Source organism: Pseudomonas fragi, from assembly GCF_900105835.1.
GTDB lineage: Bacteria > Pseudomonadota > Gammaproteobacteria > Pseudomonadales > Pseudomonadaceae > Aquipseudomonas > Aquipseudomonas fragi.
Genome location: NZ_LT629783.1, coordinates 1,941,690 through 2,057,032 on the forward strand (window position 1 = coordinate 1,941,690; position 115,343 = coordinate 2,057,032).

At 58.8% G+C, this 115,343-nt stretch carries 104 protein-coding genes, 1 tRNA gene and 2 pseudogenes (2 of these 107 cut by a window edge); 49 read left to right on the forward strand and 58 right to left on the reverse strand.

Features of this window, described 5'->3' with window-relative positions; genetic code table 11:
* From BLU25_RS08825 to BLU25_RS08835, 3 genes are all read left to right on the forward strand, one after another.
* Positions 1–9 carry the 3' portion of a TonB-dependent receptor gene (locus BLU25_RS08825; RefSeq protein ID WP_016782065.1) on the forward strand. It extends 2,589 nt beyond the left edge of the window, so the window shows 9 of its 2,598 coding nt (coding positions 2,590–2,598); the start codon falls outside the window, past its left edge; its stop codon occupies positions 7–9.
* Between the two features lie 112 nt (positions 10–121).
* Entirely contained in the window at positions 122–730 is a 609-nt protein-coding gene (locus BLU25_RS08830; protein WP_016782064.1) for a biliverdin-producing heme oxygenase, read from the forward strand.
* 57 nt (positions 731–787) lie between these two features.
* The gene (locus BLU25_RS08835) at positions 788–1,189 is read left to right on the forward strand and encodes a YbaN family protein (protein WP_016782063.1); all 402 of its coding nucleotides are present in this window, start codon (positions 788–790) and stop codon (positions 1,187–1,189) included.
* Positions 1,190–1,341: 152 nt separating this feature from the next.
* On the opposite strand, the gene arcD (BLU25_RS08840) is transcribed toward BLU25_RS08835, so the two are convergent.
* Complete coding sequence (gene arcD, locus BLU25_RS08840) at positions 1,342–2,769, reverse strand: arginine-ornithine antiporter (RefSeq protein WP_016782062.1); 1,428 nt, start codon at positions 2,767–2,769, stop codon at positions 1,342–1,344.
* Positions 2,770–3,223: 454 nt separating this feature from the next.
* Between arcD (BLU25_RS08840) and arcD (BLU25_RS08845) the strand changes: the two genes are divergently transcribed.
* The 12 genes from arcD (BLU25_RS08845) (at position 3,224) to BLU25_RS08900 (ending at position 17,778) form a co-directional block, all read left to right on the forward strand.
* Entirely contained in the window at positions 3,224–4,651 is a 1,428-nt protein-coding gene (gene arcD / locus BLU25_RS08845; RefSeq protein WP_029611554.1) for an arginine-ornithine antiporter, read from the forward strand.
* Positions 4,652–4,684: 33 nt separating this feature from the next.
* Positions 4,685–5,941: an arginine deiminase gene (gene arcA, locus BLU25_RS08850; protein WP_016782060.1), complete on the forward strand. Its 1,257-nt coding sequence runs from the start codon at positions 4,685–4,687 to the stop codon at positions 5,939–5,941.
* 77 nt (positions 5,942–6,018) lie between these two features.
* Positions 6,019–7,029, forward strand: a complete 1,011-nt coding sequence (locus tag BLU25_RS08855; protein WP_016782059.1) for an ornithine carbamoyltransferase — start codon at positions 6,019–6,021, stop codon at positions 7,027–7,029.
* 157 nt (positions 7,030–7,186) lie between these two features.
* Positions 7,187–8,116, forward strand: coding sequence for a carbamate kinase (arcC, locus tag BLU25_RS08860; protein WP_016782058.1), 930 nt, complete (start codon positions 7,187–7,189; stop codon positions 8,114–8,116).
* 55 nt (positions 8,117–8,171) lie between these two features.
* Complete coding sequence (locus BLU25_RS08865) at positions 8,172–8,531, forward strand: DUF5064 family protein (RefSeq protein ID WP_016782057.1); 360 nt, start codon at positions 8,172–8,174, stop codon at positions 8,529–8,531.
* A gap of 184 nt (positions 8,532–8,715) precedes the next feature.
* Positions 8,716–10,224 (forward strand): sigma-54-dependent transcriptional regulator, encoded by a 1,509-nt coding sequence (locus BLU25_RS08870; protein WP_083369863.1) that lies wholly within the window; start codon positions 8,716–8,718, stop codon positions 10,222–10,224.
* A gap of 458 nt (positions 10,225–10,682) precedes the next feature.
* A complete protein-coding gene (gene gcvH, locus BLU25_RS08875) occupies positions 10,683–11,066 on the forward strand; it encodes a glycine cleavage system protein GcvH (RefSeq protein WP_016782056.1) in 384 nt (127 codons plus the stop codon).
* Positions 11,067–11,076: 10 nt separating this feature from the next.
* The gene (gene gcvP / locus BLU25_RS08880; protein ID WP_016782055.1) at positions 11,077–13,935 is read left to right on the forward strand and encodes an aminomethyl-transferring glycine dehydrogenase; all 2,859 of its coding nucleotides are present in this window, start codon (positions 11,077–11,079) and stop codon (positions 13,933–13,935) included.
* 152 nt (positions 13,936–14,087) lie between these two features.
* Entirely contained in the window at positions 14,088–15,464 is a 1,377-nt protein-coding gene (locus tag BLU25_RS08885) for an L-serine ammonia-lyase (protein ID WP_016782054.1), read from the forward strand.
* Positions 15,465–15,481: 17 nt separating this feature from the next.
* Positions 15,482–16,606, forward strand: a complete 1,125-nt coding sequence (gene gcvT / locus BLU25_RS08890; RefSeq protein WP_016782053.1) for a glycine cleavage system aminomethyltransferase GcvT — start codon at positions 15,482–15,484, stop codon at positions 16,604–16,606.
* A 376-nt stretch (positions 16,607–16,982) separates the two neighbouring features.
* A complete protein-coding gene (locus BLU25_RS08895; protein WP_016782052.1) occupies positions 16,983–17,195 on the forward strand; it encodes a cold-shock protein in 213 nt (70 codons plus the stop codon).
* A gap of 94 nt (positions 17,196–17,289) precedes the next feature.
* On the forward strand, positions 17,290–17,778 hold the full coding sequence (locus tag BLU25_RS08900; RefSeq protein ID WP_016782051.1) for an RDD family protein: 489 nt from the start codon (positions 17,290–17,292) through the stop codon (positions 17,776–17,778).
* Positions 17,779–17,916: 138 nt separating this feature from the next.
* On the opposite strand, the gene BLU25_RS08905 is transcribed toward BLU25_RS08900, so the two are convergent.
* The 4 genes from BLU25_RS08905 to rpoE all read right to left on the reverse strand — a co-directional run bounded on the left by BLU25_RS08905 (position 17,917) and on the right by rpoE (position 21,692).
* The gene (locus BLU25_RS08905) at positions 17,917–19,338 is read right to left on the reverse strand and encodes a DegQ family serine endoprotease (protein WP_083369602.1); all 1,422 of its coding nucleotides are present in this window, start codon (positions 19,336–19,338) and stop codon (positions 17,917–17,919) included.
* A 179-nt stretch (positions 19,339–19,517) separates the two neighbouring features.
* Positions 19,518–20,480 carry a MucB/RseB C-terminal domain-containing protein gene (locus BLU25_RS08910; protein WP_016782049.1) on the reverse strand — a complete coding sequence of 321 codons (963 nt, stop codon included), beginning with the start codon at positions 20,478–20,480 and terminating at the stop codon, positions 19,518–19,520.
* 8 nt (positions 20,481–20,488) lie between these two features.
* Positions 20,489–21,079: a sigma-E factor negative regulatory protein gene (locus BLU25_RS08915; protein WP_083369603.1), complete on the reverse strand. Its 591-nt coding sequence runs from the start codon at positions 21,077–21,079 to the stop codon at positions 20,489–20,491.
* 31 nt (positions 21,080–21,110) lie between these two features.
* Positions 21,111–21,692, reverse strand: a complete 582-nt coding sequence (gene rpoE / locus BLU25_RS08920) for an RNA polymerase sigma factor RpoE (RefSeq protein WP_016782046.1) — start codon at positions 21,690–21,692, stop codon at positions 21,111–21,113.
* 514 nt (positions 21,693–22,206) lie between these two features.
* Between rpoE and nadB the strand changes: the two genes are divergently transcribed.
* On the forward strand, positions 22,207–23,814 hold the full coding sequence (gene nadB, locus BLU25_RS08925; RefSeq protein ID WP_016782045.1) for an L-aspartate oxidase: 1,608 nt from the start codon (positions 22,207–22,209) through the stop codon (positions 23,812–23,814).
* A 547-nt stretch (positions 23,815–24,361) separates the two neighbouring features.
* Here nadB and BLU25_RS08930 read toward each other — a convergent pair.
* From BLU25_RS08930 to BLU25_RS08955, 6 genes are all read right to left on the reverse strand, one after another.
* Positions 24,362–25,375, reverse strand: coding sequence for a hypothetical protein (locus BLU25_RS08930; RefSeq protein ID WP_016782043.1), 1,014 nt, complete (start codon positions 25,373–25,375; stop codon positions 24,362–24,364).
* A 74-nt stretch (positions 25,376–25,449) separates the two neighbouring features.
* Positions 25,450–25,842, reverse strand: coding sequence for a hypothetical protein (locus BLU25_RS08935; RefSeq protein WP_016782042.1), 393 nt, complete (start codon positions 25,840–25,842; stop codon positions 25,450–25,452).
* Positions 25,843–26,178: 336 nt separating this feature from the next.
* On the reverse strand, positions 26,179–26,520 hold the full coding sequence (locus BLU25_RS08940; protein WP_016782041.1) for a hypothetical protein: 342 nt from the start codon (positions 26,518–26,520) through the stop codon (positions 26,179–26,181).
* A gap of 15 nt (positions 26,521–26,535) precedes the next feature.
* On the reverse strand, positions 26,536–27,318 hold the full coding sequence (locus BLU25_RS08945; protein ID WP_016782040.1) for a Rha family transcriptional regulator: 783 nt from the start codon (positions 27,316–27,318) through the stop codon (positions 26,536–26,538).
* A 151-nt stretch (positions 27,319–27,469) separates the two neighbouring features.
* Positions 27,470–28,093 (reverse strand): hypothetical protein, encoded by a 624-nt coding sequence (locus BLU25_RS08950; RefSeq protein WP_016782039.1) that lies wholly within the window; start codon positions 28,091–28,093, stop codon positions 27,470–27,472.
* Positions 28,094–28,669: 576 nt separating this feature from the next.
* A complete protein-coding gene (locus BLU25_RS08955) occupies positions 28,670–30,103 on the reverse strand; it encodes a tyrosine-type recombinase/integrase (RefSeq protein WP_016782038.1) in 1,434 nt (477 codons plus the stop codon).
* Positions 30,104–30,140: 37 nt separating this feature from the next.
* Between BLU25_RS08955 and BLU25_RS08960 the strand changes: the two are divergent.
* Positions 30,141–30,338, forward strand: a pseudogene (locus BLU25_RS08960) (L-aspartate oxidase); the annotation flags it as partial.
* Here the strand turns inward: BLU25_RS08960 and BLU25_RS08965 are convergent.
* Together BLU25_RS08965 and BLU25_RS08970 are read right to left on the reverse strand one after the other, a co-directional pair.
* Positions 30,307–30,759: a protein YgfX gene (locus tag BLU25_RS08965; protein ID WP_016782036.1), complete on the reverse strand. Its 453-nt coding sequence runs from the start codon at positions 30,757–30,759 to the stop codon at positions 30,307–30,309. The pseudogene BLU25_RS08960 and the gene BLU25_RS08965 sit on opposite strands and share 32 nt — an antisense overlap.
* Complete coding sequence (locus BLU25_RS08970; RefSeq protein ID WP_016782035.1) at positions 30,743–30,997, reverse strand: FAD assembly factor SdhE; 255 nt, start codon at positions 30,995–30,997, stop codon at positions 30,743–30,745. The genes BLU25_RS08965 and BLU25_RS08970 overlap by 17 nt, the downstream gene beginning before the upstream one ends.
* A gap of 148 nt (positions 30,998–31,145) precedes the next feature.
* Between BLU25_RS08970 and ygfZ the strand changes: the two genes are divergently transcribed.
* Positions 31,146–32,090, forward strand: coding sequence for a CAF17-like 4Fe-4S cluster assembly/insertion protein YgfZ (gene ygfZ, locus BLU25_RS08975; protein WP_016782034.1), 945 nt, complete (start codon positions 31,146–31,148; stop codon positions 32,088–32,090).
* Positions 32,091–32,122: 32 nt separating this feature from the next.
* Positions 32,123–32,926 carry an HDOD domain-containing protein gene (locus tag BLU25_RS08980; RefSeq protein WP_029611552.1) on the forward strand — a complete coding sequence of 268 codons (804 nt, stop codon included), beginning with the start codon at positions 32,123–32,125 and terminating at the stop codon, positions 32,924–32,926.
* Between the two features lie 172 nt (positions 32,927–33,098).
* On the opposite strand, the gene BLU25_RS08985 is transcribed toward BLU25_RS08980, so the two are convergent.
* Complete coding sequence (locus BLU25_RS08985) at positions 33,099–34,493, reverse strand: sensor histidine kinase (protein WP_016782032.1); 1,395 nt, start codon at positions 34,491–34,493, stop codon at positions 33,099–33,101.
* Positions 34,486–35,157 carry a response regulator gene (locus tag BLU25_RS08990; protein ID WP_016782031.1) on the reverse strand — a complete coding sequence of 224 codons (672 nt, stop codon included), beginning with the start codon at positions 35,155–35,157 and terminating at the stop codon, positions 34,486–34,488. Before BLU25_RS08990 ends, BLU25_RS08985 begins: the two co-directional genes overlap by 8 nt.
* A gap of 381 nt (positions 35,158–35,538) precedes the next feature.
* Here BLU25_RS08990 and BLU25_RS08995 point away from each other — a divergent pair, with 381 nt between their 5' ends.
* From BLU25_RS08995 to BLU25_RS09010, 4 genes are read left to right on the forward strand one after another with little or no spacing between them, the layout of a single operon-like run.
* Positions 35,539–36,516 (forward strand): Bug family tripartite tricarboxylate transporter substrate binding protein, encoded by a 978-nt coding sequence (locus tag BLU25_RS08995; protein WP_016782030.1) that lies wholly within the window; start codon positions 35,539–35,541, stop codon positions 36,514–36,516.
* A 56-nt stretch (positions 36,517–36,572) separates the two neighbouring features.
* Positions 36,573–37,031: a tripartite tricarboxylate transporter TctB family protein gene (locus BLU25_RS09000; RefSeq protein ID WP_016782029.1), complete on the forward strand. Its 459-nt coding sequence runs from the start codon at positions 36,573–36,575 to the stop codon at positions 37,029–37,031.
* 1 nt (position 37,032) lies between these two features.
* On the forward strand, positions 37,033–38,547 hold the full coding sequence (locus BLU25_RS09005; RefSeq protein ID WP_016782028.1) for a tripartite tricarboxylate transporter permease: 1,515 nt from the start codon (positions 37,033–37,035) through the stop codon (positions 38,545–38,547).
* Entirely contained in the window at positions 38,540–39,583 is a 1,044-nt protein-coding gene (locus BLU25_RS09010; RefSeq protein WP_016782027.1) for an AbrB family transcriptional regulator, read from the forward strand. The genes BLU25_RS09005 and BLU25_RS09010 overlap by 8 nt, the downstream gene beginning before the upstream one ends.
* Positions 39,584–39,640: 57 nt before the next feature.
* Here BLU25_RS09010 and ung read toward each other — a convergent pair whose 3' ends face one another.
* Both ung and BLU25_RS09025 read right to left on the reverse strand, forming a co-directional pair.
* Positions 39,641–40,333 (reverse strand): uracil-DNA glycosylase, encoded by a 693-nt coding sequence (gene ung, locus BLU25_RS09015; RefSeq protein WP_016782026.1) that lies wholly within the window; start codon positions 40,331–40,333, stop codon positions 39,641–39,643.
* Positions 40,334–40,984: 651 nt separating this feature from the next.
* The gene (locus tag BLU25_RS09025; protein ID WP_016782024.1) at positions 40,985–41,422 is read right to left on the reverse strand and encodes a DUF3757 domain-containing protein; all 438 of its coding nucleotides are present in this window, start codon (positions 41,420–41,422) and stop codon (positions 40,985–40,987) included.
* Positions 41,423–41,692: 270 nt separating this feature from the next.
* Between BLU25_RS09025 and BLU25_RS09030 the strand changes: the two genes are divergently transcribed.
* The 4 genes from BLU25_RS09030 (at position 41,693) to BLU25_RS09045 (ending at position 43,743) form a co-directional block, all read left to right on the forward strand.
* Complete coding sequence (locus BLU25_RS09030; protein WP_016782023.1) at positions 41,693–41,914, forward strand: cysteine-rich CWC family protein; 222 nt, start codon at positions 41,693–41,695, stop codon at positions 41,912–41,914.
* 33 nt (positions 41,915–41,947) lie between these two features.
* Positions 41,948–42,640 (forward strand): pseudouridine synthase, encoded by a 693-nt coding sequence (locus BLU25_RS09035; protein WP_016782022.1) that lies wholly within the window; start codon positions 41,948–41,950, stop codon positions 42,638–42,640.
* A gap of 76 nt (positions 42,641–42,716) precedes the next feature.
* Positions 42,717–43,574, forward strand: coding sequence for an alpha/beta fold hydrolase (locus BLU25_RS09040; RefSeq protein ID WP_016782021.1), 858 nt, complete (start codon positions 42,717–42,719; stop codon positions 43,572–43,574).
* A gap of 95 nt (positions 43,575–43,669) precedes the next feature.
* Positions 43,670–43,743 (forward strand) — tRNA-Gly (locus tag BLU25_RS09045).
* Between the two features lie 163 nt (positions 43,744–43,906).
* Here BLU25_RS09045 and BLU25_RS09050 read toward each other — a convergent pair.
* The 3 genes from BLU25_RS09050 to BLU25_RS09060 all read right to left on the reverse strand — a co-directional run bounded on the left by BLU25_RS09050 (position 43,907) and on the right by BLU25_RS09060 (position 46,395).
* Positions 43,907–44,542 (reverse strand): LysE family translocator, encoded by a 636-nt coding sequence (locus tag BLU25_RS09050; protein WP_016782020.1) that lies wholly within the window; start codon positions 44,540–44,542, stop codon positions 43,907–43,909.
* Positions 44,543–44,645: 103 nt separating this feature from the next.
* Positions 44,646–45,803, reverse strand: coding sequence for a phospholipase D-like domain-containing protein (locus BLU25_RS09055; RefSeq protein ID WP_016782019.1), 1,158 nt, complete (start codon positions 45,801–45,803; stop codon positions 44,646–44,648).
* Between the two features lies 1 nt (position 45,804).
* Positions 45,805–46,395 (reverse strand): YceI family protein, encoded by a 591-nt coding sequence (locus BLU25_RS09060; RefSeq protein WP_016782018.1) that lies wholly within the window; start codon positions 46,393–46,395, stop codon positions 45,805–45,807.
* A gap of 236 nt (positions 46,396–46,631) precedes the next feature.
* Between BLU25_RS09060 and olsB the strand changes: the two genes are divergently transcribed.
* Both olsB and BLU25_RS09070 read left to right on the forward strand, forming a co-directional pair.
* Positions 46,632–47,387 (forward strand): L-ornithine N(alpha)-acyltransferase, encoded by a 756-nt coding sequence (gene olsB, locus BLU25_RS09065; RefSeq protein WP_016782017.1) that lies wholly within the window; start codon positions 46,632–46,634, stop codon positions 47,385–47,387.
* Positions 47,387–48,178 (forward strand): lysophospholipid acyltransferase family protein, encoded by a 792-nt coding sequence (locus BLU25_RS09070; RefSeq protein WP_016782016.1) that lies wholly within the window; start codon positions 47,387–47,389, stop codon positions 48,176–48,178. Before olsB ends, BLU25_RS09070 begins: the two co-directional genes overlap by 1 nt.
* Before the next feature lie 503 nt (positions 48,179–48,681).
* On the opposite strand, the gene BLU25_RS09080 is transcribed toward BLU25_RS09070, so the two are convergent.
* Both BLU25_RS09080 and BLU25_RS09090 read right to left on the reverse strand, forming a co-directional pair.
* The gene (locus tag BLU25_RS09080) at positions 48,682–48,891 is read right to left on the reverse strand and encodes a short-chain dehydrogenase (RefSeq protein ID WP_083369604.1); all 210 of its coding nucleotides are present in this window, start codon (positions 48,889–48,891) and stop codon (positions 48,682–48,684) included.
* Positions 48,892–49,868: 977 nt separating this feature from the next.
* Positions 49,869–50,456 (reverse strand): acyl carrier protein phosphodiesterase, encoded by a 588-nt coding sequence (locus BLU25_RS09090; protein WP_016782014.1) that lies wholly within the window; start codon positions 50,454–50,456, stop codon positions 49,869–49,871.
* A gap of 154 nt (positions 50,457–50,610) precedes the next feature.
* Between BLU25_RS09090 and BLU25_RS09095 the strand changes: the two genes are divergently transcribed.
* The 3 genes from BLU25_RS09095 to BLU25_RS09105 are packed head-to-tail and all read left to right on the forward strand — an operon-like array spanning position 50,611 to position 53,160.
* Complete coding sequence (locus BLU25_RS09095; RefSeq protein WP_016782013.1) at positions 50,611–50,913, forward strand: ArsR/SmtB family transcription factor; 303 nt, start codon at positions 50,611–50,613, stop codon at positions 50,911–50,913.
* A gap of 10 nt (positions 50,914–50,923) precedes the next feature.
* Positions 50,924–52,090 (forward strand): MFS transporter, encoded by a 1,167-nt coding sequence (locus BLU25_RS09100; RefSeq protein ID WP_016782012.1) that lies wholly within the window; start codon positions 50,924–50,926, stop codon positions 52,088–52,090.
* A gap of 20 nt (positions 52,091–52,110) precedes the next feature.
* A complete protein-coding gene (locus BLU25_RS09105) occupies positions 52,111–53,160 on the forward strand; it encodes an alkene reductase (RefSeq protein ID WP_016782011.1) in 1,050 nt (349 codons plus the stop codon).
* A 649-nt stretch (positions 53,161–53,809) separates the two neighbouring features.
* Here the strand turns inward: BLU25_RS09105 and rpoS are convergent.
* The 8 genes from rpoS to BLU25_RS09145 all read right to left on the reverse strand — a co-directional run bounded on the left by rpoS (position 53,810) and on the right by BLU25_RS09145 (position 61,074).
* A complete protein-coding gene (gene rpoS / locus BLU25_RS09110) occupies positions 53,810–54,814 on the reverse strand; it encodes an RNA polymerase sigma factor RpoS (protein WP_016782010.1) in 1,005 nt (334 codons plus the stop codon).
* Between the two features lie 106 nt (positions 54,815–54,920).
* Positions 54,921–55,748 carry a peptidoglycan DD-metalloendopeptidase family protein gene (locus BLU25_RS09115; protein WP_029611551.1) on the reverse strand — a complete coding sequence of 276 codons (828 nt, stop codon included), beginning with the start codon at positions 55,746–55,748 and terminating at the stop codon, positions 54,921–54,923.
* Positions 55,749–55,955: 207 nt separating this feature from the next.
* Complete coding sequence (locus BLU25_RS09120) at positions 55,956–56,591, reverse strand: protein-L-isoaspartate(D-aspartate) O-methyltransferase (protein WP_169845246.1); 636 nt, start codon at positions 56,589–56,591, stop codon at positions 55,956–55,958.
* 41 nt (positions 56,592–56,632) lie between these two features.
* Positions 56,633–57,382 carry a 5'/3'-nucleotidase SurE gene (surE, locus tag BLU25_RS09125; protein WP_016782007.1) on the reverse strand — a complete coding sequence of 250 codons (750 nt, stop codon included), beginning with the start codon at positions 57,380–57,382 and terminating at the stop codon, positions 56,633–56,635.
* Positions 57,370–58,428 (reverse strand): tRNA pseudouridine(13) synthase TruD, encoded by a 1,059-nt coding sequence (gene truD, locus BLU25_RS09130; RefSeq protein ID WP_016782006.1) that lies wholly within the window; start codon positions 58,426–58,428, stop codon positions 57,370–57,372. The genes surE and truD overlap by 13 nt, the downstream gene beginning before the upstream one ends.
* The gene (ispF, locus tag BLU25_RS09135; protein WP_016782005.1) at positions 58,425–58,898 is read right to left on the reverse strand and encodes a 2-C-methyl-D-erythritol 2,4-cyclodiphosphate synthase; all 474 of its coding nucleotides are present in this window, start codon (positions 58,896–58,898) and stop codon (positions 58,425–58,427) included. Before ispF ends, truD begins: the two co-directional genes overlap by 4 nt.
* 62 nt (positions 58,899–58,960) lie before the next feature.
* The gene (gene fghA / locus BLU25_RS09140) at positions 58,961–59,806 is read right to left on the reverse strand and encodes an S-formylglutathione hydrolase (protein WP_016782004.1); all 846 of its coding nucleotides are present in this window, start codon (positions 59,804–59,806) and stop codon (positions 58,961–58,963) included.
* Between the two features lie 155 nt (positions 59,807–59,961).
* Entirely contained in the window at positions 59,962–61,074 is a 1,113-nt protein-coding gene (locus tag BLU25_RS09145; protein WP_016782003.1) for an S-(hydroxymethyl)glutathione dehydrogenase/class III alcohol dehydrogenase, read from the reverse strand.
* A gap of 108 nt (positions 61,075–61,182) precedes the next feature.
* Here BLU25_RS09145 and BLU25_RS09150 point away from each other — a divergent pair, with 108 nt between their 5' ends.
* Positions 61,183–62,088 carry a LysR substrate-binding domain-containing protein gene (locus tag BLU25_RS09150; RefSeq protein WP_016782002.1) on the forward strand — a complete coding sequence of 302 codons (906 nt, stop codon included), beginning with the start codon at positions 61,183–61,185 and terminating at the stop codon, positions 62,086–62,088.
* 115 nt (positions 62,089–62,203) lie between these two features.
* On the opposite strand, the gene ispD is transcribed toward BLU25_RS09150, so the two are convergent.
* From ispD to rpsB, 23 genes and pseudogenes are all read right to left on the reverse strand, one after another.
* Positions 62,204–62,908 carry a 2-C-methyl-D-erythritol 4-phosphate cytidylyltransferase gene (ispD, locus tag BLU25_RS09155; protein WP_016782001.1) on the reverse strand — a complete coding sequence of 235 codons (705 nt, stop codon included), beginning with the start codon at positions 62,906–62,908 and terminating at the stop codon, positions 62,204–62,206.
* Complete coding sequence (gene ftsB / locus BLU25_RS09160) at positions 62,905–63,183, reverse strand: cell division protein FtsB (protein WP_016782000.1); 279 nt, start codon at positions 63,181–63,183, stop codon at positions 62,905–62,907. The genes ispD and ftsB overlap by 4 nt, the downstream gene beginning before the upstream one ends.
* A 168-nt stretch (positions 63,184–63,351) precedes the next feature.
* Positions 63,352–64,641, reverse strand: coding sequence for a phosphopyruvate hydratase (gene eno / locus BLU25_RS09165; protein WP_016781999.1), 1,290 nt, complete (start codon positions 64,639–64,641; stop codon positions 63,352–63,354).
* A 153-nt stretch (positions 64,642–64,794) separates the two neighbouring features.
* Complete coding sequence (gene kdsA, locus BLU25_RS09170) at positions 64,795–65,640, reverse strand: 3-deoxy-8-phosphooctulonate synthase (protein ID WP_016781998.1); 846 nt, start codon at positions 65,638–65,640, stop codon at positions 64,795–64,797.
* A 5-nt stretch (positions 65,641–65,645) separates the two neighbouring features.
* Positions 65,646–67,277: a CTP synthase gene (locus tag BLU25_RS09175; RefSeq protein WP_029611550.1), complete on the reverse strand. Its 1,632-nt coding sequence runs from the start codon at positions 67,275–67,277 to the stop codon at positions 65,646–65,648.
* Positions 67,278–67,549: 272 nt separating this feature from the next.
* Positions 67,550–68,866 (reverse strand): tRNA lysidine(34) synthetase TilS, encoded by a 1,317-nt coding sequence (gene tilS, locus BLU25_RS09180; RefSeq protein WP_016781996.1) that lies wholly within the window; start codon positions 68,864–68,866, stop codon positions 67,550–67,552.
* A 124-nt stretch (positions 68,867–68,990) separates the two neighbouring features.
* Entirely contained in the window at positions 68,991–69,938 is a 948-nt protein-coding gene (locus BLU25_RS09185; protein WP_016781995.1) for an acetyl-CoA carboxylase carboxyltransferase subunit alpha, read from the reverse strand.
* Positions 69,939–70,122: 184 nt separating this feature from the next.
* Entirely contained in the window at positions 70,123–73,644 is a 3,522-nt protein-coding gene (dnaE, locus tag BLU25_RS09190) for a DNA polymerase III subunit alpha (protein WP_083369605.1), read from the reverse strand.
* A 78-nt stretch (positions 73,645–73,722) separates the two neighbouring features.
* The gene (gene rnhB / locus BLU25_RS09195) at positions 73,723–74,331 is read right to left on the reverse strand and encodes a ribonuclease HII (RefSeq protein ID WP_016781993.1); all 609 of its coding nucleotides are present in this window, start codon (positions 74,329–74,331) and stop codon (positions 73,723–73,725) included.
* Between the two features lie 11 nt (positions 74,332–74,342).
* Positions 74,343–75,473 (reverse strand): lipid-A-disaccharide synthase, encoded by a 1,131-nt coding sequence (gene lpxB, locus BLU25_RS09200; RefSeq protein WP_016781992.1) that lies wholly within the window; start codon positions 75,471–75,473, stop codon positions 74,343–74,345.
* A 2-nt stretch (positions 75,474–75,475) separates the two neighbouring features.
* Complete coding sequence (lpxA, locus tag BLU25_RS09205; protein WP_016781991.1) at positions 75,476–76,252, reverse strand: acyl-ACP--UDP-N-acetylglucosamine O-acyltransferase; 777 nt, start codon at positions 76,250–76,252, stop codon at positions 75,476–75,478.
* Positions 76,249–76,689 (reverse strand): 3-hydroxyacyl-ACP dehydratase FabZ, encoded by a 441-nt coding sequence (fabZ, locus tag BLU25_RS09210; RefSeq protein WP_016781990.1) that lies wholly within the window; start codon positions 76,687–76,689, stop codon positions 76,249–76,251. Before fabZ ends, lpxA begins: the two co-directional genes overlap by 4 nt.
* A gap of 109 nt (positions 76,690–76,798) precedes the next feature.
* Positions 76,799–77,853: pseudogene (gene lpxD / locus BLU25_RS09215) on the reverse strand (UDP-3-O-(3-hydroxymyristoyl)glucosamine N-acyltransferase).
* 2 nt (positions 77,854–77,855) lie between these two features.
* Positions 77,856–78,359: an OmpH/Skp family outer membrane protein gene (locus BLU25_RS09220; RefSeq protein ID WP_016781988.1), complete on the reverse strand. Its 504-nt coding sequence runs from the start codon at positions 78,357–78,359 to the stop codon at positions 77,856–77,858.
* A 44-nt stretch (positions 78,360–78,403) separates the two neighbouring features.
* The gene (gene bamA / locus BLU25_RS09225) at positions 78,404–80,764 is read right to left on the reverse strand and encodes an outer membrane protein assembly factor BamA (protein ID WP_016781987.1); all 2,361 of its coding nucleotides are present in this window, start codon (positions 80,762–80,764) and stop codon (positions 78,404–78,406) included.
* Between the two features lie 75 nt (positions 80,765–80,839).
* Positions 80,840–82,192, reverse strand: coding sequence for an RIP metalloprotease RseP (rseP, locus tag BLU25_RS09230; RefSeq protein WP_016781986.1), 1,353 nt, complete (start codon positions 82,190–82,192; stop codon positions 80,840–80,842).
* Between the two features lie 43 nt (positions 82,193–82,235).
* Positions 82,236–83,423 (reverse strand): 1-deoxy-D-xylulose-5-phosphate reductoisomerase, encoded by a 1,188-nt coding sequence (gene ispC / locus BLU25_RS09235; protein WP_083369606.1) that lies wholly within the window; start codon positions 83,421–83,423, stop codon positions 82,236–82,238.
* On the reverse strand, positions 83,420–84,226 hold the full coding sequence (locus BLU25_RS09240; protein WP_016781985.1) for a phosphatidate cytidylyltransferase: 807 nt from the start codon (positions 84,224–84,226) through the stop codon (positions 83,420–83,422). The genes ispC and BLU25_RS09240 overlap by 4 nt, the downstream gene beginning before the upstream one ends.
* A complete protein-coding gene (gene uppS, locus BLU25_RS09245) occupies positions 84,226–84,981 on the reverse strand; it encodes a polyprenyl diphosphate synthase (protein WP_016781984.1) in 756 nt (251 codons plus the stop codon). The genes BLU25_RS09240 and uppS overlap by 1 nt, the downstream gene beginning before the upstream one ends.
* Positions 84,982–84,996: 15 nt before the next feature.
* Positions 84,997–85,554 (reverse strand): ribosome recycling factor, encoded by a 558-nt coding sequence (frr, locus tag BLU25_RS09250; RefSeq protein WP_016781983.1) that lies wholly within the window; start codon positions 85,552–85,554, stop codon positions 84,997–84,999.
* A complete protein-coding gene (gene pyrH / locus BLU25_RS09255) occupies positions 85,551–86,294 on the reverse strand; it encodes a UMP kinase (RefSeq protein WP_003440426.1) in 744 nt (247 codons plus the stop codon). The genes frr and pyrH overlap by 4 nt, the downstream gene beginning before the upstream one ends.
* Positions 86,295–86,502: 208 nt before the next feature.
* Complete coding sequence (gene tsf, locus BLU25_RS09260; RefSeq protein WP_083369607.1) at positions 86,503–87,372, reverse strand: translation elongation factor Ts; 870 nt, start codon at positions 87,370–87,372, stop codon at positions 86,503–86,505.
* Positions 87,373–87,578: 206 nt separating this feature from the next.
* Positions 87,579–88,322, reverse strand: coding sequence for a 30S ribosomal protein S2 (rpsB, locus tag BLU25_RS09265; protein ID WP_016781981.1), 744 nt, complete (start codon positions 88,320–88,322; stop codon positions 87,579–87,581).
* Positions 88,323–89,108: 786 nt separating this feature from the next.
* Here rpsB and BLU25_RS09270 point away from each other — a divergent pair.
* The 5 genes from BLU25_RS09270 to dapC all read left to right on the forward strand — a co-directional run bounded on the left by BLU25_RS09270 (position 89,109) and on the right by dapC (position 95,512).
* Complete coding sequence (locus tag BLU25_RS09270) at positions 89,109–89,402, forward strand: transposase (protein ID WP_083369542.1); 294 nt, start codon at positions 89,109–89,111, stop codon at positions 89,400–89,402.
* Positions 89,399–90,262, forward strand: a complete 864-nt coding sequence (locus BLU25_RS09275; protein ID WP_083369543.1) for an IS3 family transposase — start codon at positions 89,399–89,401, stop codon at positions 90,260–90,262. The genes BLU25_RS09270 and BLU25_RS09275 overlap by 4 nt, the downstream gene beginning before the upstream one ends.
* 411 nt (positions 90,263–90,673) lie before the next feature.
* Positions 90,674–91,528 (forward strand): type I methionyl aminopeptidase, encoded by an 855-nt coding sequence (map, locus tag BLU25_RS09285; RefSeq protein WP_081481070.1) that lies wholly within the window; start codon positions 90,674–90,676, stop codon positions 91,526–91,528.
* 55 nt (positions 91,529–91,583) lie between these two features.
* Positions 91,584–94,286: a [protein-PII] uridylyltransferase gene (locus BLU25_RS09290; protein WP_016781979.1), complete on the forward strand. Its 2,703-nt coding sequence runs from the start codon at positions 91,584–91,586 to the stop codon at positions 94,284–94,286.
* A 26-nt stretch (positions 94,287–94,312) separates the two neighbouring features.
* Positions 94,313–95,512: a succinyldiaminopimelate transaminase gene (dapC, locus tag BLU25_RS09295; RefSeq protein WP_016781978.1), complete on the forward strand. Its 1,200-nt coding sequence runs from the start codon at positions 94,313–94,315 to the stop codon at positions 95,510–95,512.
* 105 nt (positions 95,513–95,617) lie between these two features.
* Here dapC and BLU25_RS09300 read toward each other — a convergent pair whose 3' ends face one another.
* Positions 95,618–97,264 (reverse strand): Na+/H+ antiporter, encoded by a 1,647-nt coding sequence (locus BLU25_RS09300; RefSeq protein WP_083369608.1) that lies wholly within the window; start codon positions 97,262–97,264, stop codon positions 95,618–95,620.
* Positions 97,265–97,547: 283 nt separating this feature from the next.
* On the opposite strand from BLU25_RS09300, the gene BLU25_RS09305 reads away from it, so the two are divergent.
* From BLU25_RS09305 to BLU25_RS09320, 4 genes are read left to right on the forward strand one after another with little or no spacing between them, the layout of a single operon-like run.
* The gene (locus BLU25_RS09305; protein ID WP_228795906.1) at positions 97,548–97,856 is read left to right on the forward strand and encodes an arsenate reductase; all 309 of its coding nucleotides are present in this window, start codon (positions 97,548–97,550) and stop codon (positions 97,854–97,856) included.
* 36 nt (positions 97,857–97,892) lie between these two features.
* Positions 97,893–98,927 (forward strand): 2,3,4,5-tetrahydropyridine-2,6-dicarboxylate N-succinyltransferase, encoded by a 1,035-nt coding sequence (gene dapD, locus BLU25_RS09310; RefSeq protein WP_016781975.1) that lies wholly within the window; start codon positions 97,893–97,895, stop codon positions 98,925–98,927.
* 58 nt (positions 98,928–98,985) lie between these two features.
* The gene (locus BLU25_RS09315; protein ID WP_083369609.1) at positions 98,986–100,191 is read left to right on the forward strand and encodes an aminotransferase class V-fold PLP-dependent enzyme; all 1,206 of its coding nucleotides are present in this window, start codon (positions 98,986–98,988) and stop codon (positions 100,189–100,191) included.
* Entirely contained in the window at positions 100,188–100,592 is a 405-nt protein-coding gene (locus BLU25_RS09320) for a SufE family protein (RefSeq protein ID WP_016781973.1), read from the forward strand. The genes BLU25_RS09315 and BLU25_RS09320 overlap by 4 nt, the downstream gene beginning before the upstream one ends.
* A gap of 166 nt (positions 100,593–100,758) precedes the next feature.
* On the opposite strand, the gene tcdA is transcribed toward BLU25_RS09320, so the two are convergent.
* Positions 100,759–101,577 (reverse strand): tRNA cyclic N6-threonylcarbamoyladenosine(37) synthase TcdA, encoded by an 819-nt coding sequence (tcdA, locus tag BLU25_RS09325; protein ID WP_016781972.1) that lies wholly within the window; start codon positions 101,575–101,577, stop codon positions 100,759–100,761.
* Between the two features lie 276 nt (positions 101,578–101,853).
* Between tcdA and BLU25_RS09330 the strand changes: the two genes are divergently transcribed.
* From BLU25_RS09330 to BLU25_RS09345, 4 genes are all read left to right on the forward strand, one after another.
* On the forward strand, positions 101,854–104,445 hold the full coding sequence (locus tag BLU25_RS09330) for a glycosyltransferase (RefSeq protein ID WP_083369610.1): 2,592 nt from the start codon (positions 101,854–101,856) through the stop codon (positions 104,443–104,445).
* A gap of 95 nt (positions 104,446–104,540) precedes the next feature.
* A complete protein-coding gene (dapE, locus tag BLU25_RS09335; protein WP_016781970.1) occupies positions 104,541–105,692 on the forward strand; it encodes a succinyl-diaminopimelate desuccinylase in 1,152 nt (383 codons plus the stop codon).
* The gene (locus BLU25_RS09340; RefSeq protein WP_016781969.1) at positions 105,692–106,501 is read left to right on the forward strand and encodes a putative RNA methyltransferase; all 810 of its coding nucleotides are present in this window, start codon (positions 105,692–105,694) and stop codon (positions 106,499–106,501) included. The genes dapE and BLU25_RS09340 overlap by 1 nt, the downstream gene beginning before the upstream one ends.
* 80 nt (positions 106,502–106,581) lie before the next feature.
* Positions 106,582–106,959 carry a hypothetical protein gene (locus tag BLU25_RS09345; RefSeq protein ID WP_016781968.1) on the forward strand — a complete coding sequence of 126 codons (378 nt, stop codon included), beginning with the start codon at positions 106,582–106,584 and terminating at the stop codon, positions 106,957–106,959.
* A gap of 127 nt (positions 106,960–107,086) precedes the next feature.
* Here the strand turns inward: BLU25_RS09345 and BLU25_RS09350 are convergent, their stop codons facing one another.
* The gene (locus tag BLU25_RS09350) at positions 107,087–107,296 is read right to left on the reverse strand and encodes a cold-shock protein (protein WP_016781967.1); all 210 of its coding nucleotides are present in this window, start codon (positions 107,294–107,296) and stop codon (positions 107,087–107,089) included.
* Between the two features lie 238 nt (positions 107,297–107,534).
* Here BLU25_RS09350 and plsB point away from each other — a divergent pair, with 238 nt between their 5' ends.
* Together plsB and BLU25_RS09360 are read left to right on the forward strand one after the other, a co-directional pair.
* The gene (gene plsB, locus BLU25_RS09355) at positions 107,535–110,045 is read left to right on the forward strand and encodes a glycerol-3-phosphate 1-O-acyltransferase PlsB (protein WP_083369611.1); all 2,511 of its coding nucleotides are present in this window, start codon (positions 107,535–107,537) and stop codon (positions 110,043–110,045) included.
* Positions 110,046–110,057: 12 nt separating this feature from the next.
* Positions 110,058–110,456, forward strand: coding sequence for a YbaY family lipoprotein (locus BLU25_RS09360; RefSeq protein WP_029611549.1), 399 nt, complete (start codon positions 110,058–110,060; stop codon positions 110,454–110,456).
* 162 nt (positions 110,457–110,618) lie between these two features.
* On the opposite strand, the gene BLU25_RS09365 is transcribed toward BLU25_RS09360, so the two are convergent.
* Entirely contained in the window at positions 110,619–113,684 is a 3,066-nt protein-coding gene (locus BLU25_RS09365; protein WP_016781964.1) for an efflux RND transporter permease subunit, read from the reverse strand.
* Between the two features lie 5 nt (positions 113,685–113,689).
* A complete protein-coding gene (locus tag BLU25_RS09370; protein ID WP_016781963.1) occupies positions 113,690–114,790 on the reverse strand; it encodes an efflux RND transporter periplasmic adaptor subunit in 1,101 nt (366 codons plus the stop codon).
* A gap of 89 nt (positions 114,791–114,879) precedes the next feature.
* Between BLU25_RS09370 and BLU25_RS09375 the strand changes: the two genes are divergently transcribed.
* Positions 114,880–115,343: the 5' portion of a TetR/AcrR family transcriptional regulator gene (locus BLU25_RS09375; protein ID WP_016781962.1), read on the forward strand. The gene runs 175 nt beyond the window's last position; only the first 464 of its 639 coding nucleotides appear in the window; the start codon lies at positions 114,880–114,882; its stop codon lies beyond the right edge, outside the window.

A 115,343-nucleotide genomic window follows, 5' to 3' on the forward strand; every position in this document is an offset into this window, starting at 1 on the left:
GATATCTGATCGACCCATCTCATTGCGCAGGCTTTTGCTCTGCGCAGTGAGGATTTTTTACTGTGATGCGTCTTCCTGATCGTCTAGTTACAAAGCGCATCTCATTCTCAAGGATATTTTCATGACCACTGCTGATTCCGCATCACGCCCGGCCTTGCGTTCCCAACGTCTGAACCAGATCACCAACGAGCCGCATCAAAAGCTCGACGCACTGGTCAAGGCACACAAGCCATTTGATGACGTGGCCAGCTTCGCCCGCTTTGTCGTGGCCCAGTACCTGTTCCAGTCGGAACTCAAGGCGCTGTACACCGACCCGGCCCTGAAACAAATCGTCCCTGACCTGCCAGAGCGCTGCCGCGCCGAGCAAGCCAAGGCCGACCTGGCTGACCTCAACACCGAAGTGCCTGCCCCGGTTGCCGGTGCAGTCAACGCGCCAAGCAAGGCCGAAGCCCTGGGCTGGATCTTCGTATCCGAGGGTTCCAAGCTGGGCGCTGCGTTCCTGATCAAGCGTGCCGTGGGCCTGGGCCTGAGCGACACCTTCGGTGCCCGTCACCTGGGCGAGCCTGCCGGTGGCCGTGCCGAAGGCTGGAAAAGCTTTATCCGCACCCTCGACGGCCTGGAACTGACTGCCGAAGAAGAAGCCGACCTCGACAAAGGTGCAGTAGCGGCCTTTGAGCGTTTTACCGTATTACTGGAACACGCCTACGCTGCTCAGCCAGAACTGGCTTAAGCTGACAGGCCCGGCCAGCGCACGCTGGTCGGGTGTCCTTTTATGCGTCCTGAGCTTATGACCCGCCAAACCCGATCTTCGTCGAAAATCGCCCGAATCCTGTTCGGCTTGCTGGCTTATGTGAGCCTGGGCATTGGCCTGATCGCCATCGTGATTCCCGGCCTGCCCACTACCGAATTCATTCTGCTCGCCGCCTGGGCTGCGACCAAAAGCTCCCCGCGCCTGAGTGCCTGGTTGGAGAACCACCGCCTGTTCGGGCCGATCCTGAGCAACTGGCGCAACGGCAAGATCATCAAGCGCAACGCCAAGATCAGCGCCACCGTGAGCATGCTGCTGTGTGCCGGGTTGATGCTGTATGTGCTGGATCACAACTGGCCAGTGTTCCTGGCGATTGCCGGCATGAGCATGGGTAACCTGTGGATCTGGTCGCGGCCAGAGCGCTTGCCAAGCCCTTCGTAGCAGCTGACGAGCCTGCGAGGCTGCGTCCGGCGGCGAAGCCATCGTAAAACCAGAATACCGCTTTAACCTGACACGACGAAGTTGCCTGATTTACGACGGCTTCGCCGCCGAACGCAGCCTCGCTCCGCTCGTCAGCTGCTACGAAAGACACATCACAAGGATATTGCCCCGCTATACAGCGCATACGCCGCCGCCACTGCCGTGATCACCACCATCGCGAAAATCACCTTCTCCCACGGCTTGAACAGCACTTGACCCTGCTCGCGCTTGGCCTTGGCAAAGAAGAAAACCCCCGGGGCATACAGCAACGCCGAGAGCAGCAAGTACTTGGGCCCCGCCGCATACAGCAGCCACATCGCATAGATCAGTGCCACAGCGCCCACCAGCAGGTCCTTGACCCGCCGCCTGCCAGCCCGCTCGTAGGTCTCGCCCCTCACGCACAGCAACACCGCATAGGCGGCCGACCACAGGTACGGCACCAGGATCATCGATGACGCCAGGTAGATCAGGCTGGTGTAGGTGCCCGCAGACACCAGGGTGATCACCAGAAAAATCTGGATCATCGAGTTGGTCAGCCACAGGGCATTGACCGGCACATGGTTAGCGTTTTCCTTTTTCAGGAACGCCGGCATGGTGTTGTCCCGCGCCGTGGCATAGAGGATCTCGGCACACAGCAGTGCCCACGACAGCAGCGCCCCCAACAGCGAGATCGCCAGGCCGATACTGATCAGGATCGCGCCCCACTCCCCCACCACATGCTTGAGTACCCCGGCCATCGACGGGTTCTGCAGATTGGCCAGCTCAGGCTGACTCATGATCCCCAGGGACAGCACGTTCACCAGCACCAGCAGGGCCAGTACGCCAAGAAAGCCGATAACCGTAGCCTTGCCCACATCCGAGCGCTTTTCTGCACGCCCTGAATACACGCTGGCCCCTTCAATGCCGATAAATACGAAGACCGTGACCAGCATCATGTTGCGCACCTGGTCCATCACGCTGCCCAGGCTCGGCGTTTGTGTACCCCAGAAATCCCGGGTGAAAATATCCGCCTTGAAGGCCACCGCCGTGAGCACGATAAACATCACGATAGGGACGATTTTGGCCACGGTGGTCAACTGGTTGATAAACGCCGCTTCCTTGATCCCGCGCAGCACCAGGAAATGCACGCCCCACAGCAGCAACGATGCGCAACCGATGGCCATTGGCGTGTTGCCCTGGCCAAACACCGGAAAAAAATAGCCCAGGGTGCTGAAGAGCAGTACGAAGTAGCCGACGTTGCCCATCCAGGCACTGATCCAGTACCCCCAGGCAGACGAGAAGCCCATGTAGTCACCAAAGCCCGCCTTGGCGTAGGCATACACCCCCGAGTCGAGTTCCGGCTTGCGATTGGCCAAGGTCTGGAACACAAAGGCCAGCGCCAGCATGCCCACTGCGGTGATTGCCCAACCTATCAACACGGCACCGCCGGCAGCATGCTCGGCGATATTTTGTGGCAACGAAAAAATCCCGCCGCCAATCATCGAACCCACAACCAACGCGATCAGGGCGTTGAGCCTAAGCTTTTGCGTCTGTTGCGACATCGTCACCTCGCCGAACTGCCAAGTTAAAACTCATGAATATCAGGCTACAGATGTTCACTGACTAAATATATGCACGCCCCACACGTTTAATAGATCGACGCAATAAGCCTGCGCTCCCTGATAAGCATTTTGCCTATTGAAACCTAAAAAACCGTTCATATATAGGTGACGATTTAATTTCATGGAGGGGTTCATGAAACTTGAAGATGACATTTGCAAATCTGGAAATACTGGCTAGCTTCAATCCCCACGACACCGTGGGTAACGAACGTATTAATACCTGAAAACATCTCTGGAGTAAGGCTTTCAGGAAGCGTCATAAAAATGCGTGATCGCGACCTTCCCCGCTCTATCAACAATGGAATGTAGTAATGCCCTGATCTATGTCAAATGGCTTAAATATCAATGGACTTAACTTTGAAGCCTCACTTCTCCTAGATTGGAGTCACTACAAATGTCTGATACTCCTGGAAAACTGCGACTGGGTGCGTTGGTTGCTCTGGTAGTCGGCTCAATGATTGGCGGCGGTATTTTTTCGCTGCCACAAAACATGGCCGCCAGCGCTGATGTCGGTGCAATCCTGATCGGTTGGGCAATTACCGCAGTCGGTATGTTGACCCTCGCTTTTGTGTTCCAGACCCTCGCCAATCGCAAACCTGACCTGGACGGCGGCGTGTATGCCTACGCCAAGGCCGGGTTCGGCGATTACATGGGTTTCTCGTCTGCCTGGGGGTATTGGATCAGTGCCTGGCTGGGTAACGTCGGCTACTTCGTACTGCTCTTCAGCACCCTGGGTTACTTCTTCCCGATCTTCGGCGAAGGCAACACCCCGGCGGCCATCATCGGCGCCTCGATCCTGCTCTGGGCCGTGCATTTCCTGGTACTGCGCGGGATCAAGGAAGCAGCGTTCATCAACCTGGTAACCACCGTTGCCAAGGTCGTGCCGCTGGTGCTGTTTATCCTGATTGCCCTCTTCGCGTTCAAACTGGACATCTTCACCAGTGACATCTGGGGCGTGAAAAACCCGGATCTGGGCAGCGTGATGGACCAGGTGCGCAACATGATGCTGGTCACCGTATGGGTGTTCATCGGTATCGAAGGCGCAAGCATCTTCTCTTCCCGTGCCGAAAAACGTTCGGACGTGGGTCGGGCCACCGTGATCGGCTTTATCACCGTGCTGCTGTTGCTGGTACTGGTGAACGTGCTGTCGCTGGGCATCATGACTCAGCCTGAACTGGCAAAACTGCAAAACCCTTCGATGGCGGCCGTGCTTGAGCATGTGGTCGGTCACTGGGGTGCGGTACTGATCAGCGTCGGCTTGATCATCTCGCTGCTGGGTGCCCTGCTGTCCTGGGTACTGCTGTGCGCAGAGATCATGTTCTCGGCGGCCAAGGACCACACCATGCCGGCCTTCCTGAAAAAGGAAAACGCCAACCATGTACCGGTCAACGCCCTGTGGCTGACCAACGCGATGGTGCAACTGTTCCTGATCATCACCCTGTTCTCGGCCAGTACTTATCTGTCGCTGATCTACCTGGCGACCTCGATGATCCTGGTGCCTTACCTCTGGTCTGCAGCCTACGGCTTCCTGCTGGCGGTACGCGCCGAGACTTACGAGAACGCCCTGGCAGAGCGCAAGAAAGACCTGATCATCGGCGGTATCGCGCTGATCTACGCCATCTGGCTGATCTATGCCGGCGGCCTCAAGTACCTGCTGCTCTCGGCCCTGCTGTACGCACCTGGCGCGATTCTGTTCGCCAAGGCCAAGCGTGAAAGTGGCCAACCTGTATTCACCAACATCGAGAAAGTGATTTTTGCCGCAGTCGTGATCGGCGCCCTGGTGGCTGCCTATGGTCTCTACGACGGCTTCCTGACCCTGTAACAACCTGTTTGTGTACTTTGGAGGATGACTGTAATGACCACGGAAAAAGTGAAATACGGCGTGCATTCCGAAGCCGGTAAGCTGCATAAGGTTATGGTGTGTTCCCCAGGCCTGGCTCACCAGCGCCTGACCCCAAGCAACTGCGATGAGCTGCTGTTCGATGACGTGCTGTGGGTCAACCAGGCCAAGCGTGACCACTTCGACTTCGTCACCAAAATGCGCGACCGCGGCATCGATGTGCTGGAAATGCACAACCTGCTGACCGATATCGTTGCCATTCCAGAAGCCCTGGACTGGATCCTAGACCACAAAGTGACCCCCAATCAGGTGGGTGTGGGCCTGGTCAACGAAGTCAAATCCTGGCTCAAAAGCCTTGAACCGCGCCAAATTGCCGAGTACCTGATCGGCGGCGTGTCGGCAGACGACCTGCCGGACAGCTTTGGTGGCAAGACCATCCAGATGTTCCGTGACTTCCTCGGTCACACCAGCTTTATCCTGCCACCGCTGCCCAACACCCAGTTCACCCGTGACACCACTTGCTGGATCTACGGTGGCGTGACACTGAACCCGATGTACTGGCCGGCGCGTCGTCAGGAAACCCTGCTGACCACCGCGATTTACAAGTTCCACCCCGAGTTCACCAACGCCGACTTCCAGATCTGGTACGGCGACCCGACGGTGGACCACGGCAACGCCAGTCTTGAAGGTGGCGACGTAATGCCAATCGGCAACGGCGTGGTCCTGATCGGCATGGGCGAACGGACTTCGCGCCAGGCCATCGGCCAATTGGCACAAAACCTGTTCAAAAACGGCGCCGTAGAACGGGTGATCGTGGCCGGTATGCCCAAGTCCCGCGCGGCGATGCACCTGGACACCGTGTTCAGCTTCTGCGACCGCGACCTGGTGACCATCTTCCCGGAAGTCGTGAACCAGATCGTTGCGTTCTCGGTATACCCGGACGACAAGAAACAGGGCGGCGTGGACGTACGACGCGAGGAAGGCCACTTCCTCGACGTGGTAGCCAAGGCCCTGGGCGTGAAAAAACTGCGTGTCGTCGAAACTGGCGGCAACTCGTTCGCGGCAGAACGCGAGCAGTGGGATGACGGTAACAACGTGGTGGCTCTGGAGCCTGGCGTCGTGATCGGTTACGACCGCAACACCTACACCAACACCCTGCTGCGCAAGGCTGGCGTTGAAGTCATCACCATCAGCGCCTCCGAACTGGGCCGCGGCCGTGGCGGCGGTCACTGCATGACCTGCCCGATCATCCGCGATCCAGTCGACTATTAATAAACCCATTTGATTGCTTGCCCTGGCCCCTAAAAGGGGCAGGGCAAGCCGGTTAACCCGAAACCAAGGAGATCACCATGGCTTTTAACATGAAAAACCGCAGCCTTCTGAGCCTGGTGCACCACACACCACGTGAGTTGCACTTCCTGCTCGATCTGTCCCGCGATCTCAAGCGCGCCAAGTACACCGGTACTGAAGAGCCGCACTTGAAAGGCAAAAACATTGCGCTGATTTTCGAAAAAACTTCGACCCGTACCCGTTGTGCATTCGAAGTGGCCGCCCACGACCAGGGTGCGCACGTCACCTATATCGACCCTGTGTCTTCGCAAATCGGCCACAAAGAAAGTATGAAAGACACCGCCCGCGTTCTGGGCCGCATGTTTGATGCCATCGAATACCGCGGCTTTGAACAAGCCGTTGTCGAAGAGCTGGCCAAGTACGCCGGTGTTCCGGTATTCAACGGCCTGACCGCTGAGTTCCACCCGACCCAAATGATCGCCGACGTGCTGACCATGCGCGAACACAGCGACAAGCCGCTGCACGACATCAGCTACGCCTACCTGGGCGATGCCCGCAACAACATGGGTAACTCGTTGCTGCTGATCGGCGCCAAACTGGGCATGGACGTGCGTATTGCCGCACCAAAAAGCCTGTGGCCAGAAGAGTCGTTCGTTAAGCAGTGCCAGGAATTCGCCAAGGAAAGCGGTGCCAAAATCACCCTGACCGAAGACCCTAAAGCTGCGGTCAAAGGGGTGGACTTTATCCACACCGACGTTTGGGTATCGATGGGCGAGCCGGTTGAAGCCTGGAACGACCGCATCAAGCTGCTGCTGCCATACCAGGTCAACAGCGACATGATCAAAGCGGCAGAAAACCCACGCGTGAAGTTCATGCACTGTCTGCCTGCGTTCCACAACTGTGAAACCAAAGTCGGCAAAGACGTGGCCGAGCACCATCCAAACCTGAAAAACGGCATCGAAGTGACCGAGGAAGTGTTCGAGTCCCCAGTCAACATCGCCTTTGAGCAAGCTGAAAACCGCATGCACACCATCAAGGCGATTCTGGTCGCGGCACTGGCTGATATCTAAGCCTGGCCACGGTAGTCATGTGAACCCATGACTACCGTGGGAGCGGGCTTGCTCGCGATGCAAACACCTCGATCCGTCTGATGCACCGAGGCGATGCCATCGCGGGCAAGCCCGCTCCCACCCACGCGGCTCCCACACTTTTAAAAGGACATCTTCTATGCGTATCGTCGTTGCACTGGGCGGTAACGCCCTCTTGCGTCGCGGCCAGCCCATGACCGCCGAGAACCAGCGCGAAAACATCCAGACCGCTACCGCCCAAATCGCCCGCATTGCCCACGGCAACGAACTGGTCGTGGCCCACGGTAATGGCCCGCAAGTCGGCCTGCTGTCCCTGCAAGCCGCCGCCTACACGGCCGTCGCCCCTTACCCGCTGGACGTGCTCGGTGCTGAAACCGAAGGCATGATCGGCTACATGATCGAACAGGAACTGGGCAACCTGCTGCCACAGGAAGCCGCGTTTGCCACCTTGCTGACCCAGGTTGAAGTCGACCCCAAGGACCCGGCTTTCCAGAAGCCGACCAAGCCGATCGGCCCGGTCTACACCGAAAGCGAAGCCAAGAGCCTGGCCGCCGAAAAAGGCTGGAGCATTGCTCCGGACGGCGACAAGTTCCGCCGCGTGGTGCCTAGCCCGAAACCCAAGCGCATCTTCGAAATTCGCCCGATCAAATGGCTGCTGGAAAAAGGCACCATCGTGATCTGCGCGGGCGGTGGCGGCATCCCCACCATGTACGGCGAAGACGGCAAGCTGCGCGGCATTGAAGCGGTGATCGACAAGGACCTGGCGTCCTCGCTGCTGGCCCAGCAGCTGGACAGCGACCTGCTGGTGATCGCCACTGACGTGAATGCGGCGTTTATCGACTGGGGCAAGCCAACCCAGAAAGGCATCTCCCACGCCCACCCCGACGAGCTGGAAAAACTCGGCTTTGCCTCGGGCTCGATGGGCCCTAAAGTTGAAGCTGCTTGCGAGTTTGCGCGTAAAACCGGCAAGACCGCAGTGATCGGCGCACTGGCGGATATCGAAGCAATCGTTCAAGGTAAGGCCGGTACTCGGGTCAGCACCGAAAAACCGGGTATCACCTACTTCTGAACCCCGGGGCAGGCCTCGGGGCCTGCCCTTTTCCCATTGCACCAAGGAGTACCCTATGGCCTCGTTCGAACCCGGTCACCTGCATATCCATCGCGAACCGCTGCAACCGAGCGACTTTGGGTATGACATCAAGATCGATTACCAGGTCGTTCAGGATCCCAAGGAAGGCAAGTCGATGCAGTTCGACATGCACGGTCAGATCAACCAGAAGGAGTTCAAGGAGTCCTTCACGCTGCCCAAGGACATGGCCTACAACTTTGCCCATGATGCATTCCAGATTGCCGTGAAACATGGCATTCCCAAAACCGCTGACATCCGCTCGATGCACGGTTACTACGACAAGATGTTCGCCGACGTAATGGCCCAGCTCAACCACAAGCCGGGCGACCCGATCAAGCTCGACCATCTGGACTGATTCAGCCACTGGCTGATGGCTGCACTTTTGTGGGAGCGGGCTTGCCCGCGATGCAAACACCTCGATTGATCTGATGCACCGGGGTGATGCCATCGCGAGCAAGCCCGCTCCCACGGAATTTCACCTATCCCCCCCACCAAGGCATACTGGCCATCCCTGCTGGCCATAAATGTTTGCCGTTCCCATGCGTATCCATGTCAGTTTTATCGACCGTGTTGGCATCACCCAGGAAGTCCTGGCATTGCTGGGCGGACGTAACCTCAATCTGGATGCGGTGGAAATGGTCCCGCCCAACGTCTATATCGACGCACCCACCCTCAGCCCGCAAGTACTCGACGAGCTGCGCGAGGCGCTGTTCGGCGTCCACGGCGTGCAAGCGGTAACGGTGGTCGACATCCTCCCCGGCCAGCGCCGCCACCTGCAGCTGGACGCCCTGCTCGCCGCCATGACCGACCCGGTACTGGCGCTCGACAGCGAGGGCCATGTGCTGCTGGCCAACCCGGCGCTGGTGGCGCTGTACGGCCACGAGCCGACCGGCGAAAGTATCGGCCAGTTGTTCAGCGACCCCGGCCTGCTCGACGTGCTGCTGGAAAACGGCTTTCGCCTGCCTCTGCGCGAAGTGACCCTCAACGGCCACCCGCTGATGCTCGATGCCACGCCGATCACCGATGCCGGCGCCCTGCTCACCCTGTACCAGCCAAGCCGCATCGGCGAGCGCCTGGCAGCGCTGCACCACGATCACGCAGAAGGCTTTGACGCCCTGCTGGGTGACTCCCCTGCCATTCGCACCCTAAAAGCCCGTGCGCAGCGCGTGGCGGCGCTTGATGCGCCCTTGCTGATCCAGGGCGAGACCGGCACCGGCAAAGAGTTGGTGGCCCGCGCCTGCCATGCCATCAGCGACCGCTTTGGCGCACCCTTCCTGGCCCTCAACTGCGCGGCACTCCCGGAAAACCTGGCCGAAAGCGAACTGTTCGGCTATGCCCCCGGCGCCTTTACCGGCGCGCAACGCGGCGGCAAGCCGGGGTTGATGGAACTGGCCAACAACGGCACGGTGTTTCTCGACGAAATCGCTGAGATGTCACCCTACCTGCAAGCCAAGCTGCTGCGCTTTCTCAATGACGGCAGCTTTCGCCGGGTGGGCGGCGAGCGTGAGGTCAAGGTCAATGTGCGCATCCTCAGCGCCACGCACCGCAATCTCGAAAAAATGGTCAACGAAGGCACCTTTCGCGAAGACCTGTTCTACCGCCTCAACGTGCTCAATATCGAAGTGCCGCCCTTGCGCGAGCGCGGCCAGGATATTTTGCTGCTGGCCCGCGCCTTTATGCAGCAGGCCTGCACCCAGATCCAGCGCCCGGCTTGCCGCCTGGCCCCAGGCACTTACCCGGCGCTGCTGGGCAACCGCTGGCCCGGCAACGTGCGCCAGTTGCAGAACGTGATCTTTCGCGCCGCCGCCATCTGCGAGGGTTCGCTGGTGGATATTGGCGACCTGGATATCGCCGGCACCTCGGTGGCCCGGCAAAACGACGGCGAGGTCGAGACCCTGGAACACGCCGTCGAAACCTTCGAAAAGGCCCTGCTGGAGAAGCTCTACGTCAGCTACCCCTCCACCCGCCAATTGGCCAGCCGCCTGCAGACTTCCCACACGGCCATCGCCCATCGCCTGCGCAAATACGGTATTCCGGGCAAAGCCTGACGGACACAAAACCTTGTAGCCGCTGCCGAAGGCTGAGTTCGAGCGCGAAGCGGTCGTAAAACCGGGATCTGCGGTGCATATGAAACACCGCGATTGCTGATTTTACGACTGCTGCGCAGCCGAACGCAGCCTTCGGCAGCTGCTACGGAATTTGTGCTCCCGTTCATTGGCAGCCGCAAACCTTGTATCGAATTCACTCCACCGGAACGAATTCGATACACACCCTCTCCAGCCATGCTGCGCAAGGCTTTGATCCTCTTGGATTTTTTCATGCCGCAAAGACTGTAGCGATTTCGCTACACAGCCCTTTGCCAGAGCGTTCCGAATACACCTTAAGCCATTGATAAATAAAGATATTTATAAACTGGCAACCATCTTGCAATGAACTCCGGCATAAGCTCGATCTGCACGAGCATTTACCTGTGACCACCAGACATGTCTGGCCCTGAGGAGTTTCCATGAGCGAATTGCGTTTTACTGAAGACCACGAATGGCTGCGCACCGAAGCCGACGGCAGCGTAACCGTGGGGATTACCGCGTTTGCGCAAAACGCTCTGGGTGATGTGGTGTTTGTGCAACTGCCCGAGCTGCAGGCCTACGACAAGGGCGCAGAAGCCGCTACTGTCGAATCGGTCAAGGCTGCCAGCGGCGTCTACATGCCCCTGGACGGTGAAGTGCTCGAAGTGAACCCGGCGCTCGACAGCAGCCCGGAGCTGGTCAACGAAGACCCGTTGGGTCAAGGCTGGTTCTTCCGCTTCAAGCCCGCCGATGCCAACGCTGTAGGCCAATTGCTCGATCAGGACGCCTACGACCGCCTGATCAAAGCCCAAGACGACAACTGAGAAGCCCGCCATGACCATCAATCTCAGCACTGCCAATGAATTTATCGCGCGCCACATCGGCCCGCGCCAAGCCGATGAGCAGGCGATGCTCGCCACTCTGGGCTTTGATTCCCTGGAAGGCCTCAGCGCCAGCGTGATCCCGGACAGCATCAAGGGCACCAGCGTGCTCAACCTGCCCGCCGGGCAAAGCGAAGCCGACGCCCTGGCTTCGATCAAGGCCATCGCAGCCAAAAACCAGCTGTGCAAAACCTATATCGGCCAGGGCTACTACAACTGCCACACGCCTTCGCCGATCCTGCGCAACCTCCTGGAAAACCCTGCCTGGTACACCGCCTACACGCCCTACCAGCCGGAAATTTCCCAGGGCCGTCTCGAAGCGCTGCTCAACTTCCAGACCCTGATCAGCGACCTCAGCGGCCTGCCGATCGCCAACGCCTCGCTGCTCGACGAAGCCACCGCCGCTGCCGAAGCCATGACCTTCTGCAAACGCCTGAGCAAGAACAAAACCAGCCACCGCTTTTTCGCCTCCAGCCACTGTCACCCGCAAACCCTGGACGTGCTGCGCACCCGTGCCGAGCCACTGGGCATTGAAGTAGTGGTTGCCGACGAGCGCGAAGTGAGCGACGTATCGGTCTTCTTCGGCGCCCTGCTGCAATACCCGGCGAGCAACGGTGACGTGTTCGACTATCGCGAACTGGTTGAGCGCTTCCATGCCGCCAACGCCCTGGTGGCCGTAGCCGCCGACCTGCTGGCCCTGACCCTGCTGACCCCGCCGGGCGAGTTCGGCGCAGACGTGGCCATCGGCAGCGCCCAGCGTTTTGGCGTGCCACTGGGCTTCGGTGGCCCGCACGCGGCCTACTTCGCCACCCGCGACGCGTTCAAGCGCGACATGCCGGGCCGCTTGGTCGGTGTGTCGGTTGACCGTCACGGCAAGCCGGCACTGCGCCTGGCCATGCAAACCCGCGAGCAACACATCCGCCGCGAGAAGGCCACGAGCAACATCTGTACCGCCCAAGTGCTGCTGGCCAACATCGCCAGCATGTACGCCGTGTACCACGGCCCCAAAGGCCTGAGCCAAATCGCCCGACGCATTCACCAGCTGACCGCGATCCTGGCCCGGGGCCTGAGCGATCTGGGGCTGAAGGTCGAGCAAGAGCAGTTCTTCGACACCCTGACCCTCAACACCGGTGACAACACCGCCGCCCTGCACACCAAGGCGCACGCTCAGCGGATCAACCTGCGTATCGTCGACAACCAGCGCCTGGGCCTGTCGCTGGATGAAACCAGCAGCCAGTCCGACGTCACCGCACTGTGGGCGTTGCTCGCCGCAGACGGTCAGACCCTGCCGGACTTCGACGCACTGGCCGCCAGCGTAACGGGCACCCTGCCCGCCGCCCTGCTGCGCCAGTCGCCGATCCTCAGCCACCCGGTGTTCAACCGCTATCACTCCGAAACCGAGCTGATGCGCTACCTGCGCAAGCTGGCCGACAAGGACCTGGCGCTGGACCGCACCATGATCCCGCTGGGCTCGTGCACCATGAAGCTCAACGCTGCCAGCGAAATGATCCCGGTCACCTGGGCCGAATTCGGCAACCTGCACCCGTTCGCGCCTGCCGAGCAGAGCCAGGGCTACCAGCAACTGACCACCGAACTGGAAGCCATGCTGTGTGCGGCCACCGGTTACGACGCCATTTCCCTGCAACCGAACGCCGGTTCCCAGGGCGAGTACGCCGGCTTGCTGGCCATTCGTGCCTATCACCATAGCCGTGGCGAAGAGCGCCGCGACATCTGCCTGATCCCGTCCTCGGCCCACGGCACCAACCCGGCCACCGCCAACATGGCCGGCATGCGGGTGGTGGTCACTGCCTGTGACGCTCGCGGCAACGTCGATATTGAAGACCTGCGCGCCAAGGCCATCGAGCACCGCGACCACCTTGCCGCATTGATGATCACTTACCCGTCGACCCACGGCGTGTTCGAAGAAGGCATCCGCGAAATCTGCGGCATCATTCATGACAACGGCGGCCAGGTGTACATCGACGGCGCCAACATGAACGCGATGGTGGGCCTGTGCGCACCGGGCAAGTTCGGCGGCGACGTGTCCCACCTCAACCTGCACAAGACCTTCTGCATCCCCCACGGCGGTGGCGGCCCGGGCGTCGGCCCGATTGGCGTCAAGTCGCACCTCACGCCGTTCCTGCCGGGTCATGCGGCAATGGAGCGCAAGGAAGGCGCGGTGTGCGCAGCGCCGTTCGGCAGCGCCAGCATCCTGCCGATCACCTGGATGTACATCCGCATGATGGGCGGCGAAGGCCTCAAGCGCGCCTCGCAGCTGGCCATCCTCAACGCCAACTACATCGCCCGCCGTCTTGAAGAGCACTACCCGGTGCTGTACTCGGGCAGCAATGGCCTGGTGGCCCACGAATGCATCCTCGACCTGCGCCCGCTCAAGGAAACCAGTGGCATCAGCGTCGATGACGTGGCCAAGCGCCTGATCGACTTTGGCTTCCACGCCCCGACCATGTCGTTCCCGGTGGCAGGCACGCTGATGATCGAGCCGACCGAAAGCGAGTCCAAGGAGGAACTGGACCGCTTCTGTGACGCCATGATCTGCATTCGTGAAGAGATCCGCGAAGTTGAGAGCGGCGGCCTGGACAAGGAAGACAACCCGCTGAAAAACGCCCCGCACACCGCTGCCGAGATGGTGGGCGAATGGACCCACCCGTACAGCCGCGAGCAGGCGGTGTACCCGGTAGCGTCCTTGATCGAAGGCAAGTACTGGCCACCGGTCGGTCGCGTCGACAACGTATTTGGCGACCGCAACCTGGTGTGCGCGTGCCCGTCGATCGAAAGCTATCAGGAGGCGTAAGCAGCCGGGTCATGGAGATCTGATGTGGGAGCGGGCTTGCTCGCGATACAGGCAATGCGGTTTTGCAGCCACAGCGCAGTGATGCTATCGCAGGCAAGCCAGCTCCCACAGAGATCGAAGTTGCATTACACAATAAGAAACCGGAGAACCCCATGTCTTTAAGCGTGTTCGACCTGTTCAAGATTGGCATCGGCCCCTCCAGTTCCCACACCGTCGGCCCCATGCGTGCTGCTGCGCGTTTTGCCGAAGGTCTGCGCCGTGATGAGCTGCTGCAAGCCACAGCCTGCGTAAAAGTTGAACTCTATGGCTCCCTCGGCGCCACCGGCAAAGGCCACGGCAGCGACAAGGCCGTTTTGCTGGGGCTTGAAGGCGAGCACCCGGACACCGTCAACACCGAAACCGTGGCCGAGCGACTGGCCGCGATTCGCAGCAGCGGGCGCCTGAATCTGCTGGGCGAACACCCCATCGATTTCATCGAAAAATCGCACTTGGCGATGATTCGCAAACCCCTGCCCTACCACCCCAACGGCATGATTTTCCGTGCTCTGGATGCCGCCGGCATTCAGATCCGCAGCCGCGAGTACTACTCGATCGGCGGCGGCTTTGTGGTGGATGAAGGCGCGGCAGGCGCCGACCGCATCGTCGAAGACAGCACCGTGCTGAAGTACCCGTTCAAAACCGCCAAGGACCTGTTGCGCCAATGCGTCACCCATCACCTGTCGATCAGCGAAGTGATGATGGCCAACGAAAGCGCCTGGCGCCCCGAAGCCCAAACCCGCAGCGGCCTGCTGAAAATCTGGCAGGTGATGCAGGACTGCGTGAGTGCGGGCTGTCGCAATGAAGGCATTTTGCCCGGAGGCCTGAAGGTCAAGCGTCGCGCCCCGGCGCTGCACCGCCAGCTCTGTTCCAACCCCGAAGCAGCGTTGCGCGATGCGCTGTCGGTACTGGACTGGGTCAATCTGTATGCGCTGGCGGTGAATGAAGAAAACGCCAACGGCGGACGCGTGGTCACGGCACCGACCAATGGTGCGGCCGGGATCATTCCTGCCGTGCTGCATTACTACATGCGCTTTATCGGCGGCGCCAATGAGGACGGCGTGGTGCGGTTTCTGCTCACTGCCGCCGCCATCGGCATTCTGTACAAGGAAAACGCCTCGATCTCCGGTGCCGAAGTCGGCTGCCAGGGTGAGGTCGGCGTGGCCTGTTCGATGGCCGCCGGCGCGTTGTGCGAGGTGCTGGGCGGCAGCGTTCAGCAGGTCGAAAACGCTGCCGAGATCGGCATGGAGCACAACCTCGGCCTGACCTGCGACCCGATTGGCGGCCTGGTGCAAGTGCCCTGCATCGAGCGCAACGCAATGGGCTCGGTCAAGGCCATCAACGCCGTGCGCATGGCCCTGCGTGGCGACGGCCAGCACTTTGTCTCACTGGACAAGGTGATCCGCACCATGCGCCAGACCGGCGCCGACATGAAAAGCAAATACAAGGAGACCGCCCGCGGCGGTCTCGCTGTCAACATTATTGAGTGCTGATTTTCAAGGAGTCTCGAATGTCCACCGAACAACTGCTTAAAACCCCGCTGCACGCACTGCACCTTGAACTGGGCGCGCGCATGGTGCCGTTTGCCGGCTATGACATGCCCGTGCAGTACCCGCTGGGGGTGATGAAAGAGCACCAGCACACCCGTGAACAAGCCGGCCTGTTCGATGTATCGCACATGGGCCAGATCCGCCTGACCGGCGCCGACGCGGCCAAGGCCCTGGAAGCGCTGGTGCCGGTGGATATCATCGACCTGCCGGTGGGCATGCAGCGCTATGCCATGTTCACCAATGAGCAGGGCGGCATCCTCGATGACCTGATGGTCGCCAATCTGGGCAATGACGAGCTGTTCCTGGTGGTCAACGCCGCCTGCAAGGACCAGGACCTGGCCCACCTGCGCAAGCACCTGGGTGCCCACTGCCAGATCCAGCCGCTGTTTGAACAACGCGCCCTGCTCGCCCTGCAAGGCCCGGCAGCGGTCAACGTGCTGCAACGCCTGGCACCGCAAGTGGCCAACATGACCTTTATGCAGTTTGCCCCGGTGACCCTGCTGGGCGCGGACTGCTATGTCAGCCGCTCGGGCTACACCGGTGAAGACGGCTTTGAGATTTCAGTACCCGCCGAGCGCGCCGAAGAACTGGCCCGCCGCCTGCTGGCCGAGCCCGAAGTGCAGGCCATCGGCCTCGGCGCACGGGACTCGCTGCGTCTGGAAGCCGGTCTGTGCCTCTACGGCCACGACATGAACGACACCACCACGCCAATCGAAGCCAGCCTGCTCTGGGCCATCTCCAAGGCCCGTCGTGCTGACGGCCCGCGGGCGGGTGGTTTTCCGGGTGCCGAAAACATCTTTGCCCAACAGCAAAACGGCGTGGCGCGCAAACGCGTCGGCCTGTTGCCCCAGGAGCGCACCCCGGTGCGTGAAGGCGCAGAGATTGTCGATGCCGAAGGCACAGTGATCGGCACAGTGTGCAGCGGCGGCTTTGGTCCGACCCTGGGCGCGCCTTTGGCGATGGGTTATGTGGATCTGGCATTCACCCCTGTGGACACTGAAGTGTGGGCGATCGTGCGGGGCAAGCGCGTACCAATGAAAGTGTCGAAGATGCCATTTGTCGCACAACGTTATTACAGAGGCTAACTTCAACTGTGCAGTTGCATGTTCACGGTGCAGGCGGCCATGCAACTGCCACATAACAGGGCAAACTTTCGATAGTGAAAACTGTCTTTAATACGCGAAAATAATTGAACACTTCTATAACGTCAGGTTCTTTGCCACTGCCTTAAGCGCATTAAAAAATCGCCTGCGCACGTCGTATTTAAGGGGCTTGTTTTTTTAATTGCAGTTTCGTAGAGTTTGCCCACTGTGTTTGCATGGGTCGCTGGAATCGTGACCTGGGCAGTAGCTCTAAGTTTGCTACACCCGTTCTGCGTCTCTTACTTTCCTGCAACCCAGCACCAGTACTCTTTCCTGTGAGAGAGACTGTCATTAATTGTTAGCGTCAAGGAATTAAGAAATGTCACAACGTCAGAGCGGTACGGTCAAGTGGTTCAACGACGAGAAGGGGTTTGGTTTCATCACCCCTGAAAGCGGTCCGGACCTGTTTGTGCACTTCCGTGCCATCCAGGGCAACGGCTTCAAAAGCCTGAAGGAAGGCCAGAAAGTGACCTTCATCTCGGTTCAGGGCCAAAAAGGCCTGCAGGCTGACGAAGTTCAAGCAGAAGCTTAAATCTCGTACACAAAAAGCCTCTGATGGTGACATCAGAGGCTTTTTTATGTGCTTTATTCCGTAAGATGGCGGTTTTCCTTGACGAGACCCTGCCATGTCGAAACAACCGCTTAGCCCGCAAGGCGACTTTCCCGCCGTTGGCCTGGGGCGCCGCCTGGCAGCCATGTTTTATGACTTTCTGCTGTGTACCGCCCTGCTGATCGTCACCACCTTTATCTACAAGCTGATCATGATGAGCTTTATTGGCGAGGCAAAAATGCGCGAGCTGTCAGAAGCAGGCGCACTGGATGGTGACCCGCTGTTGTCGACCATCCTGTTTTTTGTGCTGTTCGGCTTCTTTGCCAAATTCTGGACCCATTCCGGGCAAACCCTGGGCATGCAGGTGTGGGGGGTTCGCGTGCAGAACGCCGACGGTACGGCCATCAGCCTGTGGCAGGCCCTGCTACGGTTTATCGTGTCCATCGGCTCGTGGTTGTGCCTGGGGCTGGGCTTTATCTGGTCGATCTTCGACAAGCAAAACCGCACCTGGCATGACATGTATTCCAACACGCAGTTGGTGCGCATCCCCAAACAGAAGAAATAAAAAAAACCCGTATCTCACGATACGGGTTTTTTATTGCCCTTGTGGGAGCGGGCTTGCCCGCGATGGCATCGGCGCGGTTCAACTGAAAAACCGCGCTGCCTGCATCGCGAGCGAACCCCTCCCACCCGGGTGTGCGGCTTACTCCGCCAGCTTGAAGGTTATGAAGCTGGCACGCCCCTGGCGCAGAACCCGCATCGACACCGAACGGTTCTTCGGCAATGCCTTGGCGATTTCAGTGAACTCCTTGCCATTGCTGATGGCCTGGTTGTTCAGGTGAGTAATCACGTCACCAGGCTGCAGGCCGATCAGGGCCGCAGGGCCGTCCTGTACATCAGTGATGATCACGCCACCCTTGATGTCGTTGGCTTTCTTCTGCTCTTCGCTCAGGTCTGCCACAGACACGCCCAGGCGGTTGCTGCTTTGCTCAGCGCCGTTACCCGAAGCAATGTCTTTCGCGTCATCAGGGATGGCGCCAACGGTCAGGTCGAGGTTTTTGCGCTTGCCGTCACGAATCACTTCAAGGGTCGCCTTGCTGCCGGCCTTGAGTGCGCCCACCAGATGGGGCAAATCCGCCGACATGACGATCGGCTGACCATTCATGCTCAGGATCACATCGCCCACTTGCAGGCCGCCTTTGGCCGCCGGGCCGTTATCCAGTACCTGGGCCACCAGGGCACCGGCAGGTTTTTCCAGGCCGAAGGATTCGGCCAGGTCCTTGTTGACCTCCTGGATCACCACGCCCAACCAGCCACGGCTAACCTTGCCACCGGCCTTGAGCTGGTTGGCCACGTCCATCGCCACATCGATAGGGATCGCGAAGGAAACGCCCATAAAGCCGCCCGAGCGGGTGTAGATCTGCGAGTTGATCCCCACCACTTCACCCGCCAGGTTGAACAGCGGCCCACCCGAGTTGCCCGGGTTGATCGGCACGTCAGTCTGGATAAACGGCACATAGCTTTCATTGGGCAGGCTGCGGCCCATGGCGCTGATGATGCCCTGGGTCACGGTGTGGTCAAAGCCAAATGGCGAACCGATGGCAACTACCCACTGGCCGGCCTTGAGATCCTGGGACTTGCCCAGTTTCAGCACGGGCAGGTTCTTGCCTTCGATTTTCAGCAAAGCCACGTCGGAGCGCGGGTCGGTGCCCACCAGCTTGGCTTTCATCTCGCTGCGATCAGACAGGCGCACGATGATTTCATCGGCATCTGCAACTACATGGTTGTTGGTCAGGATGTAACCATCGGGAGAGATGATGAAACCCGAGCCCAGGGACTGCGCCTCGCGCTGACGGCCACCTTTGCCGGCGGGTGGCATGCTGCGTTCAAAGAACTCGCGCAGCCCCGGCGGCAGGCCTTCGAGGTCGGGCATCTGGCCCATGCTGGAGACCCGTCGTTCTGGCAATTTTTGCGTGGTACTGATGTTCACCACGGCCGGTGAGGCTTGTTCGACCAACTGGGTGAAGTCAGGTAACTGCGCTTCAGCCATGACCGGCACTGCCTGCCCGAGCATCAGCACGGCTGCAAAAATGGGTAGATAAGATTTCAATCGAGGCATCGACATACAGCTCCCGTTAATAACAGCTGAGTTAAGCGACAGGCACCAAAAAACAAGTCCAAAGCATAGACCGTTTTTCAGGCCCCGGAAAACAAACAAGGCCAGAGCCCTTGAGGGCCCTGACCTTTATAAAAAGACAAAAAAATGGCAAATCGAAAATTGTCACCCGCCATGTCGGTGCAACCCTATGGTTTGGCCTGAGCGTCGTCTTTGCCCACACGCATCGAAAGTGCAATGCGCTCTGCAGTCCCCATCGGGATTTCACCCACCACAGTGGCCATCATGTCGCCCTGAGGTGTACTCAAGTGTCGCGTAACGGCGGCGGTTGGCCCCAACTGGACACGCGCATCAGGCACCGCAGCACCCTGCAACGGCTCGATAAACACGGAGAAGCGCGTCAGCCCGTCGTCATACAGCAGGCTGGTGACTTCGGCCTTGGTGCGCGGGTCACGGTGTACCGTGCTGCTGACTTGCTCGAAGCCGGAAGGCAACCAGTCGGAATGCCAGGCCTGGGTCGCACTGCCCTGTTCAGCCTCGGCGTCAGCCCGAGCAACAGGTCGGCACTGCCCGGCAGGGCTGAGCTGGCTGTCATCAGGTGGCGTGGTGGCCAGGGTGGTGAACTGATAGCGTTCAAGCAACTGCCCCTTGTCATTGAGCAACAAGGACTTGAGAGGCAAACCGGTTTCCCGGTCCAGATACAGTTCAAACCCGTAGCGATGCTGGTCACGCGGGGCCAGCGAGATAACCGCGACCGGGCGCCCGGCAACCCTTGAGTTGCCTTCCATTGCCACGGCATACAGGTCATTGAGCTTCTGCACATCGAACTGCCGCGCCGCGACAGCGGAGACATCGCCCAGGCCCGAGGCCAGCTTGCCAGTGACGCATTCCGTGCGTCCGTCTGCTCGAATCACCTCTTGCGCCGGGCCATCGAGTTGCATCAACCGCTCACGAACCTTGCCGTCCTGCACCCGGTGCCAGATGCTGTGGGTAGAAAAACTACCGTTGCGTTCGTAAACAAAGGTGCCTTGATAGCTGTGCTGTTGCTCGGCCTGCCCAAGACGTTTGAGCCAGTCCTGGGCTTCATCGGCGTGGGCAGGTACAACAAACCAGCCACTGAGCAGAAGAGGTAGCAAGGGTAGGACGCGCATGATGGTCCTTAACGGTTATCCAGGCTCGCAGCACGAGCATAAGGCAGTGGGCTTTCAGCCCCTTTCAATGCGGCTTGCTGTGCATGCTGGCGCAGGTAGCCTGGCAAGCGCTGATCCTGCCAGCCCGGCTGACCTTGCAGGACACCGTTGGCCATAGGGCCAGTGGCCTGGTCGGCGCTTTCGCTGTAGTTGGCCAGTACTGCCGGGCCCTTGGCCATCGGCGCACTCAGGCTTTGTGCCGGGTTTTGCTGGGCCAGCTGGTTACCGACGATGTCATCCTGGTTGTACAGGCGTACACCTGCCAGAACAGCAACAGTCACCGAAGCGGCTACGGCCAGACGACCGATGCTGCGCCACGGCCCACGGGCCACCTTGGCCGGGGTTTGCTCTTCGGCCAGCGCGGCCGAAACGGCAGATGCGATGTCCAGGCGCGGAATCAACAGGTCCTTGTGCATCACAGCACGCGCCACCTGATATCGGGACCAGGTGTCACGGGTTTGTGTGTCGTCAAAGGCATTCAATACCCGACGCAGTTCCAGTTCGTCCGCTTCGTTATCCATCACTGCGGACAGCGATTCCTGCAGGGCTTCACGACTCATGGCGGTTCCTCTCTTGGCTGTCGCCGCTGTCTCAGTTTTCCTGCAACAACGGCTGCAGGGCTTTATCTATGGCTTCCCGGGCGCGGAAAATCCGGGAGCGCACGGTACCCACCGGACATTGCATGACGCTCGCGATGTCCTCATAACTCAGACCATCAAATTCACGTAAAGTTAACGCCGTACGCAAATCTTCTGGCAGTAGCTGAATAGTGCGGTGAACCGTGCCCTCGATCTCGTCGCGGAGCAAAGCGCGCTCCGGCGACTCAAGATCCTTGAGACCATGATCACCATCGTAGAACTCGGCATCTTCCGAGCTCACATCACTGTCAGGCGGACGTCGACCGCGTGACACCAGGTAATTTTTCGCCGTATTGATGGCGATGCGATACAGCCATGTGTAGAAGGCGCTGTCTCCGCGAAAATTACCGAGCGCCCGGTAAGCCTTGATAAAGGCCTCTTGGGCAACGTCCTGGGCTTCATGGGTGTCGTGCACGAATCGCACGATCAACCCGAGAATTTTGTGTTGATATTTCAACACCAGCAGATCGAACGCGCGCTTGTCGCCACGCTGTACGCGCTCGACCAGCTGCTGATCCTCTTCCTGGGCTAGCATGAATACTCCTCATAAGACCGGGAGGAAGATTGCTTTGCTAACTGATCAGGCTTGCAAACATAGACTCGGGCTTTTCGCAAAAGTTCTCTCCCCCCTGGCAAGTTTCCTGCGCGCTCGGATTTGGCACGCACGAAAACGCAGCTCGGGCCTGGCCGGCTGCGTCAATAATCTTGTCGTCAAATTCAGCTGTCGAGTCGAAAAAACAAACCCCGCATCAATCTGGACGCCGTTCCCCTGCATCAAGGGCAGCCCACTATGGAACCCCTGGCTATACGAAAAGTTCAAAACCTTCGTACGAAACTGCCCAAGATACACCACGAAATCGTACCAGAACTCGAGTCATTCCTGAGTCCTGCCATCACTCGCAGATTAATTTGCAAATCGACATGCAGACCCATCGAGTCTGAGGCACACTTTGCGCCCGCTGTAATTTAACAATGCCATAAAGGCCCGGCCATTGTGCCGATCCCCCCCTCTATATACTAGAGGGCGCTTTTTTGCGGATGTCAGAAGAATGAGCCAACATTTTCAACATGATGTGCTGGTGATTGGCAGCGGCGCTGCCGGTTTGAGCCTTGCGCTCACGTTACCCAGCCATATGCGTATTGCAGTGCTTAGCAAGGGCGATCTGGCCAATGGTTCAACGTTCTGGGCCCAGGGCGGCGTCGCCGCTGTCCTGGATGACACCGACACGGTGCAGTCCCATGTCGATGACACCCTCAATGCAGGTGGCGGGCTGTGCCATGAAGACGCAGTACGCTTTACCGTCGAGCATAGCCGTGAAGCCATCCAGTGGCTGATCGACCAGGGCGTCCCCTTCACCCGCGATGACAGCATCGACACCGAGCAGCAGGGCTTTGAATTTCACCTCACCCGTGAAGGCGGGCACAGCCACCGACGCATCATCCATGCGGCCGACGCCACGGGCGCGGCGATTTTCAAGACATTGCTCGAACAGGCCCGCCAGCGCCCCAATATCGAACTGCTCGAACAGCGCGTCGCTGTCGACCTGATTACCGAGCGCCGCCTGGGCCTGGAAGGTGATCGCTGCCTGGGGGCCTATGTGCTGGATCGTGCCACGGGCGAGGTCGACACCTTTGGCTCACGCTTCACCATTCTGGCCACCGGGGGGGCGGCCAAGGTGTACCTCTACACCAGCAACCCGGACGGTGCCTGCGGTGACGGCATTGCAATGGCCTGGCGCTCGGGTTGCCGGGTGGCCAACCTGGAATTCAACCAGTTCCACCCCACTTGCCTGTACCACCCACTGGCCAAGAGCTTTCTGATCACCGAAGCCCTGCGGGGCGAAGGGGCGCACCTCAAGCTACCCAACGGCGAGCGCTTCATGCACCGCTTCGACCCGCGCAACGAACTGGCACCGCGAGATATCGTGGCCCGGGCCATCGACCATGAAATGAAGCGCCTGGGTATCGATTGTGTGTACCTGGATATCAGCCATGAGTCCGATACGTTCATCAAGGCCCACTTCCCGACGGTTTATGAGCGCTGCCTGGCGTTCGGCATCGACATCACCCAACAGGCCATCCCGGTAGTCCCTGCGGCGCATTACACCTGCGGTGGAGTCATGGTCGACGAACATGGCCACACCGATGTGCCGGGCCTGTACGCCATCGGCGAAACCAGCTTTACCGGCCTGCATGGTGCCAACCGCATGGCCAGCAACTCGCTGCTCGAGTGTTTTGTCTACGCCAAGTCGGCAGCGGCCGACATCCTCGCCCAGTCGCCAGAAATCGCCGCCCCCGTGGCACTGCCCAGCTGGGATGCCAGCCAGGTGACCGACTCCGATGAAGACGTGATCATCGCCCACAACTGGGATGAACTGCGGCGTTTCATGTGGGACTACGTCGGCATCGTGCGCACCAACAAGCGCCTGCAACGAGCCGAGCACCGGGTGCGCCTGCTGCTGGACGAAATTGATGAGTTCTACAGCAACTACAAAGTGAGCAGAGACCTGATTGAATTGAGGAACCTTGCTCAAGTAGCCGAACTGATGATCAGGTCTGCCATGGAACGTAAGGAATCTCGGGGTCTGCACTACACACTGGACTATCCAGATATGTTGCCAGAGGCGAAGGATACGATCCTTACACCGACCAGATGAGGCACGTTAGGAGACCTTAGCGTAGCACCATAAGGCACCGTTTTGTAACAGCTTTGGCTCACTTTTGTCCCAATGCTGGGGTCCTTATCGCGTGCCCGCAAGGGTCCTTATGGTGCGCCTGAGCGAGGGCGCGAGGGCCTATGGGGGTACTTGCTCCCGGAGTGCATTAAAGGTGGTCACTCACATTTTTCTGCCAAATTCTAAAAGGCCCTCTTAGGGCGTTCCTGTGTGAAATCTGAATAACCTGTAAGCCAATGGCCCACGAGATTTCACACAGGAACGCCCTACATGGCTGTCATTACATCGCTCAGCAAATCATGGGTAAGCTCTATGAGCCCCTCAGGGACAGCCACCCCGCTGACGATGGCAATCATGGAGACTACCTTCCAGAAGCTGGGAGACTTAACGATAGCCTTGAGGACAGCCAACCGAACATCTTTCGCATGGTAATGAGGGTCCTCCTTGACTCCACCTAAAATGAAACGAAATAACGTATTACTAAAAGATCCCAAGACTCCTCAAAGGGAGCCTCAGGGGGATACATCATTTAGTCAGCCAGGGTCACACGAGTGACCATAGGGAAATCGACCAGCTCTACTTGGAGCTTCTCTTTAGGGTCAGCAGGGTTTGCCAGCTTGAGCTGTACCTTGGCCTGTGTCACCACATCAGCCACACCAATGACCTCTACGTCCCACGCCATAGCGTTAGGGTTACGGGTCGCATGGATCTGCCACACAGCACCGTTGGAGTCCTTACGGAAGCTCAGTGACGCCATGCCCTTAGGCAACATGAAGATGCCCAAGTCCTCGCCAGAGTAGAACTGAGAGCCACAGCCCAAGAGGTCCTCTACGTCTGACAGTCCAGCACGCTGAGCAGCACGCTCAAGACCAGCTACTTCTTTAGCAGGGATCAGCAACACGAAGTCAGACAGTGAGGTGCCAACTGCTTGGTTGATGTTCATGGTCAGACCATCAATGATGTCCTCAGCGCGTTCGCGTGGGTTCTTAGAGAGACCTGTAAGGGCCTTGATCTCAGTGGACGAAGAGGTGGTCAGGATCTTGGCAATGGTCGCACCACAGGACATCTCGAAGTCCTTCAAGAGCTTCTCAGCGGTCTGCGTCAAACCATTGAGGGTGAAGCCCGACATGATGTGATGATCCAAGAAGGTCTGACGAAAAGAAAACAGAGCGGCCTGAGGGGTGGCCTCACAGAACAGGAAGTCACCAGCGACGGCCTCGCCTTTAGTGAAGGTCGAATCATCATAGATGGACTTACGCGGGTCGAACTCAACGCTTCGATCTTGCATCAGAACGATCTGTTGGGTGGTCGGCTCGGTGCCCTTAGGGCGGAACTCACAGGGAATCGCTTCTTCAGCGCCTTCTTCCCAGTCTCCACCGTTGAAGTATTCATCGAGACCATCTGTCAGGGCCTTCACATAGGCCGCTGCATCAGTGCCTGCGCCACCTTTGATGGTGGTCTCTGTGTTGAACTGAATGGTCCCACCCTGTTCGGTGATAGCGGTGGACCACGTTGTAGGCTTAACGTATTCGTATGGTTTCATGTTTGATAATCTCCTGAATTGAATTCTGTTTAGGGAAGCCCTGAGAGGTCTCAAAGGCTCCTTGTGGCCGACTGTTAGTTACGGCGAGCTGCACGAATGGCGTTGCCGTGTTCACGGATAGCCGCTGCTTGCTTCTCTTTGGTCTCACGAGCACGAGCTACCTCAAGACGTGTCGGAGCCTTGTAGGATGCAAAGCGGTCCGCATGGAACTGGGCATCACGTTGTCGAGCAGCTTCACGCAGACCAGCCGCATGGATCTCTTGGCGGGCAACTGAGGTTTGATCAGGGAATGCTGAGGTGCTTAGACCAGCCTCCATGAACTGCTTGATGATCGAAGTGATAGCTCCGTAGTTCTTCCCCACAGCAGCCAGCAGGCCTGCCAACATCACTCCTTCGGCATATGCCTTAGTCACAGTTTGGCCTTGAATAGTCAGGGTCTTATCGGTATGTACGATGTCGAGTTTCATATTGGGTTCTCCTTTGAGAGACCCTTAAGTCAAACCTTGCCGCCATGATCGCGTGACCAATGGGGAAAGGAGACCCGCACGGGATCAACAAGGTTTGCTTAAAGGTATTGGATTGAAGGTGGTTTCACAGTCCTGTGGGCGTTAACTTGGCGGGGACTGTAGGAATGCCTCTGGGCTGAATGGCGGACAGCAAAGAGGTTCCAGGGTTGGTGCATAGATTGCCCACTACTGACGCTTAGGGCGCCTCGTGGGACTTTGAGGAGACCATGGGTGACTGATTCCCGTGGCCTTAGTGAGGGTTTTTACGACACCAATGTTTACTGGCCCAAAGGGACCTCAGCAAGCATCCTTGTAGGCCACGACGATTGGCTGATTAGACATCGGGATCTGTAGGTCACAGCGGATCAGAGTCTTGAGTGGCAGACCAGCCTCAAGGGCTTCTTTGAGAGCGCCCGTGAAGGACGTACCCATAGTGCGATCGGTGTATGCATAGACCACATCCATGTCATAGATGGTGCCCAACTCAGGACAACGAGAGCGGCCCGGGGCGGTAGCCTTTGTGAGTGCTGTGCGTAGCTCAATGAGGCGGGAGCGGCGTGGCTTAATGAAGAACTGATTGATGATGCTCAAATCAGCTTCAGTTGGAATGGTCTTGCCGTAGTTCAATTGGGCAGTCATAGGGATCTCCTTGAATTAATGAATGGCCTTTGTGGTCAAGCCTTCGGTGTTGTCACCTGTGATAGCGATCGTATAGCCATGCTCATCGACTACAGCCTTAGGGCGGCTCGCAGTGTTGACCGCTGTGTTGATCTCACCTGCATTCGCTGAGAGCCATTCTGTGAGGCCCTTGGAGGTGACCTTGAAGAGGTGCCCACCGTTGGCCTTGACGACCAGATTGGAAGGCTTGAGCACAGTCACGTAGCCTTTCTTAACGTAGCTTGGGTTGATCTCAGTGTGCCCGTGGAGGGTCTTACGGGCTTTCTTCAAGCGGACCATAAGGGCCAAGAACTTGTCGGGGTGCTCAATGGCAGCGAGACGACATGCTTCACGCCAGCTATAGCCAACTGAGCGACCCTTACGGACGTGCTCATCGTAGGCCGGGGCCATTGCATCGACTCGTGTTTGTAGGTCAATGAGGGTCTCAGTGATGGCCTGAGAGGAGAACGCTGGGTTAGCTGCTTGCTCCAATTCGATCCATCGACCAATGACTGTGTAACGCAATGCAGTGTCGTAGCCGGTGATGAGCGTGAAGACCAGATGCTTATTGAGGACCAGCATTCGATATTGCTTACCTCGGATCTCAAAGGTTCCTTCAGTTGCGTCCTTATTTTCAATTTGACAGCTCAAATCTGAGCCGTGAGATTTGTTGACCAGTTCAATAGCCCGATCTGCATCCCGAAGTACGTTCTTGTGCTGCTTGCCTGTCATTGCGGCAATCTCAACGGTGGTCATGGTGATCGTGTTCAAGGTGGTCATGGTGTTCTCCTTATGTGCTCAAGGTTCTCTCTTAGAGGTCCTCTTTGAAGAGGGTGATATTCATCACAATCCCTCTCTCAATGAGACTGGTCGATAAGTGGTCGATGCTCCTCCTCAGAGGTCTTAAAGTTTTCTTTTATATATTCCGTCGTTAAGCCTGAGAGCCCCGGAATAGAGCCTCCGCGCTCACTTCAGCCTCAACTTCAGCCTTCAACTTCGGGTGTCGATCCACGTAGGAAGCGATGCCATGGGCAGCATGTCGGGCGGCCTTCGCCACACGCTGGGCAGTCCTCAAGCTGATCTCCTGCGTCTTGCAGACCTCCGCTGTGATGTCCTCAGCGAACAAGGCCCCGATCACTGCCCCAGTCTTCACGTTGATCTTGCCGTTGCTAATGCCAGCACTGGTGATGATCGACCCTTTGATGATGTCGTCCACCCAGGGCAGTAAGTAAGGAACTGCGAGGAGGTGCATATAGGCAGCTACTGGATTCTTGAAGGCGGCCTTAGGGCGACCACGACCACGCACAGGCTCCTCAGAGATGACTGCTTGAGCATCAGGCGTAACGACTGGGCTTGTCTTCAAGTGGTCCTCAGCGAGGCTCTCACAGGCTTGACGCTCGGTGGCCCACGCCTTGAACTGGTCATCTTTGGACTTGGGGAGAACCATCGTGTGGCTCTTTAGGATCTGCCCGGTGATTGGGTCAACGTGAAGGATGATGCCGGTGATGTGGTCAACGTGTCGGTGATGTGGTCCGGGTTGGGTGAGCAAGGTCATGGTGTCCTCCTAAGGTCAGTTGGTGTGCTGTAGCCTTAGTGAGGGTATTTAACGCCACCCGTATTCATTGACCCAAAGGGCTCCTTAACGAACCGATGTTTCCGGTTTGTTCACACATCTCGGTCTATCATTTGCTGATAGACGTGCTCTACGCCACTGGTGCAGGCTAAACGAATGGAAGCTATGCAAAATTTGCACACCTCACCGTTGGAGCAGGCTCATGGGCGACCGCGAGAGTCTTTAGGGAGACTCATGGCTTCCAATGCCATTAGACTTTCCAAAGAGAAACCTCGCAGGCCCTTAGGAACATAAGCACAAGAATCCTGTACCTTAAGTCCTATGGGTATTTCCCCTATAGGTGCTTTCAGGCATGAGCACCGTTGTGACTCGCAATGAGTAGCCATTGGGCTCCTTAGGAAGGCTTACATCCTTGAGAGATGGAAGACCTAAAAGCTCATCCGCCTTGGATGACCTGCAAATTTTGCATGTCTATCATTTGTGAGCACACCTCGCCGGGGATTGCCGCTGCTTTAGGGTCTACATATTTTATATAGACCGGGCGGGTCCCGATCGGACTCACTTCAAGGCCACCTTTAAGGCATCAGCCATACGCCCCACTTCCACAGCACTCCCCGCACCATAGAGGTCATAACTAATCGACCCCGAAGAGTGCCCCAAGATCGACTCAGCGGTCCCCACAGGCACCTCAGCGGCCTTCAAGGCTCCAGCCAATGAGTGTCGCAACGAGTGGAATGTTTGGGTCCGATCAGTTTTCAACTTCAAGACATCCCGAAGGGCCCCATTGAGCACACCAGAGAATTGCCCAGCCCCCAGCGTGAACAGCCGAGTGTCGGACTTTTCGACAAACTCGAGGAACGCCTTTAGGTCAAACCCATAGGCCCCATCGGTCAACGGTACGACCCGAAGTGAATGCTTAGTCTTAGCCGTTTTGCCGTCATTCCTATTAATGTCGATGACACACACACCTCCAACCTGCTTAACGTCAGCCTTGGTCAACTGCCTGAGCTCCTCGATACGGGTCCCAGTGATGGCCCCAAGGGACAACGCCCAGCGCTGCCACGCATCGGCCTGGAGTGTCTTGGTGTGATCCATCAGAGCCTGTACTTGATCCTGAGAGAGCGCCTCACGCGAGCTGTCAGCGTCCTTAGAGAGCTTCAGGCCCTTGTCAAAACTCTTGTCGAGATAGCCGTTATGAACAGCCCAATCCATGACAGTTGATAGCCGGGTCAGCAGTTTGTTAACAGTGGAACCTTTGCGGTCCTCAAGGAGTTTTGCCTTGAGTCCCACCATGTCAGCCCGAGTGTGCTCTTTAAGATCGAGACCTCCCAGAACAGCGCTGATAGCAGCACAAGACGACTTAACATCTCTCATAGTGCTGGCCTGTACGTTGTCCTTTTGCTCCGCCATATAGAGCCCTGAGAGATGTTCGAATGTCAGAGCCTTAGAAGCGTTTACAGATAGGGACAGATAAGGGGCTACAGGCGTGCCCCAAGGGACACCTCTAAGTTCCTCAACGATCCCAACCAGCTTGCCCGGCCTCCCCTTCAAACGCTCCTGAGCGGCCTCAAGGATGTCCTCGGCTTTGCTCGCGGCCCTTTGTTGATCAATGGTCATTGGCCCCTTAGCTGATGCCTCACGAAGCGACAGACGTAGTTCGTCATAGATCATCTCGTAGGCCACCAGTGAGTCATCACCATGAGCCATGGTCAGGCACTCCTCAGCGATGTCTGCCAATCGTTCTCTGAGCTCATCCCATGTTGCCTCTGGGTTATCCAAGTGAAAAGCAGCGAGCGTCTTGAGGATGTCCTTGGAGATGGTCATAGCAGTGGCCTTGTCTGTGGTTCTGAGCGATAGCGTATAGAAACCCTTAGCGGTTCCTTGAGGGCGAAGGCGAAGGTAATAGCGACCAGACCGGCGATAGTGGTACGGCTTGGCGAGGGCAGTTTGTAACAGGTTTGTCCCAGTTAGGGAGTGGTGGTTGATGGTCATCGGCTGAAACCCCTGTATCCATTGGGTTTAGCCTCATATGGACGAGTTCTACAGCAACTACAAAGTCAGCCGCGACCTGATCGAGCTGCGCAACCTGGCGCAAGTGGCCGAGCTGATGATCCGCAGCGCCATGACACGCAAGGAGTCACGCGGCCTGCATTACACCCTCGACTACCCGCACATGCTGCCCGAGGCCCTGGACACTATTCTGGTGCCAGCCACCTACGCCGGCTGAACTTCAGGCGCACGCGCAAGCGCCGGTGCTGATCCGGCGCCAGCGCGGCGCCCGGGATGCAAACCGCCCGCACCCGCCGCTCACCCGCCAGGCGATAGCGCACCAGCACCAACAGGGGCAGCGCCAGGCTGTCGCGGCGCAGCTGCACCGCCTGCCAGCCCTTGTCACGGTTCCACAACTGCCAGCCATCGGCATCATGGCGCAACCGGGTCATGGCACCGGGGTGGGTCAGGCGAACATGCCGTGGCAACACCCAGGCCCCGTGCGCCAGGCACAACAGGGCGCCGAGCAGGCATGCCCAGGCAGGAATTGAAAGAAGGCAAATAGCGATCAGCGCCAGCAACTGGGCTGCAAGATACGCCGCCAGCAATTGCCCGCAGGCATGCCAGCGGCATTCAAAATGATTACTTGGGCTGGACACGATCCAGAATCATGCGAACCATGCGCTGCAGCTCAGGGTCCTGGGACTCGCTGCGCTCCATAAACCAGCCGAACATGTCCTGGTCTTCGCACTCCAGCAGCTTGCGATAGCATTCGCGGTCCACGTCATTGAGGGTGGCGTACACCTCCTTGACGAAAGGCACCAGCAACACGTCAAGTTCAAGCATGCCGCGACGGCTGTGCCAGTACAGACGATTGAGTTCAACATCTTCGACCATGGAGCGCTCCTCAAATAGAACGCAAGTATACAGGCCGATCCGCCATAGAACAGTCGGCTTTGGTCGGGCTCGTCTATCCTTTGTGAACTACCCATTTGCAGGGCGCACCTCTATGATGTGTTCCAGACTTATTCAACTGCGATGAACCATGGCCGACTCTGCTTTTTTCTGCACCCTGAACCACGAAGGCATTCTTGCTGTGATCGGCAACGACGCCAGCAAGTTTCTGCAGGGGCAGTTGACCTGCAACCTCAACTACTTGAGCGAAACCCGCTCAAGCCTTGGCGCCCGCTGCACGCAAAAAGGCCGCATGCAGTCGAGCTTTCGCATCGTTCTGCAAGATAACGGCTGCCTGCTGGCAATGGCCCGCGAGCTGGTTGAACCGCAGCTGGCGGACCTGAAAAAGTACGCCGTGTTCTCCAAGTCCAAGCTGACCGATGACAGTGCCAACTGGGTACGCTTTGGCCTGGTCAATGCTGACTCGGTGCTGCAAAGCCTTGGCCTGCACCTGCCGGCCGAAACCGACAGCGTTGCCCGCGCTGGCGAACTGATCGCCGTTCGCGCTTCAGAAGGCCGCGCAGAACTGTGGGCCCCTGTCGAACAGACCGAAAGCCTGGTTCAGCACCTCAAGGCACAGCTGCCCGAGGCTGAGCTTAACCAATGGCTGCTGGGCCAGGTTCGCGCCGGCATTGGCCAGGTCATGGCGCAGACCCGCGAGCTGTTCATTCCGCAAATGATCAACCTGCAGGCCGTAGGCGGTGTCAGCTTCAAAAAAGGCTGCTACACCGGTCAGGAAATCGTTGCGCGCATGCAATACCTGGGCAAGCTCAAACGCCACCTCTACCGTTTGTCCCTTGCGGCCGGTCATGCTGCGCCCGCCCCCGGCACGCCGCTGTTTACCCCGTCCCACACCAGTTCCGTGGGCGAAGTGGTACTGGCCGCGAACGCCGAAAACGGTGTTGAGCTGCTCGCCGTGCTGACCAGCGATGCTGCGCAAGCCGGGGATATTCACTTGGGTGACCTGCAAGGCCCTGGCCTTTCACTGCTTGAGCTGCCGTATCAACTGGACCGCGATCGCGAAATCCAGCGTTGATTGCCACACATTGAAATGCAGTACCTAGAGAAATGAGCATGCTGGCGCACAGAGTCCAAATGGACTTGCTTAAGGCCATTGATAGAGATGACCTGGTTCTACCCACACTCCCTGAAGTCGCGTTAAACATTCGCAAGGCCGCGGAAAACCCTGAAATCAGCGTCAGCAACTTGAGCAAGGTCATCGGTCGTGACACCGCGCTGTCGGCGCGGTTGATCAAAGTGGTCAACAGCCCGATGTTGCGCGCCACCCGTGAGGTGACTGACCTGCACACGGCCATCACCCGCCTGGGGGTCAACTACAGCAGCAACCTGGCGATCGGGCTGGTGATGGAGCAAATCTTCCATGCCCGCTCCGAAGTGGTCGAGCAAAAAATGCGCGATGTATGGCGCCAGAGCCTGGAAGTGGCCGGCATCTGCTACACCCTGTGCCGCCGTCATACCTTGCTCAAGCCCGACCAGGCGGCGCTGGGTGGCCTGGTGCATCAGATCGGCGTCCTGCCTATCCTGACTTACGCCGAAGAGCACAACGAACTGCTGTCCGACCCGATTTCGCTTAACCATGTCATCGACAGCATTCACCCGCTGATTGGCGACAAACTGCTGGCAGGTTGGGAGTTTCCGGAAATGCTGTTAAAGATTCCCGGGCAATATCAGGACTTTTCCCGACAAACCAAAGCCATCGACTACATCGACCTGGTACAAATCGCGACCGTGTTTATGGGGCAGGACATCGAGGCACTGAGCACCCTGCCCGCCTTCATGAAGCTGAAGGTGGAAGCTGATGACCTGAAGCTGCAGGAGCAACTGCAGGAAGCGCGCTGGATGTTTATCTGACCCCCTGAAGTCAGCGCTTGGCAGGGATCTGTGGGAGCCTGTGGGAGCGGGCTTGCTCGCGATGCTGGATACGCGGTCTGTCAGTGACACCGAATCGACTCAATCGCGGGCAAGCCCGCTCCCACAAGGGGGGGGGCTTGGGCCTAGGCACTCGCCCATTCATGTCGCCTGGCTAGCGCCCATTGGCCGGCACAAAACTCACCCGCACGTTCAACCCGCCCTGCGCACCATCATGCAAACTGATATGGGCCAGGTGGGCTCGACAGATATCGCCCACAATCGCCAGCCCCAACCCCGAGCCGGCCACTTGCTGATTACGCCGATAAAAGCGTTCAAATACCCGTTCGCGATCCTCATGGGGAATGCCCGGGCCATCATCCTCGACTTCCAGTACGGCTGGCGTTGCCACGCGTAAAATCACATTGCCACCCACTGGGGTGTGGGCCATCGCATTGTCCACCAGGTTGCTCAGCAGTTCATGCAGCAGCGTCGGTTCACCGTATAGCCACACCGGCTGGTCGGCCTCAAGCGCCAGGGCAAACCCGCGGGCATGGGCCAGCGGCGCCATCGCCATGCCCAGCTCGCGGGCCAATTGACTCAGGTCGAGCAATTGCGCACCGCCTTCGGCAATGGCCCGGGCACCGTTTTCGATGCGCGCCAGCGACAGCAACTGATTGGCAAGATGGGTCAGCCGGTCAGTGCCTTGGGCCGCTTGCTCAAGGGTATTGCGCAAGGTCTGCGGGTCCTTCGCCCGCAACCCCAGTTCAAGCTGGGCCTTGAGTACGGCCAGAGGCGTGCGCAACTCATGGGCGGCGTCCGCAATAAACTGCGCCTGACGGGCGAACTGCCCGCGCAAGCGCTCGGTAAAATGATTGAGTGCCTGTACCAGTGGCCGCAGCTCGCGCTGCACCGACACCAGCGGCAATGGCCGCAGGTCATCCATCTCGCGCTCCTCCACGGCATTGCGCAGACGCTCCAGCGGGCGCAGTGCCGCACTGACGGCAAACCACACCACCAGCAACGCCCCCAGCCCCAGCATGCCAAGGCGCAGCAAGGTGTCCGCCATCAGGCTACGGGCCATTGCCACCCGCGCCTCGTCGGTCTCGGCTACACGGATTTCCGCCATGCCGTTCATGCCGGGTTCGCTCACAGCCTTGAGCAAGCTCACCACACGCACGTTCTGGCCCAGATAGGTGCCGTTATAGAACCGCGCCAACGCCGGATAATCATCGGTGCGCGGCGTGCCTGCAGGCGGCGCAGGCAGGTTTTCATAACCGGAAATCAGCCGCTGGTGGATATCGTTGACCTGATAGTAAATACGCCCGGCGCTGTCGTAGGCAAAGGTATCAAGGGCAACGTAGGGCACATCCGCACTCAGGCTGCCATCACGCTGCGACAGCCCGGCGGCAATGGTGCGCGCCGATGCCAGCAGGGTACGGTCATACGCCGTATCGGCCGCCTCGCGACCATTGAAATAAGCACTCAGGCTGCTCGCCAGCATCAACACCACCAGCAACAGCGTCAGGTGCCACAACAGGCTCCAGCGCAAGCTGTCGAGCTTAAACATCGCGGCCTTCCAGCAAATACCCCAGGCCCCTGAACGTCACGATCGCCACCGCCTGGCCGTCGAGTTTTTTGCGCAGGCGGTGAATGTAAATCTCGATGGCATCCGGGCTGGCTTCCTCGTCCAGGCCAAACACCTGGGCCGCCAGCTGCTCCTTGCTCATGACCCGGCCAGGCCGTGCAATCAGGGCCTCAAGCACCGCCTGCTCGCGGGACGTCAGGACCAGCAGCTCATCACCCAGGGTGAAGCGCCGGGTTCCGAGGTCGTAGACCAGGGCGCCGCATTGCTGCAGCCGTTCGCCCCCCAACACGCTGCGACGCAGCAGCGCCTTGACCCGCGCTTCCAGCTCCGTCAGTTCGAAGGGCTTGGCCAGATAATCATCGGCCCCCAGATTTAGCCCGTGTACCCGGTCCTTGACGTCGCTGCGCGCGGTCAACATCAACACCGGCAAGGTTTTGCCACGTGCTCGCAAACGCGCCAGCACTTCAAAACCATCCATGCGCGGCAACCCCACATCCAGAATCGCCACGGCATATTCTTCGCTGCTCAAGGCCAGGTCGGCGGCCACTCCATCGTGCAATACATCCACGGTCAGGCCTGTGCCTTTCAGGGCTTGGGCAACACTCTCGGCCAGCTGCAACTGGTCTTCGACCAAAAGCACACGCATCAGGTTTACCTCTTTTTTTGTTCAGGCCGCAGCCTTTTTGTGCGCGGAGTGTACAGACGACAACGAGGCTGTGAAGGGCAAAAACAGTGAATGTCTATTGAAAGGTTAGCGAAAGGTTGGCCGGTTAGCATCGCGAGACTGACAGCAAACCCTGTCACCGTCATGCCCTGCATAACGGCCCGAAAAACGCCTCGATGCGTTTTCGTCAATAAGAACAATAACGGAGCACCGCCATGCTGAACCATCAGCCCAAGGCCCTTGGCCCCTGTGTTTTCCCCCTATTCGTGACATGACGCGCGGCATCGCCGCATGACGTTCTGCGCCCACGATTTCAAGCCACACCACCTGCCCTATAAAAACAAAAGCTCCTGAGGAGACGACATGAAACTTCCCCTGCGCACCCTGGCCCTGGCGGCCAGCTGCATGCTGTTCACAGGTCAACTGCTGGCCGAACCCAAGCGTCCTGAATGCATCGCCCCGGCCTCCCCCGGCGGTGGCTTTGACCTGACCTGCAAACTGGCGCAAAGCGCACTGGTCAATGAAAAACTGCTGAGCAAGCCGATGCGTGTGACCTACATGCCCGGCGGCGTCGGTGCGGTTGCCTACAACGCGGTAGTGGCCCAGCGCCCAGCGGATGCTGGCACCCTGGTAGCCTGGTCCAGCGGTTCATTGCTCAACCTTGCGCAGGGCAAATTTGGTCGGTTCGATGAAGGCGCCGTACGCTGGCTGGCAGCCGTCGGCACCAGCTACGGAGCCATTGCGGTGAAGAAAGACTCGCCCTACAAGAACCTCGACGACCTGGTTCAAGCCCTTAAGAAAGACCCGAGCAAAGTGGTGATCGGTTCAGGCGGCACCGTGGGCAGCCAGGACTGGATGCAAACCGCCCTGATCGCCAAGGCGGCCGGGATCAACCCTCGCGACCTGCGTTATGTGGCACTGGAAGGCGGCGGCGAGATCGCTACTGCATTGCTGGGTGAGCATATTCAGGTAGGCAGCACGGATATTTCCGACTCCATGCCCCATATCCAGAGCGGCGACATGCGCCTGCTCGCCGTATTCGCCAACGAGCGCCTCGATGAGCCGGAAATGAAGGACATCCCGACGGCCAAGGAGCAGGGCTACGACATTGTCTGGCCGGTGGTACGCGGTTTCTACCTGGGGCCAAAAGTCAGCGATGCTGAATACGCCTGGTGGAAAGACGCTTTTGACAAGCTGCTGGCCTCCGAAGACTTCGCCACATTGCGCGACCAGCGCGAATTGTTCCCCTTCGCCATGACCGGCCCGGAGCTGGACACCTATGTGAAGAAGCAGGTGGCTGACTACAAAGTCCTGGCCCAGGAATTCGGCCTGATCCAGTAACCGCCGCCGACCACTGGCTGCGCCCTTGCACATGGGGCACAGCCCAGGAGTGAACCATGCTTGCACAACGCATTTTTGCCTCGGCCCTGCTGCTTGTTTGCGCCGGTTTGGCGGCGATGGCCTGGCCTTATCAGGCAGCCTTCTCCTACGAGCCCGTGGGGCCTCGCGCCTTCCCTTTGCTGATGCTGGCGCTGATGGGGTTGGGGCTGGTCTATATGATCGTTCGCCCTTCACCCGTCGTACACAGCGAAGATGACCCCAAACTGGACCGTGAAACCCTGACCAAGATCGGTCTGTGTATCGTGCTGTTGCTGATCTTTGCCGGCACCTTCGAACCTCTCGGTTTTATCCTCAGCAGCATCCTGGTCGGCATCCCGCTGGCGCGTCTGTATGGCGGGCGCTGGCTGCCCAGCAGCGTGATCATCAGCCTGGTGAGCGTTGGCCTTTATCTGCTGTTCGATAAAGCGATGGACGTTCCACTGCCGCTTGGCCTGCTCGAAGTTCTGGAGAACTGATATGGATACGTTTGGCTATTTGGGCCAGGGCTTCGGCGTCGCGCTCAGCCCGTACAACCTGGTCACGGCCCTGTGCGGCACGTTGATCGGCACCGTGGTCGGCCTGCTGCCGGGGCTTGGCCCCATCAACGGGGTCGCCCTGCTGATCCCCATTGCCTTTGCCCTGGGCTTGCCGCCGGAATCGGCGCTGATCCTGCTGGCTGCGGTGTACCTGGGCTGTGAATACGGCGGGCGCATCAGCTCGATCCTGCTGAACATCCCGGGCGAAGCATCGACCGTGATGACCACCCTCGACGGCTACCCGATGGCGCGTAAAGGCCTGGCGGGCGTAGCGCTGTCGTTGTCGGCCTGGAGTTCGTTTATCGGCGCCTTTATTGCCACCTGCGGCATGGTGCTGTTTGCTCCGCTGCTGGCCAAATGGGCGATAGCCTTCGGCCCCGCGGAATACTTCGTACTGATGGTGTTTGCCATTGTCTGCCTCGGTGGCATGGCCGGGGACCGCCCGCTCAAGACCTTTATCGCTGCGCTTATCGGCCTGTTTCTGGCCTGCGTGGGGATTGATGCCAACAGCGGCGTCTACCGTTTCACCGGGGACAATATCCACCTGACTGACGGCATTCAGTTTGTGGTGCTGGTACTGGGCCTGTTCTCCATCAGCGAAATCCTGCTGCTGCTGGAAAAAACCCATCGCGGCCAGGAAGCGGTAAAAGCCACCGGGCGCATGATGTTCAATTTCAAGGAAGCGTCTGCGGTATTCGTGGTCAATATCCGCTGCGGCTTGCTCGGCTTCATCATGGGCGTACTGCCGGGCGCAGGTGCCACCCTGGCCAGTGCCGTGTCCTATATGACGGAAAAACGCCTGGCGGGGGCTTCAGGGAAATTCGGCGAAGGTGACATGCGCGGCCTGGCAGCTCCCGAAACCGCCATCGGTGCTTCGGCCTGCGGTGCCCTGGTGCCGATGCTGACCCTGGGCGTACCGGGTTCGGGCACCACGGCGGTGATGATCGGCGCGCTGTCGCTGTACAACATCACCCCTGGCCCGCTGCTGTTTCAACAGCAACCGGATATCGTCTGGGGCCTGATTGCATCCTTGTTTATCGCCAACGTCATGCTGGTGATTCTCAATATTCCGATGATCCGCATCTTTACCCGGATTCTGTCGGTACCTAACTGGGCGCTGGTGCCAGCAATCGCCATCATCACGGCAATTGGTGTCTATGCCGTACACGCCACCACCTTTGACCTGTTCCTGATGATCGGTATCGGCATTTTCGGCTACATCCTGCGCAAGCTCGACTTCCCGCTGTCTCCGGTTCTGCTGGGGTTCATTCTGGGCGGGCTGATGGAGCAAAACCTGCGGCGTGCCCTGTCGATCTCCAACGGCGCGCTGGAAATCCTGTGGGCCAGCCCGATTACCATGGGCGTCTGGGTGCTGACGGCAATAATGCTGCTGTTGCCGGTCATGCGTATCTGGCGCAAACGCAGCGCCCAACGCCGCGCCCTGGCCGATGCTTGATTCCCATTTCAAGCACTGGTGGGGAACGCCACTGGTCGGTCTGGCTGGCGGCTACCTCGCCAGCCTGATCGGCTGGCCGTTGCCGTGGATGGTTGGCTCGTTGCTGGCGATCATCCTGGTGCGTTGCCTGACCCCCTGGCAATTGGCCGAGATTCCCGGGGGGCGCAAATGCGGGCAGTGGATTGTGGGCATCGGTATTGGCCTGCATTTCACTCCGGTGGTGTTGGAACAGGTGCTGGCGCATTTCTGGCTGATCCTGGCAGGTGCCTTGCTCACCAGTGTGTCGAGCGTGATCGGTGTATGGCTGATGCGCCGCAGCGGTGAAGACCGCGCCACTGCGTTTTTCTCCAGCATGCCCGGCGGCTCGGGAGAAATGGTCAACCTCGGCGCACGCAATGGTGCCGTGCTGAGCCGTGTCGCGGCGGGCCAGAGCCTGCGGGTACTGACCGTTGTGCTGTGCGTTCCGGCAGCCTTCAAGTATCTGCTGGGCGAAGGCACACCCGCCTTGCACCCCGCTGCCATTAATCCTTACTGGCTCGCCTTGCTGTTTCCGGCAGGTGCGTTGCTGGCCTGGATCTGGCAACGCTTGCGCCAGCCCAACCCGTGGTTGTTCGGGCCGCTGCTGGTCAGCGCCAGCGTGAGTATTGTGTGGGATTTACATATCGGCCTGCCGGACGGCAGCAGCCAGGCGGGGCAATGGCTGATTGGCAGTGGCCTGGGTTGCCACTTCAATCGGGCCTTCTTTCGGCGGGCGCCGTCTTTTATTGGCAAAACCCTGCTGGGCACAGCCCTGACCATGTTGATCGCCAGCCTGTGCGCACTGGGCCTGAGCGCCCTTACCCAACTCGACCTGCGCTCCATGACCCTGGGCATGATGCCGGGCGGCATTGCCGAAATGAGCCTCACCGCAGAAACATTGCAACTGTCAGTGCCCTTGGTCACGGCCCTGCAAGTGATGCGCCTGATCTTCGTGCTGTTTTTGGCTGAGCCGCTGTTTCGCTATTGGGCGCGCCAGGATCAAGCCGACCCTGGCTGACCGGCGCTGGCACCCCGGTATTCTCGCCGGGTGTGCCTTGCACCGCTGGGCATTGGCTTAAACCGGCGGTAATTTCCAGTCGATCGCCGCCAGGCCGTTTTGCTCAAGAAACTTGTTGGTTCGACTGAAATGGCCGTTACCAATAAAGCCTCGATAAGCCGATAGCGGCGAAGGGTGAACCGAGGTCAGCACCAGGTGCTTGGTCGCATCGATCAGCTTTTGCTTGCTCTGCGCATGGGCACCCCACAGCAGGAACACCAGCTTGGGCTGCTGCTCGCTGACCACCTGGATAATCCGGTCGGTAAAATGCTCCCAGCCTTTTTTGGCATGGGAAGCGGCATTGGCACGCTCTACCGTCATCGTCGTGTTGAGCAGCAAAACGCCTTGTTCGGCCCAATGCTGCAGGCAACCGTGGGGAGCAATATCGATGTTCAGGTCACGCTTGAGTTCTTTATAGATATTGACCAGCGAAGGCGGTGTCGGGATACCGGGCTGCACTGAAAAACACAGGCCATGAGCCTGGCCGGGGCCGTGATAAGGGTCCTGCCCCAAAATCACCACCTTGATCTTGTCCAGCGGTGTCAGGTTCAGGGCATTGAAAATAAGCGGGCCAGGGGGGTAGATCTCTTTCCCCGCTGCATGCTCCTGGCGCAGGAACTCGCGCAGTTCGGCCATGTAAGGTTTATCGAACTCCTCACGCAATGCCTGCTTCCAGACAGGTTCAAGTTTTATACGGTCATCCGACGTCATGGCTACATCCTGAAAAACAATGGGGCGGACACTAGAAAAGGCCGCCCCGGTTGTCAACATCCCTATCGGCCCCACCAGCCATTACCGTGGCCGGGGCCAGTGCCGGGCCGATGCTCGGAGTGATGGTCACGATCCCGGTCATGGCCTCTCGGCGGCTGATAGTAACGCGGCCCCTGATAGTAGCCTCGAGGCCCCTCATAAAAACGTGGGGGCGGGGCATAGTAGTCACGCGGGTACACATAATACGGGTGATAACCACCATAGTAATAAGGCGCCGGGGCTGTGTAGATCTCGGAGCGGTAATAGCCAGAGCCGCCCGAGTAATAAGGTACGCAAGCAAACAGTGAAAAGCAGATGCCAATAATGCAAAGCAGGCGACGGTACATGGCGGCCTCCTGGACCGCGAGAGGGCACACCCAGCGACGCTGGGAGGCGGCGAACAGCAACGCTGCCCGACACCTTTTAAGACCATAAAAATGGCATTAAGTGCCGCTTGTAAAGAGCGCCTGCAGTGGATCAACAGAGGGGCCAACCGCCCCTTGCCTGCCCCCTCCCGTAGAGGCTGCGATAGCGATCTTTGGCAGCGAGCCTTCGCGAGCAGGCTCGCTGCCACTGTTGAGGTTTTTCTGCAATAGCCATACCAGTACAGTCTTAATCAACAATGGAGAAAGCACAGTTGCTTGCAATGGCAGCATTACATTCGTAAACAACCAGCCCAAGGCCACTTTCAACCGGACGCCAGTTTTCAGTGTTGGCAAACCGCATTGAGCGCTCACTGGCAGCGCTTTGACGATAGTGGAGGTTAACCCTGGAGCGGTCGCGGGCTTTATATTCACAATATCCGATCCGCCCAACAGCACCTGGCTGATTGTCTTGCGGGTAAAAAACCGCGCCCTCAAACGTTTCCAGCTGCGAAGGCACTGCGGCGCTGGATACCGCGACCCATTCGTTCCCGGCCCGGCTGCTTGGAGCCGTGTAAACACCGGCCCGCAGCGTCACATCCCCGGCCTCCGGGCAACTTTCAGTGCCACTGGCCAACGCGACTGCCGAATAAAACAGCGCACACACAAAAACATAAACAACTTTCATATACAGCAACCCCTGCACAAGATGTTTTAAAAATATTGAACAAGGCAGTTATCAACTGCCCGGCAAATTAATATTAATCAATCACCCTCTTTTAACAATGCAGTTATTCGTAGCTAATTTCCGATAATTATGCGCGATATTTATTAATATCTATGAGCCACCAACTTTCGCACAGCCCGCCTATAAAAAACCGATCTTGCAGTATTAAATTACACACTCACCCTTGAGGGTTTACCATAGTGACACTGAATACCTGCCGGACACCCCGACATGACCACCTCCGACATTTGCCCCGCCTGCGGCGCCCGCAACGACTGCTCGATGGCAAACCCTGAGACCGTGGCGCAGCCCTGCTGGTGCTACGGCGTGAGCATTGACCCCGAGGTCCTGCGCGCCCTGCCCCTTGAACAGCGCGACCTGACCTGCCTTTGCCCTCGTTGTGCCCGGGTGCAGAGCCAATTGCCGCCAGCACCGGCGGCCTCCCTCACGTAAGATGCACCCCTGAATTTCTAGTGATGGATCGTTATGCGTGTAGACCGCTTTCTCAGTAACTTGCCCCAGTTCAACCGCCAACAAGTGCGGTTGCTCCTGATAGAGAAGCGTATCCAGGTAGACGGGCAGGTGATCGCCGACCCGCGCCACGAAATCCGCGCATTCAGCCATATCGAACTCGACGGGCAAGTGCTGCAGGCAGGCAAGCCGGCCCGCTATTTCATGCTGCACAAGCCGCCGGGTTGTGTAAGCGCCACCCGGGACCCGCAACACCCCACCGTCCTCGACCTGCTCGATGAGCCCGACAAGGACGAGCTGCATATTGCCGGCAGGCTGGATTTCAATACCAGCGGGCTGATGCTGATCACCAATGATGGCCATTGGTCGCGCCATGTCACCCAGCCGCAGACCAAGATGCCCAAGGTGTATTACGTCGAAACCGAGCAGGCAATTACCGCGGATTACGTCAGCAAATTCGCCGAGGGCGTCTATTTCGCTTTCGAAGACCTGACCACCCAACCCGCCGAACTGCAGCTGCTAGGCCCCTGCTGCGCCCGCCTGAGCATCGTTGAGGGGCGCTACCATCAGGTCAAACGCATGTTTGGCCATTTCAACAACAAGGTGGTGCGCCTGCACCGCGAGAGCATCGGCCCCCTGCTGCTCGACAGCCAGCTGGCTCCCGGCGAATACCGGCCGCTGAGCGAGCAGGAAATGCAGCAGTTCTAGCCCCCCAGGCTCTGCCTGTAACAATCGCCCTGCACCATCAGTCAGACCGACGCTCGATTCACTGGAGTCTGACGCCATGCTCAAGCCCGAAATTGCCGTGCTCGACATTCAAGGCCAGTACCGTATTCATACCGAGCTGTACCGTTGTGACAACGCCGAGCACACCATCATTCTGGTCAATGGCTCGATGGCCACGACGGCATCCTTCGCCCACACCCTGAAAAACCTGCACCCGTATTTGAACGTGGTGCTCTACGACCAACCTTACGCGGGCAAATCAAAACCTCATAACCCTCATCAGAAAATGCTGACAAGGGAACTGGAAGCCCATGTGCTGCTGGAGCTGATTGAGCACTTTGATGCCCAGTATCTGCTGTCATTTTCATGTGGCGGTACGGCCGCGCTGACCGCACTGGCAGCAACGCCAAGGCGTATTGAAAAAGCCGTGATCAGTTCGTTTTCCCCTTTGATCAACGCTGCCATGCGCGATTATCTGGAGCGTGGCCGGCATTGCCTGGCCGCCCGCAACCGCACTCAGGTCGGCCACCTGGTCAACGACACGCTGGGCAAGCATTTGCCTTCGCTGTTCAAGCGTTTCAACTTCAGGCACGTCAGCAGCCTGGCCGAGCATGAATACGCGCAAATGCACTTTCATATCGAGCACGTCCTGAGCAGCGACCCGCCGTGCTTTCTCAGGGCCACCCAAGGTATCGAGATACCGGTGCTGTTTATCAATGGCCAATGGGACGAATACACCGTGGCCAGCGACGCCCGGCACTTTGCAGGAGCGATTGCCAACAGCCAGTTTGTCAGCCTGGAGAACACCGGGCATTTTCTCGACATGGAACACAAAACCGCCAGCCATATCAGTAAAAACGCCCTGCTCGATTTTTTACAACCGATACCGCTTCAGCCGCCCTCACTGTCCTTGTGAGGGGGTGCAAAGCCAATAACAGGGCAAAAATCATACATTTGCAGAATAAAACTTCTCATCAAGGCCGACTTCTGGTACAAAGTCAGCCGCTCTGAGCGGGTGTCGTATAATGGTATTACTCCAGCTTCCCAAGCTGATCACGCGGGTTCGATTCCCGCCACCCGCTCCACTTCTTCCAGGCTTTCAATCCTTCTGAAGGCCTCGCTTGCACAGTAAAACCCTGCCTTTAGCAACCAGTGCTCGATGCCCATAGGCTAACTCGCTGCATCGGGGTTAAACCTCAACTTTCATCCCCGATGACTTTGAGCGTACTGCACTCCCTGGCCATTACTTCAACCGATAATTCGTAACAGCCCGGGCAGCGCATGCATCAGCGCACTGATGGCAAACCCGATGAACATCACCCCGCACAACCGGGTGATCAGCAGCTCATGGCGCTGGTACAGCGCCCTCACATGCCCTGCCCCCACGATGCCCACCAGAATCATGTAGGCCAACGCTCCGCCGACAAAGCTCAAGGCGATCAACCAGGGCAACATGGCCCAGGTCAGCAGTTCTGCGCGGCTGGACAACAGTGCAGTGAACGTCGCCACCGCCACCGGATACGCCTTGGGGTTGGTCAGGCCGAAGAAAATCCCGTGGGCAAACGGTTGGCGCGCCGGGCCTTGCTGAGCACCGCTGCTGCGCTGGGCGCGAACCGCGCGCAAGCCCAGCCAGAACAGATACAGGCCGCTGATCAAGCCCAGCACGTTAAAGGCCGTGCTACCAAACTCACGCGCGCCAACGATGGCAATCAGTGCCGTACTGCACCAGATCACATCGCCGAGCAAATGCCCGCACAAAAAACCGGCCCCGGCACGTCGCCCACGGGCAGCGCCAATACCGAACACCGCCAGCACGCCAGGGCCCGGGGTGATGCCATAGATAAAGCCGGAAGCCAGGACGGCCAGTAACAACGAAGGTGTCATGCACAACGCTCCAGAAAATCAGGCTTCACGTTCGTCCGCTGCGCGTGAAGTGGCTCGATTTTGCACGTTATCCACGCTTGTGTAACCGCATGCAGGGCGAAATTCAGTGGCGCCGCCCCAAAATATTCACCACCAGCCGGTCAACCCAGCCCCAGATGCGCTGCTTGACCCGGCGCCAGAGGGGGCGTGACTGCCAGTCTTGCAGGCTGACAGGCAGGCTCTGGGCGAAGTCGGCAGTAAAGCTGGCCACCACCGCTTGTGTGAGCGCCGGGTCCAGCGCTTCAAGGTTGGCCTCAAGATTGAAGCGCAGGTTCCAGTGGTCGAAATTGCACGAGCCAATGCTCACCCAATCGTCGATCAGGACCATTTTCAAATGCAGAAAGCGCGGCTGGTATTCCAGTATCTGAACACCGGACTTGAGCAGCCTCGGGTAGTAACGGTGCCCGGCGTAGCGCACCGAAGGGTGGTCGGTGCGTGGCCCGGTCAGCAGCAGCCGCACATCGACGCCCCGCGCCGCCGCCCGCCGCAGCGAACGGCGCACGCTCCAGGTCGGCAGGAAATACGGCGTGGCCAACCAGATCCGCTGCTTGCCACTGTTGATCGCCCGCACCAGCGACTGCAGGATGTCACGATGCTGGTGGGCATCGGCGTAGGCCACGCGGCCCATGCCCTCAGCCTCAGCGGGCACCCCGGGCAGGCGCGCCAGGCCGAAGTGGGTCGCCGGCTTCCACGCCTTGCGGCTGATATTGGCACGCCACTGGCGATCGAACAGCATCTGCCAGTCCTGCACCAGCGGCCCTTGCATCTGCACCATCACCTCATGCCAGTCGCAGGTGTTTTCAGCCGGGCGCCAGAATTCATCGGTGACGCCGGTGCCACCTACCACGGCCAGTTGCTGATCCACCAGCAACAGCTTGCGATGGTCGCGATAAAGGTTGTTCAGGCCACGGCGCCAGCTCAGCGGGTTGTAATGCCGCAACTCCACCCCGGCCTCGATCAGCCTGCGGCGCAAACCCGGCCCCAATCCCAGGCTGCCGTAGGCATCAAACAGGCATCGCACCCGCACCTCGCGCCAGGCGGCCTGCTCCAGCGCCTGGACGATGGTTTCGGCACAGTCACCGGCCTCAACCAGATACAGTTCCAGATCAATCTGCTCCTGTGCCTGCTCAATGGCGGCCAGGATTCGTGGGAAAAACTGCGGGCCGTCGATCAGCAGTTCGAACTGATTGTCGCTGCGCCAGCCGAACACCGCGCCGGCCATCTTAACGGGCCGTGAAAATCAGCACCGCATTCACCGGTACTGAAAAACTGATGGCCGACAGCCCGGCCATTTTGCGCAAGGTTTCAAGCTCGGGTTGCAGGCCAAAATCTTCGGCCTGCAGCATCAGCGGCTCCAGGGTCACAACCTGGAAGCGTCGCTCATCCAGACGGGTAGCCAACAGTTCAGCCTCGTAGGTGTGCTGCTTGCCGCGCAAGCTGACGGTGACCGGCAAGTGCAATTCCAGTTGCGCGCCGTTCGCCAGATCGTTGATCGGTTGCAGGTCGATCTGCGCGCTGATTTGCGCTTCGGGGAAGTGCTTGAAATCAAACAGCACGTCACGCATGCGCTCATCGCGCAGGGGCACCGCGCTGTTGACCGAGTCCATCTCGATGCGCAATTGCGCCAGGCCCTTGCGGTCGACCTTGCCATGCAGGACCAGAAAGCGATGCACATCGGCGATATTGGCATTTTGCGTGGTGATAAACGAAAGCCGAGACGACTCACCATCCAGGTACCAGTTGGCCTGGGCGGACAGGCTTACGCCAAGGGTCAGCACCAGGGCGCAGGCAGAAGAAAACAGCGCTTTAAGCATAAAAACTCATCAACAAATCAACGTGGGTGAACATTAAACCCGGCGAGCGGTTTTGGCAGGTCTTTTTTACACAGTGTCTGGCTGTCGATTCCCACACAAAGTTCCTCCCTGGGCTGTCATACAAGCATCACCCAAACGTCACAGGGGTGACATTGCACTTGCCTAGCCTGAAGTTGCACACCTCAGTCGATTGGCAGAAACCCAGAGCGGGCACAGTGCCTGCACGGAGATTCGCAATGTCCCAGATCGCCCGTATCCGCGACACCGCTCCAGAACGTCGCCTGCAAGCCGAGCGCCTGCTCGGCCCCGTCGCCCTGCGTGAAGCTCAGGCCCTGCGTTTTCGTGTATTCAGCGGCGAGTTGAAGGCCAAGCTCAAAGGTACTGAGCACGGGCTCGACGAGGACCGTTATGACCCTTGGTGCGAACATATCGGGGTACGCGATCTCAATAGCGGTCAACTGGTAGCCACCACCCGCCTGCTGGATCACAGCGCGGCAAAAAACATCGGCCACTTTTACAGCGAAGAAGAATTCAACCTGCACGGCCTGGCGAACCTGCAAGGCCCGGTGCTGGAAATCGGCCGCACCTGCGTCGACCCGGCCTACCGCAACGGTGGCACCATTACCGTGCTGTGGAGCGAGTTGGCAGACGTGCTCAACCAGGGCAATTACCGCTACCTGATGGGCTGTGCCAGTATCCCGATGCAAGACGGCGGCATTCAGGCCCGGGCGATCATGCAGCGTCTGCGCGAGCGTTATTTGTGCACGCAGCATTTGCGCGCCGAGCCGAAAAAGCCGTTGCCGGCACAGGACGTGCCCGCCAACGTCATTACTGAAATGCCGCCCCTGCTCAAGGCCTATATGCGCCTGGGCGCGAAAATTTGCGGCGAGCCCTGCTGGGATGAAGATTTCCAGGTGGCCGACGTATTTATCCTGCTCAAGCGCGATGAACTGTGCCCGCGTTATGCCCGCCACTTCAAGGCGGCCATGTAATGAGCCGCGTGCGCCGGTATGCCCGGGTGGCACGGGTGCTCGGGGTGGTCAGCCTGGGGTTGGGCATGGCGGGAATGTTCGGGCTGCTTGAGCGCCTGGGCCTGAACAGCACGATGGACAGGCGCCAGCGCTGGTCGCAGTTTTTCATGACACGCCTGAGCAATGCCCTGCCCTTTCGCGTCAGAGTGGTCGGGGAACTCCCGGCAACGCCGATGCTGTGGTTGAGCAATCATGTGTCCTGGACCGACATTGCACTGCTGGGGCAATTGACCCCGCTGTCGTTTTTGTCCAAGTCCGAAGTACGCGGCTGGCCAGTGGCCGGCTGGTTGGCAGCCAAGGCAGGCAGTTTGTTTATCCGCCGGGGTGCGGGCGACAGCCAGTTGATCCGCGAGCAAATGACCCGCCACTTGCAGCAACCGCTGCCGCTGCTGATGTTTCCTGAAGGCACCACCACTGATGGGAACTCGGTGCGTACCTTTCATGGGCGGTTGCTGTCGGCGGCGATCGACAGCCGTGTGTCGCTGCAACCGGTGGCTATTCGCTATTTGCGTAATGGCGAGGTCGATGCGATAGCACCGTTTGTGGGTGATGACGATTTGCTGTCGCATTTGCTGCGGTTGTTTAGCCATGAACAGGGCGAAGTCGAGATCCATCTGCTGGAGCCCCTGGCCAGCCACGCACAAGAGCGGGCTGTGCTGGCGTTCAGAGCACAGGAAGCGATCCGGCGGGTGGTGACGGCGCCGGTCACGCCAATAGATCCGCTGCCGGAGAGAGTGGGGGCGATGATTTGAGCCGGGAGCGTCGTTAAACAACTGACCCACCGCGTACATATCCGGCATTTGTGTCTAACTGAAATATTGGTTTCGCTCTTACAGCGAGTCCCTTTTTGAAGGACCAAAAAGGAACCAAAAAGTCCTCGCCCCATCGTACGGCCTTCGCTTCGCTCAGGTTCCCTCGCGCAGGCTCTGCTCCGTGGGCACGCCGCCACGGGCCATCCATGGCCCATCGCGGCTCTCCCGGCATCCATGCCGGTCGACCCACTGCGCAGAACCTCCACTCGGCCTCCCGGGAGGGCAGGCAGATCAACAGCACTACGCCGAGGCGGCCGACCGGCCGGCCTGTTTGGCGTAAGTGTGTGCTGCACAATCTCTGTAGTCGCTGCCGAAGGAACGAGGCTGCGATTTTTAACGCGAATATCGGATATGTACTCAATGCATCAGTTATAAAAACGCTATCAAGCAGGCCTCAACCGCCAGCCCAGCCCATCCAGCAAATCACACCCATCACGCAGCAATTACGCTGAAACAGTAGCCATATACTTAAGATCTACAGAATCAGCCTCTTGCACTTCCCGACTGGAGAACGATTCCATCAGTTGGGTTACGGCCAGTACCCGTGCGGCAGCGTTGGCATGAAGGACGTCGAAGGGCGCGTTGCGGTCGATCAATAAAGCAGGGATGGTGCAATCTATGGCGGTAAGAGGGATGAACGGGGAATGAGTCATGGATAAACCTCAGATGCTATATGTTTTAGCCAGCCGTATTCGTCGCCAAACAAAAACAAGTGGCCGCTGTACGCGGGTTGGCGAACCGGTCATTCCCAGAACCCGGCAGACCCGAAGATCTCCCACGCACAGCTGCCATAAAGCACAGCGCGTATAAATACACGCTCTGTTTTATATAGCAATTGCACATATTTCTGAAAATGTTCCAAGTCGCCAAACCCGGCCGCCTTATCGGCGAACACCGACTATAAGCGTCGTCCCCTCGCCCCAGCAATTGACAAACTTGTGCGAAAAATCCTGAAAAAACGTGAGCTTGTAGTTTCTGTAGCCGCTGCCGAGGAACGAAGGCTGCGATCGGTTTGGTGCGCCACTGCGACGCAGCAGTCGTAAACCCTGAGAACCTGATTCAACTAACACAACACTTTGTCTGATTTTGCGACGACTTCGTCGCCGAACGCAGCCTTCGTTCCTCGGCAGCGGCTACAGAGATTGTGTAGCACACACTTGCGCCAAAAGGTCGGCCGGTCGGCCGCCTCGTGGCGCAGTGCTTTTGATCTGCCTGCCCTCCCGGGAGGCCGAGAGGAAGTTCTGCGCAGTGGGTCGACCGGCATGGATGCCGGGAGAGCCGCGATGGGCCAAGGATGGCCCGTGGCGGCGTGCCCACGGAGCAGGACTGGAGCGAAGGCCGTACGATGGGGCGAAAGCGCTTTGGTTACTTTGCCGCTTTTGCAAAGTGACTCGCTGTAAGAGCGAAACCCATATCCCGGTTAGACACAAAGGCCGGATATGCACCCAACACACCAGTTAAACCAACAAGATCAAGCAGTCCGCAACCGCCAGCCGGGCACATCCATAAGATCGCCCCGTTACGCAGCAATTGGGAAATACCCTGAAAACCTGGTGTATCAGACACAACGCCTTGCCTGGTTTTTGCGACGACTTCGTCGCCGAACGCAGCCTTCGTTCCTCGGCAGCGGCTACAGATATCCCTTGCGGTAACAACCCGCCGCATACACCTGCAACTGCGGATAAAACGCCCGAAAATCCTCACTCAGCGGTTCGTACAATACCTTCAGATCCTGCATCGCCCCGGCCAGTTCCTCGGGCCGCGACAAGCGCCGGGCGATACCGTTGAACACCTGCTCCAGCACCGCAAAATCCCGGTATGAACCCAGCCAGTCATGGGCCGCCATATGCGGCGCGATAGTCGCCAGACGCCGCGGCAACTGCTGCTCTGCCACCAGCACACGGTAAAAATCCGCAGTAAAACGCTCCAGCGGCCCTTCGGCATACAGCCCCCAGTCCCGCGCCAGGCAATGGTCAAAAAACACGTCCAGCACAATCCCCGCATAGCGCCGGCGCGTGTGGGCAAAGCGCGACAACGACTGATCAACCAGCGGGTGGTTGTCTGTAAAAACATCAATGCTGCGGTGCAGCGCAATACCGTGTTCAATATCAGGGCTGTATTGGCCGTGCAGCCGCCCTTTGACGAAATCGCCATACAAGCTGCCGAGCATTTCTTCCGGGCGCTGTCCGCCCAGATGCAGATGTGCGAGATAATTCATCGGCGCAGTTTAGCACTGCCACACCTGTATCGTTATAACCCGATATACCGATTTGAGCTGATCTAAGATCAAATTCATATTTGTATATCGCGATATTACGATTTAAAGTTCGCCTCATCGCGATATAACGTTGTACCCAATGAGCACTGCAACCATGACGATCGACCTCGACGAAATAATAAAAGCCCTGGCACACCCAGTACGCCGAGAAATTCTCAACGCTCTCAAAGACCCTGATGCCTCGTTCCCGGGCCAGGTCCATTCCACGGAGCATGGTGTATGCGCCGGGCAGTTCGACCAACTCTGCGGCCTGTCGCAGTCCACGGTCTCTGCGCACCTGGCCACCCTGCAACGGGCAGGCCTGATTACCAGCCAGAAACATGGCCAGTGGCACTTCTTCAAACGCAATGAGGACACCATCAAGGCGTTCCTCGAAAAAATCAGCCAAGAGCTTTAAAAGGACTTCCATGCCCCTCTCGCTACTCATTCTGGCGCTCAGCGCTTTCGCCATCGGGACCACCGAGTTCGTGATCATGGGCTTGTTGCCCGATGTCGCGACCGACCTTGGCGTGTCCATCCCCGGTGCCGGCTGGCTGGTCACCGGTTACGCGCTGGGCGTGGCCATCGGTGCGCCGTTCATGGCACTGGCCACGGCCAAGTTGCCGCGCAAGGCGGCCCTGGTAGCGTTGATGGTGATTTTCATCATTGGCAACCTGCTCTGTGCCCTGGCCAGTGATTACAACGTGCTGATGTTTGCCCGTGTTGTCACCGCCCTGTGTCACGGCGCGTTTTTCGGCATTGGCTCGGTGGTGGCTGCAGGCCTGGTGCCTGCCAACAAGCGCGCATCTGCCGTGGCCCTGATGTTTACCGGCCTGACCCTGGCCAATGTGCTGGGCGTTCCCCTGGGTACCGCGCTGGGCCAGGCCGCAGGCTGGCGCTCGACGTTTTTTGCCGTGACCGTGATCGGTGTGGTGGCACTGATCGGCCTGATTCGTTTTCTGCCCGCCAAACGTGACGAAGAAAAACTCGACATGCGCGCCGAGCTGGCAGCCCTCAAGGGTGCTGGCATCTGGCTGTCGCTGAGCATGACGGCACTGTTTTCCGCGTCGATGTTCACCCTGTTCACCTATGTGGCGCCCCTGCTCGGTGATGTCACCGGCGTATCGCCTAGCGGCGTGACCTGGACCCTGCTGCTGATCGGCCTTGGCCTGACGGTGGGTAATATCATCGGCGGCAAGCTGGCCGACAAACGCCTGGCCGCAACACTGATCGGGGTATTTATCGCGATGGCGGTGATGTCCACCGTGCTGACCTGGACCAGCGTCGCGGTGATCCCTACCGAAATCACCCTGTTCCTCTGGGCCGCCGCCTCGTTTGCCGCCGTACCGGCGCTGCAAATCAATGTCGTGACCTTCGGCAAGGCTGCCCCCAACCTGGTGTCGACCCTGAACATCGGTGCCTTCAACGTCGGCAATGCCCTCGGTGCCTGGGTTGGCGGCAGCGTCATCGCCCACGGCTTTGGCCTTACCAGCGTGCCGCTGGCTGCAGCCGCGCTGGCAATACTGGCCCTGCTGGTGACCCTGATTACTTTCCGCCAGAACGGTAACTCCGAGCTGGCTACTGCTACTAACTGATCCTTGAGAGGGCTGCATAAATGACCACGATTTTTGATCCGATCAAGCTGGGCGACCTCGAACTGCCCAACCGCATCATCATGGCGCCGTTGACCCGCTGCCGTGCCGATGAAGGCCGTGTACCCAATGCACTGATGGCCGAATACTATGTTCAGCGCGCGTCAGCTGGCCTGATCCTGAGCGAGGCCACGTCGGTCACGCCAATGGGCGTCGGCTACCCTGACACCCCGGGCATCTGGGCTGACGATCAGGTACGCGGCTGGACTAACATCACCAAGGCCGTACACGCGGCCGGTGGCCGGATTGCATTGCAGTTGTGGCATGTAGGCCGTATCTCGCACCCGATGTACCTGAATGGCGAAACGCCGGTTGCCCCTAGCGCCATCGCCGCCAAGGGCCATGTCAGCCTGGTACGCCCCAAGGTTGATTTCCCGGTACCACGCGCACTGGAGACTGCCGAGATCGCCGATATTGTCGAGGCCTACCGCACGGGCGCCGAGAACGCCAAGGCCGCCGGTTTTGACGGCGTCGAGATTCATGGCGCAAATGGTTACCTGCTCGACCAGTTCCTGCAAAGCAGCACCAACAAACGTACCGACCAGTACGGTGGCAGCGTCGAAAACCGCGCGCGCCTGTTGCTCGAAGTGACCGATGCCGCGATTGAAGTCTGGGGCGCTGGCCGGGTCGGTGTGCATTTGTCGCCACGGGCCGACCTGCATGACATGGGTGACGAGAATCTGGCTGAAACCTTCGGTTATGTCGCCCGCGAGCTGGGCAAACGCGGCATTGCCTACATCTGTGCGCGCGAGCATGAAGCTGCAGACAGCCTGGGCCCACAGCTCAAGCAAGCCTTCGGCGGCGCGTACATCGTCAACGAGAGCTTCACCAAGGACAGCGCCAATGCCTGGCTGGCGGCGGGCAAAGCCGATGCCGTCGCCTTTGGCGTGCCTTTTATTGCCAACCCCGACCTGCCAGCACGCCTGAAGGCCGATGCACCGCTCAATGAAGCGCATCCGGAAAGCTTTTACTCCAAAGGCCCGGTGGGTTACATCGACTACCCGGCGCTGTAAGCCTTGACCAGGCTTTGAAGCCGTAAAACGCAAAACGCAAAACGCCCGAGGCTAATGGCCTTGGGCGTTTTGCGTTAAAAAACCGGGTTACGGTACAGCGCGGAGTGTGTTCAAAGACACTTTATTTTGGGCAAAAAAAAGGGGCGGTTTGACCCGCCCACATTTTTTCCCTAGTCCCTTTTGTTCCTTCTCATCATCCTGATGAATCGCATCCCGCGATGTCCGTTTGCGTTCTTCCTTGAGCGCTGTGTCGATCCGTCAACACAGTTCAAATACTAGAGTCTTGTGGAATTGCTGCAACCGCGACAGTTATAGATTTTTATTACATAAAAAGTTCATATTTTAAATTAAATGCTTTTAATTTCAGCCACTTAGCAAATACACCAGGTAAGAAAAAGGCACTTACCCATCTCTGCCAAGCCCTTTGCTTACGCAAAATGTAAGTAAAGGCTTACAACACCCTACAGAGAATAATCAATCCTGCCCGTGACATTGCGTTTCAACACTCACCCAATAAACAAAACATTAAAAAAACAACACGTTGCGTTTAACTATAACGGCAGATAAATACCTGCCAGGCAGCCCTGATTAATCTTTCGCCCACAAAAAACCCCGAATAGCTCGGGGTTTCAAGTCAGCCTGTGGCGCGTTACTGAAACAGCGACTCGCTAGACAAACCATTGCGTTCAAGGATTTCTCGCAGACGCTTGAGCCCTTCTACCTGGATCTGGCGTACACGTTCACGGGTCAGGCCGATTTCCAGCCCTACATCTTCAAGGGTGCTGCTCTCATGGCCGCGCAGGCCGAAACGGCGAATCACCACCTCACGCTGCTTGTCTGTGAGTTCAGACAGCCACTGGTCAATGCTTTGCGACAGATCATCGTCCTGCAGCAGCTCACATGGATCGGTGGGGCGGTCGTCGGTCAGGGTATCGAGCAGGGTTTTGTCCGAATCCGGCCCCAGGGAAACGTCTACCGATGACACCCGTTCGTTGAGCCCAAGCATGCGCTTGACCTCTGCGACAGGTTTTTCCAGCAGGTTGGCGATTTCTTCAGGGGAGGGTTCGTGGTCCAGCTTTTGCGTGAGTTCGCGGGCGGCTCGCAGGTAGACATTGAGCTCTTTAACGACGTGGATCGGCAAGCGAATGGTGCGGGTCTGGTTCATGATCGCCCGTTCAATCGTTTGGCGGATCCACCAGGTGGCGTAGGTCGAGAAGCGGAAGCCGCGTTCGGGGTCGAACTTCTCGACAGCCCGGATCAGGCCCAGGTTGCCCTCTTCAATCAGGTCCAGCAGCGACAAGCCACGATTGACATAGCGCCGGGCAATTTTCACCACCAGCCGCAAGTTGCTTTCAATCATGCGTTTGCGCCCGGCCGGGTCGCCACTTTGCGACAGCCGCGCAAAATGAACTTCTTCGGCAGGAGAGAGTAACGGGGAGAAGCCAATTTCATTGAGGTACAGCTGCGTCGCGTCTAGCGCCCGGGTGTAGTCAATGTACTTGTGCTGTTTCGTCGCGGGTGCTTTTTTGGACTTGGTTCGAGCTGTAGGGGCTGAATCGTCTTCTTCTGACATCAAGTCGCTATCGATGCTGGAGTCCATAAGGAGCACCTCATCGTCGATGTCAAACCCCGGCGCTTCTTTGTTGAGAGCCATTGTAGTAGTCCTTTGTTGAGTTCGACCTCAAGCTCGAGCATCGCCTTAGTCCTTGGCAACGCTGGAGCCTGTTCCTTATCCACATCAGGAACAGGCTGGTAACCGATCAACGGCGAGGAAGGAATTGCAATGGATCTACAGGTTTACCTTGGCGGCGAATCTCAAAGTGAAGTTTCACCCGGTCTGTACCAGTTGACCCCATTTCGGCAATTGTCTGTCCGACCTTGACCTGCTGCCCCTCCCGAACCAAAAGCCTGCGGTTGTGACCGTAGGCACTGACGTAGGTATCACTGTGTTTGATGATGATCAGTTCGCCGTAGCCCCTCAATCCACTGCCAGCGTATACAACCGAACCATCAGACGCAGCTAAAACAGGCCGTCCCAAATCGCCGGCGATATCAATACCTTTATTCAAACTACCGTTTGAAGAGAATTTACCGATCAAAATACCATTGGAAGGCCACCCCCAACCCTTGGGTGCAGGGCCTGCCGGCAGGGCTGGCGCGGGCGCAGGAGTGCTGGCCACAGTGCCTGGACGCTTGATTACCGTGGTCTTGCTGCCCGAAGAAGAGGAGACCACCGTGGTGCTGGTAGCACCTGCGGGCTGGCTGCCGGAGCGCCCGTCGAAGCGGATCACCTGCCCCGGAACAATGGTGAACGGCGCCGCGATATTGTTGCGTGCAGCCAGCGCTTTCCAGTCCCAACCGTAGCGAAAGGCAATCGAAAACAGGGTATCGCCGCGACGCACGGCATACTGCCCCGTGGTCACGGCCGGGCGCTGGGCCACACCGTTGCGGTCAACGACATTGACGCCATTCTTGGGGGTGCTGGAGCACGCCGCCAACAAAGCCAGTGTGGTACTCAGCAACAGACCGGCCGCCAGTCTCTGAAAGCTTTTGCTGCTCATACGCTGCGCAATGACTGTGAGACTCACCCGCCGCTCCCTTTGAAGATGGCTGAAAATTAGAACGCCAGTACTGGCCTCATTAGGCGCAAGTATAACTGGCTACAGGGCTTTTACAGACTGCAAAGCCGATTGATAAACACACTGTATAAAACATAAACGCGCACTGGGCAGGGCCGGGTGACGGGCTTTATGACCCGTGGCCCGGCCCATAATTCACCTGGCGCCAACAAAGACTCAGGCCAGTGGCCCGTTAAGCAGTGGCACAAAGCGCACATTGCCGATCACCCGGCGGGCGAATCCGTGCTCTTCGCGCACGATCAGCATCAGTTGCTGCACCTCCCCCGCCCCCACCGGAATCACCAGGCGCCCGCCAGGGGCCAGTTGATCGAGCAATGCCTGGGGTACATCGGTGGCCACCGCCGTAACGATAATACCGTTGTAAGGCGCCAGCGCAGGCCAGCCCTCCCAGCCATCGCCCCAGCGGAACACCACGTTGCGCAGGTTGAGCTCCAGCAGTCGTTCCTTGGCCCGGTCCTGCAGCACCTTGATGCGCTCGACCGAAAAAATCCGCTCGACCAATTGCGACAGCACGGCGGTTTGATAGCCCGAACCGGTACCGATCTCCATGACCTTGTCCAGCGGCCCGTCTTCCAGCAGCAGCTCGCTCATGCGGGCCACCATGTAAGGCTGGGAGATGGTCTGGTTATTGCCGATCGGCAGCGCGGTGTCTTCATAGGCCCGATGGGCCAACGCCTCATCCACAAACAGATGTCGGGGTGTGCGGCGGATGACCTCAAGCACGTTCTGGTTAACGATGCCTTCTTCACGCAGGCGCTGGATCAGCCGCTCGCGGGTACGCTCCGAGGTCATGCCAATACCGCGGTGCATCATGCCATCCTGCTCGCGCGCCATCAGCCCATGCCCTCCAGCCAGCCATTGAGGTGTTTGAATCCATCGCCAAAGGTGCGATCCAGCTGCAACGGCGTTATCGACACATAGCCCTGCATCACCGCATGAAAGTCCGTGCCCGGGCCGCCGTCTTCGACATCACCTGCCGCAGCAATCCAGTAACCGGCCTTGCCTCGCGGATCAACTACACGCACCGGCGCAGCAGCACGGGCCCGATGCCCGAGACGGGTCAGCTGGATGCCACGGATCTTGTCCAATGGCAGATTGGGAATATTGACATTGAGGACCGTACGCGGCGGCAAGTCCAGCGATGCGTGGGCTTCAAGCAGCTTGCGGGCAAAAAACGCCGCCGTCGGCAGGTTGTCCACCTGGCGGGAGACCAACGAAAAGGCAAAAGAAGGCCGATCCAGAAAACGCCCTTCAAGTGCCGCCGCCACAGTGCCCGAATACAGTACATCGTCACCCAGGTTGGCCCCCAGGTTGATGCCCGACACCACCATGTCCGGCTGCTGCTCCAGCAAGCCGTGAATACCCAGATGCACACAATCGGTGGGCGTACCGTTGATACTGATAAAGCCATTGGCCAGGGTATGAGGGTGAAGGGGCCGATCCAGCGTCAGCGAACTGCTGGCGCCGCTTTTGTCCTGCTCAGGGGCGATCACCACGCAATCGGCGTAGTCGGCCAGCGCTGCGTAAAGCGCAGCCAGACCCGGTGCCGTGACCCCATCATCGTTTGAAATCAGAATACGCATAAGCTATCCGCTTGATCCAACGTCACCAGATCAACAAGCTCACGCACCAGAACAGTGGCGAAGCATCCGGCCGGCAGAACAAATTCCAGTTGCAGAATGTCAGGCTGCGGATAATGCCACGTCAACCGGCCAATGGGCAGTCGCAGGATACGTCGCTCGTGGCTCATGCCCGCGCGCACCAGCCAGTCACGCAACTCGGCTTCGCGCTCGGCGATCGACTGCTCCAGCGCATGGGTGGCGCCAGTGGTCGGTGATTCGCCTTCGCCCCACTGCGGGCCGGTGGGGTGAAGGTCGAGAATGGCCAGGCGCGGGTCGCTGCACTCTGCCTCACCCGCCGGGAAAAAACTGCGGCTGTCGGTAAACGCCAGCAAATCACCGACCTGTGCCCGTTGCCAGCTGCCGTCGGCCACCCGCGCCGCGAGCACCTGATTGAACAGGTAGCTGCGGGCGGTGGACAGCAGCCGGGAGCGCACGTTGCGCTGCTCGGGCAGGGCTTTGCGCGCAGCATAATCACGGGCCTCGCCGAGGTTTCCGCCCTGCCAGCCAAAACGCTGGGTGCCGAAGTAGTTCGGCACACCTTGCCTGGTGATCTGTTGCAGGCGTTGCTCCAGCGCGTCCTTGTCGGCGTTCAGTTGCGTCAGGCGCAGTGTAAAACCGTTGGCCGCATGGGCACCGCGCTGCAATTTGCGCTTGTGCCGCGAGGTCTTGAGAATCTTCAGCGTGTCGTTTTCAGCGCCCGACAAATCAGGATCTGCCTTGCCCGGCAACTGCACGCTGAACCACTGACGAGTCAGTGCCTGACGGTCCTTGAGACCGGCATAGCTGACAGTGCGCAAGGGCACACCCGCCGCCTTGGCTATGCGCCGGGCAGCCTCCTCGGTGTTCAGGCCGCGTTTCTCGACCCACAACCACAGGTGCTCGCCGTCTCCGGACAGCGGGATATCCAGGACTTCGTCGACCTGGAAGTCTTCAGCCGTGGCCTTGAGCACAGCCGTGCCCAGTGCTTCACCGTAGGCCCGCGGGCCGAGCAGATCAGACTCGTTCATGGGCGAACCAACAAGGCAATGGAGTGCACCGCGATCCCTTCTTCACGACCGACAAAACCGAGTTTTTCGGTGGTCGTGGCCTTTACGTTTACCTGGTCCAAATCAACCTCTAGATCCGCGGCAATCAGCGCGCGCATCGTTTCAATATGCGGCGCCATTTTCGGCGCCTGGGCAATGATGGTGTTGTCGACGTTGCCGACTTTCCAGCCCTTGGCATGGATCAGACCCACGACATGACGCAACAGGACGCGGCTGTCAGCGCCCTTGAAGGTCGGATCGGTGTCCGGAAAATGCTTGCCGATATCGCCCAGTGCCGCAGCACCCAGCAAGGCATCGCTGAGCGCGTGCAAAAGCACATCGCCATCAGAGTGGGCCAACAGCCCGAATTTGTGGGAGATCCGCACGCCGCCCAACGTAATGAAATCGCCTTCAGCGAAACAGTGCACATCATAGCCGTGGCCAATACGCATAAAAAAACGCCCCGATTAAGTCAGGGCGTGATTCTACCTACTTTGACCAACATTGGGCGCTATTAGGCACTTAGCGCCTTTGCGTGATGACGCAAGTGGTCATCGATGAAACTGGCGATGAAGAAATAGCTATGGTCGTAGCCCGGTTGCAGACGCAAGGTCAGCGGGTAATCGGCCAGTTTGGCAGCCTGTTGCAGCACTTCAGGCTTGAGCTGAACGGCCAGGAAGTCATCGCGATCGCCCTGATCGACCAGCAAAGGCAGTTTTTCACTGGCTTCGCCAATCAGCACACTGGCATCCCACTCACGCCAGCGCGCACGTTCTTCACCCAGGTAATGGCTGAATGCCTTTTGCCCCCAGGGGCAATCCATCGGATTGCTGATCGGGGCAAAGGCCGACACGGACTGATAGCGTCCGGGATTGCGCAACGCACACATCAGCGCACCGTGCCCGCCCATCGAGTGCCCGCTGATACCGCGTTTTTGTGAAGCCGGGAAATGCGCCTCGACCAGGTCGGGCAATTCCTGAACGACATAATCATGCATCCGATAATGCTGAGCCCAAGGCTCCTGGGATGCGTTCAGGTAAAAACCGGCGCCAAGGCCAAAGTCCCAGGCGCCCTGCGGGTCATCAGGTACACCGTCGCCACGGGGGCTGGTGTCCGGCGCCACAATGATCAGCCCCAGCTCGGCGGCCATCTTCATCGCGCCGGCCTTGTGCATGAAGTTCTCGTCGGTGCAGGTCAAACCCGACAGCCAGTACAGCACCGGCAACTTTGCGCCCTGCTCCGCTTGTGGCGGCAGGTACACGGCAAACACCATGTCACAACCCAGCACGTGCGAGCGATGCTTGTAACGCTTGTGCCATCCGCCAAAGCTCTTCTGGCAGGAGATATTTTCCAATGTCATGGGCAGCTCCAGACTGCAAGAAAAACACCACTCCTGTGGGAGCGGGCTTGCTCGCGATGCAGACAACTCGGTCTTTCAGTCAAGCCGGGTAACTGCAATCGCGAGCAAGCCCGCTCCCACAGGGGTTTAGCGGTGTTTAGACTTACCGCTGTTAATTAGAAATGGATGACGGTACGAATGCTTTTGCCTTCATGCATCAGGTCAAAAGCCTTATTGATATCTTCCAGGCCCATGGTGTGGGTGATAAAGGTATCCAGCGGGATCTCGCCGCTTTGCGCCATATCGACGTAGCTTGGCAATTCACTGCGACCGCGCACGCCGCCAAAGGCCGAACCGCGCCAGACGCGACCGGTCACCAGCTGGAATGGACGGGTGGAAATTTCCTGGCCTGCACCGGCGACGCCGATGATCACCGATTCGCCCCAACCCTTGTGACAGCATTCCAATGCCGCTCGCATCAACTGCACATTGCCGATGCACTCGAAGGAAAAGTCGACACCGCCATCGGTCATGTCGACGATCACTTCCTGGATTGGACGATCGAAGTCTTTCGGGTTCACGCAATCGGTAGCACCCAACTGCCGGGCAATTTCAAACTTGGCCGGGTTGATATCGATGGCGATGATCCGTGCAGCCTTGGCTTTCACCGCACCAATCACCGCCGACAGGCCAATGCCGCCCAGGCCGAAGATGGCCACGGTGTCACCCGGCTTGACCTTGGCGGTGTTGAGCACCGCACCGATGCCGGTGGTCACGCCGCAACCCAGCAGGCACACCTTCTCCAGCGGTGCGTCTTTCTGGATTTTCGCGACCGAGATTTCCGGCAGCACGGTGTACTCCGAAAAGGTCGAAGTACCCATGTAGTGGAAAATCGGCTGGCCTTTGTAGGAGAAGCGCGTAGTGCCATCCGGCATCAAGCCCTTGCCCTGGGTGGCGCGAATGGCCTGACACAGGTTGGTCTTGCCCGACAGGCAGAATTTGCACTTGCCGCACTCAGGCGTGTACAGCGGGATCACATGATCGCCGACCGCAACCGAAGTCACGCCCTCGCCGATCGCTTCAACGATCGCACCGCCTTCGTGGCCCAGGATCGACGGGAAGATGCCTTCCGGGTCTGCGCCCGACAGCGTGTAGGCATCGGTATGGCAGACACCCGAGGCCACAACCCGCAGCAGCACTTCGCCAGCCTTGGGCATGGCAACGTCTACTTCCACGATTTCCAGGGGCTTTTTGGCCTCGAACGCTACGGCAGCACGTGACTTGATCATCGATGGTCTCCAGCAAAGTAAAAACAAGACGCCGAGTGTAAATCAGCGCTGAGTGATTAATAATCCGGGCAAAAGCAAAACATTATTGCTATTCAGGGATAATCAACCATGAATGAGAACCGCTGGGAAGGTATAGACGAATTTGTCGCCGTGGCCGAGTGCGGCCAATTCACTGCGGCGGCCGAGCGCCTGGGCGTCTCTTCATCCCATATCAGCCGTCAGGTGGCGCGCCTGGAAGAACGGTTGCAAACCCGCCTGTTTTATCGCAGTACCCGCAAGGTCACGCTGACCGAAGCCGGGCAAACCTTTTTGCAGCACTGCCAGCGCCTGCAAGATGGCCGCGAAGAAGCGCTGCGGGCCATTGGTGACCTGGCCAGCGAGCCCAAAGGCATGCTGCGCATGACCTGCGCAGTGGCTTATGGCGAGCGTTTTATCGTGCCTCTGGTCACACGCTTTATGGGCCTGTACCCGCAGTTGCGGGTCGATATAGAACTGAGCAACCGCCCGCTGGATCTGGTGCATGAAAGCCTTGACCTGGCGATTCGCCTGGGCCGCTTGCAGGACTCAAGGCTGGTGGCCACGCGGCTTGCCCCCAGACGCATGTATATGTGCGCCTCGCCTTCGTATCTGGAACGCTATGGTCGGCCCCATAGCCTGTCGGAACTGAGCCGGCACAACTGTCTGATTGGCAGTTCCGACCTGTGGCAATTGCAGCAGGATGGTCGCGAATTTTCGCAACGGGTGCAGGGGAACTGGCGCTGCAACAGCGGGCAGGCGGTGCTGGATGCTGCGTTGCAGGGGGTAGGGCTGTGTCAGTTACCGGACTATTACGTGCTGGAGCATTTGAAGAGCGGAGCGCTGGTGTCCTTGCTCGACACCCACCAGCCGCCCAACACGGCCGTGTGGGCGCTTTACCCGCAACAGCGGCACCTGTCGCCCAAGGTCAGAAAATTGGTGGATTATTTGAAGGAAGGCTTGGCCAAGCGGGAGGAATATCAGGAGAGGGTGCAGTAGTTTTTAACAGTGGGAGCGGGCTTGCTCGCGATGCAGACGACTCGGTCTGTCAGGCAAACCGAGGTGACACCATCGCGAGCAAGCCCGCTCCCACAAGAACCTCAGCAGGTTCTGATCAGCGGTTCGCCCAACGCAACCGCAGCCATTCAAGGTCTTCCGGGCGAGTGACCTTGATATTGTCCGAGCGCCCTTCAATCAGGCGTGGCGCCAGCCCTGCCCACTCCATCGCAGAGGACTCGTCGGTGATGGTCGCATCGGCCACCAGGCTGTCCGCCAAGGCGCGGTGCAAGGCTCCCAGGCGGAACATCTGCGGCGTATACGCCTGCCAGATCAAGCTGCGATCAATGGTTTCAACCGCACGGCCGTTTTTGTCCACGCGCTTGAGCGTGTCTCGCGCAGGAACGGCCAACAAACCACCTACGGGGTCGTCAGCCAATTCACTCAGCAGTTTGTTGAGGTCTTCCTGAGACAGGTTCGGTCGCGCGGCATCGTGGACCAGCACCCAGTCATCATCTGCCGCGCCTTGCGCATGCAGGTGCAACAACGCATTGAGTACTGAATCGGCACGCTCGCGCCCGCCATCGACCCGCACCACACGGGGGTCGCCAGCACACGGCAGGGACGGCCAGAAAGGGTCATCAAACGCGACACTGACCACCAGCCCCTTGAGGCCCGGATGGTCGAGAAAACAGCTGATGCTGTGTTCCAGAATACTGCGCCCGCCCAACTGCAAATATTGCTTGGGACGGTCCGCGGCCATACGGGCACCCACACCCGCGGCAGGAATCACGGCCCAAAAGGCCGGTGACGAAAAACTCATTGGGCCAACTGATAGAGGGTTTCACCCTCTTTGATCATGCCCAACTCATGGCGAGCACGCTCTTCAACGGTCTCCATGCCTTTTTTCAACTCGAGTACTTCCGCATCCAGCACGCGGTTGCGCTCAAGCAGAATTTCGTTTTCAGCACGCTGATCGGCTATTTGCTGGGTCAGGTCAGTCACCTGCGCCAAACTGCCATTACCCACCCACAGGCGATACTGCAGGCCTGCCAGCAGCAAGAGCAAGATAAGAAACAACCAATTGGGACTGCGCATCGAATATCAGGTATCCAGTGAAAAGACAGCCATGCCGACAAACGTAAACAACGAATAGTACAAAGCCTGGACGAACCAGGCTTGTATACAGAAGCATCAGATTAGTGTCAAAAGACCCGACTTGGCGAATTTTCCGACACTGCCTGCTGACTTTTTACCATTAAGTACTCAGCCGCGAAACTCGCCACGACCGTTGTACTTGGCTTTTGCGCCCAATTGCTCTTCGATGCGCAGCAATTGGTTGTACTTGGAAACGCGATCGGAACGGCACAGCGAACCGGTCTTGATCTGGCCTGCCGCAGTACCCACAGCCAGGTCGGCAATGGTGGAATCTTCGGTTTCGCCGGAGCGGTGCGAGATCACAGCGGTGTAACCAGCCGCCTTGGCCATCTGGATGGCTTCCAGGGTTTCGGTCAGGGTGCCGATCTGGTTGAACTTGATCAGGATCGAGTTGGCGATCTTTTTATCGATGCCTTCTTTCAGGATCTTGGTGTTGGTCACGAACAGGTCGTCGCCCACCAGCTGAACTTTCTCACCGATTTTGTCGGTCAGGATTTTCCAGCCATCCCAGTCGGACTCGTCCAGGCCGTCTTCGATCGAGATGATCGGATAGCGCTGGGTCAAACCTTTGAGGTATTCAGCAAAACCTTCGGAACTGAAGACCTGGCCTTCACCCGACAGGTTGTACTTGCCGTCTTCGTAGAATTCGCTGGCCGCGCAGTCCAGTGCCAGGGTCACGTCGGTGCCCAGGGTGTAACCGGCGTTGGCGATGGCTTCGGAGATCACTTTAAGTGCATCTTCGTTGGACGCCAGGTTAGGTGCGAAACCACCTTCATCGCCCACTGCGGTGTTCAGGCCACGAGCCTTGAGCACAGCCTTGAGGTGATGGAAGATTTCGGTGCCCATGCGCAGCGCGTCGGAGAAGGTCTTGGCGCCAACCGGCTGCACCATGAACTCTTGAATATCGACGTTGTTATCAGCGTGCTCGCCACCGTTGATGATGTTCATCATCGGAACCGGCATCGAGTAAACACCCGGAGTGCCGTTCAGGTTGGCGATGTGGGCGTACAGCGGCAGATCCTGGTCCTGGGCAGCAGCCTTGGCAGCAGCCAAAGACACGGCCAGGATAGCGTTGGCGCCCAGGGAGCCTTTGTTCTCAGTGCCGTCCAGCGCGATCATCGCGTGGTCCAGCGCCTTTTGGTCAACCGGGTCTTTACCCAGCAGCAAATCACGAATCGGGCCGTTGATATTGGCAACGGCTTTCAACACGCCTTTGCCCAGGTAACGGCTTTTGTCGCCATCACGCAGTTCCAGCGCTTCACGGGAACCGGTGGAAGCACCGGACGGCGCGCAAGCGCTGCCGATGATGCCGTTGTCGAGAAGCACGTCCGCTTCCACAGTGGGATTGCCACGGGAGTCGAGAACTTCACGACCTTTGATGTCGACGATCTTTGCCATTGTTGTAAATACTCCAAAGTTGACGAAAACGACGCAGCTGAGGGAAATATTGTTATCGGCGGCAAGGGTCAAAAAGCGGGCAGCCTTGCGGGCGATAAGGCTCGGGCCCTGAGGCCCGAGAAATCGTGCGGTACTTTACCGGAGAAACGAGGATTACGCGGTTTCTATTGTCGGAAAACTTTTAACCAACTCATCCAGCGACTTCAGCTGGGCCAGGAATGGCTCCAGCTTGTCCAGACGCAAGGCGCAAGGGCCGTCGCATTTGGCGTTGTCAGGATCCGGGTGTGCTTCCAGGAACAGACCTGCCAGGCTCTGGCTGATGCCAGCCTTGGCCAGGTCGGTTACCTGGGCACGACGACCACCGGCAGAGTCCGAGCGACCACCCGGCATTTGCAGCGCGTGGGTCACATCGAAAAAGACCGGGTATTCGAACTGCTTCATGATGCCGAAGCCCAGCATGTCGACAACAAGGTTGTTGTAGCCAAAGCTGGAGCCACGTTCGCAGAGGATCAACTGGTCATTGCCCGCTTCTTCGCACTTGCTCAGGATGTGTTTCATCTCCTGGGGTGCAAGGAACTGGGCCTTCTTGATGTTGATCACGGCGCCGGTCTTGGCCATGGCCACGACCAGGTCAGTCTGACGCGACAGGAATGCCGGCAACTGGATGATGTCGCAGACCTCGGCGACCACGGCTGCTTGCGCAGGCTCGTGGACGTCGGTGATCAGCGGCACACCGAAAGCAGCCTTGATGTCCTGAAAAATCCGCATGCCTTCTTCGAGGCCAGGGCCACGGTAAGAGCTGACAGATGAGCGGTTGGCCTTGTCGAAACTGGCCTTGAACACGTAAGGGATACCAAGCTTTTCGGTAACCCGCACGTACTCTTCACACACCTGCATGGCCATATCACGGCTTTCCAGCACGTTCATGCCACCGAACAAGACCATTGGCTTGTCGTTGGCAATTTCGATATTGCCTACACGGATAATCTTTTGCGCCATTCTGGTTACGCCTTCTTCTCGTGTTGCGCCAGTGCAGCTTTGACGAAACCGGTGAACAGTGGATGGCCATCACGTGGCGTGGAGGTGAACTCCGGGTGGAACTGGCAAGCGACGAACCAAGGATGATCCGGTGCTTCAACCACTTCTACCAACGCGCCGTCACCGGAGCGACCGGTCACTTTCAGGCCTGCTTCGGTCAGTTGCGGCAACAGGTTGTTGTTCACTTCATAGCGATGACGATGACGTTCAACAATCACGTCCTTGGCATAGCAGTCGTGAACCAGGGAACCGGCTTGCAGCTGGCAATCCTGCGCACCCAGACGCATGGTGCCGCCCAGATCGGAGGTTTCGGTACGGGTTTCGACGGCACCGGTGGCGTCTTCCCACTCGGTGATCAGGCCCACAACCGGGTGGCCGCTGCTGCGATCGAATTCGGTGGAGTTGGCGTCTTTCCAGCCCAGCACGTTACGTGCGAACTCGATCACCGCTACTTGCATGCCCAGGCAGATACCCAGGTATGGCACCTTGTTCTCACGTGCATACTGAACCGCCGTGATCTTGCCTTCGACGCCGCGCAGACCGAAGCCGCCCGGAACCAGAATGGCATCACAGCCTTCAAGCAGTTCGGTGCCTTTGTTTTCGATATCTTCGGAGTCGATATAACGCAGGTTGACCTTGGTACGGTTGGAAATACCGGCGTGGCTCATCGCTTCGATCAGCGACTTGTACGCGTCCAGCAGTTCCATGTACTTGCCGACCATCGCGATGGTGACTTCGTGCTCTGGATTGAGCTTGGCGTCGACCACCTTGTCCCACTCGGACAGGTCGGCGCTGTTGCATTCCAGGCCGAAGCGCTCAACCACGAAATCATCCAGACCCTGAGCGTGCAGCATGCCCGGGATCTTGTAGATGGTGTCGGCGTCTTCCAGCGAAATCACGGCGCGCTCTTCAACGTTGGTGAACAGCGCGATCTTGCGACGCGAGGACACATCAACGTGGTGATCGGAACGGCAGATCAGGACGTCTGGCTGCAGGCCGATGGAACGCAGCTCTTTAACCGAGTGCTGTGTAGGTTTGGTTTTCGTTTCGCCAGCGGTGGCGATGTACGGAACCAGAGTCAGGTGCATCAGCATGGCGCGCTTGGCGCCCACTTCGATGCGCAGCTGACGGATAGCTTCGAGGAACGGTTGCGACTCAATGTCACCCACAGTGCCGCCAATCTCAACCATCGCTACGTCGGCATCGCCGGCGCCCTTGATGATTCGACGTTTGATTTCGTCGGTGATGTGCGGAATCACCTGGATGGTTGCACCCAGGTAATCACCACGGCGCTCCTTGCGCAGGACGTGTTCGTAAACACGGCCCGTGGTGAAGTTGTTGTTCTGGGTCATGGTCGTGCGGATAAACCGCTCGTAATGGCCCAAGTCCAGGTCGGTTTCGGCGCCGTCGTGTGTGACGAACACTTCACCGTGCTGGAACGGGCTCATGGTGCCCGGATCAACGTTGATGTAGGGGTCCAGCTTCAGCATGGTGACCTTAAGTCCCCGCGCCTCCAGGATGGCTGCCAATGAAGCCGAGGCAATGCCTTTCCCCAATGAAGAAACAACACCGCCCGTGACGAAGATGTAGCGCGTCATGAAAAACCCTAGAAGTCTGCGTTAAAGCGGTCAGAGCCGCCGGGGAAAGCGAAGGAAGGCCGAAGCCCCCAATCACCAGCATTAGTCACAGTGCACCTTTTGAAAAACTGCTGCGTTGGAACAGACCGATGGCAACCACCGGTTCGATACAAGCCATACATTTTTTTAAAATCGCCCAGCAAAGACTGCTTGGTAATCGGCAACGTCTGTAATTCTGGTGAATCCACAGAAGTTGTATCAAGAAGGGAGCGTAGTCTACCGGAAACCCCCTTTCAGCTCAAACCTTGATCGCTCGAAGTTGGCAGCCACTGCAATTGCCAGCGTCCACAGGGGCTTGAGTCCAGTCCCTGGAGGTTTGCCACGGCCAATAACTGCCCGTTTCGGTACACAAGCGGCAATCTGCCACGGGCGAACAACGGCACGCCACTCTCATTGAGCAGACGCTTGAGGTCGCGATGGCCACGCGAGGGCAGCGTCATCACTTCGCCTCCTTGACGATAGCTCACCTGCAGGGCGCCATCCGGAATATCCCCGACAAAGCGCACCCGGCCATTACCCGGCAGTACCAGCGCCTGCTCGGGCTGCCCCCAGGGCACGGGCGCAACCGGCTGGCGCAGCCAGTCGCCGGACAACCACCAGATGCGCCCTGCTGCGCGATGCAGCTCACCCTCGGCAAGCTTCCAGACCGGCCGGGCATCGTCGCGGGCATCGCGCAGCGCTTCCCAGCCCGCCCAATGGTCGGTGTCCGGCAGCGAGGTAAACGTCGCCAGCCAGTGACGCAAGGCATTGCGCTGCCGGGCAGGTGACAGGCTGGCGAGGGTGGCCAGTTCCAGGGAGGGCAAGCCAAGCCAGGCAAACTCGCCGGCAGAGCCCGCAGCGTGCAGATCCTGCCGGGCCAGTTCGTCCAGCAGACCCTGCGCCTCGGCGCAGTGCGCCGCGCTGCGGGCCATGCTGGCGGCGGCCTGGGGCCAGCGTCGAAGCAGGCCCGGAAAGACTTCATGGCGCAGGAAGTTGCGGGAAAAATCTGTCTGAGTGTTGGAAGGGTCTTCAATCCAGCTCAGCCCTTGCTCTCGGGCGTATGCCTCAAGCTGGGCGCGGGACACGTCCAGCAAGGGCCGGCACAGGTGCCCTGCCCCCAGGCGACGCTGGCGCGGCATGGCCGCCAGACCACTGACCCCTGCCCCGCGCAACAGTCGAAACAGTAGCGTTTCGGCCTGATCGTCGCGGTGCTGCCCAACCAGCAGCACCTCTGCGGCAGCGGTGAGCGCCGCAAACGCCTGGTAGCGCGCATCCCGGGCGGCACGCTCGACACTTGCACCCGCTTGCACCTGCACGCGAATCACCTGCAAGGGCACCCCCAGCCCGTCACACAGTGCCTGGCAATGGGCCGGCCACGCATCAGCCTCCGCCTGGAGACCATGATGGACATGGACAGCGGTAATGGGCGGTATTGAATGGGTTTGACGCAATTGAACGAGAAGGTGCAGCAGGACGGTCGAGTCCAGGCCGCCGGAGAGCGCGACGTGCCAGGCCTTGGCGTTGCGCCAGGGTTTTAAGACCTGGAAAAGTAGAGCTGGCATGTCGGCCATCAAAAGCCCCTCACCCTGGCCCTCTCCCAAAGGGAGAGGGAACTGGCCGTATGCGGTAGCGAGAACACCACCCATCAGCCCCCTCTCCCTCCGGGAGAGGGTTGGGGTGAGGGTCAGCTTTTAATCAGAGACCGTAGCTCATCAAACGATCATAACGACGCTTGAGCAGGGCTTCGTGATCCAGCTTCTTGAGCATGTCGAGCTGGGAAATCAGATCGGCACGAATGCTCGCAGAAGCCGCTGCCGGGTCACGATGCGCGCCGCCCAATGGCTCGCCAATCACCTTGTCGACGATGCCCAGGCCTTTGAGACGCTCGGCGGTGATGCCCATCGCTTCAGCAGCATCCGGCGCTTTTTCGGCGGTTTTCCACAGAATCGAGGCACAACCTTCCGGCGAGATCACCGCGTAGGTCGAGTACTGCAGCATGTTCAACTGGTCGCATACGCCAATGGCCAATGCACCGCCCGAACCGCCTTCGCCGATAACAGTAGCGATGATCGGGGTTTTCAGGCGCGACATGACACGCAGGTTCCAGGCAATGGCTTCGCTCTGGTTGCGCTCTTCAGCGTCGATACCCGGGTAAGCACCCGGCGTGTCGATAAAGGTCAGGATCGGCATTTTGAAGCGCTCGGCCATTTCCATCAAACGGCAGGCCTTGCGATAGCCTTCAGGGCGCGGCATACCGAAGTTGCGGCGCACCTTCTCACGCACTTCACGGCCTTTCTGGTGACCAATCACCATCACAGGCTGATCGTCCAGACGGGCAATACCGCCAACGATGGCAGCATCATCGGCAAAGTGGCGGTCGCCATGCAGCTCATCGAACTCGGTGAAGATGTGATCGATGTAGTCCAGCGTGTAGGGACGGCGCGGATGACGGGCCAAACGGGCAATCTGCCAGCTGGTCAGCTTGCCGAAAATATCTTCAGTCAGCGTTTTGCTTTTGTCTTGCAGACGAGAGATTTCATCGCTGATATTCAGCGAATTGTCATTACCAACCAAGCGCAACTCTTCGATTTTGGCTTGCAGGTCAGCAATCGGCTGTTCGAAATCAAGAAAATTCGGGTTCATAAGCATCCGTCTTGGGTCGGCGGCAAAGCATGCCAGAAGGTCAAAAGCCCAGCATTTGCTGGCGTTTCGTACCGAACTGGGGCAGCCGGTTGATCTGTATCGCGCCTACCTTAAGGGACAGGCGCTCTCAGGTCGAGATTAAAAATTCAGGTCGAGGTCAGGGCGCAGCTAGGGCACCTGACCGTCAACGGTATTGGAGGAAGACGTTGTCTCGCCCGAACTGGTCACGCAGGGCTTGAATCAAGCTGTCCGCCGGATCGATCCGCCAGGTCTCGCCAAACTGCAGCATGGCCTTGGCCTCTTCGCCGGTGTACTCCATCGTGATGGGGCAGGCACCGCGATGTTTCTTCAGCAGCTCGCCCAGATTGCGCAGTTGCTCACCCTTGAGCACATCGCGGCTGACTTTCAGGCGCAAGCTCTCGGCCAGGCTGGTACGCGCATCTTCCATGCTCATCACGCGCTTGACCCGCAGGCGCAGACCACCGGAAAAGTCGTCATTACTGACCTCGCCTTCCACCACCACCATCGCGTCGGTCTGCAACAGCGACTGCGCCGAATGGAACGCCTCGGCAAACAACGAAGCCTCAATGCGCGCCGAGCGGTCGTCGAGGGTGATAAAGCCCATCTTGTCGCCTTTTTTGTTCTTCATCACCCGCAACGCAATAATCATCCCGGCAACGGTCTGGGTATCACGGGCAGGCTTGAGATCAATAATGCGCTGACGGGCAAAGCGGCGAATTTCACCTTCGTACTCGTCAATCGGATGACCGGTCAGGTACAGGCCCAGCGTGTCCTTCTCGCCTTTGAGTCGCTCCTTGAGCGTCAGTTCCCTGGCCTTGCGGTGGTTGGCATAGACGTCCGCATCGGCCTCGACGAACAAGCCGCCAAACAGGTCGGCGTGGCCGCTGTCATGGGTGCGCGCAGTTTGTTCAGCTGCCTTGATCGCTTCTTCCAGCGCCGACAGCAACACCGCACGGTTCTGATCGATGTTGGCTTGCCAGGCCTTGGGCTCGTCATGGAAAAACGGCCCCAGGCGGTCAAGGGCACCGCTACGGATCAGGCCATCAAGAGTACGCTTGTTGATACGCTTGAGATCAACCCGGGCGCAGAAATCGAACAAATCCTTGAACGGGCCGTCCTGACGCGCCTCGGTAATTGCCTCGACCGGCCCCTCGCCCACCCCCTTGATCGCCCCAAGACCATAAATGATCCGGCCTTCATCGTTTACCGTGAACTTGAACTCGGAGGCATTTACATCCGGCGCATCGAGACGCAGCTTCATGCTGCGAATCTCTTCGATCAGGATCACCACCTTGTCGGTGTTGTGCATATCCGCCGACAGTACCGCGGCCATAAACGGTGCCGGGTAATGGGTTTTCAACCAGGCAGTCTGGTACGACACCAGACCGTAGGCTGCGGAGTGGGATTTGTTAAAGCCATAACCGGCGAATTTTTCCACCAGGTCAAAAATGTTACCCGCCAGGTCCGCGTCAATATTGTTGTTGGCGCAACCTTCGATGAAACCGCCACGTTGCTTGGCCATTTCTTCGGGTTTTTTCTTGCCCATGGCCCGACGCAGCATGTCAGCGCCGCCAAGGGTGTACCCGGCCATGACCTGGGCAATCTGCATCACCTGTTCCTGATACAGGATGATGCCGTAGGTCGGGGCCAATACGGGCTTGAGGCCTTCGTACTGATAGTCCGAGTGCGGGTACGCCAGTTCGGCGCGGCCGTGCTTACGGTTGATAAAGTCATCAACCATGCCTGACTGCAGCGGGCCCGGACGGAACAGGGCCACCAGTGCGATCAAGTCTTCCAGGCAGTCGGGCTTGAGCTTTTTGATCAGCTCTTTCATGCCCCGCGACTCAAGCTGGAACACCGCGGTGGTCTCGGCCTTTTGCAGCAACTGGTAGGTCGGTTTGTCGTCCAGCGGGATAAAGGCGATATCCAGCGGCGGCTCATCGACCTTGGCACGATCGCGGTTGATGGTTTTCAGCGCCCAGTCGATCACCGTCAGGGTTCGCAGACCGAGGAAGTCGAACTTCACCAGGCCAGCCGACTCAACGTCATCCTTGTCGAACTGGGTTACCAGGCCACCGCCCTCTTCGTCGCAATAAATCGGCGAGAAGTCGGTCAGTTTGGTCGGCGCGATAACCACACCACCGGCGTGCTTGCCGACGTTACGCACAACGCCTTCAAGCTTGCGGGCCATTTCCCAGATTTCCGCAGCCTCTTCATCGACCTTGATAAAGTCGCGCAGGATTTCTTCCTGCTCGAAGGCTTTTTCCAGGGTCATGCCCACTTCAAACGGAATCATCTTCGACAGACGGTCCGCCAGGCCGTAGGACTTGCCCTGCACCCGCGCCACGTCACGGATAACCGCCTTCGCGGCCATCGAACCGAAGGTGATGATCTGGCTTACTGCGTTGCGGCCGTATTTTTCGGCCACATATTCAATTACCCGGTCGCGACCATCCATGCAGAAGTCGACGTCGAAGTCGGGCATCGATACCCGTTCCGGGTTAAGGAAACGTTCGAACAGCAGGTCGTATTCCAGTGGGTCAAGGTCGGTAATCTTCTGCACATAGGCCACCAGCGATCCGGCACCCGACCCACGGCCCGGCCCTACCGGTACGCCGTTGCTCTTGGCCCACTGGATAAAGTCCATCACGATCAGGAAGTAACCGGGGAAGCCCATCTGGATGATGATATCCAGCTCGAAATTCAGCCGGTCGACATACACCTGACGCTTGGTGTCGTAATCCTCGGTGGTGTCCCTGGGCAGCAGAACGTTCAGGCGCTCTTCCAGGCCATCAAACGACACCTTGCGAAAATACTCATCGATGGTCATGCCATCGGGGATCGGGAAGTTGGGCAAAAAGTGCGTACCCAGCTTCACTTCGATATTGCAGCGCTTGGCAATTTCGACCGTGTTTGCCAGCGCCTCGGGCAAGTCACTGAACAGCTCGGCCATTTCCTCGGCGCTTTTCAGATATTGCTGATCGCTGTAATTCTTGGAGCGGCGCGGGTCATCCAGCGCGCGGCCTTCACCAATGCAAACGCGGGTTTCGTGGGCTTCAAAGTCCTGCTGCTTGATAAAGCGCACATCGTTGGTCGCCACCAGCGGCGCGCCAATCTTGTCTGCAAGGGCCACAGCTGCATGCAGGTGCTCTTCGTCATTGGGACGCTTGGTGCGCTGCACTTCGAGATAGAAGCGGTCAGGGAATACCGCCATCCATTCGCGGGCCAGGGCCTCGGCTTCTTCAGTGTTGCCACTGATCAGCGCGACACCGATCTCGCCCTCCTTGGCTGCCGACAGCATGATCAGGCCATCTGCGGCCTCGGCGACCCATTCGCGCTCAATGATCACCTGGCCATTGCGCTGGCCATCGATGTAACCACGGGAAATCAGCTCAGTGAGGTTGCGATAACCCAAAGGGTTCATCGCCAGCAGGCTGATACGGCTGAGGGGGTTTTCCGGGTCCTTGTTCGACAGCCACAGGTCTGCGCCACTGATCGGCTTGATCCCGCCGCCCATCGCCGCCTTATAGAACTTGACCAGGGAGCACATGTTGTTTTGATCAGTCACCGCGACGGCAGGCATATTCATGCCGGCCAGGGTCTTGATCAGCGGTTTGATCCGCACCAGGCCATCGACCAGGGAGTATTCAGTGTGCAGGCGCAGGTGAACGAATGAAGCCGGCATGGTGATCCTGTCTATAAGCTTTGAGAAACAACAAGGCCCGGATTGTACCGGGCCTTGGCAAAAACATCAGCCTTATGGCTAAAGGCCTTCAAGGGCCTCGTAAGCACGACGCACCGGGCCAAACGAGCGCCGGTGAATCGGTGTAGGGCCCAAGCGCTCAAGTGCTTCAAGGTGAACGGCGGTTGGATAACCCTTGTGCCCGCCAATGCCATAACCCGGGTATTGCAGCTCGAACGCCGCCATCTCGCGATCACGGCTGACCTTGGCCAGGATCGATGCTGCAGCAATTGCCGGTACCTTGCTATCACCCTTGACCACGGCCTCGGCCGGCATCGCCAGCTTGGGGCAGCGATTACCGTCGATCATCGCCAGTTTAGGGGTAATACTCAGCCCCTCCACAGCGCGCTGCATGGCCAGCATGGTGGCGTGCAAAATGTTCAGTTCGTCGATTTCTTCGACTTCAGCCCGGGCAATGCACCAGCTCAGGGCTTTTTCACGGATTTCGTCGAACAGCTTTTCGCGACGGGCTTCGGTGAGTTTTTTCGAGTCGTTGAGCCCGGCGATAGGCCGATTGGGGTCGAGAATCACGGCCGCCGTTACCACAGCACCGCACAAGGGGCCACGCCCCACTTCATCGACACCGGCCACGAGGTCTTCGACCAGATTGAAGTCCAAGCCGATTTGCATGGTTACTTTACTCATTTGGATTGTGCAATCAGGTCCAGCACCGCTTGGGCGGCCTGATTGGAAGCGTCGAGGCGCAAGGTGCGATGGATTTCGTCAAAACCGCGGGTCTGTTCTTCGCCACCGTCGAGCAAGGGCAGCAAGGTGCGGGCCAGAGCTTCCGGGGTAGCCGCATCCTGCAACAGCTCGGGCACCAGCATGCGCTGGGCCAGCAAGTTGGGCAGCGACACATACGGGCTTTTGACCAGACGCTTGAGAACCCAGAACGTCAGGCGCGCAAGGCGATAAGCCACCACCATCGGCCGCTTGTACAGCAAGGCTTCGAGGGTTGCCGTGCCGGATGCGATCAACACTGCATCACAGGCCGCCAGGGCCAGATGGGATTGCCCGTCCAGCAAGGTCAACGGCAGGTCGCGCCCCACCAGCAACTGCTCGATCTGCTCGCGACGGGCGGCATTGGCACAGGGCAGGACAAAACGCACTTCGGGCCGCGCTTCACGGATCTTTTGCGCGGCATCAAGAAACAGCCCGCCCAGCTTGCCCACTTCGCCGCCGCGACTGCCGGGCATCAAGGCCACCAACGGCCCGTCTGGCAACCCAAGTTCGGCGCGAGCAGCGGCCTTGTCGGCTTCAAGCGGGATGGTATCGGCCAGGGTATGCCCGACGAAACGCACGGGAACACCGTGCTCTTCATAGAATTTGGCTTCAAAGGGCAGAAGCGTGAGCATCAAATCGCAGCCTTCGCGGATTTTCAGCACGCGCTTCTGCCGCCACGCCCACACGGACGGGCTTACGTAATGCACGGTCTTGATCCCGGCACGACGCAATTGAAGTTCGATATTGAGGGTGAAATCCGGCGCATCGATACCGATAAACACATCGGGTTTTTCGGCAATCAGGGTCTGCACCAGCAGCTTGCGGCGCTTGAGCAGTTCACGCAGGCGCCCCAGCACTTCAACCAGGCCCATGACCGACAGGCGTTCCATCGGGAAGTAGGAGCTCATGCCCTCTGCTTCCATCAACGGACCGCCAACGCCGATAAATTCGATGTCGCCATGCTGCGCCTTGAGCGCCCGCATCAACCCCGAGCCCAGAATGTCGCCCGAGGCTTCACCCGCCACCAGCGCAATACGCAATCTGGCCATGACTAGCGCGTAATGCCGCGAGTGGATGTGCGGATGGACTCTACAAACATGGCAACTTCCGGGAACTGCGCGGCAGGCTCGGCCAGCTCGGCAAGCGCCTGATCAACCGTCAGCCCCTGGCGGTAAACCACCTTGTAGGCACGACGCAAGGCATGGATGGCATCGTCGCTGAAGCCGCGACGGCGCATGCCTTCAAAGTTCATGCTGCGGGCTTCGGCAGGGCTGCCGAATACGGTGACAAATGCCGGAACGTCCTTGCCGATGGCAGTACCCATGCCCGAAAAGCTATGGGCACCGATATGGCAGAACTGATGAACCAGGGTAAAACCCGACAGGATCGCCCAATCGCCCATATGCACATGGCCCGCCAACGCAGAGTTGTTGACCAGGATGCAATGGTTGCCAATGACGCTGTCATGACCGATATGGGCATAGGCCATCACCAGGTTGTGATCACCCAGTGTGGTTTCGGAGCGGTCCTGAATGGTTCCGCGATGAATGGTGACGCCTTCACGAATAACGTTGTGGTCACCGATCACCAGGCGAGTTTCTTCGCCCTTGTACTTCAGATCAGGGGTGTCCTCGCCTACCGATGAGAACTGGTAGATGCGATTGTGCTTACCGATCCTGGTTGGGCCCTTGAGAATCACATGCGGCCCAATCACTGTCCCCTCGCCGATTTCCACACCTGCGCCGATGATCGACCAAGGGCCGACCTCGACGTCGTCGGCCAAGATGGCCGTCGGATCGATGATTGCGCGAGGGTCAATCAAACTCATAGTTTGCGTTCCGCACAAATGATTTCAGCCGAGCATACCGGCTTGCCGTCTACCGTGGCCTGGCACTCGAATTTCCAGATCGAACGCTTGCAGCTCAGGAACTTGGCCTCGAGGATCAGTTGATCACCCGGCAGCACGGGCTGACGAAAGCGTAGCTTGTCCGAGCCTACAAAGTAGTAGAGCGTGCCGTCAGCCGGCTTGAGGTCCATCATCTTGAAGCCAAGGATGCCCGCAGCCTGGGCCATGGCTTCAATGATCAACACACCCGGCATGATCGGATGCGCCGGAAAGTGGCCATTGAAAAAAGGCTCATTGATGCTGACATTCTTGTAGGCACGAATGCGCTTGTTCTCGACATCCAGATCCACCACTCGGTCCACCAGCAGGAACGGGTAACGGTGGGGCAGATATTCGCGAATCTCGTTGATGTCCATCATTTCGTGGGGAAGCCTGTAATAAAGATTGGGCGCGCGCGACTAAGGCGCGCTCCTCTAGCAAATCAAGGAAGCAAACCAATGGTTCTGCACGCTTGATATGGAAATTGTATTAGCCTTTTGAAGAAGCTTTACCGCCGGGGGTCACTTGTCGACGCGCTTTTCCAGTTGTTTCAACCGTCGGGCGATATCGTCCAGCTGACGAATGCGTGCGGCACTTTTTCGCCACTCAGCAGCGGGCTGCATTGCAGTACCGGAAGAGTAGGCACCAGGCTCGGTAATCGAGTGGGTCACCATCGTCATGCCAGTCAAGAACACATTGTCACAAATTTCGATATGCCCCACCAAACCGACACCACCCGCCAACATGCAGTGCTTGCCAATTTTAGTGCTGCCCGAGATCCCGCAACACGCGGCCATGGCCGTATGGTCACCGACCTGAACGTTGTGCGCGATCTGGATCTGGTTATCCAGCTTGACGCCATTACCGATAATCGTATCGGCCAGGGCACCACGGTCGATGGCGGTATTGACGCCGATTTCGACATCATCACCAATGGTCACACCACCGATTTGCGCGATTTTTTGCCACACGCCTTTTTCGTTGGCAAAGCCGAAGCCTTCACCGCCCAGCACTGCACCCGACTGAATGACCACGCGCTTGCCGATGCGAACATCGTGATACAGCGTCACCCGTGGAGCCAGCCAGCCGCCTTCGCCAATTTCGCAGCGGGCCCCGATAAAGCAATGCGGGCCCACCGTGACACCGGCAGCAATGCGTGCACCGCTTTCAATTACTGCAAACGCACCGATGCTCGCCGCCGGATCAACCACCGCGTCGGCAGCAATCACCGCCGAGGGGTGAACACCGGCAGCCGCTTTGGGCTTGGGATCGAACAGGTGGGAAATTCGGGCATAAGCCAGGTAAGGATCGGGTACAACCAGGGCATCACCGGCATACTCTTCGGCGTCTGCAGCCTTGAGCAATACGGCTCCGGCGTGGCAATCAACGAGGAATTTGCGGTATTGCGGGTTGGCCAGAAAGCTCAACTGAGCTGGGCCAGCCTCTTGTAAAGTGGCTAGCCCAGTGATTTCTTTCTCCGCGGAGCCACGCAAGGTGGCCCCCAGGAACTCGGCCAATTGGCCGAGTTTTATAGTCGCAGTCATAATTACTTCAGCTGATTCATGCGCTCGATAACTTGGCGAGTGATGTCGTACTGAGGTTTAACATCAATCACAGCACCACGCTCGAACACCAGGTCATAGGCGCCTTTTTTGATGACTTCTTCAACAGCGCTGTCCAGTTTCGGCTTCAGCTGTTTCAGCATTTCACGGTCAGCGACGGCTTTGGCTTCGTTCAGTTCCTTGGACTGGAACTGGAAGTCACGGGCCTTTTGCTTGAATTCAAGCTCCAGACGCTCACGCTCGCCCTGCTGCATTTTGTCGCCGCCTTTTACCAGACGGTCCTGAATACCCTTGGCGCTGCTTTCCAGGCTTTTGAGCTTGGTCAGTTGCGGGCCAAATTTCTTCTCGGCATCCACGGCGTAACGCTTGGCAGCATCCGACTCAAGCAATGCCATCTGATAGTTCAGTACGGCAATTTTCATGTCGGCGAAAGCCGGGCCAGCTACCAGTACCGAAGCCAGGAGAACCAATTGAGTCAACTTACGCACGATGCACTCCTAAAAAATCCGTTGTCTGTATCTAAGGTCAGGCTTTAGAAAGTCTGGCCGAGGGAGAATTGGAACACTTGAGTGTCTGCGTCATCCGGTTTCTTGATCGGCATGGCCAAGCTGAAGCTCAACGGGCCAAGCGCAGTCACCCAGGTCACACCAACACCCACAGAGCTGGCCAGGTTGCTGAAACCAATATCGCAATCCTTGGTGTCGCCCTTGCAGTTGGTGTCGAACACGTTACCCACATCCCAGAATACGGAGGTGCGCAGGGAACGCTGGTCTTTCACGAACGGCATCGGGAACAGAACTTCTACACCACCCTGGATCAGCACGTTACCACCGAATGGCAGCGGATCCTGGTCCGGGTCGGCGATGGTGCCTACGTTACCAGTTACACCCGCACCACGGCTTGGGGTACTGCGTGGGCCCAAAGCGCTGTCCTTGAAGCCACGTACCGAGTTGAAGCCACCGGCATAGTAGTTTTCATAAAACGGCAAGCCTTCGGTCGAACCATAGCCATCACCATAGCCCAACTCTGTGTGCAGGCGCATGGTGTAGGTGTCGGTCAACGGCTGGAACAGCTGAGCACGGTAGTCCAGTTTGTAGAACTGCAGGTCGCTGCCAGGAATGGTGGTTTCAAACACCAGGCTCTGCGAGCTGCCGCGAGTCGGCAATACGCCTTTGTTCAGGGTCGACTCAGACCAGCCAACCGACGCCTTGAAGTTGAGGTACTTGTCGCCTTCACGGTTTACGAAGTCGAAAATCTCGTCAACGGTGTACTGGCCGGTGCTGATTTCATCCTGCTGTACGGTCAGGCCGTAGGTCAGGCGCGATGTGTCGCTGATCGGGTAGCCCATGGTGATACCAGCACCCAGGCTGTCCACGGAGTAGTTTGCTACGTCAACGTCCAGATCTTTGTAGTCGGTGGTGCGGTAGAACGCGTTGTAACCCAGGCTCACGCCATCAGCTGTCCAGTACGGATCGACATAGCTGAAGTTGTAGCGGCTCTGGTATTCGCTGCGGGTCAGGCCAATGCTGACCTTGTTACCCGTACCCAGGAAGTTGTTCTGGGTAATCGAACCGCCCAGGATCAAACCGGCACTCTGGGCAAAACCGACGCTGGCGGTAATGGAACCCGACGCCTGCTCTTCCACTGCGTAGTTCACGTCAACCTGGTCGTCAGTGCCTGGCACTGCCGGCGTTTCGACGTTGACTTCCTTGAAGAAGCCCAGGCGCTCAAGGCGGACCTTGGACTGGTCAATCAGGTAAGTCGAAGCCCAGCCACCTTCCATCTGGCGCATTTCGCGACGCAGCACTTCGTCAGCCGACTTGGTGTTGCCGCGGTAGTTGATGCGGTTCACGTAAGCACGCTTGCCCGGATCGACCACAAAGGTGATGGCCACGGTGTGGTCTTCAGGGTTTGGTTGAGGCACGCCGTTGACGTTGGCGAAGGTGTAGCCTTCGTTACCCAGACGACGGGTGATCAGCTCGGAGGTGGTGGTCATCAGCTTGCGCGAGAACACCTGGCCCGGCTGAACCAGCAGCAGCGACTTGATCTGATCTTCCGGGACCTTGAGGTCACCGCTCAGCTTCACTTCGCCGACATTGTATTTTTCGCCTTCATTCACGTTGACGGTGATGTAGACGCTTTTCTTGTCAGGCGTGATCGATACCTGGGTCGAGGCGATATCCATGTTGATATAGCCGCGATCGAGGTAGTAGGAGCGCAGACGCTCAAGGTCACCCGACAGTTTTTCACGCGCGTACTTGTCGTCGTTCTTGAAGAACGACAGCCAGTTCGTGGTTTTGAGTTCGAACAGGTCAACCAGGTCGGCCTCAGGGAATACCGTGTTGCCCACCACGTTGATGTGCTGGATCGCGGCAACCGTGCCTTCGTTGATGTTGACCTTCAAGGCAACGCGGTTACGCGGCTCGGGCACCACTTCGGTGTCTACCGTCGCCGAATAGCGGCCCTGGGCAACATACTGGCGTTGCAGTTCGTTACGCACGCCTTCAAGGGTGGCACGCTGGAAGATTTCACCTTCGGCCAGGCCCGACTGCTTCAGACCTTTCATCAGGTCATCAGTAGAGATCGCCTTGTTGCCGTCAATGGTGATGCTGGAGACGGAGGGGCGTTCGACAACCGTGATAACAAGCACATTGCCATCACGACCCAGCTGGATATCCTGAAAGAAACCGGTTTTGAACAACGCACGAGTGGAATCCACCAGACGGCGGTCATCCGCTACTTCACCCACGTTCAGAGGCAACGCGCCAAACACGCTACCGGCGGAAACCCGCTGGAGGCCGTTGACACGGATATCAGAGATAGTGAAGGACTCGGCGTGAACTTCGGCGATCATCAGTACGGTGAGAACCGCAGTTAGCAGCAGACGTTTCATGAAGTCCTTTCTTATTCCAACTGGCAATAAACAAACTGCCGCAAAATGCGGCAGATTCGCAATTCAGCGAAGCGTTTACAGACGGCCCAGATCGTTGATCAAGGCAAGCAACATCACCCCGACCACCAAACTGATACCGATCTGCATTCCCCAACCCTGCACCCGATCCGACAAGGGACGACCACGCGCCCACTCGATCAGATAAAACAACAAATGTCCCCCATCCAGTACAGGTATGGGCAACAAATTCAGAACCCCTAGACTGATACTCAGATAAGCCAGGAAATTCAGGAAATCAGCAACACCCGACTGGGCAGAAGCGCCCGCCACTTTAGCAATGGTTATCGGTCCACTCAAGTTTTTTACCGAGAGCTCGCCGAACAACATTTTCTTCAGGGAGTCGAGCGTCAAAATGCTCATGGTCCAGGTGCGTTTGGCCCCCTCCCCGATTGCTGCGAGCGGGCCGTAGCTGACCTCGCGGATCATCGCTGGTGGCCAGTCGACACCTTTGACCCCGGCCCCCAGATAACCGGTTGCCGCCTTGCCTTCACCGCGAGCGGCCAGGGTAAGTGGAATGTCCAGTTGCACCCCGTCGCGCTCGACATGCACGACAATACGGGCTTCTGGGTGTACGCGAACCCAGTCCACGACCTGCTGCCAGTCCTTGACGGCCTGATCGTTGAGGGCCAACAGCTTGTCACCGGTTTTAAGCCCGGCAGCCTGGGCCGGACCTTTCGGATCGAGTTCTGCCAGAACGGCCGGCAACTCGGGGCGCCATGGGCGAATACCCAGAGATTTGATAGGGTCAGGCTCATCAGCGCCCTTGAGCCAGTCTTTCAACACCAGCTGATGGGCCGCCTCGGCGGTAGTACCCGGCTCACGCACCACAACCTGCAAGGAGCCGCTTTCACCCAGACGGCGAACCAGTTGCAGATTGACGTTGGACCAGCCTGTGGTTGGTTCGCCATCAATAGATACAATTTCCTGGCCTGCAACCAGACCGGCCTGCGCCGCCAGGCTGCCGCCCTCTACCGCACCGATAACCGGCCGCACTTGCTGGCTGCCCATCATTGCCAGCACCCAGAAGAACGCCATCGCCAGCATGAAGTTGGCAATCGGCCCGGCCGCAACAATGGCAATGCGCTGACCTACGGTCTTGCGGTTGAACGACTGATCGAGCTGGTCAGCAGGCACTTCGCCTTCACGCTCATCGAGCATCTTGACGTAGCCACCCAACGGGATGGCTGCCACGACAAACTCTGTGCCCTGACGATCATGCCAGCGCAGCAAGGGCGTACCGAAGCCCACGGAGAAGCGCAGAACCTTGACGCCACAACGGCGTGCCACCCAAAAGTGACCGAATTCATGAAAAGTGACCAGCACCCCCAATGCCACCAGGGTGCCAACAATCATATAGAGCGCACTCATCTACTTTCTCCGCGATTCTGTCCGGTTCCGGCAAACACCACTTTCAGCCGTTACGACTCAACCACTGTTCAGCCAGCATCCGGGCTTTGCTATCGGCGGCAAATACCGCGTCCAATTCGTCGACAGCCACAACTGGCTCGCTATTCAATACGTCTTCGATAATACGCGCGATCTGCGGATAACGGATTCGCCCGTCCAAAAAGGCGGCCACGGCAACCTCGTTCGCCGCATTGAGCATCGCCGGCGCACTATTGCCCGCCATCGCGGCCTCGCGCGCCAGGCGCAAACACGGGAAACGTTGCTCGTCAGGGCGCTGAAAGTCCAGCCGCGCCACCGCAAACAGGTCCAGCGGCGCTACACCCGAGTCAATCCGCTCAGGCCAGGCCAGGGCATTGGCAATCGGCGTGCGCATATCAGGGTTGCCCAACTGGGCCAGCACCGAGCCATCTACATAATCGACCAGCGAGTGGATCACGCTTTGCGGATGGATCACCACCTCGACCTGGTCCGGACGCGCATCGAACAACCAGCAGGCCTCGATCAGCTCCAGGCCCTTGTTCATCATGCTCGCCGAATCCACCGAAATCTTGCGCCCCATCGACCAGTTGGGATGAGCGCAGGCTTGATCCGGCGTGACGTGCTCAAGCTCGGCCAACGGCGTCTCACGGAACGGTCCGCCAGAGGCAGTGAGCAAAATCCGACGAACACCGACATTACCCAGGCCGCGGGCAAAATCCTGAGGCAAGCACTGGAAGATCGCATTGTGCTCGCTGTCGATGGGCAGCAAGACCGAACCGCTGCGACGCACGGCCTGCATAAACAGATCGCCGGTCATCACCAGCGCTTCTTTATTGGCCAGCAGTATCTTTTTGCCAGCATTCACCGCCGCCAGTGTCGGGCGCAGGCCTGCGGCACCGACAATGGCCGCCATGACCGCATCGACTTCAGGCGCCGAGGCAATCTGGCACAAGCCCTCTTCACCCACCAGCACTTCAGTGTTCAGCCCGGCCGCGCGCAGGCCAGCCTGCAACTGGCTGGCAGCCTGTTCATGGGGGACCACGGCAACTTGCGGCCGATGCTTGACACACAAGGCCAGCAGCTCGTCGAGACGGCTATAGCCGCTCAACGCGAACGCCTGATAGCGCTCGGGATGACGAGCAATAACATCCAGGGTGCTCAGGCCGATAGAGCCCGTAGCACCCAGAACAGTAATCTGTTGTGGACGACTCATGAAGCCGCCATCCACAGCAATACAGCAAATACAGGGATCGCCGCCGTCAGGCTGTCGATGCGATCCAGAACACCACCGTGACCCGGCAGCAGGTTGCTGCTGTCCTTGATCCCGGCCTGGCGCTTGAACATGCTTTCCGTAAGGTCGCCGACTACCGATATCAATACGATTACGGCAGCGCCCACCAACGCGGCAAACATCTGCGAAGCGCTCCAGCCACGCACCACCCCGACAACGGCAGTGATCAGCAGGCTCAGTAGCAAGCCACCAAAAACGCCTTCCCAGCTTTTGCCCGGGCTGACTTTAGGGGCGAGCTTGCGCTTGCCGAATTTGCGTCCGGAAAAATAAGCGCCGATATCTGCGCCCCACACCAGAACCATCACTGCCATGATCAGCCAGTTGCCAAGCGGCATCGCCTTGATCAGGACCAGACCTTGCCAGGCCGGCAACAGGATCAACAGGCCAATGACCAGCTTGCTGGCAATGCTCGACCAGTGAACGGCCGATTGCGGAAAGGTCAGCACAAAATAGGTCGCTGCCGCCCACCACAATACCGCCGCCCCCAGCACCCAGGGTGCCAGATCAGGAAAGAGGTGCAGGCCAAACAGCAGCACGGCCACTATCGCAGCAAACAGCACCCGCGCACCTTGCGCCTCAAAACCGGCAAGACGCGCCCATTCCCAGGCACCCAGGGTCACGACCAGGCCAATAAACAGCGCAAAGCCGCTGCCCTCGAGCAGGAAAAAGCCGCACAAGGCAATGGGCAGCAAGATAAGTGCAGTGATGATTCGTTGTTTAAGCATTAAACCCGGGCTCCAGCCTCAACCTGCTCGCTCGTTTTACCGAAGCGGCGCTGGCGAGAAGCGAAATCAGCCAATGCGTACTGCATGGCCTCGTGTTTGAAGTCCGGCCAGAACAGGTCGGAGAAGTACAACTCGGAATAGGCCAGCTGCCACAGCAGGAAATTGCTGATGCGGTGCTCGCCACCGGTGCGGATACACAGATCGGGCAATGGTAGATCGCCCGTTACCAGACAGGTTTGCAGCAAGCCCGCAGTGATATCCTCCGGTTGCAAGTGCCCTGCCTGGACCTGACGTGCCAACTGCTGTGCGGCCTGTGCGATATCCCACTGGCCACCGTAGTTGGCGGCAATCTGCAAGACAAAGCGGCCTTCGCCCACTGTCATTGCTTCCGCTTCACGCATCGCCTTTTGCAAATCGGGATGAAAGCGCGAGCGGTCGCCAATGATCCGCAGGCTGATCTCGTTTTCGTTGAGGCGCTTGGCCTCACGACGCAGCGCCCTGAAAAACAGATCCATCAAGGCACTGACTTCAGCGGCAGGCCGCTGCCAGTTTTCACTGGAAAACGCGAACAGGGTCAGTACCTCGACCCCCGCCTCGGCACATACTTCAATGACCGCACGAACCGCATCCACACCCGCTTTATGCCCGGCAACGCCCGGCAGAAAGCGTTTTTTCGCCCAGCGATTATTACCGTCCATGATGATCGCGACATGTCGCGGAACAGATGACGGGTCAGCCTGCTTCGTCTTTTCCATAAAACGCCCTGACCCTTATACGGCCATCAGGTCCGCTTCTTTCTGCTTGGTGGCAACTTCGATATCTGCCACGGCCTTGTCGGTCAGCTTCTGGATGTCATCAGCAGCACGACGCTCTTCGTCTTCGCTGATTTCCTTCTCCTTGACCAGATCTTTCAACTGGCTCAACGCGTCACGACGGATATTGCGCACGGCAATACGGGCGTCTTCAGCAGCATCACGCGCCTGCTTGGCGAAAACCTTACGGGTTTCTTCAGTCAGAGCCGGCATGGAGATCAGCAGCAACTCACCCAGGTTGGTCGGGTTGAGGTTCAGACCGGCGCTCTGGATAGCCTTGTCGACTGCGCCCAGCATGTTGCGCTCGAACGCTACAACTTGCAGGGTGCGGGAGTCTTTAACGGTGATGTTGGCTACCTGGCTGATCGGAGTATCCGAGCCATAGTAAGGCACCATCACGCTACCCAGAATGCTTGGGTGAGCCTTGCCGGTACGGATCTGGCCAAATGCATGAGCCAGGGATTCCAGCGACTTCTGCATGCGCGTTTGAGCGTCTTTCTTGATTTCGTTGATCATTGTTGACCTTCCTCGATCAGAGTACCTTCAGCGCCACCGTGGACAATATTGAGCAGGGCGCCGGGCTTGTTCATATTAAATACACGCAATGGCATTTTGTGGTCGCGGCACAGACAGATGGCCGTCAGGTCCATAACACCCAGTTTGCGATCCAGCACTTCATCGTAAGTCAGATGATCGAACTTCTCGGCATGCGGGTCTTTGAATGGATCTGCGGTGTACACGCCGTCAACCTTGGTTGCCTTGAGCACGACATCAGCGTCGATTTCGATAGCACGCAAGCAAGCTGCCGAATCCGTTGTAAAGAAAGGATTACCGGTGCCTGCAGCGAAAATCACCACATCTTTGGCATTCAGATGGCGCATGGCCTTACGACGATCGTAATGATCGGTCACACCCACCATGGAAATGGCCGACATAACGATGGCGGAGATATTCGCACGTTCCAGCGCATCGCGCATGGCCAGGGCGTTCATCACGGTAGCCAGCATGCCCATATGGTCGCCAGTCACACGATCCATACCGGCGGCGCTCAATGCGGCACCACGGAACAGGTTGCCACCACCAATTACCAATCCTACCTGAACGCCGATGCCGACCAACTGGCCCACTTCCAGCGCCATGCGGTCGAGTACCTTGGGGTCGATCCCGAACTCTTCAGAGCCCATCAGGGCTTCGCCGCTTAGCTTGAGTAGAATGCGTTTATAGCGAGCTTGATAACCACTGCCCTGCTGAGCCATTGCGAATCTCTCCTGCCGCGTTTTATAGATAATCTGTGCGAGGTCATTTTTCAACCCGCGCTTGTTCTAACTGTGGCACTGCACAGCAGCACCATCGGAACACGAATTTGCAAACCGGTTCCGCCGAGAAGGAAAAATCCCCTCCCATTTGAAAAGAGGCTGCGCGCGTGAGCGGGCAGCCTCTTCGGGTCGACAGTTTAAAACCGTCTTATTGCTTGCTGGCAGCCACTTGAGCAGCAACTTCAGCAGCGAAGTCGTCAACTGGCTTCTCGATGCCATCACCTACTTTGAAGTAAGTGAAGGAAACGATTTCAGCGCCGGCTTTCTTGGCCAGGTCACCGACTTTGATTTCCGGGTTCTTGACGAAAGCTTGCTCAACCAGGCTGGCTTCAGCCAGGAACTTGCTGATACGACCGGCAACCATTTTTTCAACGATTTCGGCTGGCTTGCCTTTGATCTTGTCTTCGTTGAGGCTCATGAACACGGTTTTTTCGCGTTCGATGGCATCAGCGGAAACTTGCGATGGCAGCAGGAACTCAGGGTTGCTTGCAGCGACGTGCATGGCGATGTCACGAGCCAGCTCGGCGTTGCCGCCTTTCAGAGCTACCACAACACCGATCTTGTTGCCGTGCAGGTAAGCGTCAACCACGTCGCCTTCGATGCGCGCCAGACGACGAATGTTTACGTTCTCGCCTACTTTACCAACCAGAATCAGACGAGCTTCTTCTTGAGCGGCGATCAGCGGAGCAACGTCGGTCAGCTTGTCAGCGAACGCTTTTTCAACGCTGTCGTTAACGAAGATTTTGAAGTCTTCTTGCAGAGCCAGGAAGTCGGTTTGCGAGTTGACTTCCAGAATTACAGCCGACTTGTTGTCGTCTGCAACTTTAACTGCGATAGCGCCTTCAGCAGCAACGTTACCTGCTTTTTTGGCTGCCTTGATGGCGCCCGAAGCACGCATGTCATCAATGGCTTTTTCGATGTCGCCGCCAGCCTTGGTCAAGGCTTTCTTGCAGTCCATCATGCCTTCGCCAGTACGCTCACGCAGTTCTTTAACCAACGCTGCAGTAATCTCTGCCATTTCAAAATTCCTCTTGGATAGGTTTTCAACCATTCCACCCGACCGAACGGGCGTTCAATTCGTTTGAAGCGCACCCCGAATCAACCGTGCAGGTCGCCATCTGATACAGATACAACAAGCAGGGTTACAACAAATGGATTTCGAGGTGGCAAAAAGGGGGCCAAGCCCCCTTTTTGCGTACTGAGTAAACGCTAGGCGTTAATTACTCAGCCTTCAACTACCGCTGCAGCTGGAGCTTCTTCGACGAAAACGTCGGTGCCGCCAGCAACGTGGTTACGGCCTTTGATCACAGCATCAGCCATCGCACCCATGTACAGCTGGATAGCGCGGATTGCGTCATCGTTACCCGGGATGATGTAGTCAACACCTTCTGGGCTGCTGTTGGTATCGACAACGCCGATTACCGGGATACCCAACTTGTTAGCTTCGGTGATCGCGATACGCTCGTGGTCAACGTCGATAACGAACAGAGCGTCTGGCAGACCGCCCATGTCCTTGATACCACCCAGGCTACGATCCAGCTTCTGCAGATCGCGAGTGCGCATCAGCGCCTCTTTCTTGGTCAGCTTGGCGAAAGTACCGTCTTCTGCCTGGATTTCAAGGTCACGCAGACGCTTGATCGAAGCACGAATGGTTTTGAAGTTGGTGAGCATGCCGCCCAACCAGCGGTGATCGACGTACGGCGAACCGCAACGTGCTGCTTCTTCAGCAACGATCTTGCCAGCGGAACGCTTGGTGCCGACGAACAGAATCTTGTTTTTGCCCTGGGCCAGACGCTCTACGAAAGTCAGAGCTTCGTTGAACATTGGCAGGGTTTTTTCAAGGTTGATGATGTGGATCTTGTTACGCGCGCCAAAGATGTATTTACCCATCTTCGGGTTCCAGTAACGGGTTTGGTGACCGAAGTGCACACCGGCCTTCAGCATATCGCGCATGTTGACTTGGGACATGATAGTTCCTTAATAAGTCGGGTTAGGCCTCCACGTATCCCAACGACCAACCAGCAGCTTCAAAGCTGAAGGCACCCAGGTCATCGTGTCGACACGTGTGTGGGTTTGTGCTCTGCGGGCTATACCCGCAAAGCGGCGCATTTTATACCACAAGATGCGTAAAAAACGAAGCGTGAATTCAGACTTTATTGTCAGGCCGTTGCCTGGCAAGGGTTTGCGCCAGTTTTGCGCTTGCCGCCTGCCGCCTGCCGCCTGCCCGACAATATTACTGCCGCCACCGAAATATTCCAAACACCGCTGGGCCCATCACAGAAGGCCGAACGCAGGTGCTGTTATGGGGGTGGCGCGGCAGGACGCCGCGCCAGCCGCGATGGGCCAAGGATGGCCCGTCGCGGCGTGCCCCCATAACAGTGCCGGAGTGAGGGCACCGGCGAGCCTTGGCGAGGCGGCCGTATGGTAGGGCCAAGACCTTTTGGTTACTTTTGGGATGGTCCGACACTCGGCGTTTGCCAAAAGTGACCCGCCGTAAGGGCGGAACCCGTAGAAAGCCGTGACACATCGAATGGATATGTACTCGGTGGTTTTAACGGGTGTACCGCGTACATACCCTGCATCTGCGTTTAATCGGTTTAGCGCGTACATATCCAGCATTCGCGCCCAACTGGCATTATGGTTTCGCTCTTACAGCGAGTCACTTTTTCCAAACGCCGAAAAAGTAACCATGGGCCTGTCCCGTGACAACGGACGCCAAGAAGCGATACTTAAATCGTTCTCTTGGAGGTTGCCATGTATCCATCTACTCGCCGTAACTATACCGATGAGTTCAAGACTCAAGCGGTTGCGCTGGCTGAAAGCGTTGGCAGAACCGAAGCGGCCCGCCAGCTAGAGATGTCAGTCAAAACGCTCGATAACTGGGTGGACGCCACGCGCAGGGGCCAACCGCTGAGTTCGCCCGAGCGCAAGCCAATTACGAAGGAAGACAGTGAGCTTGCCCGCCTGCGAGCCGAGGTTGCCGAGCTGAAAATGGAGCGTGAAATCCTAAAAAAGGCGGCGGTATTCTTCGCCAGAGAGTCCAGGTGAGATACGCCTTCGTCGCTGCTGAACGGACTCAATACCCGGTACAGGTGTTGTGTCGGGTGATGGAAGTCTCGACTTCAGGTTTCTACGATTACACGCACAGACAGCCTCGCCCTGATCCTGACGCTCAGATTCGCATTGCGTTGCGCAGTGCTTATGCGGCCAGTCGAAAAACCTATGGGCGGCCACGGTTGGTAGCCGCCTTGCGCCAGAAATCGTTCGCAGTGGGCCACAAACGGGTCAGGCGGTTGATGCGCGAGGAGCGGATACAGGGCAAGTCCAAAGGAGGTTTCAGGCCCTGCACCACTGACAGCTGTCATTATTTGCCGGTGGCGAGCAATGTGTTAGCGCGTCAGTTTTCTATCGATAACCCCACGCCGACCTGGGTCAGTGATATCACCTATCTCCCAACCAGAGAGGGTTGGTTGTATCTAGCGATAGTGTTAAGCATCCAGACCCGCCAGATCTTGGGCTACAGCTTGTCGGACCGCATGCCAGATGGTTTGGTCGAAAGCGCGTTTTTGAATGCCTGGAGCGCCTGTTCTGGCAGCAGTGGAGCAGTATTTCACTCCGATCAGGGCCGTCAGTACGCAAGCAGTAAGTTCCGTTTGACGCTGGCCAAGAAGGACTTCACCCAGAGCATGAGTCGAAAGGGAAATTGCTGGGACAACGCAGTGGCCGAGAGCTTTTTCGCTACGCTGAAAAGAGAGGAGGCTTTCGGGGTCTACCCCACAAAAAAACAGGCACAGCTATCAATCGCCAGCTATGTACATGGGTTTTACAACAGCAGTCGACTGCACTCAGCTCTGGGATATCGTTCTCCGAACGAATATGCAAAGAGCTTGAGGCAGAAGACTCGATAGCCAGCTTCTTGGCGTCCGCTGCAGGGAGACAGGCCCACCAAAAAGGCTTGCCCCTGGCGTACGGCCTTCGCTGCGCTCAGGTTCCCTCGCTCCGGTCCCGCTCCGTGGGCACGCCGCCACGGGCCATCCATGGCCCATCGCGGCTCTCCCGGCATCCATGCCGGTCAACCCACTACACAGAACCTCCTCTCGGCCTCCCGATGGGGCAGGCAGATCAAAATCAAAAGCCAACTCAAAAACAGATCCAAAGCAGATCCAAAGCAGATCCAAAGCAGATTAAAAACAGGTGCTTTGGTCGCCCGGCTTTTTTGCCCTGGCCTTGGAATAGAACCAGAATGCTCCTATCTATTAAGAGAAGCGATGGCTACAGGCCCACGACTAACGCCGACCGTCTGTTAGAATCGCTCTTTTATGACGGCGTGCCACGATTCACAGCACGCCCGCAATCCTGATGATGAGCGCCAACGCGCGAAGAGAGCCCGAATGACCGTCACCCTCAAAACCCCCGAGGACATCGCAAAAATGCGTATCGCCGGCAAACTGGCCGCCGAAGTCCTGGAAATGATCGCCGAATACGTCAAGCCCGGCGTTACCACCGAAGAGCTGGACCGCATTTGCCATGACTATATCGTCAATGTGCAAAAGGCCATCCCTGCCCCGCTCAACTATAAAGGCTTCCCCAAGTCGATCTGTACCTCGATCAACCATGTGGTATGCCACGGCATCCCGGGCGACAAGGTCCTGAAGGACGGCGACACCCTGAACATCGACGTCACCGTGATCAAGGACGGCTATCACGGCGATACCAGCCGCATGTTCCACGTCGGCAAGGTACCGGTATGGGCCGAGCGCCTGTCCCAGGTGACCCAGGAATGCATGTACAAGGCTATCGAAATCGTCAAGCCGGGCTGCCGCCTGGGCGATATCGGTGAAGTGATCCAGAAGCACGCTGAAAAGAACGGTTTTTCTGTAGTACGCGAGTTCTGCGGCCACGGTATCGGCAAGGTGTTCCACGAAGAGCCGCAGATCCTGCACTACGGCCGCGCCGGCACCGGCATGGAACTGAAGGCCGGCATGACCTTCACCATCGAGCCGATGATCAACCAGGGCAAGGCCGACACCAAGGTGCTGGGCGACGGTTGGACCGCCATCACCAAGGACCGCAAGCTGTCTGCCCAGTGGGAACACACCCTGCTGGTCACCGACACCGGCTACGAGATCTTCACCCTGCGCAGCGATGACACCATCCCCCGCGTTTCGGCCTGATCCTTGCGTGTTTTCATCGTTTAACCCGTAAAACCCACGACAGGAATGCCAATCGATGCCGCAGGTGGATCCAGAACTTTTTGACCGCGGCCAGTTCCAGGCCGAACTGGCATTGAAGGCAAGCCCCATTGCCGCTTTCAAAAAGGCGATCCGCCAGGCACGGGAGGTACTCGACGAACGCTTCAAAAAGGGGCGTGATATTCGCCGCCTGATCGAAGATCGTGCATGGTTCGTCGATAACATCCTGCAACAGGCCTGGGACCAGTTCAGCTGGAGCGATCAGGCCGATATAGCGCTGGTTGCCGTCGGCGGCTATGGCCGGGGCGAATTGCACCCCTACTCCGATATCGATCTGCTGATCCTGCTGGATAACGCTGACCACGAAGTGTTCCGAGACTCTATCGAGCGCTTTCTGACTTTACTGTGGGACATTGGCCTGGAAGTAGGCCAGAGCGTTCGCTCGGTAGATGAATGCGCCGAGCAGGCCCGCGCCGACCTGACCATCATCACCAACCTGATGGAAAGCCGCACCGTGGCCGGCCCCGAGCGTCTGCGCCAGCGCATGCTGGATGTCACCAGCACTGCCCATATGTGGCCCAGCAAAGAGTTTTTCCTGGCCAAGCGCGCCGAACAAAAGGCCCGCCACCACAAGTACAACGACACCGAATACAACCTGGAACCCAACGTCAAAGGCTCGCCCGGCGGCCTGCGCGATATCCAGACCATTTTGTGGGTAGCCCGTCGCCAGTACGGCACCCTGAACCTGCGCGCCCTGGCCGGCGAAGGCTTTCTGGTCGAGAGCGAGCATGCCCTGCTCGCCTCGTCCCAGGAGTTTTTGTGGAAGGTGCGCTATGCCCTGCACATGCTCGCCGGCCGCGCCGAAGACCGTCTGCTGTTCGACCATCAGCGCAGCATCGGCGAGCTGCTGGGTTTTGCCGGCGAAGACGCCAAGCAGACCATCGAAAATTTCATGCAGCAGTACTACCGGGTGGTCATGAGCATTGCCCAGCTCAGCGACCTGATCATCCAGCACTTCGAAGAAGTGATCCTCGCCCCCGAGGACGAAGCGCCACCAACCCCGTTGAACTCGCGCTTCCAGTTGCACGATGGCTATATCGAAGCCACCAGCGACCACGTATTCAAGCGCACGCCCTTCGCCATGCTGGAAATCTTCCTGCTGATGGCCCAGCACCCCGAGATCAAGGGCGTGCGGGCCGACACCATCCGCCTGCTGCGTGAACATCGCTACCTGATCGACGACGATTTCCGCAAGGACATCCGCAATACCAGCCTGTTTATCGAACTGTTCAAGTGCAAGATTGGCATCCACCGCAACCTGCGCCGAATGAACCGCTACGGCATTCTCGGCCGTTACCTGCCCGAATTCGGCTTTATCGTCGGGCAAATGCAGCACGACCTGTTCCACATCTATACGGTCGACGCCCACACCCTGAACCTGATCAAGCACCTGCGTAAGTTGCAGTACACCCAGGTGTCAGAGAAATTCCCGCTGGCCAGTAAGCTGATGGCCAAGTTGCCCAAGCCCGAGCTGATTTACCTGGCGGGCCTGTACCACGACATCGGCAAGGGCCGCCACGGCGACCACTCCGAAATCGGTGCCGTGGATGCCGAAGCGTTCTGCATCCGCCACCAGTTGCCGCAGTGGGACACACGCCTGATCGTGTGGCTGGTGCAAAACCACCTGGTGATGTCCACCACCGCCCAGCGCAAGGACCTGTCGGACCCGCAAGTCATCCATGACTTTGCGCAGACCGTCGTCGACGAAACCCACCTCGACTACCTCTATGTGCTGACTGTCGCCGATATCAACGCCACCAACCCGACGCTATGGAACTCCTGGCGCGCCAGCCTGTTGCGCCAGCTCTACACCGAGACCAAGCGCGCCCTGCGCCGTGGCCTGGAAAACCCGGTGGACCGTGAAGAACAGATCCGCCAGACGCAAAGTGCAGCGCTGGACATTCTGGTGCGCGGCGGCACCGACCAGGACGACGTCGAGCAACTGTGGTCACAGCTGGGCGACGATTATTTCCTGCGCCACTCTTCGGCCGACGTGGCCCTGCACACCGAGGCGATCCTGCAGCAACCAGCCGATGGCGGCCCGCTGGTGCTGATCAAGGAAACCACCCAGCGCGAGTTCGAGGGCGGCACGCAGATCTTTATCTACGCCCCCGACCAGCACGATTTCTTCGCCGTGACCGTGGCCGCGATGGACCAGCTCAACCTCAACATCCATGACGCGCGCATCATCACCTCCAGCAGCCAGTTCACCCTCGACACCTATATCGTGCTCGACAACGACGGCGGTTCGATCGGCAACAACCCGGCGCGGATCGAAAAAATCCGCAAGGGCCTGACCGAAGCCCTGCGCAATCCGGATGACTACCCGACCATCATCCAGCGCCGGGTACCGCGCCAGCTCAAGCACTTTGCCTTTGCACCCCAGGTGACGATCCATAACGATGCCCAGCGCCCGGTGACCGTGCTGGAGCTCAGCGCCCCCGACCGCCCGGGCCTGCTGGCCCGCATCGGGATGATCTTCCTGGAGTTCGACCTGTCGCTGCAAAACGCCAAGATCGCCACCCTTGGCGAGCGCGTAGAAGACGTATTTTTCATCACCGATGCAAACAACCAGCCGCTGTCCGACCCGCAGCTGTGCATGCGTTTGCAGGAAGCGATCGTCGAGCAACTGACGGTCAATCAGGATTCAACCCCAGAACCGTGGCGCCTGAGCATTTAACCGCCGCCGAGTGAGACCCGCACCCCATGAACAACGCTTTGAACCAGCTGCAGCCTTACCCGTTCGAAAAACTGCGCGCCCTGCTTGGCAGCGTGCAGCCCAACGCCGACAAGCGTGCGATTGCCCTGTCGATTGGCGAACCGAAACACCGCTCCCCGGACTTCGTGGCCAAGGCGCTGGCTGACAACCTCGACCAGATGGCGGTGTACCCGACCACCCTGGGCATCCCGGCGCTGCGCGAAGCCATCGCCGGCTGGGCCGAGCGGCGCTTCAATGTACCCAAGGGCTGGCTCGACCCGGCGCGCAACATCCTGCCGGTCAATGGCACCCGTGAAGCCCTGTTTGCTTTCACCCAGACCGTGGTCAACCGTGGCGACGACGCCCTGGTCGTCAGCCCGAACCCGTTCTATCAGATCTACGAAGGCGCAGCCTTCCTCGCCGGCGCCCAGCCGCACTACCTGCCGTGCCTGGCCGAGCATGGTTTCAACCCGGATTTCGATGCGGTGTCCGTCGACACCTGGAAGCGCTGCCAGATCCTGTTCCTGTGCTCGCCAGGCAACCCGACCGGCGCGCTGATCCCGCTCGACACCCTGAAAAAATTGATCGCCCTGGCCGACGAACACGACTTCGTGATCGCTGCGGACGAGTGCTACAGCGAGCTGTATTTCGACGAGCAAACCCCGCCGGTCGGCCTGCTCAGCGCCTGCGTGGCCCTGGGCCGCGAAGACTTCAAACGCTGCGTGGTGTTCCACAGCCTGTCCAAGCGCTCGAACCTGCCGGGTTTGCGTTCCGGTTTTGTGGCGGGAGATGCCGACATCCTCAAGGCGTTCCTGCTGTACCGCACTTACCACGGCTGCGCCATGCCGGTGCAAACCCAGCTGGCCAGCATTGCGGCCTGGAACGACGAAGAGCACGTACGCACCAACCGTGACCTGTATCGCGAGAAGTTCGATGCGGTGCTGGAGATTTTGACCCCGGTGCTGGACGTACAACGCCCGGATGGCGGTTTTTACCTGTGGCCCAAGGTTGAAGGTGACGATGCCGAGTTCTGTCGCGATTTGTTTGTCGAAGAGCACGTTACCGTAGTGCCGGGTTCGTACCTGTCCCGTGAGGTAGACGGCTTCAACCCGGGGGCTGGGCGCGTGCGCATGGCTCTGGTTGCGCCACTGGCTGAGTGCGTGGAAGCCGCCGGACGCATCCGCGATTTTATCCAGCGTCGCCGCTAATCCGCTCCCGTGGGAGCGGGCTTGCTCGCGATGGCATCACTGCGATTTGGCTGAGACACCTCATCGCTTGCATCGCGAGCAAGCCCGCTCCCACATAAAGCGGGATTATTTCACCGTGCCCAGGTTGGCTTCGCTCAAGTCCAGATCCTTGAGGATCTCGCTCAGGGCGTCATCGCCGATTTCATGGTGACGGCGCAAGCTGTACAGCTCCAACCGCTGCGCCCGCAGTGCCTTGAGCCGTAAACGGCTCTCCAGCTGGTCCATTTGCGAAGCCAGTGCCTGGGCTTCTGCCGAGTCGTTGTACACCTCCAGCTGATGACGGTACTCGGACATGATCCGCGCCTTCAGCTCAGCCGCCAGAGCTGCCTGGGCCGCATCCTGCTGACCATCGGCCTCCACCACCTCTTCTGCCTCCAGCGCGTGAATCGCCGCTTCTGCTGTGCGCCGCCAGGCTTCGCGCACTTCCTTGCGCATGGCATCGTCCGGGCTTTTTGGAATACCGCGCAACAACACGGGCAAGGCGATGCAGGCCGCCACCAGCGACAGCAATATCACTCCGGCAGCAATAAAGATCAGCAAATCACGCTCAGGGAAATTCAAACCCTCACTGACCAGTAATGGCACCGACATCACACCCGCCAGCGTTACCGCTCCACGCACCCCGCCCACGGTCAACAGCCAGCAGGAGCGCGCCGTCGGCACCATTGTCAGCTCGCCCTTGCCACGCCAGCGGCGCAGCAGACCCGACAGCCGCCAGATGCTCTGCACCCAGATAAAGCGCAGCGCCAACAACACCAGAAAAATCGCCACCACATCCAGGCAGCGGTACATCAGGGTTGGCCACAAGGTGGTTTCGTGGCTGACCACCGCCTTGATGATGTCCGGCAGTTGCAGCCCCAATAGCAAAAAGATCAGGCCGTTGAAGGCAAATTCCAGCAGCGACCACACACTGCGGTTAAGCAGGCGGGTGCTGGTCTGACGCGGCAACAGGTCCAGCCAGCTCTGCATCATCCCCGCAGCAACCGCCGACAGGATGCCCGATGCGCCCAGTCGCTCGGCCAGTACATAGGCGGCAAAAGGCAGCAGCAACATGAACACCACATGGGTCGCCGGGTCATCCCAGCCGCGAGCGATCATCCATGCCCGCAAACGCCCGACCAGCCAGCTCAACGCCACGCCGATAGCCAGCCCGCCGCAGGCCACCAGGACAAAAGTCAGGCTGGCGTTGGCCAGCGAGAACACCCCGGTAATGGCCGCTGCCAGGGCGAACTTGAATGTCACCAGGCCCGTAGCGTCATTCATCAACGCCTCGCCTTGCAGCATATGCATCAAGGGCGCCGGCAGACGGTTTTGGGCAATGGCCGAGACGGCCACCGCATCGGTGGGTGACAACACCGCGGCCAGGGCAAATGCCACCGGCAAGGGAATGCTCGGCAGCAGCCAGTGGATGAAATAACCCGCCCCCACCACCGTAAACAGCACCAGCCCCACCGCCAGGGTCAGAATCGGCCCACGCAGGCGCCAGAACTCACGCTTGGGCATGCGCCAGCCATCCGAGAACAGCAGCGGCGGCAAGAACAGAAACAGGAACAGCTCAGGTTCCAGCGCCACATGCAGGCCCAGTGTCGGCCAGGCCAGTACAGCGCCGGCAGCAATCTGCACCAGCGGCAAAGGCAACGGTATGACACGCCCCAACAGACGCGAAACCCCCACCAGCATCAGCAGGATAAGGACGGTATAGGCGGTTTGCATATCAGCAGAGTTCCCGAACGATCAGTTTTAAACTAAATAAATAGCAACAATTTCCCATTGCGCTCCATAGTAGCGTCTAACCGTAAAAGCCGAGCCTGAACAAAAGTAGCAGTGCGACGACATGTCACAAGTCTGTGCCAAGCTCGCAGCCATTCACGCCCAAGGGCGCTGCACATGGCATAATCCGCGACCGCTCATTTACCGCATCTCCAAAGGAGGGGCAATTTCCGTGACCGACTCAAGCAAGACGTTGCACCTTTTCGGCATCAAAGCCTGCGACACCATGAAAAAGGCTCGCACCTGGCTCGATGAGCATGCAGTGCGCTACGACTTTCATGACTACAAAAGCAGCGGCATTGACCGTGAACACCTGACCCAATGGTGTAACGAGCACGGCTGGCAAGTGGTGCTCAACCGCGCCGGTACAACCTTTCGCAAGCTCGACGACGAACGCAAAGCCGATCTCGACCAAGCGAAGGCCATTGAACTGATGCTCGCCCAACCCTCGATGATCAAGCGCCCGGTGCTCGATCTCGGTGACAAAACCCTGATTGGCTTCAAGCCAGATCTTTATGCGGCGGCCCTTCTGTAAGCGCCCGCCCATTTATTTTTTGTAAGAGGTAATTGCATGTCTACTACCCTGTTCAGCGCAGCCTTCGGCGTCGGCACCCAAAACCGTCAAGGCGCATGGCTGGAAGTGTTCTACGCACAACCCCTGATCAATCCATCGGCCGAGCTGATTGCAGCCATCGCACCGATTCTGGGCTACACCGGTGGCAATCAGGCAATCACCTTTACCACCGCACAAGCCGCTCAAATGGCAGAAGCCGTCAAGCCTGTGGACGCTGCTCAAGCGGCCCTGCTGACCCGCCTGGCCGAAAGCCACAAGCCGCTGGTCGCGACCCTGCTGGCCGAAGACGCCACGCTGACCTCCACGCCTGAGGCCTACCTCAAGCTGCACCTGCTGTCCCATCGCCTGGTCAAGCCCCACGGCCTGAGCCTGGCGGGTGTGTTCCCGCTGCTACCAAACGTTGCATGGACCAGCCAGGGCGCCATCGATCTGGGCGAACTGGCCGAGCGTCAACTTGAAGCGCGCCTGCGTGGCGATCTGCTGGAAGTGTTCTCGGTCGACAAGTTCCCGAAAATGACCGACTACGTTGTCCCTGCCGGCGTGCGCATCGCTGACGCGGCGCGTATTCGCCTGGGTGCTTATGTGGGCGAAGGCACCACAGTGATGCACGAAGGCTTCGTCAACTTCAACGCCGGCACCGAAGGCCCGGGCATGATCGAAGGCCGTGTTTCGGCTGGCGTGTTCGTGGGCAAAGGTTCGGACCTGGGCGGCGGCTGCTCGACCATGGGCACCCTCTCGGGCGGTGGCAACATCGTGATCAAGGTTGGCGAAGGCTGCCTGATCGGCGCCAACGCCGGTATCGGCATCCCGCTGGGTGACCGCAACACCGTTGAGTCCGGCCTGTACGTGACCGCGGGTACCAAAGTGGCCCTGCTGGACGAAAACAACCAGCTGGTCAAAGTGGTCAAGGCCCGTGACCTGGCTGGCCAGCCTGACCTGTTGTTCCGTCGCAACTCGGAAACCGGCGCTGTGGAATGCAAGACCCACAAGTCGGCCATCGAGCTGAACGAAGCACTGCACGCGCACAACTAAGCGTCTGTCTGAAACTGACGGGGCCGGCTTCCGGCCTCGTCAACAGAGCCCGAACACCATGCTTTTGCCTTCTCCCTGGCGCGCTGACTTCCCCGCCATCGCCGCCTTGCAACGTCAGGCCCAGACCTATCTGGACAGCGCTGCAACCACGCAAAAACCCCAAGCCCTGCTCGACGCACTGACGCACTACTACGCCAATGGCGCAGCCAATGTGCACCGGGCCCAGCACCTGCCGGGCGCCCACGCGACCCAGGCCTTCGAAAACACCCGCCACAAAGTGACGCAATGGCTCAATGCTGGCGAGTGCGGGCAAATCGTTTTCACCCACGGTGCCACGTCGGCGCTGAACCTTCTGGCCTATGGCCTGGAGCACCAATTCAAGACGGGCGATGACATTGTTATCAGCGCCCTGGAACACCACGCCAACCTGCTGCCGTGGCAGCAGCTGGCGCAGCGTAAAGGGTTGAATCTGGTGGTGTTGCCGCTGGATGCCGACGGCGTGATCGACCTCGAGGCAGCCGCACGCCTGATCACCCCGCGCACCCGCCTGCTGGCCGTAAGCCAGTTGTCCAACGTACTGGGCGTATGGCAGCCCCTGCCTGAACTGCTGGCGCTGGCCAAGGCCCATCAGGCCCTGACCGTAGTCGATGGCGCACAAGGTGTGGTCCACGGTCGTCATGACGTGCAGGCGTTAGGCTGCGACTTCTATGTATTTTCCAGCCACAAGCTGTATGGCCCGGACGGGCTGGGCGTGCTGTTTGGCCGCCATGAAGCGCTGAGCCTTTTGCAGCACTGGCAGTTTGGCGGCGAAATGGTCCAGGACGCCGACTACCAGCACGCCACCTTCCGCCCCGCGCCGCTGGGCTTTGAGGCCGGAACCCCGGCGATAGCCAGCGTGATCGGCCTGGGCGCAACGCTCAACTATCTGGCCAACCTCGACCAGGCCGCCGTGCAAGCCCACGAAGCAGCGCTGCACGGGTTGCTCGTCGAGGGTTTGCAGCAGCGTCAGGGCATTCGCCTGCTGGGCACTCCGCAACTGGCCTTGGTCAGTTTTGTCGTGGATGGCGTACACAACGCCGACCTGGCCCACTTACTGACCGAACAGGGAATAGCCGTGCGCGCCGGGCATCATTGCGCCATGCCGCTGCTCAAAGGCCTGGGGCTGGCCGGAGCCATCCGCGTTTCGCTGGCGCTGTACAACGATTCAGACGATCTGGAGCGTTTTTTCGACGCGCTCGATCAGGCGCTGGAGCTGCTGCAATGACTCTGCCCGCCCAGGCGCAGGCGGCGCTCGACAGCTTTGAGCATTGCAGCGGCTGGGAACAGCGTGCGCGCCTGTTGATGCAATGGGGTCAGCGTTTGCCGGAGCTGAGCGAGACCGACAAAACCGAGGCCAACCGCGTACATGGCTGTGAAAGCCTTATGTGGCTGGTGGGCAAGCAGGTCGATGGTCGCTGGCAGTTTGCGGCCAGCAGTGAGGCGCGGTTGATTCGCGGGCTGGTGGCGTTGCTGCTGGCGCGGGTCAATGGCTTGACCACTGAAGAGCTGCAACAGGTCGATTTGCCGGGCTGGTTCGAGCAGTTGGGCCTGAGCCGGCAACTGTCGCCATCGCGCAGCAACGGGCTGAATGCCGTGCTGGTGCGGATGCGGGAGTTGGCAGGCTAACCCTTGCCGCTTCCACAGATGTTGTGCGGCCCTCAAAACCCGGGCTTGCGCAAAATAACTGTGGGAGCGGGCTTGCCCGCGATGCTGGCGATTCGGTTCATCTGAAAAGCCGCAGCGATCCTATCGCGAGCAAGCCCGCTCCCACAGGTCAGGTCCGGGGCGAGCCTTATTCCTGCGGTGCAGGCTTTACCTTCTCCGAAGGCCGCCGCACGCCCGCCACGATCTTGTCCACCGCCTTGGTCGCCGCGACCATACCAAAGGTGGCGGTCACCATCATCACCGCGCCAAACCCGCCGGCGCAGTCCAATTTGACCCCATCCCCCACAAAACTCTTCTGCAGGCAAATGCTGCCGTCCGGCTTGGGATAACGCAGCTGTTCGGTAGAGAACACACACGGCACGCTGTAATGGCGGGTCATGGTGCGCGAAAAGCCATAGTCGCGGCGCAAGGTCGAACGCACCTTGGAGGCAAGCGGATCATTGAACGTACGGTTCAAGTCACAGACCTGGATCAGCGTCGGGTCAATTTGCCCGCCCGCACCACCGGTGGTGATGATCTGGATCTTGCGCCGCTTGCACCAGGCAATCAGCGCCGCCTTGGCATTTACGCTGTCGATGCAGTCGATCACGCAGTCAATATTCGGGGTGATGTACTCGGCCATGGTTTCGCGGGTGACGAAATCCGCCACTTCGTGAACCACACAATCCGGGTTGATCTGACGCAGGCGCTCGGCCATCACTTCGACCTTGTCCCGACCAATGGTCGTGCTCAAGGCGTGCAACTGGCGGTTGCTGTTGCTGACGCACACGTCATCCAGGTCAAACAACGAAATCTCGCCGACGCCGCAGCGCGCAATGGCTTCTGCCGCCCACGACCCGACACCGCCCACACCGACGATCGCCACATGGGCTACCTTCAGCCGTTCAAGGCCTTCCAGCCCATATAACCGGGCTACACCGGCAAAACGTGGATCTTCTGTACTCATCACCAACACCCCAAAAACCGGCGCGCATTATAGGGGGCTTACATTGCATTGAGTATCTTTCCTACAGGCTATGCGACCAAGCCTGCTTTAATAGCCTACTGAGTAAGAAGATCAGAGCTACAAATAATAAAGAAAGAACTTAAGACGGTAACAACTGCCCAACGCCGGATCCAATTCCGTCAGCTATACGATGGGTCGGAGCACAGTGTAGGATGCGCGCCGTTTGGCACCCGCCGACCGATCTTCGTTCCACTCCCTTTGGAACCCGAAATAGTTATGTCATCGCGTAAATTTGGACTCAATCTGGTGGTGGTCCTGGCCATCGCCGCGCTCTTCACAGGCTTCTGGGCGCTGATCAATCGCCCGGTCTCTGCACCCAACTGGCCCGAGCAAATCTCCGGCTTTTCGTACTCGCCGTTCCAGCAAGGCCAGTACCCGCAGAAAGACCAGTACCCGACCGACGACGAAATGCGTCGCGACCTGGAGATCATCAGCAAGCTCACCGACAACATCCGGACTTATTCGGTTGATGGCACCCTGGGCGATATTCCCAAGCTGGCGGAAGAATTCGGCCTGCGCGTGACCATCGGGATCTGGATCAGCCCGGACCTGGAGCGCAACGAACGGGAAATCCAGAAAGCCATCGAACTGGCCAACAATTCGCGCAGCGTGGTGCGGGTTGTGGTGGGCAACGAAGCCCTGTTCCGTGAAGAGATCACCCCTGAAGACCTGATCGTGCTGCTGGACCGGGTGCGCGCTGCGGTCAAGGTGCCGGTCACCACGTCCGAGCAATGGCACATCTGGGAGAAATACCCGCAACTGGCCAAGCACGTTGACCTGATCGCCGCGCACATCCTGCCCTACTGGGAATTTATCCCGGTGGACAAGGCCGGTGAGTTCGTCCTGGACCGTGCCCGCGACCTGAAAAAAATGTTCCCGAAAAAACCGCTGCTGCTGTCCGAGGTGGGCTGGCCGAGCAACGGCCGCATGCGCGGTGGCGCTGACGCCACCCCGGCCGACCAGGCCATTTATCTGCGTACGCTGGTCAACACCCTCAACCGTCGCGGCTACAACTACTTTGTGATCGAAGCCTTCGACCAGCCGTGGAAAGCCAGCGACGAAGGTTCGGTAGGTGCGTACTGGGGCGTGTACAACGCGGCCCGCCAGCAAAAATTCAACTTTGAAGGCCCGGTAGTAGCCATTCCACAGTGGCGCGTACTGGCCATCGGCTCGGTGGTCATGGGCCTGCTGTCGCTGGCGTTGCTGCTGATCGACGGCTCTGCCCTGCGCCAGCGTGGCCGCACCTTCCTGACCTTCACCGCGTTCCTTTGCGGGTCGGTACTGGTGTGGATCGCCTACGACTACAGCCAGCAATACAGCACCTGGTTCAGCCTGACCGTGGGCTTCCTGCTCGGACTGGGTGCCCTCGGGGTGTTTATTGTGTTGCTCACCGAGGCCCATGAACTGGCCGAGGCGGTATGGATTCGCAAACGCCGACGGGAGTTTTTACCGGTCGAGGCCGACGATGCCTACCGCCCGAAAGTCTCGATCCATGTGCCGTGCTACAACGAGCCGCCAGAGATGGTCAAACAGACCCTCGACGCCCTGGCCAACCTCGACTACCCCGATTTCGAAGTGTTGATCATCGACAACAACACCAAGGACCCGGCGGTATGGGAGCCGGTGCGCGACTATTGCGCCACCCTCGGCCCGCGCTTCAAGTTCTTCCACGTCGCGCCCCTGGCCGGCTTCAAGGGCGGCGCACTGAACTTCCTGATCCCGCATACCGCGCCGGACGCCGAAGTGATCGCCGTGATCGACTCCGATTACTGCGTTGACCGCAACTGGCTCAAGCACATGGTGCCGCACTTTGCCGACCCGAAAATCGCCATCGTGCAATCGCCGCAGGACTACCGCGACCAAAACGAAAGCAAATTCAAGAAGCTCTGCTATTCGGAATACAAAGGCTTCTTCCATATCGGCATGGTCACCCGCAACGACCGCGACGCAATCATCCAGCATGGCACCATGACCATGACCCGCCGCTCCGTGCTCGAAGAGCTCGGCTGGGCCGACTGGTGCATCTGTGAAGACGCCGAACTGGGCCTGCGCGTGTTCGAGAAAGGCTACTCAGCAGCCTATTCCCACAATAGCTACGGCAAGGGCCTGATGCCCGATACCTTTATCGACTTCAAGAAACAGCGCTTCCGCTGGGCCTACGGGGCGATTCAGATTATCAAGCGTCACTCTTCAAGCCTGCTGCGCGGCAAGGACACTGAGCTGACCCGCGGCCAGCGCTATCACTTCCTAGCGGGTTGGCTGCCGTGGGTGGCCGATGGCATGAATATCTTCTTCACCGTGGGCGCCCTGTTGTGGTCGGCGGCGATGATTATCGTGCCGACGCGGGTCGATCCGCCGCTGCTGATTTTCGCCATCCCGCCATTGGCGCTATTCGTGTTCAAGGTGGGCAAGATCATCTTCCTGTACCGCCGTGCGATGGGGGTCAACCTCAAGGACGCCTTCGCCGCGGCACTGGCGGGGCTGGCGTTGTCCCACACCATCGCCAAAGCCGTGCTGTACGGGTTCTTCACCACCAGCATTCCGTTCTTCCGCACCCCGAAAAACGCCGATAACCACGGCTTTTGGGTCGCCATCTCGGAAGCCCGCGAAGAAGTGTTCATCATGCTGTTGCTCTGGGGCGCGGCACTGGGGATCTTCTTCGTGCAGGGCCTGCCGAGCAACGACATGCGTTTCTGGGTGGTGATGTTGCTGGTGCAATCGCTGCCGTACCTGGCGGCGCTGATCATGGCCTTTATGTCTTCGCTGCCCAAACCGGTAGAAGAAGCCCAAGAGCAACCGGCTGCATAAATTGACTGCAACCACTAAACGGCGGCCTCTGGCCGCCGTTTTGCTTTAAGATAACCGCCCTTTTGTGCCTTGTGTCCCGCTTCGGAGTCCCTACCATGACGGCCCACGCCGACCTTTCGCCGACCCTGCAACTTGCCTGCGATCTGATCCGTCGCCCTTCCGTGACGCCGATCGATGCCGATTGCCAGAAGCTGATGATGCAGCGCCTGGGCGATGCCGGCTTCATGCTTGAGCCGATGCGCATCGAGGACGTCGACAACTTTTGGGCCACCCACGGCAAACACGAAGGCCCGGTACTGTGCTTCGCCGGCCACACCGACGTGGTGCCCACCGGCCCGGTCCAGGCCTGGCAGAACGACCCGTTCGACGCACTGATCGATGAACACGGCATGCTTTGCGGCCGTGGTGCGGCCGACATGAAAGGCAGCCTGGCAGCCATGCTGGTGGCCGCCGAGCGCTTTGTCGCCGACTACCCGGACCACAAGGGCAAGGTCGCGTTTCTGATCACCAGTGACGAAGAAGGCCCGGCCCATCACGGTACCAAGGCCGTGATCGAACGCTTCAAGGCCCGTAACGAGCGCCTGGACTGGTGCATCGTCGGCGAACCGTCGAGTACCACCCTGGTCGGCGACGTGGTCAAAAACGGTCGTCGCGGCTCCCTGGGCGCCAAGCTCACCGTGCGTGGCAAGCAAGGCCATGTTGCCTACCCGCACCTGGCCAAGAATCCGATTCATCTGGCCGCCCCAGCCCTTGCCGAACTGGCCGCCGAGCACTGGGACAACGGCAACGCCTTCTTCCCGCCGACCAGCTTCCAGATTTCCAACCTCAACTCCGGCACGGGCGCAACCAACGTGATCCCCGGTGACCTGGTGGCGGTGTTCAACTTCCGTTTCTCCACCGAGTCCACCGTTGAAGGCCTGCAAAAGCGCGTGGCCGACATCCTCGACAAGCATGGCCTGGACTGGCACATCGACTGGGCATTGTCCGGCCTGCCCTTCCTGACCGAGCCGGGCGCTTTGCTTGACGCGGTTTCGTCGAGCATCAAGCAGGTGACGGGGCGTGAGACCAAGGCCTCGACCAGCGGTGGTACGTCCGACGGGCGCTTTATCGCCACCCTGGGCACCCAAGTGGTAGAACTGGGGCCGGTCAACGCGACCATCCACCAGGTCAACGAACGGGTTCTGGCCAGCGATCTGGATGTGCTGACCGAAATCTACTACCAGACCCTGATCAAGTTGCTCGCCTGATGCTCGCCTGCCCAATCTGCTCCGAACCGCTCAATGCAGTGGACAATGGTGTCGTGTGCCCCGCCGGGCACCGTTTTGACCGTGCCCGCCAGGGCTATTTGAACCTGTTGCCGGTGCAACACAAGAACAGCCGCGACCCTGGCGACAACCAGGCAATGGTTGAAGCCCGCCGCGACTTTCTCAACGCCGGGCACTACGCCCCCGTGGCCAAACGCCTGGCCGAGCTGGCCGCCGAACGCGCGCCGCAACGCTGGCTCGACATCGGCTGTGGCGAGGGTTATTACACCGCGCAAATCGCCCAGGCACTGCCCGACGCCGATGGTTACGCCCTGGATATCTCCCGCGAGGCGGTCAAGCGCGCCTGCAAGCGCAACCCGCAACTGACCTGGTTGATCGCCAGCATGGCCCGCGTACCCTTGGCCGATGCCAGCTGCCAGTTTTTGGCCAGTGTATTCAGCCCGCTGGACTGGCTTGAAGCCAAGCGCCTGCTGACCCCGGGTGGTGGCCTGATGCGTGTAGGCCCAACACGCGGGCACTTGATGGAACTGCGCGAGCGGCTGTACGACGAAGTACGGGATTACGCTGACGACAAGCATTTGGCCCTGGTGCCCGAAGGCATGGCGCTGCAACACAGCGAAACACTGGAGTTCACCCTCAGCCTGAGCGAACCCCAGGATCGCGCCAACCTGCTGGCCATGACCCCTCACGGCTGGCGTGCCAGTGCCGAGCGCCGCGCCGAGGTCATCGAGCACCCCGAGCCTTTAGTGGTGACGGTGTCGATGCGCTACGATTACTTCGTGCTTCAATAACCAACTTTACGGCCAGGGGCACATGCCTCTGGCCCGATTAATCCGCGAGTGGATTTTTCAGACCCGCAGTGAGGACATCCATGCGCCAACCCGATATCGAGATTTACCTGAAAGAAGCCGTCACTTACAAAGACGTCGAAGCCTGGCTGGCAAACGTGCTGGGGCCGTGCACGGAATGGAAAAAGAAAGGCGAAACCTGGAAGTGCACCGCAGGCGAAGTGCCGGTGACCTGGATGCCAAAGGCCGTGGGCAAATGGAACAGCCTGTACCTGGACAGTGATAAAACCCCGTGGGAAGACGATATTGCCTGCGCCAAGGCCGCTTTTGAGGCCCTGCACATCGAAGTGCGTTGCGCACCGGGCAGCTGGGTTGAAGAACAGGGCGAGGCAGACGCCGACCGCTGGATCCGCATCAGCGAAGACGGCCAGGAAGAAATCACCTGGAAAACCGGTTCCTGAGTAAAACCCGCTACAAATCCCTTGTGGGAGCGGGCTTGCTCGCGATGGTATCGCTGCGGTCAGCCAAATGCACCGCGCCGCCCATATCGCGAGCAAGCCCGCTCCCACAGGGAGGGGCCGCAGAGCCTTACAACCCCACTACATCCTCGGCCTGCAGGCCCTTGGCGCCTGTGACCTGGGTGTATTCGACCTGCTGGCCTTCGGCCAGGCTGCGATGGCCTTCACCGCGAATGGCGCGGTAGTGCACAAACACATCGGCCCCGTTCTCGCACTGGATAAAGCCGTAGCCCTTGGCATCGTTGAACCACTTCACATTGCCTGTTACACGTGTCGTCATGGAACCTTCCCCCCTTTTTATTATTGAGCGGGCTCGTTATTGGCCCTTTAAGAGTTTTCGCTTGAACTAGACTTCCACCGATTGCGTCTTACACAAGACAGCGAAAGACCTCGAGTATAAGTCAGGCAAAAAAACACTCAATCAATATTAGTTCGCCGCTTTTTTGCCGATTTTGCGCTGATACTGCAAACTACCCGACCGAGTAAACGCTCGTTTAATTCACTAACGCAGAAGCCGTATGACCCCCTCCCCATTCCGCCGCCTTGTATTTGGCGCCCTGCGTCGCTTGCTGTACCTGTGGGTGCGCTCGGAGACCATCAATCAGTCTTCGCTGACCCTGAACCTGGATCGCAGCCGCCCGGTGTTCTATGTACTGCAATCGCCCTCGCTGACCGAACTGGCCGTGGTCGACGCCGAATGCTCCAAGGCCGGCCTGCCGCGCCCGGTGCTGCCGGTTGCCGTGGGCGAGATGATCGAGCCCGCCGCCTTCTTCTACCTGACCCCCGAGCCCGACTGGCTGGGCCGCCAGGACAAGCGTGGGGCGCCGCCGGTATTGACCCGTCTGGTCGACAGCCTGAGCCAGCACCCGGGCGAAGATGCGCAAATCATTCCGGTCAGCGTGTTCTGGGGCCAGTCTCCCGACAGCGAGTCCAGCCCCTGGAAACTGCTGTTTGCCGATAGCTGGGCCGTGACCGGACGCTTGCGGCGTCTGCTGCGGATCCTGATTCTGGGCCGCAAAACCCGCGTGCAATTCTCGGCCCCTATCCATATGCGCGAGCTGGTCGACCTCAACAAGGGCCACGAACGCACCGTGCGCATGGCCCAGCGCATTTTGCGGGTGCACTTTCGCAACCTGAAAATTTCGACCATTGGCCCCGATCTGTCGCACCGACGCACACTGGTCAAAGGGCTGGTCAACGAGCCTGCCGTGCGTCAGGCGATCCTCGATGAAGCCGGGCGCGAAAATATTTCGCCAGACAAGGCCCGTGCCCTGGCGCTGCGCTACGCCAACGAAATCGCCTCAGACTACACCTACACCGCGATCCGTTTTTTTGAAGTATTGCTGAGCTGGTTCTGGAACAAGATCTACGACGGGGTCAAGGTCAACCAGATCGAGAGCGTGCAAAAGGTCGCCCAGGGCCACGAGATCATTTATGTACCGTGCCACCGCAGCCATATCGACTACCTGTTGCTGTCCTATCTGCTGTTTCGCAACGGCCTGACCCCGCCGCATATTGCCGCCGGGATCAACCTCAACATGCCGGTGCTGGGCCCGCTGCTGCGGCGTGGCGGGGCGTTTTTCATGCGCCGCACCTTCAAGGGCAACCCGTTGTACACCTCGGTGTTCAACGAATACATGCACACCCTGTTTACCAAGGGTTTCCCGGTGGAGTACTTCGTCGAAGGCGGCCGCTCGCGCACCGGACGCATGCTGCAACCAAAAACCGGGATGCTGGCCATCACCGTGCGCAGTTTCTTGCGCTCATCACGTACGCCTATCGTCTTTGTACCGGTGTACATCGGTTACGAGCGCGTACTAGAAGGCCGTACCTACCTTGGCGAACTGCGCGGTGCGAGCAAGAAAAAAGAATCGATTTTCGATATTTTCAAAGTGATCGGCGCCCTTAAAAAGCAGAAGTTCGGTCAGGTCGCGGTCAACTTCGGCGAGCCGATCAAGCTTGCCGAGTTTCTCGAGCAGGAGCAGCCGGGCTGGCGCCAGCAGGAGCTTGCGCCGGCCTACCGGCCTGAATGGCTGAGCCAGACCACCAACCGTCTGGGGGAAAAAGTTGCCCGGCACCTGAATGAGGCTGCGGCCATCAATCCGGTCAACCTGGTGGCCCTGGCCCTGCTGTCCACTACCCGCCTGGCCCTGGATGAACAGGCTATGGCCCGGGTGCTGGACCTGTATCTGGCCCTGCTGCGCCGGGTTCCCTACTCGCCGTACACCACCTTGCCCGAGGGTGACGGGCCGGCACTGATCCAGCATGTCAAAGACATGAATCTGCTGGCCGAGCAAAGCGATGCGCTGGGCAAGATCCTCTATCTGGATGAGCAGAACGCGGTTCTGATGACCTATTACCGCAACAACGTGATGCATATCTTTGCCTTGCCATCGTTGCTGGCCAGCTTCTTCCAGAGCACCTCGCGCATGAGCCGCGAACAGATCCTGCGCTACACCCATGCGCTGTACCCGTATCTGCAATCGGAACTGTTTATCCGCTGGTCCGCAGAGGAACTCGACGGTGTAGTCGACCAATGGCTTGAAGCCTTTGTCGAGCAAGGCTTGCTGCGCTTCGAAAAAGACGTGTACCTGCGCCCTGCGCCCAGTTCGCGACACTTTGTATTGCTGACGCTGCTGTCCAAAAGCATTGCGCAAACCCTGCAACGCTTTTACATGGCCATCTCCTTGCTGCTCAATAGCGGCCAGAACACCTTGAGCGCCGAAGAGCTGGAAGACCTGTGCACCATGATGGCCCAGCGCCTGTCGATCCTGCATGGGCTCAATGCCCCTGAGTTCTTCGACAAGAGCCTGTTCCGCCACTTTATCCAGACCTTGCTCGAAGAAGACGTATTGCGCCGCGATGCCAACGGCAAATTGAGCTACCACGAACTGCTCGGTGAACTGGCCGAAGGGGCTGCCAAGCGCGTCTTGCCTGCCGAAATCCGCCTGTCTATCCGCCAGGTGGCCTTGCACCGCACTGAAGACACCCCTGAGCAGCCGCCACTTTCGCTGGAAAAAACATCTTGAATGGAGACTTACATGAAAAAAATCCTTTTACTCAGCCTCACAGCCCTGCTTGGAGCCTGTAGTTCCATGACCCCTACCCAGCATGCCAGCCTCGATGGCGAAGTGTTTTACCTGCAACGCATTGCCTTGCCGCCGACGGCGACACTGGAAGTGAGCCTGCAGGACGTTTCGCTGGCCGACGCACCAGCGGTAACGCTTGCCAAGCAAAGCGGCCAGATCAAGGGCCAGGTGCCACTGCCTTTCCACCTGACCTACGACCCGGCGCAGATCAAGCCCGGCCACACCTACGCTATCAGCGCGCGGATTGAAGAAAACGGCCAGTTGCTGTTTATCAACACCGAGCGCAATAGCGTCGACCTGACGGCCAAGACCCAGCAGCCGATCCGTGTGCGCGTGGATCAGATTCGCTAATTCGCAGGCTTACCCTCACCCCAACCCTCTCCCGGAGGGAGAGGGGGCTGATTGGGGAATAACGGAGAATCTCGGCAGCCGAAAGTATTGAGCTGAATCCCGCAGCAACGCGGTCAAGTCCCCTCTCCCTCCGGGAGAGGGTTAGGGTGAGGGGCTTTTGAACTAGACCTTCCTGACCTTGAACCACGCCGCATACAGCGCCGGCAAGAACAGCAGCGTCAGCACAGTTGCCACGATCAGCCCGCCCATAATGGCCACCGCCATCGGCCCGAAGAACACGCTGCGTGACAGCGGAATCATCGCCAGCACCGCCGCCAGCGCGGTCAGCACAATCGGCCGAAAACGCCGCACTGTCGCTTCAATCACCGCCCGCCACGGGTCCAGCCCCGCCGCCTTGTCCTGCTCGATCTGATCCACCAGGATCACCGAGTTGCGCATGATCATCCCCGACAATGCGATGGTGCCCAGCATTGCCACAAAACCAAACGGCTTGCCAAACAACAGCAGGAACAATGTCACCCCGATCAGACCCAAAGGCGCCGTCAGGAATACCATGACCATGCGCGAGAAACTGCGCAGCTGCACCATCAGCAATGTCAGCACCACCACGATAAACAGCGGCACACCGGCTTTCACCGAGTCCTGGCCACGGGTGGAGTCTTCGACGGTGCCGCCCACTTCCAGCAAATAGCCATCCGGCAGTTCGGCACGCACGCCCTCCAGGGTCGGCAGGATCTGCTGCACCAGGGTCGCCGGTTGCTCCTTGCCGTAGATATCCGCCCGCACGGTCACGGTCGGCAGGCGATTGCGGTGCCAGATAATGCCTTCTTCAAAGCCATATTCCAGGGTCGCGATCTGCGACAGGGCAACGCTCTGGCCATTGTCGGTGGGCACCGCCAGACTCGGCAGCAGAGCAAGTTCAGTGCGTTCCTGCGGTGTGCCGCGTAGGAGAATTTCGATCAACTCGTTGTCTTCGCGGTACTGGCTGACCGTCGAGCCCAGCAGGGTGCTTTGCAAGAAGCGCGACAGGTTGGCCGTGCTGACTCCCAGGGCACGCGCGCGGTCCTGATCGATATTGAGGTTGACCACCTTGCTCGGCTCTTCCCAGTCCAGGTGCACGTTGACCACATGGGGGTTGCCCCGCACTTGGGCCGCAACCTTGCGCGCCAGCGCCCGTACCTCTTCGATATGCTCGCCGGTCACCCGGAACTGCACCGGATAGCCCACAGGCGGGCCGTTTTCCAGGCGCGTCACCCGCGAACGGATGGTCGGGAACTGCTCATTAAGGGTGTCGATCAACCAGGTGCGCAGGCTTTCCCGGTCTTCGATGGTTTTGGCCAATACCACGAACTGGGCAAAGCTTGCCGCTGGCAGTTGCTGGTCCAGAGGCAGGTAATAGCGTGGCGAACCGGTGCCCGCGTAAGCCACATAGTTCTCGATGCCCGGGTGATCCTTGAGCAGTGCTTCGAGCTGCTTGACCTGATCGGTGGTGTTGCTCAACGAAGCGCCTTCGGCCAGCTTCATGTCGACCATCAGCTCCAGCCGGCTGGACGCCGGGAAGAACTGCTGCGGTACAAACTTGAACAGCACCACCGAGCCCACAAACACCAGCGCGGTCAGGGCAATCACGGTTTTGCGCCGGGTGACGCACCACTCCACCAACCGCCGTACGCGCTGGTAAAACGGCGTCGCGTAGGGGTCAGGCACGCCAGCCCCGGTGCCGTGTTTGGCCGCATGAATCTTCGCCAGGTCCGGCAACAACAGCGCGCCCAGATAGGGCACAAACACCACTGCAGCCACCCATGACGCCAGCAGGGCAATGGTTACCACCTGGAAAATCGAGCGGGTGTATTCGCCGGTGCTCGACTGCGCCATCGCAATTGGCAAAAAGCCCGCAGCTGTAATCAACGTACCGGTAAGCATCGGGAACGCCGTGCTGGTCCAGGCAAAACTTGCGGCCTTGAGCCTGTCGTAGCCCTGCTCCATTTTGATCGCCATCATTTCCACAGCGATGATCGCGTCATCGACCAGCAGGCCCAGCGCCAGTACCAGCGCCCCCAGCGAGATCTTGTGCAGGCCGATGCCGAAGTAATGCATGGCGGCAAAGGTCATGGCCAGCACCAGCGGAATGGTCAGCGCCACCACCATGCCGGTACGCACGCCCAATGAGAAAAAACTCACCAGCAGAACGATGACCAGCGCTTCGACCAGCACCTGCACGAACTCGCCAACGCTGGTTTTCACCGCCGCGGGTTGATCAGACACCTTGCCCAGTTGCATACCCGCCGGCAGGTTTTTCTGGATGCGTTCAAACTCGGCATCCAGTGCCTTGCCCAGCACCAGAATATCGCCGCCGTCCTTCATTGCCACGGCCAGACCAATTGCGTCCTGACCCATAAAGCGCATGCGCGGCGCCGGCGGATCATTGAATCCGCGACGCACATCAGCCACATCGCTGATGCGTAAAGTGCGCTCGCCGACGCGAATGGGGAAACGCTCGATCTCTTCGACCGTTTTGAAATTACCGCTCACGCGCAGTTGCACGCGCTCGGTGGGCGTTTCAAAAAAACCTGCCGTCGATACCGCGTTCTGCTCTTCAAGGGCTTTTTGCACGGCCGCCAGCGGCAAACCAAGGGTCGCCAGCTTGAGGTTGGACAGCTCGATCCAGATTTTTTCGTCCTGTAGGCCCAGCAACTCGACCTTGCCCACATCCTTGACCCGCTGCAGCTGGATCTGGATACGGTCGGCGTAGTCCTTGAGCACTGCGTAGTCGTAACCTTCCCCGCTCAGGCTGTAGATATTGCCGAAAGTGGTGCCGAATTCATCGTTGTAAAACGGCCCCTGAGCATCCGGCGGCAACGTGTGACGTATATCACTGATCTTTTTGCGAACCTGATACCACAGCTCGGGTATCTGATCGGAATGCATCGAATCGCGGGCCATAAAGGTCACTTGCGATTCGCCGGGGCGCGAGAACGAGACAATGCGCTCGTACTCGCCGGTTTCCATCAGTTTCTTCTCGATTCGTTCGGTGACCTGACGCGAGACTTCTTCAGCCGTGGCGCCCGGCCACAGGGTACGGATCACCATCGCCTTGAAGGTAAACGGCGGATCTTCGCTCTGCCCCAGTTTTGTGTAGGAAAGCCCGCCGACAATTGCCAGCAACAGCATCAGGAACAGGACGATCTGGCGATTGCGCAACGCCCATGCGGAAAGGTTGAAACCCATGGGGATTACTCCTTCGCCGCAACATTGATCGCCCGGTTGGAGCGATCAATCGGCCGCACCTCCTGGCCTGGATGCAACACATGCACACCAGCGGCGACGATCCAGTCATCGGCCTTGAGACCTTCAAGCACCGGCACACTGTTTTCGCCAAACGGCCCTACCCGCACGGGTACTTGTTCAAGCTTGTTATCCTGGCCCACGCGCCACACATAAGCCGCACCGTTTTCGGCGGTCAGTGCAGACAGCGGCACGGACAGAGAGCTGGCGCCTTCGCTCTGGATGAACACACGGGCACTTTGGCCAAGCTCTGCAGGTACTTTGCCTGCAGTGAAAGCGATACGGGCAGCAAAGGTGCGCGATTTAGGATCGGCTGAAGGCGACAGTTCGCGGATGCGACCGCTGAAGCGCTGGCCGGGTTGCGACCACAACTCGACGGCCACCGGCAGACCGATCTTGAAGCGGCCAAAATCCTGTTCCGGCAAGCTGATCAGCACTTCGCGCTCGCCATCGGCAGCCAGGGTGAACACCGTTTGCCCGGCACTGACCACTTGCCCCACCTCGACCTGACGCTGAGCAATCACGCCATCTTGTGGAGCACGCAATACCGCATAGCTCGCCTGATTGCTGGCCACGTCCTGCTCGGCCTTGAGCTGTTGCAGCTTGGCTTCGCCTGAGCGATAAAGGTTTTCGGCATTATCAAACTGCGAGCGGCTGACCATCTGCCGGTCCAGCAGGGTCTTGTAGCGGTCGCGCTCGGCACGCACCAGGTTCAGGTTGGCCTGCCCGGCGGCGACCTGGGCGCGGGTTGCGTCCAATTGCAGGCGCACATCTTGCGGGTCCAGTTCGGCCAGCGGCTGGTTGGCCTTGACCCGCTCGCCCTCATCCACCAGACGCCGGGTTACCTTGCCGCCAATGCGAAACGCCAGTTGCGGGTCAAACCGCGCCCGCACTTCGCCCGGGTAGCTCTGGCTGGCCAGTGCCGAAGGCTGCGGTTGCACCACCATCGCCGGGCTGATGCTGATTTTTGCGGGCTCCTGCTGCCCACACCCAGACAATAAAAACAGCAGACACACAGGCACAGCGCGGGGCAAGGCATGGCGCAACATGGTGATGACCTTTCGCTAATGGGGCTTGGAATATTTATACTGGCCGCATGTTATTAATACTAAACTCACCAGTCCAGTAATAAACGGATATGTCTGACAATCCTTTACCCCCCAATGCCCTCGGGCGCCCCAAGGACCTGGCAAAACGCCAGTCGATCCTCGACGCCGCCAAAAGCCTGTTTTTGACCAAGGGCTATGCCAACACCAGCATGGATGCGGTTGCGGGCCTGGCCGGTGTGTCAAAACTGACGGTCTACAGCCACTTTACGGACAAGGAGACGCTGTTTTCCTCGGCCATCATGTCCAAATGCACCGAGCAGTTGCCGCTGCTGTTTTTTGAATTGCCTGCAGGCAAGCCGATCAAGGATGTGTTGCTGAACATTGCGCGTGGCTTTCAGGTGCTGATCAACAGCGAGGAGTCGCTGAACCTGCATCGCCTGATGGTCGCCCTGGGCAGCCAGGACCCGAAACTGTCGCAGATCTTCCTGGAGGCCGGGCCTGAGCGGGTGGTCCACGAGATGGAGGGCTTGCTGCGCAAGATGGATCAAAGCGG

Coding starts and splice junctions, on each gene's coding strand:
- BLU25_RS08995 (WP_016782030.1), top strand. CDS start 35,539: ATGAAACTTCCCCTGCGCACCCTGGCCCTGGCGGCCAGCTGCATGCTG.
- BLU25_RS08940 (WP_016782041.1), bottom strand. CDS start 26,520: ATGACTGCCCAATTGAACTACGGCAAGACCATTCCAACTGAAGCTGAT.
- ygfZ (WP_016782034.1), top strand. CDS start 31,146: ATGGCCGACTCTGCTTTTTTCTGCACCCTGAACCACGAAGGCATTCTT.
- BLU25_RS09040 (WP_016782021.1), top strand. CDS start 42,717: ATGCTCAAGCCCGAAATTGCCGTGCTCGACATTCAAGGCCAGTACCGT.
- arcD (WP_016782062.1), bottom strand. CDS start 2,769: ATGTCGCAACAGACGCAAAAGCTTAGGCTCAACGCCCTGATCGCGTTG.
- BLU25_RS09270 (WP_083369542.1), top strand. CDS start 89,109: ATGTATCCATCTACTCGCCGTAACTATACCGATGAGTTCAAGACTCAA.
- BLU25_RS08910 (WP_016782049.1), bottom strand. CDS start 20,480: ATGCGCGTCCTACCCTTGCTACCTCTTCTGCTCAGTGGCTGGTTTGTT.
- BLU25_RS09025 (WP_016782024.1), bottom strand. CDS start 41,422: ATGAAAGTTGTTTATGTTTTTGTGTGTGCGCTGTTTTATTCGGCAGTC.
- BLU25_RS08900 (WP_016782051.1), top strand. CDS start 17,290: ATGTCGAAACAACCGCTTAGCCCGCAAGGCGACTTTCCCGCCGTTGGC.
- fabZ (WP_016781990.1), bottom strand. CDS start 76,689: ATGATGGACATCAACGAGATTCGCGAATATCTGCCCCACCGTTACCCG.
- BLU25_RS08980 (WP_029611552.1), top strand. CDS start 32,123: ATGAGCATGCTGGCGCACAGAGTCCAAATGGACTTGCTTAAGGCCATT.
- BLU25_RS09000 (WP_016782029.1), top strand. CDS start 36,573: ATGCTTGCACAACGCATTTTTGCCTCGGCCCTGCTGCTTGTTTGCGCC.
- nadB (WP_016782045.1), top strand. CDS start 22,207: ATGAGCCAACATTTTCAACATGATGTGCTGGTGATTGGCAGCGGCGCT.
- BLU25_RS08930 (WP_016782043.1), bottom strand. CDS start 25,375: ATGAAACCATACGAATACGTTAAGCCTACAACGTGGTCCACCGCTATC.
- rseP (WP_016781986.1), bottom strand. CDS start 82,192: ATGAGTGCGCTCTATATGATTGTTGGCACCCTGGTGGCATTGGGGGTG.
- BLU25_RS09145 (WP_016782003.1), bottom strand. CDS start 61,074: ATGATCAAGTCACGTGCTGCCGTAGCGTTCGAGGCCAAAAAGCCCCTG.
- BLU25_RS09365 (WP_016781964.1), bottom strand. CDS start 113,684: ATGGGTTTCAACCTTTCCGCATGGGCGTTGCGCAATCGCCAGATCGTC.
- BLU25_RS08955 (WP_016782038.1), bottom strand. CDS start 30,103: ATGACCATCAACCACCACTCCCTAACTGGGACAAACCTGTTACAAACT.
- BLU25_RS09010 (WP_016782027.1), top strand. CDS start 38,540: ATGCTTGATTCCCATTTCAAGCACTGGTGGGGAACGCCACTGGTCGGT.
- BLU25_RS08865 (WP_016782057.1), top strand. CDS start 8,172: ATGGCCTCGTTCGAACCCGGTCACCTGCATATCCATCGCGAACCGCTG.
- dnaE (WP_083369605.1), bottom strand. CDS start 73,644: ATGCCGGCTTCATTCGTTCACCTGCGCCTGCACACTGAATACTCCCTG.
- BLU25_RS08985 (WP_016782032.1), bottom strand. CDS start 34,493: ATGTTTAAGCTCGACAGCTTGCGCTGGAGCCTGTTGTGGCACCTGACG.
- BLU25_RS08855 (WP_016782059.1), top strand. CDS start 6,019: ATGGCTTTTAACATGAAAAACCGCAGCCTTCTGAGCCTGGTGCACCAC.
- BLU25_RS09300 (WP_083369608.1), bottom strand. CDS start 97,264: ATGCAAACCGCCTATACCGTCCTTATCCTGCTGATGCTGGTGGGGGTT.
- bamA (WP_016781987.1), bottom strand. CDS start 80,764: ATGAAACGTCTGCTGCTAACTGCGGTTCTCACCGTACTGATGATCGCC.
- BLU25_RS09060 (WP_016782018.1), bottom strand. CDS start 46,395: ATGCTTAAAGCGCTGTTTTCTTCTGCCTGCGCCCTGGTGCTGACCCTT.
- ung (WP_016782026.1), bottom strand. CDS start 40,333: ATGACGTCGGATGACCGTATAAAACTTGAACCTGTCTGGAAGCAGGCA.
- lpxA (WP_016781991.1), bottom strand. CDS start 76,252: ATGAGTTTGATTGACCCTCGCGCAATCATCGATCCGACGGCCATCTTG.
- BLU25_RS09350 (WP_016781967.1), bottom strand. CDS start 107,296: ATGACGACACGTGTAACAGGCAATGTGAAGTGGTTCAACGATGCCAAG.
- map (WP_081481070.1), top strand. CDS start 90,674: ATGACGGCGTGCCACGATTCACAGCACGCCCGCAATCCTGATGATGAG.
- rpoS (WP_016782010.1), bottom strand. CDS start 54,814: ATGGCTCTCAACAAAGAAGCGCCGGGGTTTGACATCGACGATGAGGTG.
- ispF (WP_016782005.1), bottom strand. CDS start 58,898: ATGCGTATTGGCCACGGCTATGATGTGCACTGTTTCGCTGAAGGCGAT.
- ispC (WP_083369606.1), bottom strand. CDS start 83,423: ATGAGTCGTCCACAACAGATTACTGTTCTGGGTGCTACGGGCTCTATC.
- arcD (WP_029611554.1), top strand. CDS start 3,224: ATGTCTGATACTCCTGGAAAACTGCGACTGGGTGCGTTGGTTGCTCTG.
- ftsB (WP_016782000.1), bottom strand. CDS start 63,183: ATGCGCAGTCCCAATTGGTTGTTTCTTATCTTGCTCTTGCTGCTGGCA.
- BLU25_RS09315 (WP_083369609.1), top strand. CDS start 98,986: ATGCTTTTGCCTTCTCCCTGGCGCGCTGACTTCCCCGCCATCGCCGCC.
- arcC (WP_016782058.1), top strand. CDS start 7,187: ATGCGTATCGTCGTTGCACTGGGCGGTAACGCCCTCTTGCGTCGCGGC.
- BLU25_RS09105 (WP_016782011.1), top strand. CDS start 52,111: ATGACCACGATTTTTGATCCGATCAAGCTGGGCGACCTCGAACTGCCC.
- BLU25_RS08950 (WP_016782039.1), bottom strand. CDS start 28,093: ATGACCTTGCTCACCCAACCCGGACCACATCACCGACACGTTGACCAC.
- BLU25_RS08905 (WP_083369602.1), bottom strand. CDS start 19,338: ATGTCGATGCCTCGATTGAAATCTTATCTACCCATTTTTGCAGCCGTG.
- tcdA (WP_016781972.1), bottom strand. CDS start 101,577: ATGAGTACAGAAGATCCACGTTTTGCCGGTGTAGCCCGGTTATATGGG.
- dapE (WP_016781970.1), top strand. CDS start 104,541: ATGACGGCCCACGCCGACCTTTCGCCGACCCTGCAACTTGCCTGCGAT.
- gcvH (WP_016782056.1), top strand. CDS start 10,683: ATGAGCGAATTGCGTTTTACTGAAGACCACGAATGGCTGCGCACCGAA.
- pyrH (WP_003440426.1), bottom strand. CDS start 86,294: ATGGCTCAGCAGGGCAGTGGTTATCAAGCTCGCTATAAACGCATTCTA.
- dapD (WP_016781975.1), top strand. CDS start 97,893: ATGTCTACTACCCTGTTCAGCGCAGCCTTCGGCGTCGGCACCCAAAAC.
- surE (WP_016782007.1), bottom strand. CDS start 57,382: ATGCGTATTCTGATTTCAAACGATGATGGGGTCACGGCACCGGGTCTG.
- BLU25_RS08945 (WP_016782040.1), bottom strand. CDS start 27,318: ATGACCACCTTGAACACGATCACCATGACCACCGTTGAGATTGCCGCA.
- BLU25_RS09005 (WP_016782028.1), top strand. CDS start 37,033: ATGGATACGTTTGGCTATTTGGGCCAGGGCTTCGGCGTCGCGCTCAGC.
- BLU25_RS09345 (WP_016781968.1), top strand. CDS start 106,582: ATGCGCCAACCCGATATCGAGATTTACCTGAAAGAAGCCGTCACTTAC.
- BLU25_RS08970 (WP_016782035.1), bottom strand. CDS start 30,997: ATGGTCGAAGATGTTGAACTCAATCGTCTGTACTGGCACAGCCGTCGC.
- truD (WP_016782006.1), bottom strand. CDS start 58,428: ATGAACGAGTCTGATCTGCTCGGCCCGCGGGCCTACGGTGAAGCACTG.
- BLU25_RS09330 (WP_083369610.1), top strand. CDS start 101,854: ATGTCATCGCGTAAATTTGGACTCAATCTGGTGGTGGTCCTGGCCATC.
- BLU25_RS09340 (WP_016781969.1), top strand. CDS start 105,692: ATGCTCGCCTGCCCAATCTGCTCCGAACCGCTCAATGCAGTGGACAAT.
- BLU25_RS09305 (WP_228795906.1), top strand. CDS start 97,548: ATGAAAAAGGCTCGCACCTGGCTCGATGAGCATGCAGTGCGCTACGAC.
- BLU25_RS09175 (WP_029611550.1), bottom strand. CDS start 67,277: ATGACGCGCTACATCTTCGTCACGGGCGGTGTTGTTTCTTCATTGGGG.
- BLU25_RS08990 (WP_016782031.1), bottom strand. CDS start 35,157: ATGCGTGTGCTTTTGGTCGAAGACCAGTTGCAGCTGGCCGAGAGTGTT.
- rpsB (WP_016781981.1), bottom strand. CDS start 88,322: ATGTCCCAAGTCAACATGCGCGATATGCTGAAGGCCGGTGTGCACTTC.
- BLU25_RS08830 (WP_016782064.1), top strand. CDS start 122: ATGACCACTGCTGATTCCGCATCACGCCCGGCCTTGCGTTCCCAACGT.
- dapC (WP_016781978.1), top strand. CDS start 94,313: ATGAACAACGCTTTGAACCAGCTGCAGCCTTACCCGTTCGAAAAACTG.
- BLU25_RS08870 (WP_083369863.1), top strand. CDS start 8,716: ATGCGTATCCATGTCAGTTTTATCGACCGTGTTGGCATCACCCAGGAA.
- arcA (WP_016782060.1), top strand. CDS start 4,685: ATGACCACGGAAAAAGTGAAATACGGCGTGCATTCCGAAGCCGGTAAG.
- BLU25_RS09150 (WP_016782002.1), top strand. CDS start 61,183: ATGAATGAGAACCGCTGGGAAGGTATAGACGAATTTGTCGCCGTGGCC.
- eno (WP_016781999.1), bottom strand. CDS start 64,641: ATGGCAAAGATCGTCGACATCAAAGGTCGTGAAGTTCTCGACTCCCGT.
- kdsA (WP_016781998.1), bottom strand. CDS start 65,640: ATGGCGCAAAAGATTATCCGTGTAGGCAATATCGAAATTGCCAACGAC.
- BLU25_RS08935 (WP_016782042.1), bottom strand. CDS start 25,842: ATGAAACTCGACATCGTACATACCGATAAGACCCTGACTATTCAAGGC.
- BLU25_RS08835 (WP_016782063.1), top strand. CDS start 788: ATGACCCGCCAAACCCGATCTTCGTCGAAAATCGCCCGAATCCTGTTC.
- BLU25_RS09095 (WP_016782013.1), top strand. CDS start 50,611: ATGACGATCGACCTCGACGAAATAATAAAAGCCCTGGCACACCCAGTA.
- BLU25_RS09080 (WP_083369604.1), bottom strand. CDS start 48,891: ATGACTCATTCCCCGTTCATCCCTCTTACCGCCATAGATTGCACCATC.
- BLU25_RS09030 (WP_016782023.1), top strand. CDS start 41,693: ATGACCACCTCCGACATTTGCCCCGCCTGCGGCGCCCGCAACGACTGC.
- BLU25_RS08885 (WP_016782054.1), top strand. CDS start 14,088: ATGTCTTTAAGCGTGTTCGACCTGTTCAAGATTGGCATCGGCCCCTCC.
- tsf (WP_083369607.1), bottom strand. CDS start 87,372: ATGGCAGAGATTACTGCAGCGTTGGTTAAAGAACTGCGTGAGCGTACT.
- BLU25_RS09370 (WP_016781963.1), bottom strand. CDS start 114,790: ATGTTGCGCCATGCCTTGCCCCGCGCTGTGCCTGTGTGTCTGCTGTTT.
- frr (WP_016781983.1), bottom strand. CDS start 85,554: ATGATCAACGAAATCAAGAAAGACGCTCAAACGCGCATGCAGAAGTCG.
- tilS (WP_016781996.1), bottom strand. CDS start 68,866: ATGGCCGACATGCCAGCTCTACTTTTCCAGGTCTTAAAACCCTGGCGC.
- plsB (WP_083369611.1), top strand. CDS start 107,535: ATGACCCCCTCCCCATTCCGCCGCCTTGTATTTGGCGCCCTGCGTCGC.
- BLU25_RS09090 (WP_016782014.1), bottom strand. CDS start 50,456: ATGAATTATCTCGCACATCTGCATCTGGGCGGACAGCGCCCGGAAGAA.
- BLU25_RS09240 (WP_016781985.1), bottom strand. CDS start 84,226: ATGCTTAAACAACGAATCATCACTGCACTTATCTTGCTGCCCATTGCC.
- BLU25_RS09100 (WP_016782012.1), top strand. CDS start 50,924: ATGCCCCTCTCGCTACTCATTCTGGCGCTCAGCGCTTTCGCCATCGGG.
- BLU25_RS09050 (WP_016782020.1), bottom strand. CDS start 44,542: ATGACACCTTCGTTGTTACTGGCCGTCCTGGCTTCCGGCTTTATCTAT.
- BLU25_RS08915 (WP_083369603.1), bottom strand. CDS start 21,079: ATGAGTCGTGAAGCCCTGCAGGAATCGCTGTCCGCAGTGATGGATAAC.
- BLU25_RS09185 (WP_016781995.1), bottom strand. CDS start 69,938: ATGAACCCGAATTTTCTTGATTTCGAACAGCCGATTGCTGACCTGCAA.
- ispD (WP_016782001.1), bottom strand. CDS start 62,908: ATGAGTTTTTCGTCACCGGCCTTTTGGGCCGTGATTCCTGCCGCGGGT.
- fghA (WP_016782004.1), bottom strand. CDS start 59,806: ATGACATTGGAAAATATCTCCTGCCAGAAGAGCTTTGGCGGATGGCAC.
- BLU25_RS08895 (WP_016782052.1), top strand. CDS start 16,983: ATGTCACAACGTCAGAGCGGTACGGTCAAGTGGTTCAACGACGAGAAG.
- rnhB (WP_016781993.1), bottom strand. CDS start 74,331: ATGCAAATCGGCTTGGACTTCAATCTGGTCGAAGACCTCGTGGCCGGT.
- BLU25_RS09070 (WP_016782016.1), top strand. CDS start 47,387: ATGAGCCGCGTGCGCCGGTATGCCCGGGTGGCACGGGTGCTCGGGGTG.
- BLU25_RS09320 (WP_016781973.1), top strand. CDS start 100,188: ATGACTCTGCCCGCCCAGGCGCAGGCGGCGCTCGACAGCTTTGAGCAT.
- BLU25_RS09360 (WP_029611549.1), top strand. CDS start 110,058: ATGAAAAAAATCCTTTTACTCAGCCTCACAGCCCTGCTTGGAGCCTGT.
- uppS (WP_016781984.1), bottom strand. CDS start 84,981: ATGGAAAAGACGAAGCAGGCTGACCCGTCATCTGTTCCGCGACATGTC.
- gcvP (WP_016782055.1), top strand. CDS start 11,077: ATGACCATCAATCTCAGCACTGCCAATGAATTTATCGCGCGCCACATC.
- rpoE (WP_016782046.1), bottom strand. CDS start 21,692: ATGCTAGCCCAGGAAGAGGATCAGCAGCTGGTCGAGCGCGTACAGCGT.
- BLU25_RS09120 (WP_169845246.1), bottom strand. CDS start 56,591: ATGACCTCGGAGCGTACCCGCGAGCGGCTGATCCAGCGCCTGCGTGAA.
- BLU25_RS09035 (WP_016782022.1), top strand. CDS start 41,948: ATGCGTGTAGACCGCTTTCTCAGTAACTTGCCCCAGTTCAACCGCCAA.
- lpxB (WP_016781992.1), bottom strand. CDS start 75,473: ATGGCCAGATTGCGTATTGCGCTGGTGGCGGGTGAAGCCTCGGGCGAC.
- gcvT (WP_016782053.1), top strand. CDS start 15,482: ATGTCCACCGAACAACTGCTTAAAACCCCGCTGCACGCACTGCACCTT.
- olsB (WP_016782017.1), top strand. CDS start 46,632: ATGTCCCAGATCGCCCGTATCCGCGACACCGCTCCAGAACGTCGCCTG.
- BLU25_RS09055 (WP_016782019.1), bottom strand. CDS start 45,803: ATGGCCGGCGCGGTGTTCGGCTGGCGCAGCGACAATCAGTTCGAACTG.
- BLU25_RS09290 (WP_016781979.1), top strand. CDS start 91,584: ATGCCGCAGGTGGATCCAGAACTTTTTGACCGCGGCCAGTTCCAGGCC.